Source organism: Microbispora sp. H10830, from assembly GCF_014161375.1.
GTDB classification, from domain to species: domain Bacteria; phylum Actinomycetota; class Actinomycetes; order Streptosporangiales; family Streptosporangiaceae; genus Microbispora; species Microbispora catharanthi.
This window is the reverse complement of the sequence record NZ_JABBWX010000013.1, coordinates 1-115,343: the sequence shown is the minus strand read 5'-3', so window position 1 is coordinate 115,343 and position 115,343 is coordinate 1. Positions and strand designations below refer to the sequence as shown.

Annotated in this window: 102 protein-coding genes; 65 read left to right on the top strand and 37 right to left on the bottom strand. The window is 71.7% G+C overall.

Going from position 1 to position 115,343, the window contains the following annotated elements:
- Positions 1-120: 120 nt before the first annotated feature.
- From HHX35_RS29765 to HHX35_RS29740, 6 genes are read left to right on the top strand one after another with little or no spacing between them, the layout of a single operon-like run.
- Positions 121-2,220 (top strand): molybdopterin oxidoreductase family protein, encoded by a 2,100-nt coding sequence (locus tag HHX35_RS29765; protein ID WP_259405537.1) that lies wholly within the window; start codon positions 121-123, stop codon positions 2,218-2,220.
- Positions 2,217-3,626: an FAD-dependent oxidoreductase gene (locus HHX35_RS29760; protein WP_182901985.1), complete on the top strand. Its 1,410-nt coding sequence runs from the start codon at positions 2,217-2,219 to the stop codon at positions 3,624-3,626. Before HHX35_RS29765 ends, HHX35_RS29760 begins: the two co-directional genes overlap by 4 nt.
- A 14-nt stretch (positions 3,627-3,640) precedes the next feature.
- Positions 3,641-6,094, top strand: a complete 2,454-nt coding sequence (nirB, locus tag HHX35_RS29755; RefSeq protein ID WP_182901984.1) for a nitrite reductase large subunit NirB — start codon at positions 3,641-3,643, stop codon at positions 6,092-6,094.
- Positions 6,091-6,447 (top strand): nitrite reductase small subunit NirD, encoded by a 357-nt coding sequence (gene nirD / locus HHX35_RS29750; protein WP_139573011.1) that lies wholly within the window; start codon positions 6,091-6,093, stop codon positions 6,445-6,447. The genes nirB and nirD overlap by 4 nt, the downstream gene beginning before the upstream one ends.
- A complete protein-coding gene (locus HHX35_RS29745; protein ID WP_182901983.1) occupies positions 6,444-7,607 on the top strand; it encodes a uroporphyrinogen-III synthase in 1,164 nt (387 codons plus the stop codon). Before nirD ends, HHX35_RS29745 begins: the two co-directional genes overlap by 4 nt.
- Positions 7,604-8,335, top strand: a complete 732-nt coding sequence (locus HHX35_RS29740; RefSeq protein WP_310739386.1) for a sirohydrochlorin chelatase — start codon at positions 7,604-7,606, stop codon at positions 8,333-8,335. The genes HHX35_RS29745 and HHX35_RS29740 overlap by 4 nt, the downstream gene beginning before the upstream one ends.
- 39 nt (positions 8,336-8,374) lie before the next feature.
- Here the strand turns inward: HHX35_RS29740 and HHX35_RS29735 are convergent, their stop codons facing one another.
- The gene (locus HHX35_RS29735; RefSeq protein ID WP_182901982.1) at positions 8,375-8,704 is read right to left on the bottom strand and encodes a plasmid mobilization protein; all 330 of its coding nucleotides are present in this window, start codon (positions 8,702-8,704) and stop codon (positions 8,375-8,377) included.
- Between the two features lie 827 nt (positions 8,705-9,531).
- Between HHX35_RS29735 and epsC the strand changes: the two genes are divergently transcribed.
- The 5 genes from epsC to HHX35_RS29705 are packed head-to-tail and all read left to right on the top strand — an operon-like array spanning position 9,532 to position 15,731.
- Positions 9,532-11,502 carry a serine O-acetyltransferase EpsC gene (gene epsC / locus HHX35_RS29725; protein ID WP_220506040.1) on the top strand — a complete coding sequence of 657 codons (1,971 nt, stop codon included), beginning with the start codon at positions 9,532-9,534 and terminating at the stop codon, positions 11,500-11,502.
- On the top strand, positions 11,499-12,821 hold the full coding sequence (locus HHX35_RS29720; RefSeq protein ID WP_182901981.1) for a hypothetical protein: 1,323 nt from the start codon (positions 11,499-11,501) through the stop codon (positions 12,819-12,821). The genes epsC and HHX35_RS29720 overlap by 4 nt, the downstream gene beginning before the upstream one ends.
- Positions 12,818-14,122: an MFS transporter gene (locus HHX35_RS29715; RefSeq protein WP_220506039.1), complete on the top strand. Its 1,305-nt coding sequence runs from the start codon at positions 12,818-12,820 to the stop codon at positions 14,120-14,122. The genes HHX35_RS29720 and HHX35_RS29715 overlap by 4 nt, the downstream gene beginning before the upstream one ends.
- Positions 14,122-14,799, top strand: coding sequence for a TRM11 family methyltransferase (locus tag HHX35_RS29710; RefSeq protein ID WP_182901980.1), 678 nt, complete (start codon positions 14,122-14,124; stop codon positions 14,797-14,799). The genes HHX35_RS29715 and HHX35_RS29710 overlap by 1 nt, the downstream gene beginning before the upstream one ends.
- Positions 14,796-15,731 (top strand): PLP-dependent cysteine synthase family protein, encoded by a 936-nt coding sequence (locus HHX35_RS29705; RefSeq protein WP_182901979.1) that lies wholly within the window; start codon positions 14,796-14,798, stop codon positions 15,729-15,731. Before HHX35_RS29710 ends, HHX35_RS29705 begins: the two co-directional genes overlap by 4 nt.
- A 23-nt stretch (positions 15,732-15,754) precedes the next feature.
- Here the strand turns inward: HHX35_RS29705 and HHX35_RS29700 are convergent, their stop codons facing one another.
- Complete coding sequence (locus HHX35_RS29700; RefSeq protein ID WP_182901978.1) at positions 15,755-16,609, bottom strand: PAC2 family protein; 855 nt, start codon at positions 16,607-16,609, stop codon at positions 15,755-15,757.
- A gap of 218 nt (positions 16,610-16,827) precedes the next feature.
- Between HHX35_RS29700 and metH the strand changes: the two genes are divergently transcribed.
- From metH to HHX35_RS29660, 8 genes are all read left to right on the top strand, one after another.
- A complete protein-coding gene (gene metH, locus HHX35_RS29695; protein WP_182901977.1) occupies positions 16,828-20,292 on the top strand; it encodes a methionine synthase in 3,465 nt (1,154 codons plus the stop codon).
- Between the two features lie 80 nt (positions 20,293-20,372).
- On the top strand, positions 20,373-21,014 hold the full coding sequence (locus tag HHX35_RS29690; protein ID WP_139573004.1) for an HAD family phosphatase: 642 nt from the start codon (positions 20,373-20,375) through the stop codon (positions 21,012-21,014).
- Positions 21,015-21,083: 69 nt separating this feature from the next.
- Positions 21,084-21,590 (top strand): cellulose synthase, encoded by a 507-nt coding sequence (locus HHX35_RS29685; RefSeq protein WP_182901975.1) that lies wholly within the window; start codon positions 21,084-21,086, stop codon positions 21,588-21,590.
- 366 nt (positions 21,591-21,956) lie between these two features.
- The gene (locus HHX35_RS29680) at positions 21,957-22,949 is read left to right on the top strand and encodes an ABC transporter permease (protein WP_182901974.1); all 993 of its coding nucleotides are present in this window, start codon (positions 21,957-21,959) and stop codon (positions 22,947-22,949) included.
- Between the two features lie 52 nt (positions 22,950-23,001).
- Entirely contained in the window at positions 23,002-24,777 is a 1,776-nt protein-coding gene (locus tag HHX35_RS29675) for an ABC transporter substrate-binding protein (protein ID WP_182901973.1), read from the top strand.
- Between the two features lie 90 nt (positions 24,778-24,867).
- Positions 24,868-25,887, top strand: coding sequence for an ABC transporter permease (locus tag HHX35_RS29670; protein WP_182901972.1), 1,020 nt, complete (start codon positions 24,868-24,870; stop codon positions 25,885-25,887).
- The gene (locus HHX35_RS29665) at positions 25,884-26,909 is read left to right on the top strand and encodes an ABC transporter ATP-binding protein (RefSeq protein WP_182901971.1); all 1,026 of its coding nucleotides are present in this window, start codon (positions 25,884-25,886) and stop codon (positions 26,907-26,909) included. The genes HHX35_RS29670 and HHX35_RS29665 overlap by 4 nt, the downstream gene beginning before the upstream one ends.
- Positions 26,906-27,943 carry an ABC transporter ATP-binding protein gene (locus HHX35_RS29660; RefSeq protein WP_182901970.1) on the top strand — a complete coding sequence of 346 codons (1,038 nt, stop codon included), beginning with the start codon at positions 26,906-26,908 and terminating at the stop codon, positions 27,941-27,943. Before HHX35_RS29665 ends, HHX35_RS29660 begins: the two co-directional genes overlap by 4 nt.
- A 372-nt stretch (positions 27,944-28,315) precedes the next feature.
- Here HHX35_RS29660 and HHX35_RS29655 read toward each other — a convergent pair whose 3' ends face one another.
- From HHX35_RS29655 to HHX35_RS29640, 4 genes are all read right to left on the bottom strand, one after another.
- Positions 28,316-28,999, bottom strand: a complete 684-nt coding sequence (locus HHX35_RS29655; protein WP_182901969.1) for a response regulator transcription factor — start codon at positions 28,997-28,999, stop codon at positions 28,316-28,318.
- Positions 29,000-29,096: 97 nt separating this feature from the next.
- Positions 29,097-30,296, bottom strand: a complete 1,200-nt coding sequence (locus HHX35_RS29650; RefSeq protein ID WP_182901968.1) for a sensor histidine kinase — start codon at positions 30,294-30,296, stop codon at positions 29,097-29,099.
- Between the two features lie 138 nt (positions 30,297-30,434).
- Positions 30,435-31,295 (bottom strand): PD-(D/E)XK nuclease family protein, encoded by an 861-nt coding sequence (locus HHX35_RS29645; RefSeq protein WP_139572996.1) that lies wholly within the window; start codon positions 31,293-31,295, stop codon positions 30,435-30,437.
- Positions 31,296-31,361: 66 nt separating this feature from the next.
- Positions 31,362-32,306: a sensor histidine kinase KdpD gene (locus tag HHX35_RS29640; protein WP_182901967.1), complete on the bottom strand. Its 945-nt coding sequence runs from the start codon at positions 32,304-32,306 to the stop codon at positions 31,362-31,364.
- 232 nt (positions 32,307-32,538) lie between these two features.
- On the opposite strand from HHX35_RS29640, the gene HHX35_RS29635 reads away from it, so the two are divergent.
- On the top strand, positions 32,539-33,669 hold the full coding sequence (locus tag HHX35_RS29635; RefSeq protein WP_182901966.1) for a site-2 protease family protein: 1,131 nt from the start codon (positions 32,539-32,541) through the stop codon (positions 33,667-33,669).
- 186 nt (positions 33,670-33,855) lie between these two features.
- On the top strand, positions 33,856-35,364 hold the full coding sequence (locus HHX35_RS29630; protein ID WP_182901965.1) for an FHA domain-containing protein: 1,509 nt from the start codon (positions 33,856-33,858) through the stop codon (positions 35,362-35,364).
- Between the two features lie 41 nt (positions 35,365-35,405).
- Here the strand turns inward: HHX35_RS29630 and HHX35_RS29625 are convergent, their stop codons facing one another.
- Positions 35,406-35,996 (bottom strand): TetR/AcrR family transcriptional regulator, encoded by a 591-nt coding sequence (locus HHX35_RS29625; protein WP_182901964.1) that lies wholly within the window; start codon positions 35,994-35,996, stop codon positions 35,406-35,408.
- Positions 35,997-36,048: 52 nt separating this feature from the next.
- On the opposite strand from HHX35_RS29625, the gene HHX35_RS29620 reads away from it, so the two are divergent.
- A complete protein-coding gene (locus HHX35_RS29620; RefSeq protein WP_139572991.1) occupies positions 36,049-36,969 on the top strand; it encodes a carbohydrate kinase family protein in 921 nt (306 codons plus the stop codon).
- Positions 36,970-37,017: 48 nt separating this feature from the next.
- Positions 37,018-38,241: an aminotransferase class III-fold pyridoxal phosphate-dependent enzyme gene (locus tag HHX35_RS29615; RefSeq protein WP_182901963.1), complete on the top strand. Its 1,224-nt coding sequence runs from the start codon at positions 37,018-37,020 to the stop codon at positions 38,239-38,241.
- A 116-nt stretch (positions 38,242-38,357) separates the two neighbouring features.
- Here the strand turns inward: HHX35_RS29615 and HHX35_RS29610 are convergent, their stop codons facing one another.
- Positions 38,358-39,470: a GNAT family N-acetyltransferase gene (locus HHX35_RS29610; RefSeq protein WP_182901962.1), complete on the bottom strand. Its 1,113-nt coding sequence runs from the start codon at positions 39,468-39,470 to the stop codon at positions 38,358-38,360.
- 319 nt (positions 39,471-39,789) lie between these two features.
- On the opposite strand from HHX35_RS29610, the gene HHX35_RS29605 reads away from it, so the two are divergent.
- The 4 genes from HHX35_RS29605 to dop all read left to right on the top strand — a co-directional run bounded on the left by HHX35_RS29605 (position 39,790) and on the right by dop (position 45,683).
- Positions 39,790-40,653, top strand: a complete 864-nt coding sequence (locus HHX35_RS29605; protein ID WP_139572988.1) for a tRNA (adenine-N1)-methyltransferase — start codon at positions 39,790-39,792, stop codon at positions 40,651-40,653.
- 205 nt (positions 40,654-40,858) lie between these two features.
- Positions 40,859-42,622 carry a proteasome ATPase gene (gene arc, locus HHX35_RS29600; RefSeq protein ID WP_182901961.1) on the top strand — a complete coding sequence of 588 codons (1,764 nt, stop codon included), beginning with the start codon at positions 40,859-40,861 and terminating at the stop codon, positions 42,620-42,622.
- Positions 42,623-42,835: 213 nt separating this feature from the next.
- Positions 42,836-44,089, top strand: coding sequence for an acyltransferase (locus HHX35_RS29595; protein ID WP_310739384.1), 1,254 nt, complete (start codon positions 42,836-42,838; stop codon positions 44,087-44,089).
- A 76-nt stretch (positions 44,090-44,165) separates the two neighbouring features.
- A complete protein-coding gene (gene dop / locus HHX35_RS29590; protein WP_139573226.1) occupies positions 44,166-45,683 on the top strand; it encodes a depupylase/deamidase Dop in 1,518 nt (505 codons plus the stop codon).
- 28 nt (positions 45,684-45,711) lie between these two features.
- Here the strand turns inward: dop and HHX35_RS29585 are convergent, their stop codons facing one another.
- Together HHX35_RS29585 and HHX35_RS29580 are read right to left on the bottom strand one after the other, a co-directional pair.
- Positions 45,712-45,984: a hypothetical protein gene (locus HHX35_RS29585; RefSeq protein ID WP_182901960.1), complete on the bottom strand. Its 273-nt coding sequence runs from the start codon at positions 45,982-45,984 to the stop codon at positions 45,712-45,714.
- A gap of 27 nt (positions 45,985-46,011) precedes the next feature.
- Positions 46,012-46,560 carry a hypothetical protein gene (locus HHX35_RS29580; RefSeq protein WP_182901959.1) on the bottom strand — a complete coding sequence of 183 codons (549 nt, stop codon included), beginning with the start codon at positions 46,558-46,560 and terminating at the stop codon, positions 46,012-46,014.
- A gap of 288 nt (positions 46,561-46,848) precedes the next feature.
- Here HHX35_RS29580 and HHX35_RS29575 point away from each other — a divergent pair, with 288 nt between their 5' ends.
- The 4 genes from HHX35_RS29575 to HHX35_RS29560 all read left to right on the top strand — a co-directional run bounded on the left by HHX35_RS29575 (position 46,849) and on the right by HHX35_RS29560 (position 49,578).
- Positions 46,849-47,475 (top strand): hypothetical protein, encoded by a 627-nt coding sequence (locus HHX35_RS29575; RefSeq protein WP_182901958.1) that lies wholly within the window; start codon positions 46,849-46,851, stop codon positions 47,473-47,475.
- 46 nt (positions 47,476-47,521) lie between these two features.
- A complete protein-coding gene (locus tag HHX35_RS29570; RefSeq protein ID WP_182901957.1) occupies positions 47,522-48,109 on the top strand; it encodes a response regulator transcription factor in 588 nt (195 codons plus the stop codon).
- Positions 48,110-48,388: 279 nt separating this feature from the next.
- Complete coding sequence (locus tag HHX35_RS29565) at positions 48,389-49,204, top strand: hypothetical protein (RefSeq protein WP_182901956.1); 816 nt, start codon at positions 48,389-48,391, stop codon at positions 49,202-49,204.
- On the top strand, positions 49,201-49,578 hold the full coding sequence (locus HHX35_RS29560; protein WP_182901955.1) for a GntR family transcriptional regulator: 378 nt from the start codon (positions 49,201-49,203) through the stop codon (positions 49,576-49,578). Before HHX35_RS29565 ends, HHX35_RS29560 begins: the two co-directional genes overlap by 4 nt.
- A gap of 152 nt (positions 49,579-49,730) precedes the next feature.
- On the opposite strand, the gene HHX35_RS29555 is transcribed toward HHX35_RS29560, so the two are convergent.
- Both HHX35_RS29555 and HHX35_RS29550 read right to left on the bottom strand, forming a co-directional pair.
- Positions 49,731-51,056, bottom strand: a complete 1,326-nt coding sequence (locus HHX35_RS29555; RefSeq protein ID WP_182901954.1) for a cell wall metabolism sensor histidine kinase WalK — start codon at positions 51,054-51,056, stop codon at positions 49,731-49,733.
- Between the two features lies 1 nt (position 51,057).
- Positions 51,058-51,771, bottom strand: a complete 714-nt coding sequence (locus HHX35_RS29550; protein ID WP_259405517.1) for a response regulator transcription factor — start codon at positions 51,769-51,771, stop codon at positions 51,058-51,060.
- A 113-nt stretch (positions 51,772-51,884) separates the two neighbouring features.
- Here HHX35_RS29550 and HHX35_RS29545 point away from each other — a divergent pair, with 113 nt between their 5' ends.
- Entirely contained in the window at positions 51,885-52,490 is a 606-nt protein-coding gene (locus HHX35_RS29545; protein WP_182901953.1) for a hypothetical protein, read from the top strand.
- A gap of 66 nt (positions 52,491-52,556) precedes the next feature.
- On the opposite strand, the gene HHX35_RS29540 is transcribed toward HHX35_RS29545, so the two are convergent.
- Positions 52,557-52,994: a zinc-binding dehydrogenase gene (locus HHX35_RS29540; RefSeq protein WP_310739408.1), complete on the bottom strand. Its 438-nt coding sequence runs from the start codon at positions 52,992-52,994 to the stop codon at positions 52,557-52,559.
- Between the two features lie 377 nt (positions 52,995-53,371).
- Between HHX35_RS29540 and HHX35_RS29530 the strand changes: the two genes are divergently transcribed.
- Positions 53,372-54,232, top strand: coding sequence for a class I SAM-dependent methyltransferase (locus HHX35_RS29530; protein ID WP_182901952.1), 861 nt, complete (start codon positions 53,372-53,374; stop codon positions 54,230-54,232).
- Between the two features lie 65 nt (positions 54,233-54,297).
- Positions 54,298-54,504, top strand: coding sequence for a hypothetical protein (locus HHX35_RS29525; protein WP_182901951.1), 207 nt, complete (start codon positions 54,298-54,300; stop codon positions 54,502-54,504).
- 100 nt (positions 54,505-54,604) lie between these two features.
- Here the strand turns inward: HHX35_RS29525 and HHX35_RS29520 are convergent, their stop codons facing one another.
- Complete coding sequence (locus HHX35_RS29520; protein ID WP_182901950.1) at positions 54,605-55,654, bottom strand: serine/threonine-protein kinase; 1,050 nt, start codon at positions 55,652-55,654, stop codon at positions 54,605-54,607.
- A gap of 306 nt (positions 55,655-55,960) precedes the next feature.
- Between HHX35_RS29520 and HHX35_RS29515 the strand changes: the two genes are divergently transcribed.
- A complete protein-coding gene (locus HHX35_RS29515) occupies positions 55,961-56,170 on the top strand; it encodes a ubiquitin-like protein Pup (protein WP_079315247.1) in 210 nt (69 codons plus the stop codon).
- Positions 56,171-56,457: 287 nt separating this feature from the next.
- Here the strand turns inward: HHX35_RS29515 and HHX35_RS29510 are convergent, their stop codons facing one another.
- The 7 genes from HHX35_RS29510 to HHX35_RS29480 form a co-directional block, all read right to left on the bottom strand.
- Positions 56,458-59,199 (bottom strand): alpha-mannosidase, encoded by a 2,742-nt coding sequence (locus HHX35_RS29510; RefSeq protein ID WP_310739381.1) that lies wholly within the window; start codon positions 59,197-59,199, stop codon positions 56,458-56,460.
- Between the two features lie 10 nt (positions 59,200-59,209).
- Positions 59,210-60,421: a Gfo/Idh/MocA family oxidoreductase gene (locus HHX35_RS29505; RefSeq protein WP_310739380.1), complete on the bottom strand. Its 1,212-nt coding sequence runs from the start codon at positions 60,419-60,421 to the stop codon at positions 59,210-59,212.
- A 68-nt stretch (positions 60,422-60,489) separates the two neighbouring features.
- A complete protein-coding gene (locus HHX35_RS29500) occupies positions 60,490-61,761 on the bottom strand; it encodes a CehA/McbA family metallohydrolase (protein ID WP_310739379.1) in 1,272 nt (423 codons plus the stop codon).
- Positions 61,758-62,816 (bottom strand): ABC transporter ATP-binding protein, encoded by a 1,059-nt coding sequence (locus HHX35_RS29495; RefSeq protein WP_182901948.1) that lies wholly within the window; start codon positions 62,814-62,816, stop codon positions 61,758-61,760. The genes HHX35_RS29500 and HHX35_RS29495 overlap by 4 nt, the downstream gene beginning before the upstream one ends.
- Positions 62,813-63,637: a carbohydrate ABC transporter permease gene (locus HHX35_RS29490; protein WP_182901947.1), complete on the bottom strand. Its 825-nt coding sequence runs from the start codon at positions 63,635-63,637 to the stop codon at positions 62,813-62,815. Before HHX35_RS29490 ends, HHX35_RS29495 begins: the two co-directional genes overlap by 4 nt.
- Positions 63,634-64,482, bottom strand: coding sequence for a sugar ABC transporter permease (locus tag HHX35_RS29485; protein ID WP_310739378.1), 849 nt, complete (start codon positions 64,480-64,482; stop codon positions 63,634-63,636). Before HHX35_RS29485 ends, HHX35_RS29490 begins: the two co-directional genes overlap by 4 nt.
- Before the next feature lie 40 nt (positions 64,483-64,522).
- Complete coding sequence (locus HHX35_RS29480) at positions 64,523-65,905, bottom strand: extracellular solute-binding protein (protein ID WP_182901945.1); 1,383 nt, start codon at positions 65,903-65,905, stop codon at positions 64,523-64,525.
- 233 nt (positions 65,906-66,138) lie between these two features.
- Between HHX35_RS29480 and prcB the strand changes: the two genes are divergently transcribed.
- The 5 genes from prcB (at position 66,139) to HHX35_RS29455 (ending at position 71,083) form a co-directional block, all read left to right on the top strand.
- On the top strand, positions 66,139-66,954 hold the full coding sequence (gene prcB, locus HHX35_RS29475) for a proteasome subunit beta (protein WP_182902141.1): 816 nt from the start codon (positions 66,139-66,141) through the stop codon (positions 66,952-66,954).
- 27 nt (positions 66,955-66,981) lie between these two features.
- On the top strand, positions 66,982-67,800 hold the full coding sequence (gene prcA / locus HHX35_RS29470; RefSeq protein ID WP_310739407.1) for a proteasome subunit alpha: 819 nt from the start codon (positions 66,982-66,984) through the stop codon (positions 67,798-67,800).
- Positions 67,801-67,934: 134 nt separating this feature from the next.
- On the top strand, positions 67,935-68,621 hold the full coding sequence (locus HHX35_RS29465; RefSeq protein ID WP_182901943.1) for a hypothetical protein: 687 nt from the start codon (positions 67,935-67,937) through the stop codon (positions 68,619-68,621).
- Positions 68,622-68,690: 69 nt separating this feature from the next.
- Positions 68,691-70,049, top strand: coding sequence for a Pup--protein ligase (gene pafA, locus HHX35_RS29460; RefSeq protein WP_182901942.1), 1,359 nt, complete (start codon positions 68,691-68,693; stop codon positions 70,047-70,049).
- 71 nt (positions 70,050-70,120) lie between these two features.
- A complete protein-coding gene (locus tag HHX35_RS29455) occupies positions 70,121-71,083 on the top strand; it encodes an FKBP-type peptidyl-prolyl cis-trans isomerase (RefSeq protein ID WP_182901941.1) in 963 nt (320 codons plus the stop codon).
- 62 nt (positions 71,084-71,145) lie between these two features.
- Here the strand turns inward: HHX35_RS29455 and HHX35_RS29450 are convergent, their stop codons facing one another.
- Positions 71,146-72,012 (bottom strand): chitosanase, encoded by an 867-nt coding sequence (locus HHX35_RS29450; protein ID WP_310739377.1) that lies wholly within the window; start codon positions 72,010-72,012, stop codon positions 71,146-71,148.
- A 199-nt stretch (positions 72,013-72,211) separates the two neighbouring features.
- On the opposite strand from HHX35_RS29450, the gene HHX35_RS29445 reads away from it, so the two are divergent.
- Both HHX35_RS29445 and HHX35_RS29440 read left to right on the top strand, forming a co-directional pair.
- Positions 72,212-72,880 carry a metalloregulator ArsR/SmtB family transcription factor gene (locus tag HHX35_RS29445; protein WP_182901940.1) on the top strand — a complete coding sequence of 223 codons (669 nt, stop codon included), beginning with the start codon at positions 72,212-72,214 and terminating at the stop codon, positions 72,878-72,880.
- 14 nt (positions 72,881-72,894) lie between these two features.
- The gene (locus HHX35_RS29440) at positions 72,895-73,371 is read left to right on the top strand and encodes a DUF3291 domain-containing protein (RefSeq protein WP_182901939.1); all 477 of its coding nucleotides are present in this window, start codon (positions 72,895-72,897) and stop codon (positions 73,369-73,371) included.
- On the opposite strand, the gene HHX35_RS29435 is transcribed toward HHX35_RS29440, so the two are convergent.
- Positions 73,317-74,384: a DUF3866 family protein gene (locus HHX35_RS29435; protein ID WP_182901938.1), complete on the bottom strand. Its 1,068-nt coding sequence runs from the start codon at positions 74,382-74,384 to the stop codon at positions 73,317-73,319. The two genes, HHX35_RS29440 and HHX35_RS29435, sit on opposite strands and share 55 nt — an antisense overlap.
- Before the next feature lie 39 nt (positions 74,385-74,423).
- On the opposite strand from HHX35_RS29435, the gene HHX35_RS29430 reads away from it, so the two are divergent.
- The 7 genes from HHX35_RS29430 (at position 74,424) to HHX35_RS29400 (ending at position 81,569) form a co-directional block, all read left to right on the top strand.
- The gene (locus HHX35_RS29430; RefSeq protein ID WP_182901937.1) at positions 74,424-75,365 is read left to right on the top strand and encodes a YafY family protein; all 942 of its coding nucleotides are present in this window, start codon (positions 74,424-74,426) and stop codon (positions 75,363-75,365) included.
- Positions 75,362-76,312 (top strand): WYL domain-containing protein, encoded by a 951-nt coding sequence (locus tag HHX35_RS29425; RefSeq protein WP_310739376.1) that lies wholly within the window; start codon positions 75,362-75,364, stop codon positions 76,310-76,312. Before HHX35_RS29430 ends, HHX35_RS29425 begins: the two co-directional genes overlap by 4 nt.
- 13 nt (positions 76,313-76,325) lie before the next feature.
- Positions 76,326-76,469: a hypothetical protein gene (locus tag HHX35_RS29420; RefSeq protein ID WP_182901936.1), complete on the top strand. Its 144-nt coding sequence runs from the start codon at positions 76,326-76,328 to the stop codon at positions 76,467-76,469.
- 114 nt (positions 76,470-76,583) lie between these two features.
- The gene (gene tatA / locus HHX35_RS29415) at positions 76,584-76,907 is read left to right on the top strand and encodes a Sec-independent protein translocase subunit TatA (protein ID WP_139572966.1); all 324 of its coding nucleotides are present in this window, start codon (positions 76,584-76,586) and stop codon (positions 76,905-76,907) included.
- 34 nt (positions 76,908-76,941) lie between these two features.
- Positions 76,942-77,811 (top strand): twin-arginine translocase subunit TatC, encoded by an 870-nt coding sequence (tatC, locus tag HHX35_RS29410; protein ID WP_182901935.1) that lies wholly within the window; start codon positions 76,942-76,944, stop codon positions 77,809-77,811.
- A gap of 48 nt (positions 77,812-77,859) precedes the next feature.
- Complete coding sequence (locus tag HHX35_RS29405) at positions 77,860-78,759, top strand: diacylglycerol kinase family protein (protein WP_182901934.1); 900 nt, start codon at positions 77,860-77,862, stop codon at positions 78,757-78,759.
- 92 nt (positions 78,760-78,851) lie between these two features.
- Complete coding sequence (locus tag HHX35_RS29400; protein ID WP_182901933.1) at positions 78,852-81,569, top strand: RNA helicase; 2,718 nt, start codon at positions 78,852-78,854, stop codon at positions 81,567-81,569.
- Here HHX35_RS29400 and HHX35_RS29395 read toward each other — a convergent pair.
- From HHX35_RS29395 to HHX35_RS43880, 4 genes are all read right to left on the bottom strand, one after another.
- Positions 81,551-82,066 (bottom strand): hypothetical protein, encoded by a 516-nt coding sequence (locus HHX35_RS29395; RefSeq protein ID WP_182901932.1) that lies wholly within the window; start codon positions 82,064-82,066, stop codon positions 81,551-81,553. The genes HHX35_RS29400 and HHX35_RS29395 overlap by 19 nt on opposite strands.
- A 92-nt stretch (positions 82,067-82,158) precedes the next feature.
- Positions 82,159-83,586 (bottom strand): RNB domain-containing ribonuclease, encoded by a 1,428-nt coding sequence (locus HHX35_RS29390; protein WP_310739375.1) that lies wholly within the window; start codon positions 83,584-83,586, stop codon positions 82,159-82,161.
- A gap of 49 nt (positions 83,587-83,635) precedes the next feature.
- Positions 83,636-84,526, bottom strand: coding sequence for a 5'-3' exonuclease (locus HHX35_RS29385; RefSeq protein ID WP_182902137.1), 891 nt, complete (start codon positions 84,524-84,526; stop codon positions 83,636-83,638).
- 25 nt (positions 84,527-84,551) lie between these two features.
- Positions 84,552-85,436: a PP2C family protein-serine/threonine phosphatase gene (locus HHX35_RS43880; RefSeq protein ID WP_240808756.1), complete on the bottom strand. Its 885-nt coding sequence runs from the start codon at positions 85,434-85,436 to the stop codon at positions 84,552-84,554.
- A 230-nt stretch (positions 85,437-85,666) separates the two neighbouring features.
- Here HHX35_RS43880 and HHX35_RS29375 point away from each other — a divergent pair, with 230 nt between their 5' ends.
- From HHX35_RS29375 to HHX35_RS29345, 7 genes are all read left to right on the top strand, one after another.
- Positions 85,667-86,785: a Xaa-Pro peptidase family protein gene (locus HHX35_RS29375; protein ID WP_182902136.1), complete on the top strand. Its 1,119-nt coding sequence runs from the start codon at positions 85,667-85,669 to the stop codon at positions 86,783-86,785.
- Positions 86,786-86,851: 66 nt separating this feature from the next.
- Positions 86,852-88,627, top strand: a complete 1,776-nt coding sequence (locus HHX35_RS29370; RefSeq protein ID WP_182901931.1) for a tetratricopeptide repeat protein — start codon at positions 86,852-86,854, stop codon at positions 88,625-88,627.
- Between the two features lie 67 nt (positions 88,628-88,694).
- The gene (locus tag HHX35_RS29365) at positions 88,695-89,654 is read left to right on the top strand and encodes an STM4015 family protein (RefSeq protein WP_182901930.1); all 960 of its coding nucleotides are present in this window, start codon (positions 88,695-88,697) and stop codon (positions 89,652-89,654) included.
- Positions 89,651-90,700: an STM4014 family protein gene (locus HHX35_RS29360; RefSeq protein WP_182901929.1), complete on the top strand. Its 1,050-nt coding sequence runs from the start codon at positions 89,651-89,653 to the stop codon at positions 90,698-90,700. The genes HHX35_RS29365 and HHX35_RS29360 overlap by 4 nt, the downstream gene beginning before the upstream one ends.
- On the top strand, positions 90,697-91,482 hold the full coding sequence (locus HHX35_RS29355; protein ID WP_182902135.1) for an STM4013/SEN3800 family hydrolase: 786 nt from the start codon (positions 90,697-90,699) through the stop codon (positions 91,480-91,482). Before HHX35_RS29360 ends, HHX35_RS29355 begins: the two co-directional genes overlap by 4 nt.
- A complete protein-coding gene (locus HHX35_RS29350) occupies positions 91,469-92,761 on the top strand; it encodes an STM4012 family radical SAM protein (protein WP_182901928.1) in 1,293 nt (430 codons plus the stop codon). The genes HHX35_RS29355 and HHX35_RS29350 overlap by 14 nt, the downstream gene beginning before the upstream one ends.
- Positions 92,755-93,606 (top strand): STM4011 family radical SAM protein, encoded by an 852-nt coding sequence (locus HHX35_RS29345; protein WP_182901927.1) that lies wholly within the window; start codon positions 92,755-92,757, stop codon positions 93,604-93,606. The genes HHX35_RS29350 and HHX35_RS29345 overlap by 7 nt, the downstream gene beginning before the upstream one ends.
- Here the strand turns inward: HHX35_RS29345 and HHX35_RS29340 are convergent.
- Positions 93,582-94,667 carry a DUF6745 domain-containing protein gene (locus HHX35_RS29340; protein ID WP_220506036.1) on the bottom strand — a complete coding sequence of 362 codons (1,086 nt, stop codon included), beginning with the start codon at positions 94,665-94,667 and terminating at the stop codon, positions 93,582-93,584. The genes HHX35_RS29345 and HHX35_RS29340 overlap by 25 nt on opposite strands.
- 11 nt (positions 94,668-94,678) lie before the next feature.
- Positions 94,679-94,957 (bottom strand): hypothetical protein, encoded by a 279-nt coding sequence (locus HHX35_RS29335; RefSeq protein WP_240808753.1) that lies wholly within the window; start codon positions 94,955-94,957, stop codon positions 94,679-94,681.
- Positions 94,958-95,078: 121 nt separating this feature from the next.
- Between HHX35_RS29335 and HHX35_RS29330 the strand changes: the two genes are divergently transcribed.
- A complete protein-coding gene (locus tag HHX35_RS29330; protein ID WP_139572953.1) occupies positions 95,079-95,552 on the top strand; it encodes an Lrp/AsnC family transcriptional regulator in 474 nt (157 codons plus the stop codon).
- On the opposite strand, the gene HHX35_RS29325 is transcribed toward HHX35_RS29330, so the two are convergent.
- From HHX35_RS29325 to HHX35_RS29300, 6 genes are read right to left on the bottom strand one after another with little or no spacing between them, the layout of a single operon-like run.
- The gene (locus HHX35_RS29325; protein ID WP_310739374.1) at positions 95,498-96,535 is read right to left on the bottom strand and encodes a BadF/BadG/BcrA/BcrD ATPase family protein; all 1,038 of its coding nucleotides are present in this window, start codon (positions 96,533-96,535) and stop codon (positions 95,498-95,500) included. The genes HHX35_RS29330 and HHX35_RS29325 overlap by 55 nt on opposite strands.
- Positions 96,532-97,794 carry a 6-phospho-beta-glucosidase gene (locus HHX35_RS29320; protein WP_182901926.1) on the bottom strand — a complete coding sequence of 421 codons (1,263 nt, stop codon included), beginning with the start codon at positions 97,792-97,794 and terminating at the stop codon, positions 96,532-96,534. The genes HHX35_RS29325 and HHX35_RS29320 overlap by 4 nt, the downstream gene beginning before the upstream one ends.
- Positions 97,791-98,633: a carbohydrate ABC transporter permease gene (locus HHX35_RS29315; protein WP_182901925.1), complete on the bottom strand. Its 843-nt coding sequence runs from the start codon at positions 98,631-98,633 to the stop codon at positions 97,791-97,793. Before HHX35_RS29315 ends, HHX35_RS29320 begins: the two co-directional genes overlap by 4 nt.
- Positions 98,630-99,553: a carbohydrate ABC transporter permease gene (locus HHX35_RS29310; RefSeq protein WP_182901924.1), complete on the bottom strand. Its 924-nt coding sequence runs from the start codon at positions 99,551-99,553 to the stop codon at positions 98,630-98,632. Before HHX35_RS29310 ends, HHX35_RS29315 begins: the two co-directional genes overlap by 4 nt.
- A 4-nt stretch (positions 99,554-99,557) precedes the next feature.
- Entirely contained in the window at positions 99,558-100,883 is a 1,326-nt protein-coding gene (locus HHX35_RS29305) for an ABC transporter substrate-binding protein (RefSeq protein WP_182901923.1), read from the bottom strand.
- Positions 100,884-100,927: 44 nt separating this feature from the next.
- Complete coding sequence (locus tag HHX35_RS29300; RefSeq protein ID WP_182901922.1) at positions 100,928-102,148, bottom strand: ROK family transcriptional regulator; 1,221 nt, start codon at positions 102,146-102,148, stop codon at positions 100,928-100,930.
- Positions 102,149-102,324: 176 nt separating this feature from the next.
- Here HHX35_RS29300 and HHX35_RS29295 point away from each other — a divergent pair, with 176 nt between their 5' ends.
- The 4 genes from HHX35_RS29295 (at position 102,325) to HHX35_RS29280 (ending at position 107,951) form a co-directional block, all read left to right on the top strand.
- Positions 102,325-104,574 (top strand): PhoH family protein, encoded by a 2,250-nt coding sequence (locus tag HHX35_RS29295; RefSeq protein WP_182901921.1) that lies wholly within the window; start codon positions 102,325-102,327, stop codon positions 104,572-104,574.
- A 481-nt stretch (positions 104,575-105,055) separates the two neighbouring features.
- Complete coding sequence (lnt, locus tag HHX35_RS29290; RefSeq protein WP_310739373.1) at positions 105,056-106,612, top strand: apolipoprotein N-acyltransferase; 1,557 nt, start codon at positions 105,056-105,058, stop codon at positions 106,610-106,612.
- The gene (locus HHX35_RS29285) at positions 106,612-107,355 is read left to right on the top strand and encodes a polyprenol monophosphomannose synthase (RefSeq protein ID WP_182901920.1); all 744 of its coding nucleotides are present in this window, start codon (positions 106,612-106,614) and stop codon (positions 107,353-107,355) included. Before lnt ends, HHX35_RS29285 begins: the two co-directional genes overlap by 1 nt.
- Positions 107,356-107,432: 77 nt before the next feature.
- Positions 107,433-107,951 carry an FxsA family protein gene (locus HHX35_RS29280; RefSeq protein ID WP_182901919.1) on the top strand — a complete coding sequence of 173 codons (519 nt, stop codon included), beginning with the start codon at positions 107,433-107,435 and terminating at the stop codon, positions 107,949-107,951.
- Positions 107,952-108,081: 130 nt separating this feature from the next.
- Here the strand turns inward: HHX35_RS29280 and HHX35_RS42785 are convergent, their stop codons facing one another.
- Positions 108,082-108,858: a PRC-barrel domain-containing protein gene (locus HHX35_RS42785; RefSeq protein WP_220506035.1), complete on the bottom strand. Its 777-nt coding sequence runs from the start codon at positions 108,856-108,858 to the stop codon at positions 108,082-108,084.
- Between the two features lie 497 nt (positions 108,859-109,355).
- On the opposite strand from HHX35_RS42785, the gene HHX35_RS29270 reads away from it, so the two are divergent.
- Positions 109,356-111,686, top strand: coding sequence for a DUF222 domain-containing protein (locus tag HHX35_RS29270; RefSeq protein ID WP_259405516.1), 2,331 nt, complete (start codon positions 109,356-109,358; stop codon positions 111,684-111,686).
- A 15-nt stretch (positions 111,687-111,701) separates the two neighbouring features.
- On the opposite strand, the gene HHX35_RS29265 is transcribed toward HHX35_RS29270, so the two are convergent.
- Complete coding sequence (locus tag HHX35_RS29265; protein WP_182901917.1) at positions 111,702-112,403, bottom strand: CBS domain-containing protein; 702 nt, start codon at positions 112,401-112,403, stop codon at positions 111,702-111,704.
- 216 nt (positions 112,404-112,619) lie between these two features.
- Between HHX35_RS29265 and HHX35_RS29260 the strand changes: the two genes are divergently transcribed.
- The 3 genes from HHX35_RS29260 to HHX35_RS29250 all read left to right on the top strand — a co-directional run bounded on the left by HHX35_RS29260 (position 112,620) and on the right by HHX35_RS29250 (position 115,140).
- Positions 112,620-113,279, top strand: a complete 660-nt coding sequence (locus tag HHX35_RS29260) for a CBS domain-containing protein (RefSeq protein WP_139572940.1) — start codon at positions 112,620-112,622, stop codon at positions 113,277-113,279.
- A 21-nt stretch (positions 113,280-113,300) separates the two neighbouring features.
- Entirely contained in the window at positions 113,301-114,290 is a 990-nt protein-coding gene (locus HHX35_RS29255; RefSeq protein WP_182901916.1) for an Acg family FMN-binding oxidoreductase, read from the top strand.
- 238 nt (positions 114,291-114,528) lie between these two features.
- A complete protein-coding gene (locus tag HHX35_RS29250; protein WP_182901915.1) occupies positions 114,529-115,140 on the top strand; it encodes a hypothetical protein in 612 nt (203 codons plus the stop codon).
- The last annotated feature ends 203 nt before the right edge of the window (positions 115,141-115,343 follow it).

Genomic DNA, 115,343 nt, shown 5'->3' with positions numbered 1-115,343 from the left:
GCCGAAGTTAGCGCGGTTGGCGCCTTGTAGCACAGCGGTAACAGAAGGGACCCAGCGGTGAAACCGCCTGTCAGCACCATCGGATCCATGCCGATCTCACTGCACGCTCCCGGTCCTGTGATGTCACAGGCCTCCGCGGGCACCGCCGTGGGCTCCGCCACGCACTGTCCGTACTGCGCGCTCCAGTGCGGCATGTACGTCGCGAAGGGCGAGATCACTCCACGGGAGGACATCCCGGCCAACGCCGGCGGCCTGTGCCAGAAGGGCTGGACCGCGGCCGAGCTGCTGACCTCGCCGGAACGGCTCACCGCCCCGCTGCTGCACGGCAGCCCGGTGAGCTGGGACGAGGCGCTCGACTACGTCGCCGCCCGGATCGAGGCCATCGGGGCCGCGCACGGCCCGGACGCCGTGGCGGTGTTCGGCGGCGGCGGGCTGACCAACGAGAAGGCATACCAGCTCGGCAAGTTCGCCAGGGTCGCGCTGCGGACCAGCCAGATCGACTACAACGGCAGGTTCTGCATGTCCTCGGCGGCGGCCGCGGTCAACCGGGCCTTCGGCATGGACCGGGGGCTGCCGTTCCCCATCACCGACATCGCCCGCGCCGACGCCGTCCTGCTCGCCGGGGGCAACGTCGCCGAGACCATGCCCCCCTTCGTGCGCCACCTGATCGCGATGCGGTCCGGAGGCGGCCGGCTCGTCGTCGTCGATCCGCGCCTCACCCAGACCGCCAAGATGGCCGACCTGCACCTGCAGGTCACCCCGGGCACCGACCTCGCGCTCGCGCTCGGCCTGCTGCACATCGCGATCGCCGAGGGGTACGCCGACCTGGACTACCTGGCCGCCCGCACGACCGGCTTCGAGGAGGTGTGCACCTCCGTGTCGGCCTGGTGGCCCGAGCGGGTGGAGCGCGTCACCGGCGTCCCGGTCGCGCGGATGCGCGAGGCCGTACGGATCCTCGGCGAGGCCGGGCGCGCGATGGTGCTGACCGGCCGGGGCGCCGAGCAGCACGCCAAGGGCACCGACACGGTCACGGCGTTCGTCAACCTGGCGCTCACCCTCGGGCTGCCCGGCCGTGAGGGCTCCGGCTACGGCTGCGTGACCGGCCAGGGCAACGGCCAGGGCGGCAGGGAGCACGGCCAGAAGGCCGACCAGCTCCCCGGCTACCGCAAGATCGACGACCCGGCGGCGCGGGCGCACGTCGCGGCCGTGTGGGGGATCGACCCGGCCGACCTGCCCGGCCCCGGCCGGTCCGCGTACGAGCTGCTGGACGCCCTCGGCACGGCGGATGGACCGAGGGCGCTGCTGCTGTTCGGCTCCAACCCCGTCGTCTCCGCGCCGCGCGCCGGGCACGTCGCCCGGCGGCTGGACGCGCTCGACCTGCTCGTGGTCTCCGACTTCGTGCTGTCGGAGACCGCGGCCATGGCCGACGTCGTGCTCCCCACGACCCAGTGGGCCGAGGAGGCGGGCACGATGACCAACCTGGAGGGCCGGGTCCTGCTGCGCCGCCAGGCCGCCGCGCCGCCGCCGGGCGCGCGCAGCGACCTGGAGATCCTGCGGGGCCTCGCCGAGCGGCTCGGCTGCGGCGAGAAGTTCCCCGCCGACCCGCGCACGGTCTTCGACGAGCTGCGCCGGGCCTCCGCCGGGGGCGTCGCCGACTACTCCGGCATCACCTACGAGCGCATCGCGGCCGAGACCGGCGTGTTCTGGCCGTGTCCGGAGGCGGCGGGGGAGCCGCACTCCGGTCCACACCCCGGAACGCCGCGGCCGTTCCTCGACGGCTTCGCCACCCCGGACGGCCGGGCCCGCCTGGTGCCGGTGGACCACCGCCCGCCCGCCGAGGACGTGGACGAGGAGTTCCCGCTCTACCTGACGTCGGGGCGGGTGCTCGCCCACTACCAGTCGGGGGCGCAGACGCGCCGCATCCGCCCGCTCACGCAGGCGTCGCCCGAGGTGTTCGTGGAGCTGCACCCGGACCTCGCCGAGCGGCTCGGCGTCGCCCCCGGCGACCGCGTCCGGGTGCGCAGCCGCCGGGGCGCCGCCGAGGGCGTGGCGCGCGTGAACGCCTCGATCCGGCCGGACACGCTGTTCATGCCGTTCCACTGGGAGGGCGTCAATCTGCTCACCAACCCGGCGCTCGACCCCACGTCGCGGATGCCGGAGTTCAAGGTCTGCGCCGCCGCGATCGAGCGGTGCGCCGAAGACGGGGAGCGTGTCGCGTGAGGCTCGTAGTGGTGGGGAACGGGATGGCGGGCTCGCGCCTGGTGAGCGAGGTCCGCGCCCGGGACAAGGACGCGAAGATCACGGTGTTCGGCGCCGAGGCGTGGCAGCCGTACAACCGGGTCCTGCTGTCGAACGTGGTGGCCGGCACGTCGAGCCCGGACCAGGTCCGGCTCCTCGACCCCCGCTGGTACGCCGACCACGGCGTGACCGTCCGTCTCGGTGTCGAGGTCACCGCGATCGACCGGGACTGCCAGACGGTGGTCGCCGCCGACGGGACGCGCGAGCCGTACGACGTGCTCGTGCTGGCCATGGGCAGCGAGCCGGTCGTCCCGCCGATCCCCGGCGTGGAGCGGGCGACGGCGTTCCGCACGCTGGACGACTGCGAGCGGATCAGGGAGGCCGCCGCGAGCGCGCGCAGCGCGGTCGTGGTCGGCGGCGGGCTGCTCGGCATCGAGGCGGCGCGGGGCCTGGCCGGCCGGGGCGTCCCGGTGACGCTGCTGCACCTGGCCGGGCACCTGATGGAGCGCCAGCTCGACGAGGAGGCCGGGCTCATCCTCCGTGAGACGCTCGGCGCGCTCGGCGTCGCCATCCGCACGGGCGTCACCGTGAGCGCGATACGCGAGCGGCACGTCGAACTGGCCGGCGGCGAGCTGATCGAGGCCGATCTGGTCGTGCTGGCCTGCGGCGTGCGCCCGGTCGTCGGGCTCGCCCGCGACGCGGGGCTGGAGGTCGAGCGCGGCGTCGTCGTGGATGACGAGTTGCGCACCGACGACCCGTCGATCTTCGCGATCGGGGAGTGCGCCCAGCACGCCGGCCGCGTCTACGGATTGGTGGCCCCCGGCTGGGAGCAGGCGTCGGTCGTGGCCGACCTCGTCACCGGCGCCGACAAGGGCGCGCGTTACCGGGGCTCGCGGCTGGTCACCCGGCTGAAGGCCAGGAGCGTGGAGCTCGCGGCGATGGGGGAGACCCAGCTGACGGAGGACGAGGCGGAGATCGTCCGCTTCTCCCACCGGCACAAGGGCACCTACCGCAAACTCGTCATCCGGGACGGCCGGCTGGTCGGCGCGATCCTGCTGGGCGAGACCTCCGCGGTGGGGACGCTGACCCAGCTCTTCGACCGGGGAGGTCCCCTGCCCGGCGACCGCACCGGGCTGCTGTTCCCCGATCTCGCGAGTGTGGGCGGCGCCGCGGTGGCCGACAGCCCCACCCGGATGCCGGACTCGGCCCGGGTCTGCCAATGCAACAACGTGACGAAGGGCCAGATCAGGGCGTGCTGGGAATCCGGCGCGCGGAACGTGGAGGCCGTGGCCGCCGCGACGAGGGCCACCACCGGTTGCGGGAGCTGCCGCGACGCGGTCGAGGGCATCGTCGGCTGGCTGTGTGAGCAGGAAGGCGTGAGCGCATGAAGGACCGTAAGCGGATGAGACTCGTCGTTGTAGGACACGGCCCGACGGCACACCGCCTGATCGAGACGCTCGCCGGCCGGGGCTTCGAAGGGACGGTCACCGTTTTCGGGGAGGAGCCCCGCCCGGCCTACGACCGGGTGGCGCTGACCTCCTATCTCAGCGGCAAGAGCGTCGAGGACCTCACCTATCAGGTGCCGGACGGCGTCACGCTCAGGACCGGCGTCCGCGTCACCGCGATCGACCGCGCGAACCGCACCGTCACCACCGACGCCGGCGACAGCGAGCCGTACGACGTGCTGGTGCTGGCCACCGGGTCGGCGCCGTTCGTGCCGCCGGTGCCTGGCCGGGACCTGCCGGGCTGCTTCGTGTACCGGACGATCGACGACCTGGACGCCATCAGGGACGCGTCGCGGGACGCCCGCGCGGGCGTGGTCATCGGCGGCGGCCTGCTGGGCCTGGAGGCGGCCGACGCCCTGCGCGGGCTCGGCCTCGACACGCACGTCATCGAGATGAGCGGCTGGCTCATGCCGCGCCAGGTGGACGAGGGCGGCGGCTCGGTGCTGCGCGGGCACATCGAGGGGCTCGGGCTGACGATCCACACGGGCGCGGGCGTTCGGTCGATCGAGGCCGGCCCGGACGGCCGGGTCACCTCGCTCGTGAAGCCCGACGGCGAGGCGATCGACGCGCAGGTCGTGGTCTTCTCCGCCGGCATCCGGCCGCGGGACGAGCTCGCCCGCGGCTGCGGCCTGGAGGTCGGCGAGCGCGGCGGCATCGTGGTCGACGCGGGCATGCGCACCTCCGACGAGCACATCTTCGCGATCGGCGAGTGCGCCCTGGCCGGGGGCATGGTCTACGGCCTCGTCGGGCCCTGCAACACGCAGGCGGAGGTGGCCGCCGAGCGGATCCTGGACGGGCCGGCCGCCTTCACCGGCGCCGACATGTCCACCAAGCTCAAGTTGCTCGGTGTGGACGTGGCCCAGTTCGGCGCCATGTCGGGCGCGCTCGACGTCACCTACATGGACCCCGTGGGCGGCGTCTACAAGCGGCTGTTCATCAGCGACGACGCCAAGACCCTGCTCGGCGGCATCTGCGTCGGCGACGCCGCGCCGTACAACGCGCTGCGGCCGTTCGTCGGCAAGCCGCTGCCCGGCGCGCCGAGCGATCTGCTGTTCGCCGGCGCGGGCAAGGCGTCGGTCGACCTGCCCGACGACGCGCAGGTCTGCTCCTGCAACAACGTCACCAAGGGGAAGATCTGCGCGGCCATCGCCGACAAGGGCCTGACCGACGTGCAGGGCATCAAGGACTGCACCCGGGCCGGCACCACCTGCGGAAGCTGCGTGCCGATGCTCAAGCAGATCCTGGTGAAGTCGGGCGTCGACGTCGGCAAGGCGCTGTGCGAGCACTTCCCGCACAGCAGGGCCGAGCTGTTCGACATCGTCAACGTCCGGGGGATCACGACGTTCTCCCAGCTCATCGCCGAGCACGGGACCGGTCGCGGCTGCGACATCTGCAAGCCCGCGGTCGCCTCGATCCTCGCCTCCCTGGGCCGCGGCCACATCCTCGACGGCGAGCAGGCCGCGCTGCAGGACACCAACGACAAGTTCCTGGCCAACATCCAGAAGAACGGCACCTACTCGGTCGTCCCGCGCATCCCGGGCGGCGAGATCACTCCGGACAAGCTCATCGTGATCGGCGAGGTGGCCCGCGACTTCGGGCTCTACACGAAGATCACCGGCGCGCAGCGCATCGACCTGCTCGGGGCCCGGGTCGAGCAGCTGCCCGCCATCTGGCGCCGCCTCGTCGACGCCGGCTTCGAGTCCGGCCACGCGTACGGCAAGGCGCTGCGGACGGTGAAGTCCTGCGTCGGGTCCACCTGGTGCCGGTACGGCGTGCAGGACTCGGTGGGCCTGGCCATCGCCCTGGAGTTGCGCTACCGGGGGCTGCGCTCGCCGCACAAGCTGAAGTCGGCCGTGTCCGGCTGCGCCAGGGAGTGCGCCGAGGCCCGGTCGAAGGACTTCGGCATCATCGCGACCGAGCAGGGCTGGAACCTCTACGTGGGCGGCAACGGCGGTTTCACGCCCCGCCACGCCGACCTGCTCGCGTCCGACCTGTCCACCGACGAACTGGTCAGGACGATCGACAGGTTCCTGATGTTCTACATCCGCACCGCCGACCGGCTCCAGCGCACCGCCGCGTGGCTGGAGAACCTGGACGGCGGGCTCGACTACCTCCGTGAGGTGATCATGGAGGACTCGCTCGGCATCTGCGCCGAACTCGACGCGCAGATGGAGCGGCACGTGTCCACGTACGTCGACGAGTGGCGCGCCACCATCGAGGACCCCGACAAGCTGCGCCGCTTCGTCAGCTTCGTCAACGCCCCCGGCGTGCCCGACCCCTCGATCTCCTTCGAGACCGAGCGCGACCAGATCAAGCCGATGCCAATCCCACTGGAGGTGACCCGCAGATGACCATCCTCGACGCGACACCGGCCCTTGCCGGCCACTGGACCCCGGTCTGCTCCTACACCGACCTGCTGCCCGAGCAGGGCGCGGCGGTGCTCGTCGGCGACCGGCAGGTGGCGGTCTTCCGCACCTTCGACGGCGCCCTGTACGCCCTGGGCAACCTCGACCCGTTCAGCGGGGCGTACGTGATGTCCCGGGGCATCGTCGGCACCAGGAACGGCGAGCCGACCGTGGCCTCGCCCATGCACAAGCAGGTGTTCTCGCTGGTGACCGGTGTGTGCGCGGACGGCTCCGGCGTCGCCGTGCCGACCTACCCCATCCGAGTCACCGACGGAACCGTGGAGGTGAGCGTGGTATGACCGCGCTGGTGGACGAGACCCCGATGAGCCTGGAGACGGCGCCGGACGCGCTGGCCGGGTTCACGATCGGGGTGACGGCGACCCGCCGCAGCGAGGAGCTGGCCGCGCTCCTCGAACGGCGGGGCGCCCGGGTCGTGCGGGCGCCCGCGATCCGCATCGTGCCGCTCGCGGAGGACGCCGGGCTGCTCGCCGCGACCCGGGCCTGCCTGGAGGCGCCCGTCGACGACGTGGTCATCACCACGGGCGTGGGATTCCGCGGGTGGATGGCGGCGGCGGAGGGCTGGGGCCTGTCCGCCGACCTGAACGCGCACCTGGGCCGCGCGCGGCTGCTCGCCCGCGGCCCCAAGGCGCGCGGGGCCGTCCGCGCGGCCGGCCTGGTGGACTTCTGGACGCCGGCCACGGAGTCGTGCGAGGAGGTCAAGGAGTACCTGCTCGCGCAGGACCTGCACGGCCGCCGCATCGCGGTGCAGCTGCACGGCGAGCCGCTGGACGGCTTCGTCGCGTCGCTGCGGGAGGCGGGCGCCGAGGTGATCGAGGTGCCGGTCTACCGGTGGCTGCCCTACCGCGACACCTCGCCGCTGCGCCGCCTGATCAGCCAGGCGATCACCGGCTCGGTGGACGCGGTGGCCTTCACCAGCGCGCCCGCCGTGCTGGCCATGCTCGGCGCCGCCCGCGCCGACGGGCTGGAGGACGCGCTGCTCGCCGCGTTCGGCACCCGCGTGGTGGCGGCCTGCGTGGGTCCGGTCACGGCAGGGCCGCTGACCCAGCGCGGCGTGCCGGTCGTCCAGCCCGACCGGGCCCGCCTCGGCGCGCTCGCCCGGGCCCTCGCCCGCCACCTGCCGGAAAGCGGCGTCACGCGGCTCGTCGCCGGCGGGCACGAGCTGGAGATCCGCGGCCACGCCGTGGTGGTCGACGGCGAGCTCAAGCCGCTGCCGCCCGCCCCGATGGCCGTGCTCAAGCGGCTCGCCGAGCGCCCCGGGCACGTCGTGAACCGGGCCGACCTGCGGGTCGTGCTGCCCGGCGGCCCCTCCCGCGACTCGGCCGAGCACGCGGTCGAGATGGCCATCACCCGCCTGCGCCGGGCGCTCGGGCCCTCGGGCATCGTCGAGACCGTCGTCAAGCGCGGCTACCGCCTCGCCTGCGGCCGGGACGAGCGGTGACCCCGACCCTCGTGATGGCGGCGCACGGGGCGCGCAGCGGCCACTGGGAGTCGGTCATGGACTCCCTGGCGGCCCGAGTGCGCCGCGCCAGGCCCGGCGCGCCGGTCGAACTCGGGTTCCTGGAGATCAGCGCGCCGCTGCTGTCCGACGTGCTGTCGCGGGTGGCCGGGCCGGTCGTGGTGGTCCCCATGCTGCTCGCCGGGGGATACCACGCGCACATCGACCTGCCGGCCGTCGTCGCCCGCACCCGGCCCGACGCGGTCGTCGCCGGGCAGCTCGGGCCGCACCCGCTGCTGACCTCGGTGCTGGCGCGCCGCCTGGCCGAGGCCGGCCTGCGGCCCTGTGACGCCGTGATCCTGGGCGCGGCCGGCTCGTCCGACCCCGCCGCGCTCGACGATGTCCGCGCCGCCGCCCGGCTGCTGTCCGTACGGCTCTCGCGTCCCGTCACCGCCGCCTTCGCCTCGGCCGGGACGCCCACGCTCGCCGAGGCGCTCGAGCGCACCAGGGCCGGCCTCGCCCCGCGCGTCGCCGTCGCCTCCTACCTGCTCGCGCCCGGCTTCTTCCACGACCGGTTGGCGAGCAGCGGCGCGGACCTGGTCAGCGCGCCCCTCGGCGTGGACGACGACCTGGCCGCCCTCGTCTGGGCCCGCTTCGACGAGGCCCTCGCCCGGCCCGCCGCGACCGTTCCGCCCGCCCGCGCGCCGCGCCCCGCCGGCACCCGGAGCTGACGCCTCCCCCTGCCCGCCGCACCAGCAGCGGGAGCCGGATCAGGCGGCGTGGTCGCGGAGGTACTGGGCGAAGGCCTCCCTAGCCAGTTGCGACACGCTCTTGCCCTCCCGTTCCGCCAGCGCCCGTGCGGCCGCCTTCTCCTCCGGACTGAGGCGGAACGTCACCTGAGGTGAGCGCGTGCCCGGCGCCGTGAGAGAGGGACGGCCCACCGTCCGGCGCACATGCTCGACCGCGGCCTCGACATAGGCCTTATCGATCCGATTCCCCCGCCTGTCGTAGAGCTCCTCCGTGCCCAGGTCGACGTCCGACTCGTCGTCCACGGTGAGCTCGACGTCCTCCGGGGGCCAGGGGCCGGTGTACTCGGTCATGGCTCGTTCCTCCTGAGCGCGGTCGGCATCGCGTGGATCACCAGCAGGTACTTCTCGGTCAGAACGGCGATCACCTCGAGCTCCAGCCCGCGATCATCCACGCCGAGCCAATGCCACTGCTCGTCCAGACCAGGCCCGGGTGGCGGCACTATCCGGGGCGGCTGGCCCCGGATAACGGCAAGGACCCGCGCTGTCCCGATGCGATGCTTCCGCGCTGACTGCGTGAACCTGATTCTACGCATGAGGAGCAATTGTGCCATGCATAATTGATCGATGTTCACGCATCGTGAATGACTGTTTGCTCTCGGTTTGCATATGTGTTGTATCGATGAGGGCATTGGGTGTCGGGCGTGGACGACGACCTGGCCGCCCTCGTCTGGGCCCGCTTCGACGAGGCCCTCGCCCGGCCCGCCGCGGCCGCTCCGCCCGCCCGCGCGCCGCGCCCCGCCGGCAGCCGGGCCTGAGCGGACCGCGTCCGCGCCTTTCTCTCTTTTTTGCCGCGCCGGTCTGTTCGCAGGCCGGCGCGTACGCATTCTGCGACTCCGTCGCCATGGAGAATGCACCCCCTTGGGCTCGGATAATTCGGTAGGACGCCTGTCCGGTTGGGGTTGTCGGCCCGCTGATTACCGGTCGAAGGGTGGTCGGGTAGGGGTTGACCTGTGGTTCCAGGGCCCTCACGCTTACCCAATAACCGAGGAAAAAGGGTCCGTAATTCACTGCCCCGGAAATGGCCGTGGGGTACCCCCAGGCCAGTGGCGGTCTGCCATTCCATCGATCCGGGCTTTCATTCATGGTTTATTCGCCGAGGTGAATGTGAGGAGGCGAAGATGCCGCATGCCGATTTCAGGTCTTCTCCGCCGCCCCCGGGAAGCGAACGGCCGGAGAGACTGCTGCGCCTCCTGGCCGAGGACCTGCGGACGATCGTCGAGCGGGACCCGTCCGTGCGCGACCGGAAGGAGGCGTTGCTGCACCCGGCGCTCCCGGCACTGTGGCTGCACCGGGTCGCCCACCGGCTGCACCGGCATGGCAGGCGACTGCCGGCCCGGCTGCTGATGCTCCTCGCCCGGTGCGTCACCGGGGTGGAGATCCACCCGGGTGCGGTGCTCGGGCGCAGGGTCTTCGTCGACCACGGCGCGGCCGTGGTGATCGGGGAGACCGCGGTCGTGGGCGACGACGTGACCATCTACCACCAGGTGACCCTGGGGGCGGTCGGCTGGTGGCGCGACAACCTGCGCGCGGAAGGGGAACGGCGGCACCCGGTGATCGGAGCCCGCGTGGTGCTGGGCGTCGGCGCGACCGTTCTCGGCCCGGTGCGCGTGCGAGACGACGCCGTCATCGGGGCGCGGGCGCTCGTCCTCGACGACGTGCCCGCCGGCGCGCGCGTCCTCGCCTCCGCCGGGACCGTGTCACCGCCTCGCGCCGGCACGGCCTCCCGTACGGCCCGAGCCGACCTGCCCCGACCCCTCGAAGAAAGGAATGGATCGATGAATCCGGACAGCACGGTCCTGATAGTCGGCGCCACGGACGAAACCGTGCGCAAGGCCAAGGAGCTGGGCCTGACCGTCCTGCTGCTCCAGCACCCCACCAAGGTCAGCCCCGAGCAGGAGGAGCTCGCCGACGTCCTGCGCGTCCTGGACTACACCGACTGGGCGGCCGTCGAGCCCGTCGCGAGGGAACTGTGGCAGGAGCCGGGGTTCCGCGTGGCGCTGTCCATCACCGAGCCGGGGCTGGAGAACGCGGGACGGGTCAACGACCTGTTCGGCCTGGGCGGCACCGGCTACGAGGTCACCAGGAGGTTCCGCGACAAACTGGCCATGCGCCGCCATCTCGCGTCGGTTCCGGGCGCGGAGCTCGACCCCTCCGCGGTGGCCGCCGAGCCGCTCCTGCGGCGAGAGGACCTGGACTCCTTCGGCGCCGTCCACGGCTACCCGTTCATCGTCAAGCCGACCGACGCGACCGCGAGCATCGGCGTCTTCCGGGTCGGGGGGCCGGAGGACGCCGAGCGGGTCTGGGCCACGGTGGAAGGGCTGCGCGGCACCCGGACCGACCGGGTCTCGACCATGTACCTCCTGCGGGACTTCCTCATCGAGGAGTACGTCGAGGGACCGGAGTTCAGCGTCGAGGCGTTCAGCTTCGCGGGCCGCCACGTCGTCGTGGCGATCACCGAGAAGTTCGTGCACGCCGACCGGTTCGCGGAGCTCGGCCACGCCGTGCCCGCCCGGCTGGACGAGCCGGTCCGGGAGCGGATCCGTGCGAGCGTGCGCCGCTTCCTCGACCTGATCGGTCTCAGGGACGGCGTCACGCACACCGAGCTGCGGCTCGGCCCGCACGGCCCGGTGATCATCGAGAGCCACAACCGCGTCGCCGGCGACATGATCCCGGAGCTCGTGCGCGGCGCCTACGGCATCGACCTGGTCGAATATGCCCTGGGCTGGCCGTTCGGGCTGGTCCCCGAGCTGCCGGACCGGCCGGAGGCGCACGCCGGGGCCAGCGTCCGCTCCCTGGTGAGCGAGCCGGGCCGGGTCGAGTCGGTGGAGGGCGTCGCCGACGCCGCGGCGCGGGAGGGCGTCCTCGACGTGCGCGTCACCGCCAAGCCCGGCGACATGGTGCACGCGTTGCGCGACAACTGGGACCGGCTCGGCCTGGTGGCGGTGACCGGCCCCGACACGGACGCGGCCATCCGCCGCGGCGCGGAGGTCATCGACGACGCCATCCGGATCCGGATCGTGGGCGAGGACGGGCGGACCTGGCTCGCGCACGCGGCCGAGGCCCGATCCCTGGCGGAGGTGCCGGCATGAGCGTTGTCATCGTGCACCGCAACCCGCTGGAGCCGTTCCCGTACGACCGCTGGCTACGCGACCACGAGGGCCCGGTGGTGATCCTCGCCGCCCGCGACAGGTTCGAGCCGTTCGGCGAGCGGATCCCCGAAGGGAACCTCGGCTACACGCACCTGGAGCTCTTCGACCACGACGACGAGGTGGCCGGGCGGGTCGCGCGCCTCGCCGCCGAGTACGGCGCAACGCACCTGATCGGGGAGCACGAGGCCGACGTGCTGCGCGTGGCCGCCCTGCGCGAGGAGCTCGGGCTGCCCGGCGCGCGGGCCGCCGACGTGCTGCCGTTCCGGGACAAGGCCCTGATGAAGGAGCACGCGGCGCGGGCCGGCGTGGAGGTCGCCCCGCACGCCGTGCCGCGGACCGCGGCGGACGTGCTGGCCTTCGCCGGCGTCCACGGGTTCCCCCTCGTGGTCAAGAACAGGGCCGGTTTCAACTCCATCGGCCTGCGCATCCTGCGCGACCGGGACGCGCTGACGGCCTTCCTCGCCGAGGCGTACGGCTCGCCGCGGGACGAGCAGCAGGACGAGCAGCGGGGCGAGCAGCGGGGCGAGCAGGGAAACGCGCAGCGGGACGACCTGCTGCTGGAGGCGTACGTGCCCGGCCGCATGTGCCACGTCGACGGGCTGGTGGTGGACGGCGAGGTCGTGCTGGCCTGGCCCTCGCAGTACCAGTACGAGCTGGCGTCGTTCGGCACCGACCCAGGCTCCCGGGTCGACCTGGCGCTCGACCCCGGCGACCCGCTCACCGGCCGCCTGCTGGAGCTGACCGGGCGGACGCTGGCGGCGCTGCGACGGCCCGGCGGCCGGCTGCGCGACCACGCCTTCCACGCGGAGATCTTCCACACGCCCGACGACCGGCTGGTGCTGTGCGAGATCGCCTGCCGGTCCGGCGGCGGGAAGATCCGGGAGGTCTTCCACACCCTGTTCGGGGTCAACCTCGCCGAGTGCTCCATCCGGGCCCAGCTCGGCCTGCCGCTGCCCGACGTGGAGCGGGCCGTACGCCCCGGGCGGCGGCCGGAGCCGGCGCGGATGGCCGGTCAGGTGCTGATGATGAAGCGGCCGGGGCTCATCCACGCGCTGCCCGACGTCCCGCGGGAGCCCTGGGTGGAGCACTTCTGGCTCTACGCGAAGCCGGGCCAGGTGGTCCCGCCCGCCTCGGGCTCGGCCGACTTCCTGACCGTGGCCATCGCCTCGGCCCCCTCTCGGGCGGAGTGCGAGCGCAGGCTGCGCTCGCTCGGCGCGCGGCTGGAGGAGCAGGTGCGGATCGGGGCGGTGCCGTCGTGACCCGCCCGTCGACGCAGGCGCGCTACATGGCCGGAATGGTGGTCGACGCCACCGGCAGCGGCATGTACCTGCCCCTGTCCCTGCTGTTCTTCCACCACGTCACCGGGCTGCCGATCGAGCGGGTCGGCGTCATCATGACCGGGGCGGCGCTGTTCAGCCTGGTCGGCAACCCGATCGCGGGCGTGCTCGTCGACCGCTTCGGCGCGCGGGCCGTCGTCGTGGGCGGCTACCTGGTGCGCGCCGTGGGGTTCGCCGCCTACCCGCTGGTGGACTCGCCGCTGACGATGTTCCTCGCGGTGGCGCTGGTGGCGCTCGGCGACGGCTCCTACCCGCCGTCGATCCAGTCGTTCGTCGCCTCGATCGCGCGGGGCGCGGACCGCGACAGGCTCCTCGCCGCGCAGCGCAGCCTGCGCAACGCCGGACTCGGCGCGGGCGGCCTCATCGCGGGCGCCGCACTCGGCCTGGGCAGCGACGCCGCCTACCGGGTGATCGTCCTCGTCAGCGCCGCCGCGTTCGCCGGCGCCGCGCTTATCTTCCGCACGATCCCTGTTCCCGGCGGCCGGGCTCCTACGGTCCCGCGGGCGGCGACGGACCGGCGGAGCGGGGGATACCGGCTGGTCCTGCGCGATCGCACGTTCCTCGCCCTGACCCTGCAGAACGTGCCGACCGCCTTCGGCTACATGGTGCTGTCGGTGGCGCTGCCCGTCTACGTCACCCAGGAACTGGACGTCCCCGCCTCGCTGGTCGGCGTGCTGTACGCGGTCAACACCGTCGGCATCGCGCTGCTGCAGATCCCGGTGACGCGGCGGCTGATCCGCTATCGGCGCACCCGCACCGTCGCGGCGGGCGCCGCCACGTTCGCGGCGTCGTTCGCCGCGTTCGCCCTGCTGGCCGGGGTTCCCGCGCGGCCGGTCGCCCTGGCCGGGGTCTTCGCCGCGACGGCGCTGTTCACGCTGGGGGAGATGCTGCACGGCGCGCCGCTGTCCGCGCTCGTGTCGAGCGCGGCCCCCGAGGAGACCCGCGGCAGGTACATGGCGGTCTACCAGTTCTCCTGGGCGATCCCGATCACGCTGGCTCCGGCGGTGCTGACCGCGCTGCTGAGCCTGTCGCCGGTCTCCATGTGGCTGCTGCTGGCGGGAGGCGTCTCCTGCTCGGCGCTCACCATGCTCCGCCTGGAGTCACGGCTGCCCGCCCGGGCCGTCCACGCGCGGATCCCCGAAGACCCTGAAGACCCCGAAGACCCCGAAGACACAGGCAACCGTCGCGACGCGACGGCGACACAGAAGGCTGGTGTGGACTGATGGGCAGATCGAGTTGGCATGTGCTGCAGGGAGAGGACCCCGCGTACGCGCTGCCGGAGGCCGCCGGCCAGTGCGGCTGGGTGAGCCAGTTGCGGCCCTTGATCGTCGAGATGAGCCGGCCGGGCGACGTCGTGCTCGACCCGTTCGCCGGCTGGGGGACGACGCTGGTGGCGTGCGCGGTCGAGTCCCGGAAGGGGATCGGCCTGGAGGTCTCGCCGGAGCGCGCGGAGCAGGCGCGAAAGCGCCTGGAGGAGTATCCCGGCCAGACGATGCTGTGCGCCGACGCCCGCACGCCGCCGCTGCCGGAGGAGTCGGTGGACTTCGTCCTGGCGGACCTGCCCTATTTCGGCACCGACCTCGACACCGACTCCTCGGTGGAGGGCCAGTTCTACGCGCTGCGGGACTACGACGAGTACCTGAGCGCGCTCGACGAGGCCTTCGCCGCGGTGACGAGGGTCATGCGGCCCGGCGCGCGGGCGGTGCTGGCCGTGCAGAACCGCCGCCTGGCCGGCAGGTTCGTGCCGCTGGCCTGGGACGTCGCCCGGGTGCTCGGCCGGCATCTGACCCTCGGTGACGAGCGGATCCACTGCTACGACCGGCCGGTGAGCGACGACGACCCGATGCTGACCAATCGCTCGCACGAATACCTGCTGGTGGCCGCGAAGGAGCAGGCATGATCCCCCTGATCGGCCGTGAGATAGCGGCCAGGATCGACGATCTCATCGGCGACACGCCCCTGTTCCGCCTCGCCCTCGACGGCCTGCCTCCGTCCGCCACCGTGCTCGCCAAGCTGGAGGCGGCCAACCCGCTGTCGAGCATCAAGGACCGGGTGGCGCTGCGCATGATCGAGGAGGCCGAGGCGTCCGGGGCCCTGACCCCCGGTGCGACCGTGATCGAGTCCACGTCGGGCAACACCGGAATCGCCCTGGCGGCGCTCGCCGTCAGCCGGGGATACCCGTGCGTCGTCGTGATGCCGGACAACGCGTCGCGGGAGCGCACGCTGATCCTGCGCATGCTGGGCGCCCGGGTCGAGTTCACCGACCACGTCCTCGGCTTCCAGGGATGCGTCGACAGGGCGAGGGAGCTGCACGCCGCCGTCCCCGGGTCCTGGTACGCCCGCCAGCACGAGAACCCCGCCAACGTCATGGCCCACTACACGACCACGGGACCGGAGATCTGGGCCGGCACCGGCGGCGAGGTCGACGTGCTGGTGTGCGGAGTCGGGACCGGCGGCACCCTCACCGGCACGGCCCGCTACCTCCGCGAGCGCAACCCCCGGCTGCGCGTCGTCGCGGTCGAGCCGGAGGGTTCCCCCCTGCTGTCGGGAGGCTCCCCGGGGCCGCACCGGATCCCCGGCCTCAACGGCGGCTTCACCAGCCCCGTCACCGACGTCACCCTCGTCGACGACGTGATCACCGTGCCGGACGGCGAGGCGGCCGCCATGACCCGGCTCATCGCGGCTACGACCGGGCTGCTGGTCGGAGTCTCCTCGGGCGCGGCGGCGTACGGCTGCGCGGAACTGGCCCGCCGCGAGGACCTGTCGGGGCGGACGATCGTGACGATCTTCCCGGACACCGGTGAGCGCTACCTCAGCTGGTGGCCGGCCTGACCCGTCGACGATGTCCCAGTAGGTCAGCGGTCGGTGCCGCGGTCGCGGCGGCGCAGGTAGCGCTCGAACTCCGCCGCGATGGCGTCGCCGCTGGCCTCCGGCAGCTCGGCCGCGTCCTTGCGCTCCTCAAGCTCCCGCACGTATTCGGCCACCTCGCTGTCCTGGGCCGCCAGTTCGTCCACGCCGTGCTCCCAGGCCCGCGCCTCCTCGGCCAGGTCGCCGTACGGCATCGGGATGTCGAGCATGTCCTCGATGCGGCGCAGCAGCGCCAGGGTGGCCTTGGGGTTGGGCGGCTGGGCGACGTAGTGCGGGACCGACGCCCACAGGGACACCGTCCGCAGCCCGGCGGTGCCGAGGGTGTGCTGCAGCACGCCCACGATGCCCGTCGGGCCCTCGTACTTGGTCAGCTCCAGGTTGAGCGCGCGGGCCATGCCGGGGTCGCTGACCGAGCCGGTGATCGGCACCGGCCGGGTGTGCGGCGAGTCGTTGAGCAGCGCGCCGAGCAGGATGCCCAGCTCGATGCCGAGATCGTGGCAGAGCCCGACGATCTCGGCGCAGAACGACCGCCACCGCATGTTGGGCTCGATGCCGCGCAGCAGCACCACGTCGCGCTTGCCGCCCGGCGGGCGGGCCAGCAGCAGCCGGGTCGTCGGCCAGACGATGGAGCGGGTCACGCCGTCGCCGAGCTCGACCACCGGCCGGGTCACCTGGAAGTCGTAGTAGTCCTCGGGGTCCAGCTCGACGAGCGGGGTGGCCTTCCACTCGGACTCGAGGTGCGCGAGCACACCGCTGGACGCCTCGCCGGCGTCGTTCCATCCCTCGAACGCGGCGATCAGCACCGGGTCGACGAGCTCGGGGAGCCCTTCGAACTCGATCACGCGCCGCCTCCTCACTGGCGTTGTGCAGTATGGCTCAGTCCAAGACTATTCGGTGAGGGGCCCCGTACGTCACCTCCGCCGGGCACCGGCCCGTCGCGCTGCGCCGACCTGCGGCGCCGCGCCGGCGGGCGTGGGCCCGCCGTCCCTCACACAACCGGTATTCCCGTTTCGCGCGCGCGGACGATATTCCATCCGGCGGGGCCGATAGGCTTGCCTCCATGACCAGCAGACCGTCGTTCCGAAAAGTGCTGTCCGAGCGAGTTCTGATCGCCGACGGAGCCATGGGGACGATGCTGCAGTCCTACGACCCCACCCTTGACGACTTCCAGGGCCACGAGGGCTGCAACGACGTGCTCAACGTGAGCCGTCCCGACATCGTGCGGGCCGTGCACGACGCGTATCTGGAGGTGGGCGTCGACTGCGTCGAGACCAACACCTTCAACGCCAACCGTGCGGCCCTGGGCGAGTACGGCATCGCGGACCGCATCTTCGAGCTCTCCGAGGCCGGCGCGCGGCTGGCCAGGGAGCGCGCCGACCACTGGTCGACGCCGGACAGGCCCCGGTTCGTCCTCGGCTCGATGGGCCCCGGCACGAAGCTCCCCACGCTCGGCCACCTGCCGTACGAGACGCTGCGCGACGCCTACCGCGACAACGCCGCCGGCCTGATCGCGGGCGGGGCCGACGCCCTGATCATCGAGACCTGCCAGGACCTGCTGCAGGTGCGGGCGGCGGTCGTCGGCGCGAAGCGAGCGGTCGAGGCCGCCGGGCGGGACGTGCCGATCATCACGCAGGTCACCATCGAGACCAACGGCGCGATGCTGCTCGGCTCCGAGATCGGCGCCGCGCTGACCGCGATCGAGCCGCTCGGCGTCGATCTGATCGGCCTCAACTGCGCCACCGGTCCGACCGAGATGAGCGAGCACCTGCGCTACCTGGCCAGGCACTCGCGGATCCCGATCTCCTGCATGCCGAACGCCGGCCTGCCGCAGCTCACGGCCGACGGCGCGTACTACCCGCTGAGCCCGGGGGAGCTGGCGGACGCGCACGAGGCGTTCACCCGCGACTACGGGCTCGCGCTCGTGGGCGGCTGCTGCGGCACCACGCCCGAGCACCTGCGCCAGGTGGTCGAGCGGGTGGGCGGGCGCGCCCGCGGCGAGCGGCGGCCCCGCCCGGAGGCGGGGGCGGCGTCGCTCTACCAGCACGTGCCGTTCCGGCAGGACACCTCCTACCTCGCCATCGGCGAGCGGACCAACGCCAACGGCTCCAAGGCGTTCCGCGAGGCGATGCTGGCCGGCGACTACGAGGAGTGCGTGGAGATCGCCCGGGCGCAGGCCCGCGACGGCGCGCACATGCTCGACCTGTGCGTCGACTACGTCGGCCGCGACGGGGTCGCCGACATGAAGGAGCTGGCGTTCCGGTTCGCCACCGCGTCGACGCTGCCGATCGTGATCGACTCCACCGAGCCCGCCGTGCTGGAGGCCGGGCTGGAGATGCTCGGCGGCCGGGCCGTGGTCAACTCGGTGAACTACGAGGACGGCGACGGCCCGGACTCGCGCTACCAGAAGATCATGCGTCTGGTGAAGGAGCACGGCGCGGCCGTGGTCGCGCTGACCATCGACGAGGAGGGCCAGGCCCGCACCGCCGAGGGGAAGGTGCGCATCGCCACCCGGCTCATCGAGGACCTGGTGAACACCTGGGGCATGCGGGTCGAGGACATCATCGTCGACTGCCTGACGTTCCCGATCGCGACCGGTCAGGAGGAGACCCGGCGCGACGGTATCGAGACGATCGAGGCGATCCGCGAGCTCAAGCGCCGCTACCCGGGCGTGCAGACCACGCTGGGCGTCTCCAACGTGTCGTTCGGCCTCAACCCGGCGGCCCGAATGGTGCTGAACAGCGTCTTCCTCAACGAGTGCGTCAACGCGGGGCTCGACTCCGCGATCGTGCACGCCTCCAAGATCCTGCCGATGAACCGGATCCCGGACGAGCAGCGCCAGGTCGCGCTCGACCTCGTGTACGACCGCAGGCGCGAGGGCTACGACCCGCTGCAGCGGTTCATGGAGCTGTACGAGGGCGTGGACGCGGCGTCCATGAAGGCCGGCAAGGCGGCCGAGCTGGCCGGGCTGCCCCTGTGGGAGCGGCTGAAGCGGCGGATCATCGACGGCGAGCGCAAGGGCCTGGAGGCCGACCTCGACGAGGGCCTGGCGCAGCGGCCCGCCCTGGAGATCATCAACGACGTGCTGCTCGACGGCATGAAGGTCGTCGGCGACCTGTTCGGCTCCGGCGAGATGCAGCTTCCCTTCGTGCTGCAGTCGGCCGAGGTGATGAAGACCGCCGTGGCCTACCTCGAACCGCACATGGAGAAGGTCGAGGGCAGCAGCAAGGGCCGCATCGTGCTGGCCACGGTCAAGGGCGACGTCCACGACATCGGCAAGAACCTCGTGGACATCATCCTGTCCAACAACGGCTACGACGTGGTGAACCTCGGCATCAAGCAGCCGGTGTCGGCGATCCTGGAGGCCGCCGAGGAGCACCGCGCCGACGTGGTCGGCATGTCCGGGCTCCTGGTCAAGTCCACGGTGGTCATGAAGGAGAACCTCGAGGAGATGAACTCCCGGGGCATCGCGGACAGGTATCCCGTGCTGCTCGGCGGCGCCGCCCTGACCAGGGCGTACGTCGAGCAGGATCTGGCCGACCTCTACCGGGGCGAGGTCCGGTACGCGCGTGACGCGTTCGAGGGCCTGCGCCTCATGGACGCCTTCATGGCGGTCAAGCGCGGTGAGGACGGCGCGACGCTGCCGCCGCTGCGCGCGCGGCGGGTGAAGACCGGCGCCGTGCTGAAGCGGACCGCCGAGGAGGACCTGCCGGCCCGCTCCGACGTCGCGGCCGACAACCCGGTGCCCGCCCCGCCGTTCCTCGGCGACCGGATCGTGAAGGGCATCCCGCTGGCCGACTACGCCGCCTTCCTCGACGAGCGGGCGACGTTCATGGGCCAGTGGGGCCTCAAGGCCGCCCGGGGCGGCGAGGGCCCGTCGTACGAGGAACTGGTCGAGACCGAGGGCAGGCCACGGCTGCGGATGTGGCTGGAGCGGCTGCAGACGGAGAACCTGCTGGAGGCGGCGGTCGCCTACGGCTACTTCCGCTGCGTCAGCGAGGGCGACAACCTCATCATCCTGGACGACGACGGGAAGGAGCGGACCCGCTTCACCTTCCCGCGGCAGCGGCGCGACCGGCACCTGTGCCTGGCCGACTTCTTCCGCTCCCGCGAGTCCGGGGAGACCGACGTCGTCGCCTTCCAGGTGGTCACGATGGGCAACCGGATCAGCGAGGCCACGGCCGAGCTTTTCGCCAAGGACGCCTACCGCGAATACCTGGAGCTCCATGGCCTGTCGGTGCAGCTCACCGAGGCGCTGGCCGAATACTGGCACGCGCGGGTGCGGTCGGAGCTCGGCATCGGCGGCGACGAGTCGCTGGCCGACATGCTCAAGGTGAACATCGCCGGCTGCCGCTACTCCTTCGGCTACCCGGCCTGCCCCAACCTGGAGGACCAGGTGCAGGTCGTGGAGCTGCTCGACCCCGCGCGCATCGGCGTGACGCTGTCGGAGGAGTTCCAGCTCCACCCGGAGCAGGCCACCTCCGCCCTGGTCGTCCACCACCCCGAGGCGAAGTACTTCAACGTCTGACCGGCCGCATGGGCGTTCACGTGCGCCCCTTACCATGTTGGTCCCCCCTGATCGGGGGTCTCACCGGGGGAAGGGGCCACGTGGACGCCGTGCTGTTCGACATGGACGGGTTGCTCGTCGACACCGAAGGTGTGTGGTTCGAGGTCGAGACCGAGGTGGTCACCCGCCTCGGCGGGGCCTGGGGCCCCGAGCACCAGGAGCAGCTCGTGGGCGGCTCCTGGGACCGCACCGTCGCGTACATGCTGGAGCTGACGCAGGCCGACGTCGACCCCATGGTCGTGGGGGAGTGGTTGATCGACGGCATGGAGAGCCGGCTGTCGAGAGGCGTCGAGCCCATGCCGGGAGCCCTCGACCTGCTGCGCGGGCTCGGCGACCAGGGCGTGCGCACGGCGCTGGTCACCTCGTCGCTGCGGATCATCGCCGACGCCGTGCTCAAGGCCGTCGGCCGGGAGCACTTCGAGATCGTCGTGACGGCCGACGACGTCACGCGCACCAAGCCGCACCCGGAGCCGTACCTGACCGCGGCCGGCCTGCTGTCGGTGGACCCGGAGCGGTGCGTCGCGCTGGAGGACTCGCCGAACGGCGTCGCCTCGGCGACCGCCGCGGGCTGCCGGGTCGTCGCCGTGCCGGGCGTCCTGCCGATCGCCCAGGCGCCCGGGCGGGTCGTCATGCCCTCGCTGCTCGACGTGGACGTGGACTTCCTGCGGTCGCTCGTCCGGTAGCGCGGGCGCCCGCGTCGTCGCCTTCGGGGTGCCAGGATGGGGGTACGCCGTGGACGAAGGGGACCCGCCATGACATTCAACGACATCGCCTGGCTGCCGCTGTGCGCCGGCCTCACCGCGGTGGGCGTCGGGCTCAGCTACCTGACCTTCCGGCGCAAGGGGGTGACCGCCGGCCTGCGGGCCACCGCATGGTCCCTGCTGCCGCTGGCGGCCTACCTCACCGGCGCGCTGCAGACGCTCTGGAACATCGGCGCGGCGGCGGTGGGTTTCGTGACCGGCCTGGTCCTGTCGCCCGCGGTGTGGGCCGGGGTGGTCCTGGCCGGGCTGTCGGCGTTGCTGTTCGTCGTCTCCGGCACGCTGCGCGGCCGCGCCCTGTCCCGGACCCGTACGGCACGGCCGGAGCCGGGCGCCGCCGCGGCGCCTGAGCGGCCTGCCGCGCCCAAAGCGGCCACGTCTCAAACGGCCGCGTCTAAAACGGCACAGACCGGGAAGACGGCACCACGACAGGTGGAACAGCCCGCAGGGGATGATTTCTCCGACATCGAGGCCATTCTCAAGCGCCGGGGAATCAGCTGATCATCCCACATCGTGGGACCAAGTTACCGGCCAGTGCAATGTTACAGTTCCACGACATAATCGAAACGGGACGCGGACAAACCCTTCAAGATCAACACGAATGAGTTTCGCGTGAATCACAGTTGAGCCACAGGGCGCCTCTGGGGACTGGTCAGCCCAGCTCAGACCATAGATTCTGCCTCCGGGGGTCGCACACCACGCGGCCCCTTCGGACAATGTCGTCTGGGATCCAGGGGGCCTGCACCAAATGGCCGTGCGAGGCAAGGTCGTGAGCGGCCGCCGCTTCTCTGTCGCCGGATCGATCCCGGGCTACCCCGAGCGCGTCACCGCGGGCGCGGTCCGCTCGGGCAGGGCGAAGGAGGATCGATGACCGCGCCGATGGACGTCACCGGTGGGGACGCGCAGGCCACGCCGGAGGCCGTCGTCGACGCGTCGGGCGGTAAGGCGATCCAGGGCCGGTCCCTCGGTCAGATCGCCTGGATGCGGCTCAAGCGCGACAAGGTCGCCCTGGCCGGCGGTCTGATCGTCATCTTCCTGATCCTGGTCGCGGTCTTCGCGCCGGTGATCGCCGGGGCGTTCGGACAGGACCCGACGCAGTTCAACTCCGACCTCATCGACTCCTCCACGATGGCGCCCAAGACGGGCACCGGCATCAGCGCCGACCATCTGTTCGGCATCGAGCCGGTCAACGGCCGCGACATCTTCAGCCGGGTCGTGTACGGCGCCCGGATCTCGCTGCTCATCGCCTTCCTGGCCACGCTGCTCTCGGTGGTCATCGGGACCCTGCTCGGGGTCACCGCCGGATACTTCGGCGGTCTGGTCGACTCGATCATCAGCAAGGCCATGGACGTCTTCCTGGCGTTCCCGATCCTGGTCTTCGCGATCGCGCTGGCGGGCATCGTCCCCGACTCGGCGTTCGGCCTGACGGGCGACACGCTGCGCGTCTCGCTGCTGGTGTTCATCATCGGCTTCTTCAACTGGCCGTACATCGGGCGGATCATCCGGGGACAGACGCTGTCGCTGCGCGAGCGGGAGTTCGTGGACGCGGCGCGCAGCCTCGGGGCGCGCGGGCCGTACATCATCTTCCGCGAGCTGCTGCCGAACCTGGTCGCGCCGATCCTCATCTACGCGACACTGCTGATCCCCACGAACGTCTTGTTCGAGGCGGCGCTGTCGTTCCTCGGCGTCGGCGTGCGCCCGCCCACCCCCACCTGGGGCGGCATGCTGTCGGACGCGGTGCGGTTCTACACGATCCCGCACTTCATGTTCTTCCCCGGCATGGCGATCTTCATCACGGTCCTGGCGTTCAACCTGTTCGGCGACGGCCTGCGGGACGCTCTCGACCCGAAGGCCCGCTAAGCCCCTCCCTTCCCCGTAAAGTCCCCCGGCTCCTATCACCAAGGGGTTTGCAATGCTAAGAAGAAGACTGGGTGTGGCGGCCACCGGCGCCGTGCTCGCCCTCGCCGTGGCCGCATGCGGCGGCGGTTCGGGCAGTAGCACGCCGTCGTCCTCCGGCGGCGCCGCGGCCGGCTCCGAGTCCAAGAGCGAGTTCAACGCCGCCCTGACGGGGGTTGTCAACCCCTCGGACAAGAAGGGCGGCATCCTCAAGTTCGCCAACGGCGGTGACTGGGACTCCCTCGACCCGGGCGACACCTACTACGGCTACTCCTGGAACTTCATCCGCCTGTACGGCCGGTCGCTGCTGATGTTCAAGTCCGCGGTGGGCAAGGAAGGCAACCAGCTCGTCCCCGACCTCGCCGAGGACATGGGCAAGCCGAGCGACGACGCCAAGACCTGGACGTACAAGCTCAAGAAGGGCATCAAGTTCGAGGACGGAACCCCGGTCACGTCCAAGGACGTGAAGTACGCCGTGGAGCGGTCGTTCGACAAGGAGGTGTTCCCCGACGGGTACACCTACTTCAACGACTTCCTCGCCTGGCCGAAGGACTACAAGGGCGCGTACAAGTCCAAGGACGTCAACACCGACAGCGCGATCGAGACGCCCGACGACTCCACGATCGTCTTCCACCTGAAGCAGCCGCTGAGCAACTTCGACTACTTCGCCCAGCTTCCCGCCACGATCCCGGTCCCCAAGGACAAGGACACCGGCGCGAAGTACAAGGAGCACATCATCTCCACCGGGCCGTACAAGTTCGAGAAGAACGAGATCGGCAAGGGCTTCACGCTGGTCCGCAACGACCAGTGGGACCCGGCGACCGACCCCAACCGCAAGGCGCTGCCGGACGGCTACGAGGTCTCCACCAACGTCAACGCCGACGACATCGACAACCGGATCATCGCCGGCGACCTCGACGTCGACGTCGCGGGCATCGGCGTGCAGTCGGCGGCGCTCGGCCGGGTCCTGCCCGACCCCGCGATGAAGGCGAACTCCGACAACCCGACCAGCACCCGCCTCTGGTACACCTCGATCAACGGCAACGTCCCGCCGCTCGACAACATCGAGTGCCGCAAGGCCGTCGAGTACGCCACGGACAAGGTGTCCCTCCAGACCGCCTGGGGCGGCGAGTTCTCCGGCGGCCAGATCGCGACCAGCCTGCTGCCGCCGGCGATCCCCGGCCACGAGGACTTCAACCTCTACCCGCCGGGCGCCGACAACAAGGGCGACCTGACCAAGGCCAAGGAGGCGCTGACCGCCTGCGGCCAGCCCAACGGCTTCGAGACCAACATCTCCTACCGCGCCGAGCGGCCGAAGGAGAAGGCGGCCGCCGAGGCGCTGCAGCAGTCCCTCGGCCGGGTCGGCATCAAGCTCACGCTCAAGCCGTTCCCGCAGGCCGACTACTTCGCGCTGTACGCCGGCAAGCCGGGCTACGCCAAGGACAACAAGATCGGCCTGGCCCAGAACGGCTGGCAGTCCGACTGGCCCGACGGCTTCGGCTTCCTCCAGCAGATCGTCGACAGCCGCGTCATCCGCGACACCGGCGGCTCCTCCAACATCAGCGTCCGCGACCCCGAGGTCGACAAGCTCATCGACCAGGCGATGAAGGAGACCGACACCAACGCCCGCAACGCGATCTGGACCCAGATCGACAAGAAGGTCATGGAGGGCGCCTACATCCTGCCGAACGTGTGGACGAAGACCCTGCTCGTGCGCAGCAAGAACGCGACGAACATCTTCGTCAACGACGCGTACGCCATGTACGACTACCTCGGCATGGGCGTCAAGTAAGCGCCCGCCGAGACCAGACAGATCCGATAGACGCGTGAACGCGGCAAGGGGGCCGGTCCGACCGGGCCGGCCCCCGGAGCCGGGGGGACTGTGGTCACATACATCATCCGGCGCCTGATCTGGGCGGTCGTGATGCTCACCATCGTGAGCATCGCCACGTTCGCCATCTTCTTCCTGGTGCCCCGCCTGGCGGGCGCCACCTCGGAGAGCCTGGCCGCGCGCTACGTGGGGCGCACCGCCTCGGCGGAACAGGTGAAGATCGCGGCTGAGAAGCTCGGCTTCAACGATCCGCTGGTCGTGCAGTACGGGCGGTTCGCCAAGGGCATCGTCGCCGGCGCCGACTACGACTACGGCCCCGGCGTGGAGCACTGCCCCGCGCCCTGCTTCGGCTACTCCTTCCTCACCCGGCTCCCGGTCTGGCCGGACCTGCTCAACCGGCTGCCCGTGACGATCTCGCTGGCCATCGGGGCCGCGGTCATCTGGGTGATAGCCGGTGTGGCGACCGGCGTGCTGTCCGCGCTGAAACGCGGCAGCTTCTTCGACCGGGCCGCGATGAGCGTCGCCCTGGCCGGCGTCTCGCTGCCCATCTTCTTCACCGGCATCGTCTCGCTGGTCGTCTTCAGCTATGGCACTCCGTTCCGCATCACCGCCCCGGGCGGGAGCTTCACGCCGTTCGACGAGAACCCGGTCATGTGGGCCTACAACCTGATCCTGCCGTGGATCACGCTGGCCTTCCTGTACGCCGCCGGGTACGCGCGGCTCACCCGGGCGGGCATGCTGGAGACGATGAACGAGGACTACATCCGCACCGCACGGGCCAAGGGCCTGAACGAGCGGGCGGTCGTGGTCAAGCACGGCCTGCGCGGCGCGCTGACTCCGATTCTCACGATCTTCGGCCTCGACCTCGGCCTGCTGCTCGGCGGCGCCGTGCTCACCGAGAGCACCTACTCGCTGCCCGGCATGGGCAAGTACGCGATCGACGCGATCCTCGCCCAGGACCTGCCCAAGGTCATGGGCGTCGTGCTCGTCGCCGCGTTCTTCGTGGTCTTCGCCAACCTGATCGTCGACCTCCTGTACGCCGTAGTGGACCCGAGGGTGAGGCTGGGATGAGCTTCCTGGAACTAGAGGACCTGCGGATCCACTTCCCGACCGACGACGGCCTGGTCAAGTCCGTCGACGGGCTGTCGTTCACGCTGGAGCGGGGCAAGACGCTCGGCATCGTCGGCGAGTCCGGCTCCGGCAAGAGCGTGACCAGCCTCGGCATCCTCGGCCTCCACAAGGGCGGCCGCGCCCGCATCTCCGGGGAGATCTGGCTCGACGGCGAGGAGCTCGTCGGCGCCGGCCTGGAGCACGTCCGGACGCTGCGCGGCAAGAAGATGGCGATGATCTTCCAGGACCCGCTGTCGGCGATGCACCCGTTCTACACGGTCGGCGACCAGATCATCGAGGCCTACCGCATCCACAACGACGTCAGCAAGAAGGTCGCGCGCAAGCACGCGATCGACATGCTGGGCCGGGTGGGCATCCCGCAGCCGGACCGGCGGGTGGACAGCTATCCGCACGAGTTCTCCGGCGGCATGCGGCAGCGCGCCATGATCGCGATGGCGCTGAGCTGCGACCCCGAGCTGCTGATCGCCGACGAGCCGACGACCGCGCTCGACGTGACCGTGCAGGCGCAGATCCTCGACCTGATGCGCGACCTGCAGCGCGACTTCAACGCCGCGCTGATCATCATCACGCACGACCTCGGCGTCGTCGCCGAGCTGTCCGACGACATCCTCGTGATGTACGGCGGCAAGTGCATCGAGTACGGCACGTCCGAGGACATCTTCGAGCGGCCCGAGCACCCCTACACCTGGGGCCTGCTCGGCTCGATGCCGCGCCTGGACCGCGAACCGACCGAGCGGCTGATGCCGATCAAGGGCTCGCCGCCCTCGCTGATCAACGTGCCGTCCGGCTGCGCCTTCCACCCGCGCTGCGTGTTCGAGGAGCGTACGGGCGGCCGGGCCAAGGCGGAGGTCCCCGAGCTGCTGGAGACCGAGGGCGGCCACCTCGTGCGCTGTCACCTGCCGCGCGAGCGGCGGCGCGCCATCTGGGAGAACGAGATCAAGCCGAACCTGGAGGCTTCGTGAACGAGGAGCCCTTGCTGTCCGTACAGGGGCTGGAAAAGCACTTCCCGGTCACGAAGGGCCTGCTCAAGCGGCAGGTCGGCGCGGTCAGGGCCGTCGACGGCATCAGCTTCGACGTGAAGAAGGGCGAGACCCTCGGCCTGGTCGGCGAATCGGGATGCGGCAAGACCACCACCGGACGCCTCATCACGCGGCTGATCGAGCCGACCGGCGGGAAGATCCTGTTCGAGGGCAACGACATCACGCACATGTCCCAGGGCCGGATGCGTCCGCTCCGCCGGGACGTGCAGATCATCTTCCAGGACCCCTACAGCTCGCTCAACCCCCGGCACACGGTCGGCGCCATCGTGGGCGCGCCGTTCCGGATCCAGGGCATCAAGACCGAGCAGGGCACCAAGAAGGCGGTCCAGGAGATCCTCGAACTGGTCGGCCTCAACCCCGAGCACTACAACCGCTACCCGCACGAGTTCTCCGGCGGCCAGCGGCAGCGCATCGGCATCGCCAGGACGCTCGCGCTCAAGCCCAAGCTGATCATCGCGGACGAGCCGGTGTCGGCCCTCGACGTGTCGATCCAGGCCCAGGTCGTCAACCTGCTCGAGGACCTGCAGAAGGAGCTCGACCTCACCTACGTGGTGATCGCGCACGACCTGTCGGTGGTGCGGCACATCAGCGACCGCGTCGCGGTGATGTACCTCGGCAAGATCGTGGAGATCTCCGACCGCAAGGGCCTGTACGACGCGCCGATGCACCCGTACACCAACGCGCTGCTGTCGGCGGTCCCGATCCCGGACCCGAAGCGGCGCAAGGAACGGGAGCGGATCCGGCTGCAGGGCGACGTGCCCTCCCCGCTCAACCCGCCGCCCGCCTGCCGGTTCCACACCCGCTGCTGGAAGGCGCAGGAGATCTGCAAGCAGGTCGAGCCGCCGCTGGAGACGCTCGCCCCCGGCCACCAGGTGGCCTGCCACTTCCCGGAGAACGCCCCCTCGGGCGGCGCGTCCGCGGCCTCGCCAAAGACTCAGTCCGCGCCCGCGGACTGAGTCTTTCCGCCGGTACGGCCCTCGCTGTCTTCCCCCCAGACGGTCCGCGGGAGCCGTACCGGCGAGGCGTGTTCCGCCACCTCGGCCACGCCCCTGTCACGACGGTATCGGGGCGCGCCCCCGCCCGGCATCGGCCTCCCGTACGGCTCTCGCCCGCGACCGTGGGAGGACCGGGGCCCGCCTCGCTACTCCCGTGGTCGTAGGAGTGTCTGACGAATGCTGCCCGTCGCGAGCGTGGATCCAGGTGGATGCATCGCAAGGCGGAGGAGGAGCCCATAGCGGAGCTATGGGCGACGACGAGAACGCAGCGAGGCGCCGCCTGGGCGACGCGCAGCAGGGCTTGATTTGCCAGACACGACTCTAGGCCGAAGGTCAGGAGAAAGCGCCGGGGACGATCAGGCCGGTCTCGTACGCGAGCACGACCGCCTGGACCCGGTCGCGCAACCCCAGCTTGGTCAGCACGTTGCCCACGTGGGTCTTCACGGTCGTCTCGCTGACCACGAGCTGGGCGGCGATCTCGGCGTTCGACATGCCCTTCGCGATCAGGCGCAGCACCTCGAGCTCGCGCTCGGTGAGCCGGTCGAGGCGCGCGGGGGTGGCCTGCTGGTGGGCGGAGGGCAGCCGGGTGGCGAACTTGTCCAGCAGCCGCCGGGTGACGCTCGGCGCCACGATCGCGTCGCCGGCCGCCACCACGCGGATCGCCTGGATCAGCTCGTCCGGCGGCACGTCCTTCAGGAGGAACCCGCTGGCGCCCGCGCGCAGCGCCTCCACGATGTACTCGTCCAGGTCGAACGTGGTCAGCACGAGCACCTTCGGCACGTGGGCGCTGGGCGCGGCCTCCCGCACGATGCGGCGGGTCGCCTCGATGCCGTCGGTGCCGGGCATGCGGACGTCCATGAGCACCACGTCGGGCAGCAGGGCCCGGGACTGCTCCATGGCCACCGCGCCGTCACCCGCCTCGCCCACGACGGTGACGTCCGGCTCCGCCTCCAGGATGAACCGGAACCCGGTGCGCAGCAGCGGCTGGTCGTCGACCAGCAACACCCGGATCGTCATGATGCGTCCGTCCTGAGAGGGGCGGCGGGCCGCCGGGTGGAGGGGGACACCCTGATCGTCATGGTCTGTCCTTGAAGGGGCTCTGCTTGAGGGGGCTCTACTTGAGGGGGAAGTGTGCGCGGACCTCGAACCCGCCCTTGGCGCGGGGACCGATCCGCAGAACTCCACCATAGAGCGCCACACGCTCGCGGATGCCGACGAGGCCGTGTCCCTTGCCTCCGATCCGCACCGACTCCTCCGCCGCGCCGCGCCCGTCGTCCTCCACGTGGATGCTCAGCTCGTTCGGCTCGTGCCGTACGGTCACCCAGGCGCGGGCGGCGGGCCCGGCGTGCCGCAGGCTGTTGGTCAGCGCCTCCTGCACGAGCCGGTAGGCGGCCAGATCCACCCCTGGCGGCAGGCCGCGCCGTTCGCCCTCGATCCACAGCTGGGTCCGCAGCCCCGCCTCGCGCATCTGCTCCACCAGCGCCGGCAGGTCGTGCATGCCCGGCTGCGGCCCCCGCTCGGCCGGGCCGTCGGTGCGCAGCACGCCGACGATGCTGCGCATCTCCGCCATCGCCGTACGGCCCATCTCCTCGATGGCGGTGAGGGCGTCCCGCGCCACGTCGGGCTTGGTGTCGAGCATCCTGCGCGCGGCGGCGGCCTGGACCGTCATCACGCTGACGTGGTGGGCCACGACGTCGTGCAACTCCCGGGCGATGCGGGAGCGCTCCTCGGCCCGGGCGGCCCTGGTGTCGGCCTCCCGCGCCCGCTCCAGCCGGTCGGCCCGCTGGACCAGCTCCGCGAGGTAGGCGCGGCGCAGCCGCAGCGCCCGGCCGCACACCCAGCACAGCAGCAGGACGGCGGTGACGACGACGTGGTCGGTCCAGGACGGGGTGATGACCCCGGCGACGGCACTGGCGACGTAGGAGGCGAAGGAGACGACGAGGGCGGCCAGGCTCAGCGCCAGCCCCCGGCAGGCGGCCACCGAATAGAGCAGCACGAGCCCGCCGAACTCGCTCAGGCCGGGGTCGTAGTGGAGCGTGTCGAGCGCCGCCTGAGGGACGCAGGTGGCCACCAGCAGCACGAAGGGCCGGCTACGCCGCAGGGCCACGGGCAGCGTGCAGGCCGCCGCCAGGATCAGGTTCAGCGCGTCCGCCGGGCGCGGCGACGCGGAGCGCAGCCAACCGGCCTCCTGCCCGGGGGCGGCCGAGGCGATCCACCACAGGGACGCGATCGTCAGCACCACCGCGAGGATCGAGTCGTAGATCAGGGGATGAGCCCGAAGCCAGGACCGCGTACTGCCGGGGGTGGTGCGCACGTACCAAATCTAGGCGTTCGCCGCCCGCGTCCACCCTGCCCGGGAGGGATATCCCCCCTCCTCCCCACGGAGGAGCCCCGCAGGAGGAGTCCGAGCGAGCCGGATGTGAGCCCCCCGATGAGCGAGCGGGAGACGCGGTCACAGCTCGTCGCTGGCCGACCTTCTGCTCACGCGGGCGGACAGCCCGGGCTCGCGGTCGGGCACGGGCGGCGGGGTGCCACCGAACTCCGGGCACAGCGCCTGGTGGTCGCACCAGTCGCACAGCCGCGAGCGGCGGGCGCGCCACTCGCGGGTGCGCACGGCGCGCTCGATGGCCGCCCAGAGCGCCTCGACCTTGCGCTCGGTCGCCCGTAGGTCCGCCTCGTCGGGGACGTAACGGACGATCTCGCCGTTGCCCAGGTACATGAGCTGGAGCATCCGGGGGACCTGGCCGCTGCGCCGCCACAGCGCCAGCGCGTAGAACTTCATCTGGAACAGCGCCTTGGCCTCCCAGTCGCGACCCGGCGCCGTGCCCGTCTTGTAGTCCACGACCCGCATCTCGCCGGTCGGGGCCACGTCGAGCCTGTCGATGTAGCCGCGCAGCAGCAGCCCGCTGTCGAGCACGACCTCGACGTACATCTCACGCTGGGCGGGCTCCAGCCGCTGCGGGTCCTCCAGCGTGAAGTAACGGTCGACCATGCCACGGGCCTGCGCCAGCCAGGCGTCCCGCTCCCCGTCGTCCTCGAACAGCCCCGCGTAGTCGGGTTCCTCGGCGAGCAGCCGCCGCCACTGGGGCTCCAGCAGATCCTGGGCGGCGGCGACCGTCCGCGCCTCCGCCGGCAGGTCGTACAGCCGTTCCAGCACGGCGTGAACGAGCGTGCCCCTGACCGCGGCGGCCGAGGGCCGCTCGGGGAGCTGGTCGATCACCCTGAACCGGTAGAGGAGGGGGCAGGTCATGAAGTCACCGGCCCGGGAGGGGGAAAGCGCCCCGATGACGGCGCGCTCTTCGGCGAGGGTCATGCCGGAACTGTAGGACACCGGGCCGACAGAACGCTCCCGCCCCTCTCCATGCGCGCCGTGGCGGGCTCAGGCCGAGCCCGACCCCGCGGCGGCGAGCACCGGCACATCACGCCTCACCGGATCGATGGCGGGCAGCCGGACCACGAAGCGCGCGCCGCCGGCGTCGGAGTCCTCGATGTGTATGGTGCCGCCGTGCGCCGAGGCCATCTCCCGGCAGATCGCCAGGCCGAGCCCGACGCCGTGAGGATCGACTCGGAGCGACTTCTCCGACCTGACGAACCGCTCGAAGAGCCGCTCCCGATCGGCGGGCGGCACCCCGTCCCCGTCGTCGTCGACGGCCATCTCGGCGATGTCACGATCACGCCGCACGGTGACGACGATCGATCGCCTGGCGTGCCGCTGGGCGTTGCTCAGCAGGTTGAGCAGGATCCGGCCGAGCTGTGTCGGCACGCCGTTCACGTACACGCCGGGCTGGAGCCGGAGCAGGACGGGGACGGGTCCACTCTGCCGGGAGACGTCCTCCTTCACCACCTCGGAGACGTCGACCGGGCGCGGCCGGGTGGTCGCGATCCCCGCCCGCAGCCGGCACGACGTGAGGAGGTCGTCGACGATGGATTCCAGCCGGTCGATGTCCCGCAAGCCCTCGCGGAGCAGTTCATCCAGCCCGGTCTCCGGAAGGTGAAGCTGCGCCTCCTCGAATCTCACCCGGAGGGCGGTGAGGGGGCCGCGGAGCTCGTGCGAGACGTCGGAGGCGAACCGGGAGCACCGAGCGGCGTGGTCGAGGGTGGCGTTGATGCTCTCGGCCAGCGGGGCCATTCCCGTGTGGTGCTCCGGCTTCTGGATCCGCCCGCTGCCGTCACCGCTGTTGATCTCGTCGAGGCGTCGGCGGAACCGCTCGACGAGGACGGGCTCGGGCCGGACGAGCCGATGCGCCAGCCACCCCACGCGCATGAGCAGCGCCGACGTCAGGGCGCTGGTCATGCTGTCGGACAGGCGCGCGCGCAGGCCCATGTGCGCCCGCCTACCCAGGAGAGCGGGGGAGACCCACGCGGCGCGAAAGTATGTGCGAATCTTTACCCGCGACGCGCGCGAATCCGTACCGGTCGCCGCGCCGGTCCCCCGGCCACCGCCCAGGCCCGCGCGCCGGGACGATCACACGGTGCGCGAGGGGCGGGCGAGCTCTTAGGCTGACCTCACGGCCCGGCGCGTAGCATCGAGGGGCGTGGGAGGGGAAGGCGGCCACATGAGCACACCGGTCAAGGAGTCCACCGGACTTCGGATGGGACGGCCGTTCGGCATCCCGGTTTACGTCTCACCCACCTGGCTCATCGTGGCGGCGTTCATCACGATCAGCTTCCAGCCCCAGTTCGCCGACATGCTGCCGGGTTACAGCGAGGCCGCGGCGTACGCCGTCGCGCTGGCCTTCGCCGTCCTGCTGTACGTCTCCGTCCTGCTGCACGAACTGGCGCACTGCGTCGTGGCCAAGCACTACGGCCTGCCGGTGCGCCGGATCACCCTCTACATGCTCGGTGGCGTCTCGGAGATCGAACGCGAGCCGGAGACGGCGGGCAGGGAGTTCAACGTGGCCTTCGCCGGGCCGCTGCTGTCGCTGGGGCTGGCCGGGATCGGGGCCCTGGCGGAGGCGTTCGTCGTGCCGCCGGGTGGCCTGGCGCAGGTGCTCGTCTGGCAGCTGTGGCTGTCCAACCTGATCGTCGGGCTGTTCAACCTGCTGCCCGGGCTGCCGCTCGACGGCGGGCGGATGCTGCGGGCGGCCGTGTGGAAGATCAGGCGTGACGCGGGCACGGGCACGATGGCCGCCGCGTGGGTCGGCCGTGGCGTCGCGGTCGCGGTGGTCGTGGTGCCGCTCCTCATGAACCTGATGGCCGGGCAGGAGCCCGGCATAGGGAGCATGCTCTGGACGGTGGTGCTGGCGTCGTTCATCTGGCTCGGGGCCTCCCAGTCGCTGCGGGTGGCCCGCGTACGGGCCCGGCTGCCGCAGTTGCGGGCCCGGGTGCTCGCCCGCCGGGCGATCCCGGTCACCGCCGAGGTGCCGCTCTCGGAGGGCTTGCGCCGGGCGCGCGAGGCGGGGGCGGGGGCCATGGTGGTGGTCGACCACGACGGGAGGCCGGTCGGCATCGTCAACGAGGCGGCGGTCAACGCCACTCCCGAGCAGCGCAGGCCGTGGGTGAACGTCGGCGCCCTGTCACGCGCCCTGGAGCCCTCGCTCGTGCTCGGCGCCGACCTGGAGGGGGAGCCCCTGCTGGACGCCATGCGGGACACTCCCGCGCCGGAGTACCTGCTCGTCGAGCGGGGTGGCGAGATCTACGGAGTGCTCGCCACGGCCGACGTCAACCGCATGTTCAGCGGTGTGTGAGCGCGGCGTCGCCGGGACTAAGGTGCTGACCGAGACCGGGGCCGGGCGCCGTCCGGCCGCCCGCCGCGGACTCCGGCAAGCCGGTTCACCACTCTTTTTTGCTACTTTCTGGGGTGATCGATCCGGCACATGGCGTGCCGGCGATGGTGCCGGTCATCCGGTGGCGTTTCCGGAGGGAGAACTTCTGTGACGGAACAGGGCGTGGGGGTGGTCCGCCCGCTGCCGGGGGAGGGCGTGGTCGCCCATCTGAACGGTTTGCTGCTCGTGTGCGCCACCGGCGGCGACCAGCCGGTCGACGACCTGCTGGGCGCGCTGAGCGAGACCGCCACGACGGGCGGGGACGGCCGGGCGCTGGCCCGGCGGGTGGCCCAGGTCCTCGCGCGCGCCATGGACAGGTCGATCGGCGGTGAGCCGGTGGCCTGCGCGGTCGCCGGGCCGGCCGGGGGCGGCGTGGCCGTGCTGGTCAGCGGGGCCGCGTACGCGACCGTGTCGGGTGGCCCCGACGGCGAGGTCCGCCTCGCCGGGCACGACGCGCTGACCTGGACCGACCGTCTCGTCAACGGCCCGGTGTCCCGGGTCGAGTTGCGCCTGCCCGGAGCGGGCCCGTCGAGCCCGTACGCGAGGCTGGACGGCGGTGTGGTCACCGGGGCCGGGCTGGAGTGCGACCTCACCCGGCACGGCGACCTCGCCTTCCCGCCGCTGCCTCCGCGCCCACCCCAGCCGCAGCAGCAGGGTCAGCAGCAGGGCGTGCAGCCCCCGCCCATCGGTGCTCCTGAGCCGATCGCCCCGCGCGGGCCCGTAGTGCCGTCGCCCGTGCCGCCGCCGCCCGTGTCGCCGTTCCCGTCCGGCCCCATGCCGGGCGGCGGGCCGTCGGCCGAGCAGGCGGCGCCGTCCCCGGGGTCCTCCCAGCCGCTGGCGCCGCCGCCCGTCCAGCCGCCGTCCCACGTCTCCCAGCCGCTGCCGCCGCTGCCGCCCGCCTTCTCCGACCCGAATCCGCTGCACCACTCGGGGCCGCAGCCGTTGCCCCCGCTGCCCGAGCCCGCCGAGGATGGGGGCGCTGCGCACGACCTGAACCCCCCGCACGACCTGGGCGGGCCGCATGATCTGGGCGGGCCGGACGGCTCGCCGAGCGGGCCGTTCGAGCCGGTGCCGCACGCACCCGCCGACGAGGAGCCGGGCGAGGCGACCCAGATGGACGCGGCGCCCGAGCTGGAGCAGCGGCCGATGGTCTACGGCGTCGACTGCAAGAACGACCACTTCAACGACCCGCGCGCGCCCTACTGCGCGGTCTGCGGCATCCCCATCGACCAGCGGGCGGTGGTGCCGTACAAGGGTCCACGGCCGCTGCTCGGCGTGCTGCTGCTCGACGACGGCATGACGCTGCCGCTGGAGGCCGACTACCTGCTGGGCCGCGACCCCGAGCGCGCGCCCGAGGTGCAGTCGGGCGAGGCCAGGCCGGCCAGGGTCACCAGCCCCGACGGCTCGGTGTCGCGCCGCCACCTGCGGGTCTTCCTGGACAACTGGGACGTCAACCTGCTCGATCTGGGCTCGGTGAACGGCACCCAGATCCAGCCGCCCGGCGACCCCAACTTCTACGACATCCCGCCGAACGAGCCGGTGCCGATCCTGCCCGGCACGACCGTGCGTGTCGGCGTCTCGCGCACGATGCGGTACGAGCCCCACCGCAACGCCTGACGATCCCGAGGCCGCCGGGGCCACCGGCTCCGGCGGCCGGATCAGGGGCGTAGCCGGTCGATCTCGCTCAGGATCAGCCGTTCCAGCCGGTCGCCTGTGACGTGCGCGGGATACAGCAGCCGGTGCACGCTCAGCCCGTCCACGAGCGCAAGCAGCCGTTCCGCCACGTCCTCCAGGTCCTCGTCCGTACGGATCTCATCGGCCTCGGCGGCGGACCTGAGCAGGCTCGTCACCAGATAGCGGAGCTCGGCGGCCTCCCGCCGCTGGACCTCCAGCAGCGCGGGGCTGGTCAGGCTGCGGCCCCAGAAGCCCACCTCCAGCCCGGTCTCCCCGGCCCGCTCCTCGTCGAGGGGCACGTTGTCGAGCAGCAGTTCGCGCAGCGCCGCCAGGCCGGTGCGGCCCGACAGCTTCTCCCGCAGCCGGTCGGCGATCCGGCGATGGGACGCCTCCAGGGCCGACAGCAGGATCTCGTCCTTGTCGGCGAAGTAGTGCGTGAGCACCCCGTTGGAGTAGCCGGCCTCCTTGGCGATGGCCCGCGTCGTCGCGGCCTCGATGCCCTCGCGCAGGATGATCCGGCGGGCCGCCGCGACGACCTCACCCCTGCGCTCCTCGTGATTGACGATCTTCGGCATGGTCCACCACCTCGGTTGACATTTTAGTCGGGCGCCCGTCTATTATCCGCTCATGACGGTAGTGACGGTCGGCGTGCATATCGTCGACGTCCTGGCCCGCCCGGTCGAGTCCATCCCGGCCGGTCAGGACACCCACCTGCTGGAGCAGATCCGCATCACCGCGGCCGGTGCGGCCGCGGGCACGGCCGTGGCCCTGGCGAAGATCGGCGTGCCGGTCGCCTCGATGGGCGCCGTCGGCGACGACGAGCTCGGCGACTTCCTCCTGATGATCATGGCGCGACGCGGCGTCGACGTGAGCGGCGTGGTGCGCAGGGCGGGGGAGCAGACGGCGGCCTCGATCCTGCCCATCCGCCCCGACGGCGGACGGCCGTCGTTCCACGTGCCCGGGGCCAACCTGGGCCTGGCGACCGCCGACCTCGACGCGGACCGTCTCACCGGCGCGCAGGTGGTGCACCTCGGCGGCATGGACGTCACCTGGGGCCTGCACGACCCCGCGTTCTTCGCGCTGCTCGACAAGGCTCGCGAGGGCGGCACGGCCGTCACGCTGGACCTGCTGTCGAACATGCCCGACCTCATGCCCGGCGTCCGTGCGTTCCTGCCCCACGTCGACTACCTCCTGCCGAACGAGGAGCAGGCGCTCATGCTCAGCGGGGCGTCGACGCCGGAGGAGGCCGCGACCGCGCTGCTCGCCGAGGGCCCCAAGGGCGTGATCGTCACTCTCGGGGCCGCCGGCAGCCTCGTGGCCACCGCCGCGGGGCTCACCCGTGTGCCCGCCCTGGACGTGCCGGTGGTCGACACCACGGGCTGCGGCGACGCGTACTGCGCCGGATTCGCCGCGGGACTGCTGCGCGGCCGGGACGTCCTCGGCGCCGCCCGCCTCGGCACGGCCGTCGCCGCGCGGGTCGCGGGCGGGCTCGGCTCCGACGCCGGGCTGGACGGCTTCGTGGCTGACGACCCCGGCCCGGACGCCTGATCCCCGGTTCCCCACCTCCCGATTCCTCCGATCCCAGGAGTGCCGCCCATGTCCCTCGACGCCTCCCTGCGGGCCCGTGCCGCGAAGGTCATCCCCGGTGGCATGTACGGCCACCTCAACGCGGCCCTGCACGGGGACCGCTACCCCCAGTTCTTCGTCCGGGCCGAGGGCGCCCGGCAGTGGGACGCCGACGGCCGTGAGTACGTCGACCTGATGTGCAGCTGGGGACCGATGATCGTCGGCCACCGCAACCCGCGGGTGGAGGCCGCCGCCGCGGCGCAGCAGGCGGAGGGCGACTGCCTGAACGGCCCCGGCCCGGTCATGGTGGAGCTCGCCGAGCTGCTGGTGGACCTCATCCCCTCCGCCGACTGGGCCATGTTCTCCAAGAACGGCACCGACGCCACCACCCAGGCCCTGATGGTGGCCAGGGCGGCGACGGGCAGGACCAAGGCGCTGGTCGCCCACGGCGCCTACCACGGCGCCGACCCCTGGTGCACGCCCGGTCTGTCGGGGGTCACCCCCAACCAGCGGGCGGACACGATCGAGTTCACCTACAACGACCTCGCCGGCGCCGAGGCCGCCGCGGCCCAGGCGGACGGCGACGTCGCCGCCATCCTGGTCACCCCGTTCAAGCACGACTCGTTCGAGGACCAGGAGCACGCCGACGCGGAGTTCGCCCGGGGCGTGCGGGCGCTGGCCGACCGGATCGGCGCGGCGCTGGTCATCGACGACGTACGCGCCGGGTGGCGGCTGGACCTGCGCGGCTCGTGGGAGCCGCTCGGCGTGCGTCCCGACCTGACGGCCTGGAGCAAGGCGATGGCCAACGGCTTCCCCATCGCGGCGCTCACCGGGACCGACGCGCTGCGCGGGGCGGCCCAGACGCTGTACTCGACCGGCTCCTTCTGGTTCTCGGCCACGGCCATGGCCGCCGCCAAGGCGACGATCGAGATCCTGCGCGAGACCGACGGCGTCGCGCTCATGCACCGGGCCGGGACCCGGCTGCGCGAGGGGCTCGCCGCCCAGGCGGCCGCGCACGGCTTCGTGGTCCGCCAGACCGGCCCGGTGCAGGTGCCGTGGCTGTCCTTCGAGGGCGACGCCACCCTGGAGAAGGGCATCGCCTGGGCCGGAGCCTGCCTGGAGGAGGGGGTCTATCTCCATCCCTGGCACAACTGGTTCCTGTCGGCCGCGCACACCGACGAGGAGATCGACCGGGCCCTCCAGGGCACCGACGCCGCCTTCGCCAAGCTGAGGGCCGCGTACGGAGCCGACTGAGGGACCGGCCTGCACCGGCGTGGCCGGGACGCCCGACGGGCGTGCCGTGCCGCGGACGCCCCCGCGCTCGGGCGCCGGGTTCCGGGCGGCGCCCGAGCGCGGGAGGTCCGTTTCGCTCAGGGGCGTGTCCTGGCCCACTGGACGTCGTCCAGGCGGGTGCCCCCGGGGCCGGGCAGCAGCCCCTTGACGAGGTGCTCCCGGGTGAATCCCGCCCGTTCGAGCACGCGGTGGGAGGCCGTGTTGCCCGGCGAGGTCCCGGCGACGATCCTTCTCAGCGGCGTGTTCGCGAACGCCCACTCGACCAGCAGGTTCGCCGCCCGCGTCACCAGGCCCCTGCCGCGGAAGCCGGGACGGAGGCTGTAGCCGAGCATCGCCTGGCCGAGCGGCGGGATGACGCCGGTGAGCTGGATGTCCCCGGCGAACTCGCCGGTCGCCGCGTCCCTGATGACGATGTCCGCCCGCTGGCCGGTCAGCCACCGGTGCCCGGCGTACCGGCAGACGACCTCGGCGTCCGCGTACTCCGGCTGTGCGGGCGGCACGTGCGAGTCCATCACGTCGGGCACCGAAGCCAGCGCGAAATAGTCCGCCGCGTCGGCGGTGGTCAGCGGCGTGAGCCGGACGACGCCGTCGGTGAGCGAGCCGCCGGGGAACCCTCCGGGGAAGAACGGCAGGAACGGCGCGATCGGGTCGCCGGGGTCGGTGCTCAGCCGCCCGAACACCGCCAGGTCGGCGCGGACCTCCCCACGGGTGGAGCCGGCCGCGCGCAGCACGCCCTCGTGCGTGAAACCGCACCGGTGGGCGACCTGCTGGCTCGGGACGTTGTCCACCTCGGCGATCAGCGAGATGCGGGGGACGCCCCGGGCGAAGGCCCGCTCGGCGAGCACTCGCACGGCGGCCGTGACGACGCCGCGCCCGCGGGCCCAGGGCGCGAGCCAGTAGCCCACCTCCGTCGCGCCGAACCGGTCCGGCGGCTTGAGCCCGGCGGTGCCGAGCACCTGGTCAGTGGCGGCGTCGGCGATGAGGAAGTCGGCGCCGCCGTTCTCCCAGGTGCCGGGGACGACCTTCGTTATCCACGTCAGCGCGTCGTCACGCGTGTACGGCGAGGGAACGAAGGGGATGAACCTCGCGATCTCAGGGTCGGCGCAGGCTCGGGCGATCTGGTCGGCGTCCCCCTCGACCGGCAGGCGCAGAACGGCCGGCCCGGCAGGGATCGCCTCGTGGGGCAACATGTCCCATTGTTACCAGCAGTGACACCGCACCGGCCAGGTCTTTTCCCGGCCGTCGCCGCTCCCCGTCCGGGCAAATCTCGTCGGTCGCGGCACCCCGTGCCCCTCCCTCCGATCTTTGCCCTGTCGCGTCGCCCAGAGCGGCACCTCGCCGCGTTGTCGCCCCACCCACGAAGATTCCTCGCAAGCTCGGAATCTCCGCGGGGCCCGGGAAGGTCGCCCATAGCTCCGCTATGGCCTCCTCCTCCGCCTTGCGATGCACCACTCCGGACACCGCTTCGTCCGGGCGAATCTCGTCGGTCGCGGCACTAGCCTTTTCGGCATGGGTTTTCGCAGGCACGGCCCGTTCCGGGCCGGAGATCAGGTCCAGCTCACCGACCCCAAGAACAAGCGGCACACGGTGACGCTGAAAGAGGGCGGCGTCTTCCACACGCACAAGGGGTCGATCCCGCACGACGACCTGATCGGACAGCCCGAGGGGTCCGTGGTGCGGTCCTCCGGCGGCACGGCCTACCTGGCGTTCCGGCACCTGCTCGCCGACTACGCGGTGTCGATGCCGCGCGGCGCCGCGGTGGTCTACCCGAAGGACGCGGCCCAGATCGTCGCCATGGCCGACATCTTCCCCGGCGCCCGGGTGGTCGAGGCCGGCGTGGGGTCCGGCGCGCTCACCTGTTTCCTGCTGCGCGCGGTCGGCCAGGAGGGGAAGGTCACCTCCTACGAGCGGCGCGCGGACTTCGCCGAGGTGGCCACCAAGAACGTGGAGAAGTTCTTCGGCGGCCCGATGGGGCAGTGGCGCCTGGTGGTCGGTGACTTCGTCGACGCGCTGGACGAGGCGGACGTGGACCGCGTCATCCTCGACATGCTCGCGCCTTGGGAGTGTGTTGACGCGGCGGCGAAGTCCCTTACCCCTGGGGGAGTTATCTGCTGCTATGTTGCGACAACGACCCAGATGTCCAGAACGGTGGAAACCCTGCGAGAGCACGGGAGTTTCACCGAGCCTCACGCGTGGGAGACCCTGGTTCGCGACTGGCATGTCGAAGGTCTCGCCGTACGGCCCGACCACCGGATGGTCGGCCACACGGGATTTCTCGTCATGGCCCGTCGCATGGCGGACGGCGTCACGCCCCCGCCGCGGCGCAGGCGTCCCGCCAAGGGGGCGTATGGAGAGGGGATCGAACAAGTGTGACGATTCAGCCACAACCCGGCAAAGCCGCGTGACACGGGAACATATGGGTGTGTTCCTAATGGTGAACCGAACAATCGGTCCATAAGGTATCAAACGCCGAACACCCAACGTAACTACACGAACACTGCCCGGCCAGGTTACGTACAGCGCCAAGATAGGTAGGGTCTTGAGTAGTCGTTCTCGACGGGGAAGGAGGTGACGGGGCGTGGCAGCTCGCGACGACGCTGAGGCTCGAGCCGCGCAGCGCGAACGGGAGGTCGCGGATCTCACAACACAGGTCTCCTTCCTGCAAGAGGAGATCACCGCGTTGCGCCGGAAGCTGGCCGAGTCTCCCCGGCAGGCCAGGGTCATCGAGGAGCGTCTCCACGAGGCGCAGGCACAGGTGGCCGCCCTCACAAGCCAGAACGAGCGTGTGGTCTCCACCCTCAAGGAGGCCAGGGATCAGATCGTCGCCCTCAAGGAGGAGGTCGACCGGCTGGCACAGCCGCCGTCCGGATTCGGCGTTTTCCTCGAGGCCAGGGATGACGGCACGATCGAGGTGTTCACGGGCGGGCGCAAGCTCCGTGTGAACGTCAGTCCGGCGGTCGACGTCGACTCGCTCAAGCGTGGCCAGGAGGTCATGCTGAACGAGGCGCTCAACGTCGTCGAGGCCCTCGGCTACGAGGACGTCGGCGAGATCGTGATGCTCAAGGAGTTGCTGGAGAGCGGCGACCGCGCGCTCGTCATCTCGCACGCCGACGAGGAGCGGGTCGTCAAGCTCGCCCACTCGCTGCTGGACCAGCCGCTGCGGGCCGGCGACTCCCTCCTGCTCGAACCCCGTTCCAACTACGTCTACGAACGCATCCCCAAGTCCGAGGTGGAGGAGCTCGTCCTCGAGGAGGTCCCCGACATCTCCTACGAGGAGATCGGCGGCCTCGGCCGGCAGATCGAGCAGATCAGGGACGCCATCGAGCTGCCCTACCTGCACGCCGACCTGTTCCGCGAGCACAAGCTCCGGCCGCCGAAGGGCGTGCTGCTGTACGGCCCGCCCGGCTGTGGCAAGACGCTCATCGCCAAGGCGGTGGCCAACTCCCTGGCCAAGCAGGTCGCGGAGAAGACCGGCCAGTCCGGCAAGAGCTTCTTCCTCAACATCAAGGGCCCCGAGCTTCTCAACAAGTACGTCGGTGAGACCGAGCGGCACATCCGCCTGGTCTTCCAGCGGGCGCGTGAGAAGGCGTCCGAGGGCACCCCGGTGATCGTGTTCTTCGACGAGATGGACTCGATCTTCCGCACCCGCGGCTCCGGTGTGTCCTCCGACGTCGAGAACACCATCGTCCCCCAGCTCCTCTCGGAGATCGACGGTGTCGAGGGCTTGGAGAACGTCATCGTCATCGGCGCCTCCAACCGCGAGGACATGATCGACCCGGCGATCCTGCGGCCCGGCCGCCTGGACGTCAAGATCAAGATCGAGCGGCCCGACGCCGAGGCGGCCAAGGACATCTTCTCGAAGTACATCGTCAGCGACCTGCCGCTGCACCCGGACGACCTGACCGAGCACGGCGACAGCCGCGACGGCACGATCGCCGCGATGATCCAGCGGGTCGTCGAGCGGATGTACGCCGAGAGCGAGGAGAACCGCTTCCTCGAGGTGACCTACGCCAACGGCGACAAGGAAGTCCTCTACTTCAAGGACTTCAACTCCGGCGCCATGATCCAGAACATCGTGGACCGGGGCAAGAAGATGGCCATCAAGGAGTTCCTCGACACCGGGCAGAAGGGCCTGCGGATCTCGCACCTGCTGGCCGCCTGCGTGGACGAGTTCTCCGAGAACGAGGACCTGCCCAACACCACCAACCCCGACGACTGGGCCCGCATCTCCGGCAAGAAGGGCGAGCGGATCGTCTACATCCGCACCCTCGTGCAGGGCAAGCAGGGCACCGAGGCCGGGCGGTCGATCGACACGGTCGCCAACACCGGCCAGTACCTGTAGCACCCCGGCTCCGGCCGGACCGGTGCCATCGAGGAGCGGCGCGACCCCGGGTCGCGCCGCTCCTCCGGCTTTCCGGGCCCTTTCCGGCGCCGGTACACGGACAGGCGGCAGCAGGCGGGACAAAAGCGACCTTTCGTGACGATCGTGATCCGAGGGAACCGAAACCCGGAGTGATCACGTCAAAGAAGGCATGATCTTCCTTGGCTCGCGCGGGTGACCGCTGTGGGACAGCCTGTAAGACAGCCGGTGCGCCGGTCCGATCCGGCCTCGGCAGCGCCGGACGCGGTCCCCGCCCGGGCCGCCGCCGCGACCGTCCGAAGCCGCCGCCTGGTCGAGCTCGACGTCCTGCGCTTCGTGGCCGCCTTCGCCGTCATGGCCTTCCACTTCATGGCGGCCAGCAAGTCGCTGTGGGACGAGTTCCCCACCAAGCTGTTCGAGCCGGTCGCCCGCCTGACCACGCTGGGCATCCTCGGCGTCGAGCTGTTCTTCCTCATCAGCGGGTTCGTCATCCTGATGAGCGTCTGGGGGCACACGGTCGGGGAGTTCGCCGTCTCCCGGGTGTCGCGGCTGTATCCGGCGTACTGGTTCGCCGTGCTCGTGATCTTCATCATGTACCGCTTCAGCGGGGTCGCCGGGTTCGACCCCAAGCTCGGCGACGGTGAGTACCTGCTCAACCTGACCATGTTCCAGGGGGCCTTCGGCGTGGGCCACGCCGGCGGCGTCTTCTGGTCCCTCTGGGTGGAGCTGCGGTTCTACGTCCTCGTGGCGCTGTTCTCCCTCGTGGGGATCACGCTGCGGCGCTGCCTGGTGTTCCTGGCGGCCTGGTTCGGCCTGGCGCTGCTGGCCGAGTTCACCCAGAACGAGACGCTGGTCTTCGTCTTCATGCCGCGGCAGGCGCCGTACTTCATCGCGGGCATGGCCTTCTTCCTGATTCACCGCTTCGGGGTGCGTTCGGGGGCTTTCGTCCCGTGGCTGCTCGTGGCCGCGGGCTACGGAATGTCCCTGTACGCCGCCATGGAGCGCGTGGGGGAGCGGGTGCGCCTGGTCGGCGTCAAGCATTACCCCGCGCCCCCTGAGGCCGTCGTCGTCGCGATCACGGTCGTCTACCTCCTGATGGCCGCGGTCGCCCTCGGTTGGCTGCGGTGGGTGCGCTGGCGTCGCCTCGTCACCCTGGGGGCCCTCACGTATCCGCTCTATCTCCTGCACCAGACGGTCTCGGCCGTCGTGATCCCCGCGTACCGGGACGTGATCGACCCGTGGCCGCTGGTCGCGATCACGATGGCGGTCTCGATCGGGCTCGCGTACCTGATCTACCGTATGGTGGACAAGCCCGGTCAGCGCTGGCTTCGTGCCAGGCTGGGGGCCCTGCTCGACCGCTCCCGGAGGTCCCACCCCCGGGGCCGCGGGGGTACCTCCCGGACTGCGACGGCCATTCCGGCGCAAAGTCCCGAGGCATCTGTGCCGTAACTGTTCGGTAGCAGGGCATAGAGAAAGGGCTAGGCTCGGATATGGACTACGACGGCCTGAAGCAGGCGGGGTGCGAATGACGGTTCGGCGGGTGATGGGCATCGAGACCGAGTACGGCATCGCCGTGCCCGGTCAACCGGGAGCGAACGCGATGGTGACCTCCTCACAGGTCGTCAACGCGTACCTGGCGGCGTCGGCCGCCCGGGCTCGCCGGGCCCGGTGGGACTTCGAGGAGGAGAACCCGCTCCGCGATGCCCGAGGGTTCGACCTGGCCCGTGAGGTGGCCGACCAGAGCCAGCTCACCGACGAGGACCTCGGGCTCGCCAACGTGATCCTCACGAACGGCGCGCGCCTCTACGTCGACCATGCCCACCCGGAGTACTCCACACCCGAGTGCACCAACCCCCGGGCCGCGGTGCTCTGGGACAAGGCGGGCGAGCGGGTGATGTACGACGCCGCCGTGCGGGCGTCCGCCGTGCCCGGCAACGCCCCCATCCAGCTGTACAAGAACAACACCGACGCCAAGGGCGCGTCGTACGGCTGCCACGAGAACTACCTCATGCGCCGCGCGACACCGTTCGCCGACATCGTCAGGCACCTCACGCCGTTCTTCGTGTCGCGGCAGGTCGTCTGTGGCGCGGGCAAGGTCGGCATCGGCCAAGACTCGCGCGGCGAGGGCTTCCAGATCAGCCAGCGGGCCGACTTCTTCGAGGTCGAGGTCGGGCTGGAGACCACGCTCAAGCGGCCGATCATCAACACCCGCGACGAGCCGCACGCCGACCCGGAGAAGTACCGGCGGCTGCACGTGATCATCGGCGACGCCAACATGTCGGAAATTTCGACATATTTGAAGCTGGGCACGACGGCGCTGGTCCTGGCGATGATCGAGGAGGGGTTCCTCACCATCGATCTGACCCCCGAGTCGCCGGTCGCGGCGCTGCGCGCGGTCTCCCACGACCCGACCTGCAAGTACGAGATCGCGCTGCGCAACGGGCGGAAGATGACCGCCGTGCAGTTGCAGATGGAGTACCTGGAGCAGGCCCGCAAATACGTCGAGGATCGCTTCGGCTCGGGCGTGGACGACCTCACCAAGGACGTGCTCAACCGCTGGGAGTCGGTGCTCACCCGGCTCGCGGAGGACCCGATGCAGTTGTCCCGGGAGCTCGACTGGGTCGCCAAGCTGGAGATCCTGGAGGGCTACCGCACCCGCGACAACCTGCCGTGGTCGCATCCGCGGCTGCAACTGGTCGACCTGCAGTACTCCGACATCCGCCCCGACCGCGGCCTGTACAACCGGCTGGTCGCCAGGGGCCGAATGCAGCGCCTGGTCACCGACGAGGACGTCGACCGCGCGGTCGAGATGCCGCCCACCGACACCCGGGCCTACTTCCGCGGCCGGTGCCTGCGGCAGTACAGCGAGTCGGTCGCCGCCGCCTCCTGGGACTCGGTCATCTTCGACATCCCGGGCCGTGAGTCACTGCAGCGCGTGCCGACCCTGGAGCCGCTGCGCGGCACCAAGGCACATGTGGGGGACCTGCTCGACCGGTGCCGTACGGCCGCCGACCTCGTCGCCGCCCTCACCGGCGAGGGCTGAGCGAGACCGGCGCCGGCCGGTGACCCGATCAGCCGTGCCGGGTGATCCGGGGGACCGGCACGCCGCCGGCGCAGCGCACCTCGATCTCGAGCCTGCCCTCGTCCGAGTCGAACTTCACCCGGGCGCGGTCGTCCGGCCCCGGGTCGACGTCGTCCACCTCGAAGCCCTGCGCCGGGGTCCACGACTGGAGCCGGACCAACCCGCCGTCGCACCGGGCGATCAGGCTGCCCGCGCCCGTGGAGACGAGCCTGCGTCCCGTCACGGGCGCGGCGCTCGGCGTCACGCCTCCGGACGCGTCCACCGGGGCCGCACCGGCCCTCGCCGAAGGTCAGGGATGGCGGTCAATGGCGACCAACATGTCCACCTGGTATCGATCCAACTCAAGGTTGACCCAGTCTTCCCCGGAGCGGATCTGGTGAAAGCGAAACGTGGCGGCGGTGTCGTTCGCGTTGATAACGCATCGGACGGGAACTGGCTCTGGTAGGGCTTGGATAAGATCAAACAGGCCATCCGCTACAACCAGGCCGAGCCGCAGCAACATGATCTGATCCTCATACCTGATCTGAGGTCGTCCATCATCGTTGATCGCCACAGGTACCGGCGCATAGTCCTCCAGATGAAAAGCGTTGACATTGCACTCATAGCCGGTCAGATCCTGCCAGCCCATCTCGGCGATCGCTGCCGACGCAGAAGTCGGCGCGGCCACCCACTGGCCAACGTGCTCAGCGAATGTCAGTGCGCCTTCGTTGTACGTGAGCCCCTGGGCGAGCTTGTCACGTAGAGCCTGACTGACAACTGGAACGGCGGATGTCGGATCGGCAAGTGCCAGCGGTTGAAGCGCAGACGCCGCCGCCTCGTTCATACGGATAGTGAGCACCGGCGTACGGTAGCGACCTCGGCGGTGGTTCACCAGTTTGGGAGTTCTCGGCGCACCATCGACGAACCTGCTAAAACGCTGGTGAGAGGACATGCCGGGCTGTCCGCGAGGCCCCGTGAATCCCCCTCGCTGGCTCCCGGTTCTGGCACGTCTATGGCACGGCCCGCCGCTTCCTCGTGTACGTCAGCCCATGTGAGCGTTCTGCGACAGGATGCCTGACCATGGGACTCAATATCGCCGTGGGCATCCTCGCCGACCCCGAGCTGGACGACGCGGCCGACGAGCTCGGTGAAGACTTCTCGGCGATCCGACAGGCACTGGCGGAAGCTGGGCTTCCCGACTGGGCGGAGCCTGGACCTCGATCCCGCCGAGACGGGCTATTTCGAGATGTACGGCTACAGCGGGCTGCACTGTCTCCGCCGTCTGGCCGTCCATCTGACCGAAAAGGGAGTGCTGCCCGCTCGGCAGGACACACAGGAGGCCGCAGACGACCCCCTGCTGGCCGAGGTCTACACCCGTCACCCCCATCATGCGGTGGAGATCGGCGACCCGGTCAGGGCGATCGGCTCAGCCGAGGGCACGTCTGACCGCTTCGATCATCTGGTACACCACAGCGACTGCGAAGGCTTCTACGTGCCCGTCGACTTCGCACCGGTACTCATCGACGAAAGAGTCACCGGTGAGTACATCGGCTCGTCCCAGCGGTTGCTGGAGGAGTGCCGGCGCGTCGCCGAGCGGCTCGGCCTGCCAGAGGACCTCGACCCGTGGTCGGATGAGATCGAGGAAGCCCTTGAGGGCGCGAGGGCAGCCTTGGAGGGCTGGCACCAATACGGCGTGGAGTCATTCACCTGCTTGCAGCTGATGGCCGCGGCCCGTCACTCAATCGCGACAGGTGCTGCGATGGTCTTCTGCTGACTCCGCTGGCCAGAAGGGTGCGGGCAGCGACGCCCCTACCGGTGGCGTGGGCGGCGGCCAGCAGCCAGACGACGCCACCATCCGCACCTCCCTCACCCGGAGCCTGCGTGATCGCGGCCATGCCGTCTCCTCCGCCTCCACCGCCCTCGCCGGCCTGCGGTCCGTCGTCGAGGACCGCCCCGACCTGATCGTGCTCGACCTCGGCCTGCCCGACATGGACGGCGCCGACGACTGCGTGGTCAAGCCCTACAGCGTCGCGCGACTCGACGCACGCATCCGCGCCGTGCTGCGCCGGGTCGACACCGGGCGTACGGACACCTCTCTGACGGTGGGGACGCTGCGCGTGGACGCGGGCACCAGGGAGGCGACGCTCGACGGCGCGGCGCTGGACCTGACGCCGCGGGAGTTCGACCTGCTGCACTATCTGGCGGCCCGGGCCGGGCAGGTCGTCACGAAGCGCGAGTTGCTCACCGGGGCCTGGCGCGTCCCCTACGGGGGCACCGACAAGACGGTCGACGTCCACCTCTCCTGGCTGCGCCGCAAACTCGGCGAGACCGCCCAGCGACCGCGCCATCTCCAGACGGTCCGCGGGGTGGGCGTGCGCCTGACCGCGCCGCCTTCACCCGGGGAGTGAGCCGATGAGGCGCTGGCTCGCCGCCCTTGTCGCGGCGACCACGTCGCTCGTCCTGGTGTCGCTGCTGGTGCCGCTGGCGTTGCCGGTGCGGTCGGTGGCGCACAGCGAGGCCGTCGCCTCCGCAACCCGGGCCGCCGAGTCCGTCGCGGTGGCCGTCGGCGCGGTGGACGAGGAGACGTTGCCGAACGGCCACGTCCCGATGAGAGCTCACGGGGCGTTGACTTTGTCTCAAGGTATGTCTCATGATGTTGCTACAAATCTTGCGACAAAGGAGGGGTTATGGCCCATGAACCGTTACCGGACGCCGGCCCGTCGGCGCGTGCCGCCGATCTGCGACTGGCGGGCGAGTGGCTGGACCGGCACGGCCTGTCCGGTGCCCGCCCGACCCCGCTGCTGGCCAGCCGGCTGGCGGTCCGGGGACGTGCCCGCCTCGCCGCTCACCTCATCCTGGCCGTGCTGATCATCGCGAGTGCGCTCGCCGCCACTTCCGCCTTCGGCGGCTTCCAGTCGCATCGCCCGGTGCCACTGCTGGCCCTGACCGCGTTCGTGGCCGGGCTGCTGCTCGCACAGTCGCTGCTCGACTGGTGGGTGCGACGCGTCGATCAGCGGGCAGGCGCGATGCTGTGCCGCAGGGCCGCCCATCCGATCCAGCCCGGCTGGCGGGCTGTGCTCGGCCTGCCGTACGCCGTCTTCGCGGTCGCCACGTTCGCCGGCGCGATGACGCTGGCCGGGAGCGCCCTGGCCGTTCCCGACCCCACCGTGCGGCAGCTGGCCGTCGTCCTGCTGATCGGCCTGCTCGGCGTGACAGCCATCACCGCCGTGCAACTGCGCCACCTGCTGCGGCGCCCGGTGGTGGCCGAGGACGAGGAGTCGCTGACCGCCGACGTCATCATGCGCGTCGAGGACGCCCGCGACCTCACCACGCCGAGCGTGCAGTGGTCGCTGCCCATGGTGCTGCTGTTCGGCACCGCGCCGGGCTGGTTGAGCGCCGCTGCGGTCGCCAACGTGATCTTGGGACTGGTCGCGTGCGTCGCGCTCCGCGTCAGGACGCCGTCGAGCGCGACGGTGGCCCGGCGGGTGATGAGCGTCCGATGATCGTCATCGACGCGGCCTCGCCGGTTCCGCCGTTCGAGCAGCTGCGGGCCCAGCTCGCCCGGCAGATTCAGGATCGCACGCTGGCCGTGGGCACCCGCCTTCCGACCATCCGCCAGCTCGCGGCCGACCTCGGCCTGGCCGTGAACACGGTCGGCCGGGCGTACCGGGAGCTGGAGGAGGCAGGGCTGATCGAGACGCGCGGGCGGGCGGGTTCGTTCGTGTCGGCCGCTGGCGAGGATGGCCTGGAGCGGGCCCGCCGGGCCGCCGCCGACTACGCGGCCGTGGTCGCCAGCGTCGGCATCGACATGGGCGAGGCGATCCGCATCGTGCAGGCGGCTCTGACATCCGGCGCGGTGACACCGGCCTCGTCATGACCGTGACCCGGCCGCGGGGCCGCGCCGCCGAAGTAGCTGCCGATCAGAAAGCGTCCCGTCGGCCGCGCGCGGCCGGGCGTCCTCGGCGCGGCGGGCGGCAGTGCCGGCGAGCGCATGGGGTGAGAAGCCAGTACTCCACGCGGCTGCGCCTCCTACACGCGGGCCCGCACCGCAAGGTCACCCAGCGGGTACGCAACCGGCCGCCCGGACAACGGGAAGACCGCGCGCAGCCTCGCGCCCGGGCTGTGCGGGACCACCTGGAGGGTCCCCCCGTGAGCCCGCGCGATATCCCGGGCGATCGGCAGCCCCAACCCCGAGCCCCCCGTGTCCCGGGTGCGGGCGTGGTCCAGGCGGGTGAATCGGTCGAAGACGATGGTGTGGTGTTCCGGGGGGATACCGGGGCCGTCGTCCACGACGTCGAGGACGGCGTGGTCGTCCGGAGACGTGAGGGTGACGTGGACTGACGTGGAGGCGTGCCGGACCGCGTTGTCGACGAGGTTCGCCACAAGGCGGCGGAGTTGGTCGGCGGAGCCGTTGACGAGCAGGTCGGGGGTGAGGTCGAGGTACACGTGGACGTCCGGACGAGGGCGTTTGCGGACGGCCTCCTCGGCGACGACCTGGGCCAGGTCCAGTTCCTCGGCCCGCGACAGGGGTTCGCCGGCGTCGAGCCGGGCCAGCAGGAGGAGGTCGGCGGAAAGGGACTGGAGGCGTGCGACATCGTCCAGTGCCGCAGTCGCCAGCGGCTTCTCGGCGGGCAGGGCCAGCTCCAGCCGGGTGCGCAGGATCGCCAGTGGGCTGCGGAGTTCGTGTGCGGCGTCGGCGACGAACTGCCGCTGCGCGTCGACGGCGGTCTGCAGCCGGTCGAGGGTCGCGTTGACGGTACGGGCCAGTGCCGCGATCTCGTCTCGGGTGTCCGGTTCCGGCACGCGTTCGTGCAGGCCGTACGCGGTGATATCGGCGACCTTCGCCCTGATCGCGGAGACCGGCCGTAGCACGCGGCCGACCGCCAGCCAGGTGAACAGCGCGACCACCGTGAGGAGCGCCGGAACTCCCGGGATCAGCAGGTTCCTCAGCGTGGTCATCGCCGCCAGGGCGGGTGCCCTGGAGGCCTTACCGAGGACCGTGACCGGGCCGTCCTCGGTCTCGAACGTCCGTCTGACCACGAGCACGGCCTCGTCGGGTAACGCGGGGCCGTCGTCTTCGCCGGTGGCAGCCGAGCCCGGCATCGGTCCCTTCCCGCCCGGCGGCACCGCTCCCTTCTCGAGCGGTGGCACCATTCCCTTTCCGTACCCCGGGTCACCCGGCCCCGACTCCGCCTTCAGATGTCGCAGCTGTTCCTTGGCGTCGTTCGCCGCCAACTCCTTGGTGGAGGCCGTCAGGCTCGAGTCCAGCGCGGCGAACAGCGCGATCGAGGCCAGGCAGAGCGCCGCCGCCACCGCGGCGGTGGCCGTCAGCGTCGTGCGTAGACGTACTCCCATGTCAGCCCTCCAGCCGGTAGCCCACGCCCCGCACGGTCTTCAGCGTCGTCCGTCCGAACGGTTTGTCGATCTTGCGACGCAGCGCGCTGATGTAGACCTCGACGACGTTCGAATCGCCGTCGTACGCGAAGTCCCACGCCTGGGCGAGCAGCTCGGACTTGGTCACCACCTCGCCCGCATGCCGGGTCAGGCAGTGCAGGATCGCGAACTCCTTGGGTGTCAACGCGATCTGTATGTCCCCGCGACTGCACCTCAGCCCCGCCGGATCGACCCGGAGATCCCCGATGGTCAGCACCGTCGGCCGCTCCCGCACCTTGCGCCGGGCCAGTGCCCTGAGTCGCGCCAGCAGTACGACATACGAAAACGGCTTGGTCAGATAATCGTCCGCGCCGATGTCCAGTGCCTCCGCCTCGTCGTACTCTCCGTCCTTCGCGGTCAGCATGAGGATCGGCGTCCAGTTCCCGGCCTCCCGCAGCTTCGCGCAGACCCCATAGCCGTGCAGCAACGGCAGCATCACATCCAGCACGATCACGTCGTACGAATGCTCGGTCGCCATCCACAGGCCCTCGCGCCCGTCGTAGGCGAGATCGACCGCGAAGCCCTCTTTGGTCAGGCCGTCTTTGAGCAGCTCGGTCAGCCTGCGTTCGTCTTCCACCAGAAGTAGGCGCACGTCAACAGGGTGAAGGTGCGTACCTAAGGTGAACATGAAGATCATCTTTTACCTCTTCAGGCTCGCTTCAGGTGTAGGGGCCCAAACTGCTGAGCGTTCCGTCAACCGATCACGGGCAGCCCCCCACGGGCAGCCGATCTAGGGGAGTGACCAGCAGAATGAAGAAGAGGAGCATGATCCTCGCGGGGGTCGTCATGACGGTGGGCCTCGGCATCGGCGGCGCCACGGCCACGGCCGCGTCCGCGACCTCCACCGGCGCCCCGAAGCCGGGGGTCGCCTGCGCCGTGAAGGGCGGGCCGATGGCCATGGGGGAGGGCAAGACCACCGTCAAGGTCGACCAGGACGGCAAGGTCTTCGTGGACGGCAAGGAGGTCCCGAAGAGCAAGCTGCGCACCCTCTGCAAGCGGCCTCCGCTGCCCGGCAAGGGCGTCACCTGCATCATGAAGGCCAAGGGAGGCAAGTTCAGGGGGGACAAGTTCAGGGGCGGCAAGGTCTTCGTGGACGGCAAGGAGCTCCCGAAGAGCAAGCTGCGCACCCTCTGCAAGGAGCCCCCGCTGCCCGGCAAGGGCGTCACCTGCGTCGTGCACGTCAAGGGCGACGAGAGCGGCGAGTTCGGCAGGAGCGACGAGAAGGTCTACGTCGGCGGCAAGCCGGCCCCGGAGGGCAAGGCGCACTTCAAGTGCCCCCTGCCCAAGGAGCTCGGTGAGGGCATGGATGACGTGCACTTGGGGGACGACGCCCCGGTGACCGTCACGCCGAACTGACACACGACTCGCCGCAGGCGCTGACCACTCCGTGCGAACGTCCCGCCTTATCGCGACGGCCTTGATCTAGAGGTCGATGACGACCTTGCCGTGCACGTGCCGGCCGGCCTGGAGCTCGGCCGCGCGGCGGATCTGCTCGACCGGGAAGCTCGCCGCGATAGGCACCCGGAGCCGGCCCGCCGCGACCAGGCGGGCGACCTCTTCCAGGGCGCCGGGGGAGGCGTTCGCGCCGTTGGCCGTCGACACGCCGTCGACTTGCGCGGCGATGGTGCAGATGCGGCCGTCCGGGACGCCGAGTTCCCTTGCGGCGTGCACTGTCTCCGTCCCGTGCAGGTCGATGGCGGCGGTGACACCGCCGGGAGCGAGGGCTCGGACCCGGTCGGCCAGGCCGTCGCCGTAGGCGACCGGCCCGGCTCCGAGATCGCGCAGGAAATCGGATGATGTCGCCGATCCCATCCCGATCACGCGCGCTCCTGCGATCCGGGCCAGCTGGACAGCGAACACCCCGACCCCGCCCGCCGCGCCGCCGATCAGCACTGTGTCGTCCGGGCCGGGGTCGACCACGGCGAGGGCGGCGGATGCCGTGCGGCCGGCGATCGTGAGGGTGGCGGAGACATCGCCGCCTCCCTCATCGGCATCTTCACCGTGGCCCCCGGCGCGGGCATGAAGCCAAGGCCGGTCGCCTGCTGGACCTCCTGATGGACGGCCTCCGGCCCGCCGCCCGGCCGGCCTGAGCCCGGATCGAGGCGGCTAGGACTCCAGTGACACATTGAGATCATGGTTGGGATCTGCGCTGTGCCGTGACCGGAAACGATCACGCCCCCCGGACCGCTGTTTCCCACCACTCCGGTGTGACGCCCCGGCCTGGCTAGGCTGAACGCATGACTGATGCGGCGGGACGGGTCGAGCCGTCCGGGGTGTGGGCCACAGCCTTGGGCGTGGCCCGGGTGAGGGCGATGGAGACGGCACGCGAGCAGCCGCTGTTCCGGGACCCGCTGGCCCTGGCCTTCGCCACGGCCGGCGGGAGAGGCCCTGGGGCGCCGCCGCCCCCGCACGCGGACGAGGCGGCGCGGCGTCGCCGGCTCGCTGTAGCCTTCTCGATCGTCATCCGGACGAAGTTCCTGGACGACCTGCTGGACCGGGCGGTCGCGTCCGGCGTCCGGCAGGTCGTGCTGCTCGGAGCCGGGATGGACAGCAGGGCCTTCCGGATGGATTGGCCTGCGGGGACCCGGCTGTTCGAGGTCGACACGGCCGAACCGCTGGGCTTCAAGGCGTCGGTGCTGCGTCAGGAGCGGGCCGTTCCGCGTTGCGAGCGGATCACCGTCCCGATCGACCTGCGCGAGGACTGGCCCGGCGCCCTGGCCGCGGCCGGGCACGATCCGGCGCAGCCGACGGTGTGGATCGCCGAAGGACTGCTGATCTATCTGCCCGAGGACGCGGTGCAGTCGCTGCTCGAACGGGTCGGCGCGCTGTCCGCCGCAGGCAGCAGGATGGGCCTGACACTGGGCTCGCCCGGTGTGATCGAACGCTTCCGCGGGGACGCCATTCCGGGATCGGCAGCGTCGATGTGGGTCTGGGAGATGCCGGAAGACCCGGTTGGCTGGCTGGACGGCCTCGGCTGGGAGGCGGAGACCTTCACCCTTCGTGAGCGCGCCGAGGCCTACGGGCGTCCGGTGCTCACCCCGTCGCAGCAGGACGAGGGCGTCGGCGGACTGGTCTCGGCGGTGCGCGCGGCGCACTGAGCACGATGAAGGCCGGCCCCCACATGTGGCGGGGGCCGGCCTTCGACTGTAGCGAACCTCGGGGCATGACACAGACAACCAAGATCGCTCTCGCCGCCGCCGTCACCCTCGCCGCCCTGGCCGCCGGGGGCACCGCCGTCGCCGCCGCCGCGCCCGCCCCTCTCTCCTCGATCGCCTCGGCCTCCGTCTCTCAGACCTCGGTCACCCGGAGCCAGGCGATCGCGATCGCGACCGGGCGGATCGTCAAGTTCCGCGCCCACCACGACGACTGATCACAGGAAGGCGGGCACGGGCGGCTTCCCCGGCGGCGTACCCGGGGGAGTCGTCCGGCGAATCCCGTCCCGCGAAGCCGGAGGCCTGGCCGGACGGAGGCTACGGAAGGCGCGGAGGCCCGGGCCGGCGGGGCCCGGTCGTGGGGGCGGGCCAGTAGGGATTGTCCCGGCGACGCGACTCCACCTCGTGGAAGCGCCCGGTCGTGAGCTCCCCGGGTGCCAGAGGCCACCCGTGGCCGGAGGAGCGGCCGTAGGGGTGCGCCCCGCTCGGCTTGGGCGCGGTGCGGCTGGGCAACTCGCCGGCCGTACGGCCCGGCGTCGCCGCCGGGATGCCCTGCCGCCGCAACACGTCCACGAGCACATGCATCGCCTGGTCGACGGTGAGCCGTTCGTCCGGGTCGTGCCGCAGCAGGCCCTCGATCAGCGGTCGCAGGAGGCCCGCCCGGCGCGGCGGCTCCGGCTCGCGGCCCAGCAGCGCCGCGGCCGGCAGCGGCTCCGTGGTCGGATAAGGCGGCCGCCCCTCGACCCCGCAGTACAGCGTGGCGCCGAACGACCACAGGTCGGCGGCGGGGGCCAGGCCCTTCCCGCGCAGCCGCTCGGGGGCGAGGTAGGCGCCTGACCGCGCCACGGGCACGGTCGTCGACCCGCCGGGATCCCGGTCGAAGGCGGCGATGCCGAAGTCGGTCAGCACCACCCGGTCCTCGGTCAGCATGACGTTGGCGGGCCGGATGTCCCCGTGGACGACGCCCATCGCGTGCGCGTGCCGTACGCCCGACAGGAGCTGGAAGCCCACCCAGGCGGCCCAGTGGACCGGCAGCCGGCCGAGGTGGCGGACGGTGGCGCCCAGTGTGAGGCCCTGCAGGAGCTCTGTCACGATCCAGAGCCGGCCCTTGTCCTCCAGCAGGTCGTGCACGGTGATGACGGCCGGGTGGCTGAGCCGGGCCGCGGAACGGGCCTCCCGCAGCGCCTGCCGGCGGGCGGCCGGCAGGTCGGCCACGTCCACCCGGTACGGCGGCTGCACTTCCTTGATCGCGACGTCGCGCTTGAGGCGGAGATCGTGTGCCTGCCACATGATTCCGCCGCCGTCACGATGGAAGGGCGTCAGCAGCTTGTACCGATCCGCCAGCAGTTGCCGTGCGTGCGATGCCATCGACCACCCGTGCGCTAGGTCGTGCCGTGATCCATCAATTGTCGTCCCGGACGCGGTCGCTCTGCGCCGAAAGGCGGCCACGGGGAGTGTGAGGTCGATAACGATCCGGTCTAACGAAGACGGTTCCCGTGGGCCGGCATCGCCCGCCGCAGGGCCGAATCCCCGCGCGTTTGCCTTCCCGGCGTTCACCGGGTTGTCTGGCCACAGTGGCCGGGCCGAAGATCGCACGCTCTTTCGCGCGCATTGTCGGTCGGTTCGGGGAAGATATGGGGAGAGGCGTCCCCCCGAGCAGCGGAGGTGTCAGGGATGGCGACCAAGGAGACCGGCGGCCAGAAGCAGACAGGGCGCCAGGAGCACGAAGTCGAAGAGACCGAGGCGCAGGCGTCCCCGGACGTTCAGGAGCGCCACGAGAAGCTCACCGACGACGTGGACGCGATCCTGGACGAGATCGACGAGGTCCTCGAGGAGAACGCGGAGGAGTTCGTCCGTTCCTACGTGCAGAAGGGGGGGCAGTAGCCCCGGCGGGAGGCGTCCGGGCCGGTGGCGGCCGCCGGGGGACCTTCCCCCGGCAGGGCCGCCGCCGGGCCCGGAAACTCCGGCTGAACGCGCCCTCGCCGTCGCGCCGCGATGACCGGCGCGCGAAGCCGCCCTCGGCGACGTTGCGGCAGAAGGCGATGCGGTAGACGATGACGCGGCAAACGACGCGGTAAGCGAGGCCGGCAGGCGTCGGTTCCACCGGCCCCGTGAAGGTGGCCCCGTTGGGGTGACGCCGCGCAGGTGGGTGACGCCGTGCAGGCCGGGCGTCAGGCTCTGCCGAGATGAACGGTCGCGATCTCGAACGGATTCAGCGGGACGCGCACCGACCGCCACGACCCAGGGGACCTCGCGGGCCCCTGTCCGTCCGCCCCATCGCCGGGGAACACATCGTCGCGGGACACCTCCAGAGGGCTCAGGGGAGAGCCCAGCACGCCGGCCGTCCAGGCCGCGGTGAAATCTCCCCGGACGACCGCCTCGGTGGCCGTGTGATGCTCGGCCACCAGGCGGACCTCCAGCCGTCCGTCCCGCTCGCGCAGGGCGGCCATCATGACGCCGTCTCCGCTGATCGCGACGCGACCGCCTTCGCCCGGGCCGTCCCCGTCCCCCGCCTTGGCGCCGGTGCCCGACACGGCGAGCAGGTCGTGGCGGAACTCCTCGGCGAGCCTCGGCAGCCCGGCCTCGTGCCACTCGCCCGCGTACGGCAGGACGGCGAAGCGCACGGCCAGCGGCCCCTGGCACTGGGCGGCCGGGGTGGGCACCTCGGGCCCGGCGGGCTCGTCGCGGTAGGGGTTGCGGTTCCTGGACAGGTAGCCGACGGACCGCACGAGCGTCAGCGCCATCTCGGTCCCGTCCCCGCCGATCTCGTCCCTGACGATCTCGTATTCGGTGACGTGGTCGAGCAGCACGGCCAGGCCGCCGGCGGCGGCGAAGGACTCGGCGGGGAAGGTCGGGATCGGGCGTTCGCCGCCCCCGCCCTCGGCCGCCAGGCCGCGCCGCACCACGGCGAACTGTCCTTCCGCGTACGACTCGGCCGCCGCGCGGGGCAGCGGCGCGTGCCAGCGGACGCGGTGGTCGCGGCAGCGCACGTCCATCGTGATCTCGCACCGCGCGAACGGCTCGCCCGCCCTGAGCTCCACCCGGGTCGTGACGGCCGTGGGCACGGTCTCGTCGGAGTCGTCGCCGAGGCCGGCCGGCCAGTCGTACACCCGCGTGATCTCGTACGCGCCGGTCAGCGGGCCCGCGCAGACCTCCTCGACGAGGACGCGGGAGGGCCGGTCGAGGAGCCGGTCGTCCGGCGGGGGCGCGTGGTTGTAGGTGTCCCCGGCGTCCCCGCCGTGGACGATCCGCCCGACGCCGTGGACCTCGGCCCCGTCCGCGCCGCGCAGCGAGAGCGTCCCGTCGCCGGCCACGCGCACTCGCAGCAGCCCGTTGTCCAGCACCGGCTCGAATCCGTACGGATCGGTCCTCAGGGTGTTCGCGACGGGGGCGGGCCGGCCGGGCGCGGGCGGACGGGCCGTGAGGACGGCACGGCCGAGCGGCGGCACGGTGACCAGCGCGGCCACGGTGACCACGGGCTCGGCCACCGTGCGGACGACCCACGGCCCGGGACCGGCCTCCAGGACCGCCCGGCGCAGGTCCTCGTAGGCGTACGCGCCGGAGGCGTGCCTGCTCACGGTGACGGTGAACACGCCGTCCCCGGCATGCCAGGAGACGATCTCGTGGCCGTACAGTTCCCGCTCGTGGACGCGCCCGAGAAGCCGGGAGAGGTCGTCCATGACGGTCTCGTCGAGCAGGGTCGGAGCGTGTTCGAGCCGCTGGACGGGGACGGCCCGCCCCGAGGCGTCCGCCAGGGACGCGCGGTCCTCCGGCAGGTCGGCGAGCACCAGGCCGGTCCGCTCGAACGGGGACGGGTTGACGACCACGAGCGCGCCCTTCGGCGCGGCCTCGGCGAGGGACGCCGCGACCAGGTCCACGACCGCCTGGGCCGTCTGCCCGGCCTCGGCGATCCTCGCGGCCACCTGCTGGGCGGTCTCGTCCGAACCGCACCCGGTGACCGAGTCGTGCCCGCTGCACGCGATGACCGACCGCCAGGCCATGTCGATGAGGCGTTCACCGGCGGACCGGTCGGCGAGCCACAGCGCCGACAGCGGTTCCGCGTAGCGGGTGAGGACCCGCTCGGCGCGGGCCATGGCCTGCTTCAGCGGCACCCGGGCCGAGATCACGCCGGGCAGGATGTTGGCCCGCGCGTGCGAGCGCAGCTCGCCCGCCACCCGCGGCACCTCTCCATCCGCCGGATCACGGGTCAGGGCCTCGGCGAGGGTGGCGACGCGGAGCCCCGACGCGGTGATCTCGCGGGCGGGCGCCGAGTGGTCCGCGCCGTACATCGCCAGCAGGGTGTCACCGGCCGCCCAGCCCTCCGCCGTGGAGACGAAGGCCGTCACGCGGTCGGGCATGCCCTCGGCCGGGCCGGTGAACAGGCCGAAGGCGTTGCCGTACCCGCCGGGCAGATATCCGGTCCTGATCGTGGTGCCGTCGGCGCCGGTCCAGTCGAAGGCGTCGCGGTCCACGTGCGCGGGCACGCCGCGCCACAGGCACGCCAGGCGCAGCCCCGCCAGCGCCAGCATCTGCGGCATCTGGGCGCAGTGGCCGAACTGGTCGGGCAGGTAGCCGACGGGCATCGCGCCGCCGAGCGCGGCGGCGCCCCGCATGCCGTACTCCAGGTTGCGCAGCAGGGTCTCGCCCGAGCACAGGAACTCGTCGGCGAGGATCAGCCAGGGCCCGACGGCCAGCCGTCCCTCGGCGACGAAGCGGGCGACGTCGCCGCGCCGCGCGGGCCGGATCTCGAGGTAGTCCTCGATCGCCGCGAGCTGGCCGTCCATCGTGAAGCGGTAGGCGGGGTCGTCGGCCATGGCGTTCAGGACCTCGTCGAGCACCCGCACCAGCCCGACCCGGAACCGCTGGAAGGGCAGGTACCACTCCCGGTCCCAGTGCGTGTGCGGGACCACCACGATCCTGTCGCTATCTGCTGAGGCTCTCCTCGGCGTGACCGCTGGCTCCACTCCCGCCCTCCTCGGCGTAACTGCTGTCGGCCCCGGCGGTCGCCTCCCGCGGGGCGCCGGTGACCTCCTGGGCGCACTCTCCGCCGATGGGGATGCCCGCCCACCGCGCGTATCGGTGCACGATCCGCTGCGCCGTGACGATATCCTCCAGGGCCCCGTCGAGTCCGGTGAGCGGCGGTTCCTCCTGGGTGACGAAGCGGTGGAAGGCGCGCAGCTGGCGTTCGAACGCCTCGGCGACGTCCTCGTTGACGACCGTCCGCTCGGTGGTGCCGACGCGGCAGGTGACCGTCAGCCGGGTGGGCGCGTTCAGCAGATAAGGGGAGGGGAAGCGCAGCTCCAGCGAGCCGTGCTCGTGGTGCAGCGTCATGACCTCGTGGTAGGCCGGGTAGCTCGGCAGGTAGTGCCAGCGGATGCCATACCTGCCGGAGCATTCGCCTCCGAGCGTCCCGCTCACCTCCAGGGACGGCGGGAACGCCTCCACCGGCCACACGGCCACGTGGTCCACCGTGTCGGGAGACCCCGTGAACAGCCGCATCAGCGACAGCTCGTGGCACAGGCTGCTCAGCAGCACCTCGGCGTACAGCCGCCGCAGCCGCTCCGACGGCGTGCCGAGCGCGGCGGTGAGCGCCCGCTCGTCGGCCTCCGCGTAGGGGGCCACCCGCTCGGGCGCGGGATGCCCGGGCCGCGCCCGGGCGAACAGCAGCTGCGACTCCTCCGACGGGTGCAGCACGGTGGCGTCCAGGTGGCGGACGACCTCCGGCCCGCCGGCCTCGTGCAGCGCCTCCAGCAGCCGCTGGGAGGCCGGGTCGTACTGCTTCATGTAGCCGGCCATCAGCCGTTCGCCGGAAAAGCCGCTCAGCTCGGCCCGGCTGTAGGCGAGGGGCTTCTCGCACAGCACCCACAGGCCGCGTTCGAGGGCGGCCCGCACCAGCGGCCCGTGAGACCCCGGCGTGAGCACGATCAGCGCGTCGAACCCGCCCCTGTCGAGCATCGCCAGCGGGTCGTCGTACGCCGGGACGCCCGCCTCCCGGCCGACCGCCTCCGCGTGCCCGCGGTCGAGGTCGCACACGGCCGCGACCCGGAACAGGTCGCGCCGCCGCGCGAGCAGGGGCAGGTAGACGACCTGCGCGACCACGCCCAGCCCGGCGATGCCCACCTTCACCGTCTCCACGTCCTCACCCTCCTCCGCTCGGCGACCTGCCCTGCACCTCCCCATCGGTGGCGGAGCGCAACCCCCCGTCACGTGCAGACGGCCACCACCTCGTTGGCGTGCGTCTCCAGCCGGTGCACCCCGGGATGGGCGGGCAGGAGGGCGAGGTCCCCCCTGACCACCCGCCGGGTCTGCGGACCCCACAGCACCAGCCCGTCGGCGTCCACGGCGAGGAACTCGTCCTCCAGCCGCAGCAGCAGCGGGGCGCCGGGGGAGGCCGACACCGCCGTCCGCCCCTCCGCCACGGCCCGTACGACCGCCCCTGCCGCCTCGGGACCGCGGCCGTCGCCCTCGGCGAGCACCCACGTCGTCGGCGCGCCAGGCAGGTGACCCTCCTCGGGCCGGTGGTAGTCGCCGCCGCCCACGACCACGAGATCGCCGGCCGGGTCGCCGATCGAATCGTGCGTCCAGGCCTGCGCCCAGGCCAGCGGCGCGCCCCAGCTGCGGTCCCACCAGCTCCAGTGCCACAACTCGACGACCCGCGGCCGGTCGGCCATCGGGTGCCGCCAGGCACAGTCGGCCGCCACCGGATGGTTGACCGACAGCACCCCGCCCCGGTCCCTTACGGCCTTCGCCCACTCGTCGGGGGGCCGCCGGAAGTCGATCCAGCCGACGTCCCCGAGCGCGCCCGCGTGCCCGAGGTCGGTGGTCACCTCCTGCCCCGGCACGAGCACGAGACCGGCCAGCGCCGAGGCCGCCGCGAGCTCCACGTGGTGGCTGACGGTGTTGTGGTCGGTCACCGCGAGGAAGTCCAGCCCGGCCGCGGCCGCCACACAGGCCAGTTCGTAGACGCTCAGCGTCCCGTCCGAGTGGTCGGTGTGCGCGTGCAGGTCCCCGGCGAGCCAGCGGTATCCCGGCGGCGACGGCAGGCGGCGCCGTACGGCGGCGGGCTCGGGCGGGACGGGCGCAGGCACGCGGGAGAAGCGGCTGCGGCGCCGGCGCGGCCGGGCGGGCGGCCGCACGTGCCTGATCACCCGGATCTCGTACGGCAGGCCGCCGGGGGGCACCCGGTGCAGCCCGACCAGCACCCGCCACACCCCCGGCTCGATCTCGCCGGGAAGATAGCCCGGGGTGGCCCAGGACGGGGTGATGGTGTATTCGGAGCGCGCGCCCCCCGACCAGCCGCGAAACCCGGCCGGCCCGGCGCAGCCGAGGTCGAGCACGCCGGCCGACCGGTCGTAGGACAGGCGCACCGTGAGGGCGGCCGTGCCGGGCCGCACCTCCACCGGCACCTCCGCCACCGGCCCGGCCAGCCGGTCGTCCAGCGTCCACGTCCCGCTGATCGCGGCCCTGGTCGTCACGCGCCACCCACCAGGATGTCGTCGCGGTAGAGCAGCGCCCGGCCTGGGCGGGGCACCGCCCAGGCGGCCGTCCCCGGCGGGGGCTCGGCGCCCTCGGGGACCACCACCTGCAGCAGGTGGTCCGTGCACTCCAGAGTGACGAGATGGGCCGTGCCGAGGTTCTCCACCACCGCCACCTTCCCCGGGAACGCCCCCTTCTCCCCGGGCTCCCGGGTGGTCAGGTCGGCGTACTCGGGCCGCAGGCCGTACAGGACCTCGCCCTCGGGCGCGCCGTCCGGCAGGGGGAACTCGGCCCCGGCCACCCGCAGCACGCCTCCCTCCGCGACGCCCGGCAGCAGGTTCATCGGCGTCGACCCGATGAAGGAGGCCACGAACGTGGTGGCCGGGCGGCGGAACACCTCGGACGGCGTGCCGAGTTGTGTGATCCGCCCGGCCGACATGACCGCGATGCGGTCGGCAAGCGCGAGCGCCTCGCTCTGGTCGTGCGTGACGAAGACCGTGGTCACCGCCAGCTCGCGCTGCAGGCGCTTGAGGAACGTGCGGGCCTCCAGGCGCAGCCGCGCGTCCAGGTTCGACAGCGGCTCGTCGAACAGGAACGCCTTGGGGTGGCAGGCGACCGCACGCGCGAGCGCCACGCGCTGCTGCTGCCCGCCGGACAACTGGCCGGGCCTGCGGTCCAGCAGCTCCGACAGGCTGAGCCGGGACGCCGTCTCGGCGGCCTTCTCCGCACGCTCGGCCCGCGGGACCTTCCTGATCCGCAGCGGATAGGCGATGTTGGCGGTCACGTCCATGTGCGGGAACAGCGCGTAGTCCTGGAAGACCATCGCGACGTCCCGCCGCCCCGGAGGCGTCCCGGTCACGTCCGCGCCGCCGATCTCGATCCGCCCCGAGGTGGGGGTCTCCAGGCCGGCGATCGTCCGCAGCAGCGTCGTCTTGCCGCAGCCCGACGGGCCGAGCAGCGCGAAGAACTCGCCGTCGCCGATCTCCAGGTCGAGCGAGTCGACCGCCCGCACCCCGCCGGGGAACTCCTTGGTCAGGCCGCGCAACGCGATCACCGCTTGATCCCCCCGTGGAAGCGGAAGCCGTACCTCCGGCTGACGAACACGTACATCACCACCACCGGCAGCGAGTAGAGCAGCGAGAACGCCGAGATCACGTCGAGGCGCGGCGCGCCGCCCTCGGTGTAGAGCGTGTAGAGGATGACCGCGCCGGGGGCCTTGTCCGGGTCGCGCAGCAGGATGAACGGCTGCAGGAAGCTGCCCCACACGTTGGCGACCGCCCACACCGCGATCGTCGCCAGGCCGGGCCGCACCAGCGGGATCACGACGTGCCGCAACACCTGTCCCGACGACGCGCCGAACACCCGCGCCGACTCCTCGTACGACGTGGGCGTGGCGTCCATGAAGTCCTTCAGGATGAAGATCGCGGCGGGGAGCAGGCCGCCCGACAGCGTGAGCACGACGCCGAGGTGGGTGTCGATCAGGTTCAGCCGGGTCGCCAGCTCGAACAGCGGCACCATCGCCGCCGTCCCCGTCACCACCGACGACAGGAGCAGCAGGACGTACAGCAACGCGTCGCGGCCGGGCACCCGCGCCCGCGACAGCGCGTACGCCGCCAGCGCGGCCAGCGTCACGACCAGGGCCGCGCTGCCGCACGCCTGGATCAGCGAGTTGCGCAGCGAGCCCAGCGCGTACGGATTGTCCAGCAGAGCCCGGAAGTTCGCCAGCGTGAACTCCGGCACCGAGGCCGTGATCGACGGGTGGGCGTCGAACGGCGCCGAGGCCAGCCACAGCAGCGGCAGCGCGAAGAACCCCAGCACCAGGGCCAGGAAGGTGGCCCGCCCGATGGTCCCCAGCATGTGGCGCACCGGCGTCATGACGGCCTCACTTCCCCCCGGAACCGCAGGAGGCGCAGGTAGGCGAAGGCCAGGATCAGGTTCACCACGAGGACGAGGAAGGAGACCGCGGCGCCGAAACCGAGCCTGCCGCCGCTCATCGCGACGTTGTAGATGTAGACGGGCAGGATCTCCGACCGCCCCTCGGGGCCTCCGGCGGTGAGCTGGAAGGCCGTGAAGTCGTTGAACGTCCACAGCGTGATCAGCAGCAGGTTCGTCAGCACATGCCCCTTGATGTGCGGGAAGACCACGTCCCTGAGCTGCTGGAGCGTCGACGCGCCGGCGAGCCGGGCGGTCTCCAGGTGCGACGGCGGCACGTTCTCCAGCGCCGCGCCGTACAGCATCATCGAGAACGCCGTGCCGCGCCAGACGTTGAACACGATGATCGACGCCATGGGGTGATCGAGCAGCCAGGCGAAGCCGGGCGTGTGCAGGATCGCGTTCAACGTCCCGCCGTCGCGGTCGAGCAGCGCGATCCACAGGAACGCGACTACCGACGACGGCAGAATCCACGCCAGCAGCACCAGCCCCTCGGTGAGGCTCTTCAGCGGCCCCCGCCGGTCGCGTAGCGCCCACGCGATCGCGAACCCGAGCACCGCCTGCCCGAGCACGGCCGAGCCGAGCACGAACTGCACGGTGAGCCACAGCGACGTGCGGAACCGCTCGTCGCCCAGCGCCTCGGCGTAGTTGGCCGCCCCCACCATCTGCGGATCGGCCGCCGCCAGGCCGGTGAGCCGGTAGTCCGTGAGGCCCAGATAGACGGTCCACAGCGCGGGGAAGACCAGGAACACCCCGATCAGCACCAGCGCCGGCAGCACGAACCCCACGCTGTGTCTCCCGCTCACCATCGGGGCGTTACCGGTCACCTCAGCTCGCGACATGGGCGGGGCCGCCGACGAGGGACTCGACCTTGCGCTGGTAGGCGGCGGCCGCCTCCTCCACGCTCGTGCCCGCCACGACCGCGGCCGTGGCCTCCTGCAGGGCGACCGACACCTGCGGGTAGACGGCCAGGGGCGGCCGGTACGCCGTGAGAGGCAGGACCTCGTCGGAGACGAACTTCAGCATCGGGTCGGCCCCCAGCACCGTGTCGTTCACGTCCTTGCGCGCCGTGATCCGGGCGGCCCCGGCGAGCTGCGACGTGGTGGCCTCGGCCGAGTGCATGAACGACAGCAGCTCCCAGGCCAGCTTCGGGTTCTTCGAGTTGGGGTTGAGCACCCGTACGGCGCCGCCGGACATGCTGACGAAGTCCTGGCCCCGGATGCCGGCGCCGGGGCGCTGGGCGGGGATCAGGGCGTAGCCGACGACGGAGTCGCGGTCCTTCATCGGGGCGACCCCGGCCTCGGGCTCGATCACCGACCGCCAGAAGTAGTCGCCCTCCGCCAGGATGGCGATCCTGCCCTCGGCGAACTGGGCGAACGACTTGTCCCGTCCCCGCGCCTCCTGCTGCAGCCTGGGGTCGCCGAGGCCGCCGGAGTAGACCTGCCGGTAGAAGTCCAGCACGTCCTTGAGCGCCCGGGAGGCGCCGGTCCACTTGCCGTCCGCGTAGATCTGCGCCCCCGCGCCCGCCAGCAGCGGCAGCGCGCCCTGCATGGTCGTCGCCTCGCCCATGGCGGTGCCGGCGTCGATCTGGATCGGGACGGGGACGCCGGCCCTCTTGAGCGCCCCGCCGGCGTCGAGGATCTCCTGCCAGCTCCGCGGCTGCCAGCGGTCCGGCAGGCCGGCCTTCCGGAACAGGGCCCTGTTGTAGAACAGCACCCGCCCGTCGGTGCCCTGTGGCAGGCCGTACCTCTTGCCCTCGAACGTGCCGAGGCCCTGCACGGCCTGCGGGATCTGGCTCCAGCCCTCCCAGGAGTCCGCCTCGGGACCGGCGACCTCGGCGAGCGGCTTGACGTACCCGGCCTGGGCGAACTCGCCCACCCAGATGCCGTCGAGGTCGATGACGTCGGCGCCCGCCCGTGACTTGAGGTCGAGGGCGACCTTCGTCTTGTACTGCTCGTCGTCCACGCCGCTCGGCTGGAACACCACGCGGACGTCGCGGCCCTTGGCCTTCTGCGCGGCCTCGAACCGCGGGATGACCCATTTGGCCGTCCAGTCGGCGGTCTCGGCATTCTTGCCGCCGGAGATCGCGTTGGCGGTGATGGTCAGGGTGACGCCCTCGTCTGTGGAGCCGCCGGAGCCGCCGGAGCCGCCGGTGCCGCAGGCGCCCAGAGTCAGCAGGGCCACCGCCGCCACCGCGAGCGCAGGTCTCATGATCGACCTCCCCGTAAGTCCTGACGTACGGACAAATCGACACTCGCACGCGATTACCGACACGTAAAGAAACGGTTTGGTGAACGAGTAAGGGACGCGCGCCCGGCCTCTTGCGGGATGTCTGGTTCGCGCTGAGCTGATCGGGAAGAGTGCAACCAGCGCTGAGACCTGAGTATGGTCGGGCGTAACAACGCATGCTTGGAGGGAGTCGCGTGGCATCTCAGCCAGCCTGGATGAACAGCCTCTTCACATATACGGGATCGTCGTCGTTCTCGGAGTTCCTAGGCGTGCACGCGCCGAACCTGCTGCCCGCCCGCAACGAGTCGCTGGCGGCGCCGGTGGGTGACGAGATCCCGCACGCGACCACCATCGTCGCGGCGACCTGCGCCGGCGGCGTGGTGATGGCGGGCGACAGGCGTGCGACCTCCGGGAACATCATCTCGCAGCGGGACATCGAGAAGGTGTTCCGCACCGACGACTACTCCTGCATGGGCATCGCGGGCACCGCGAGCACCGGCCTGGAGCTGGCCCGGCTCTACCGCGTCGAGCTGGAGCACTACGAGAAGACCGAAGGTCGCTCGCTGTCGACCGAGGGCAAGGCGCACCGCCTGGCCACCATGATCCGCGGAAACCTGCCCATGGCCATGCAGGGCCTCGTGGTCGTGCCGCTCTTCGCGGCCTACGACCCGTCCCACGACACCGGGCGGATCTTCAGCTACGACGTGGGCGGCGGGCCGTACGAGCAGAGGGAGTTCCACTCGATCGGCTCGGGTTCGATCTTCGCCCGGGGCTCGCTCAAGAAGCTCTACCGGGAGAACTCCAGCCCGCAGGACACGGTCCTGGCCTGCCTGCACGCCTTGTACGACGCCGCCGACGACGACTCGGCGACCGGCGGCCCCGACGTGATGCGGAAGATCTGGCCGGTCGTGTCCGTCATCACCGCCGACGGCTTCCGCCGCCTCCCGGACGACGAGATCGCCGAGTTCGTGGAGTCCATGCTGGAGAGGCGGATGACCGCCCCCGAAGGCCCGACCGCGCCGCTGCGCTAACCCAAGAGAGGATCACCCCCGGTGTCCATCCCCTTCGGAGGATATGCCTCGCCCGAGCAGATCATGCGGGACAGGGCGGAGTATGCCCGCAAGGGCATCGCTCGCGGTCGCAGCGTGGTCGTGATGCAGTACGCGGACGGCATCCTGTTCGTGGCGCCCAACCCGTCCAAGGCGCTGCACAAGATCAGCGAGATCTACGACCGCATCGGCTTCGCCGCGGTGGGGCGCTACAACGAGTTCGAGTCGCTCCGCCTGGCCGGCATCCGCTACGCGGACATCAACGGCTACACCTTCAACCGCAACGACGTCACCGGCCGCGGCCTGGCGAACCTGTACGCCCAGCACCTCGGCATGATCTTCACCGAGTCGATCAAGTCGTTCGAGGTGGAGATCGTCGTCGCGGAGGTCGGCGAGGCGGCCGAGGACGACCAGATCTACCGGATCACCTTCGACGGCTCCGTCTTCGACGAGCAGGGCATGGCCGTGATCGGCGGCCAGGCCGACGCCGTCGGAGGGCGCCTGAAGGAGCGGTACAGCGAGGGACTGCCGCTGCCGCAGGCCCTCGACGCCGCGCTGGCCGCCCTGACCGAGCCGGGCGGCGAGCGTCCCCCGGTGACCCAGATCGAGGTCGCCGTCCTCGACCGGGGCAGGGAGCACCGCAAGTTCCTGCGCCTGACCGGGCCCCGCCTGGAGAAGCTCCTGGAGGCCGCCAAGGAGAGCCAGGGGGGCACGCGGCGGCCCGCCGCCGAGGAGGCCCAGGCAGAGCGGGAACAGGCCGAGCAGGCTCCCGACACCGCCCCGCCGATCGCCCCCGAGGGCGACATCGACACGGGCTCCGGCGAGTAGCCCGTCCGCCCGTCCGCTCGTCCGTACGGCCGCGGTGCCGCGCCCTCATCAGGGGCGCGGCGCCGCCGTCTCATGGGGGTCGGCTCGGGCATTTCGGTCCAGCCAACCCCCGATTTCGCTACTCTCATCCGGTTATGACGACTTTTGATCTCTTCCGACGAGCGGGCGTTCCGGCCGCCGCCGTCGCCCTCCTGTCGCTGACCGCATGCTCCGGAGCCTCCGGCACCTCGGCCTCGCCCACCGTGACCGCCACCGTGACGGTGACGGCCCCGGCGTCGCCCGCGGAGCCGTCCGCCGACCCGGCGGTTTCCGACACCCCGGCGGCGGACACGCCCACCGACTCGAGCACGACCGCGCCGACGCGGAAGCCGGGCAAGGCCGGGCCGCCGATCACGGACAAGACGCCGGCCCCCTTCGGCGGGACCATCCAGTCGGACCCCGGGCACGACTTCACCAAGGGGCTCAGCCCCAGCAGGGACGGTGTCGTACGCGGCCAGCTGGTCGCCATGCACGACGAGAACGTGGCGGAGTACCGGCCCGTCAAGTTCGTCAAGGAGTACGGCGGCAGCACCAGCGGCCACTTCGAGGGACCGCCGGAGGGAGACGTGACGGCCTTCGCCGCGCCGATCGCGAAGAACGTCGTGTTCCTCAGCGCGGTCGGCTGCGACGGCAAGGACCAGACCATCGACAGCAAGTACCTCGGCACCCAGCGCTGCTCACGGGGCAAGCTGGTCCTGCGGGCCGACGGGGGCGACCTGCGGGCGCTCATCACCGTTCAGGGCGGGCAGATCGTCAAGGTGACGGAGATTTACGCCGCCTGACCGCTCCTTCTCGGCATTCCACCGCCTGATCACTGTTCGGCCGCCGGTTTATGGGAATAGTGTGAGGTGATGGATCGACGCATATTCGGGCTGGAGAACGAGTACGGCGTCACCTGCACGTTCCGCGGGCAGCGGAGGCTGTCGCCGGACGAGGTGGCGCGGTACCTGTTCCGGCGAGTGGTGTCCTGGGGCCGATCGAGCAACGTATTCCTGCGCAACGGCGCACGTCTCTACCTGGACGTGGGCAGCCATCCCGAGTACGCCACCCCTGAGTGCGACAACGTCGTGGAGCTGGTCACCCACGACAAGGCGGGGGAGCGGATCCTGGAGGGCCTCCTCGTGGACGCCGAGAAGCGGCTCCGCGAGGAGGGCATCGCGGGAGACATCTACCTGTTCAAGAACAACACCGATTCGGCCGGCAACTCCTACGGCTGCCACGAGAACTACCTCGTGGGCCGGCACGGGGAGTTCGGGCGGCTGGCCGACGTCCTGATTCCTTATCTGGTGACCCGCCAGATCATCTGCGGTGCGGGCAAGGTGCTGCAGACCCCGCGCGGAGCCGTCTACTGCGTCTCCCAGCGGGCCGAGCACATCTGGGAGGGCGTCTCCTCGGCGACCACCCGGTCCCGGCCGATCATCAACACCCGCGACGAGCCGCACGCGGACGCCGAGCGGTTCCGCAGGCTGCACGTCATCGTGGGCGACTCGAACATGAGCGAGACCACGATGCTGCTCAAGGTCGGCGCCACCGACCTGGTGCTGCGCATGATCGAGGCCGGTGTGGTGATGCGCGACCTGTCCCTGGAGAACCCGATCAGGGCGATCCGGGAGGTGTCCCACGACATGACGGGCCGGCGCAGGGTGCGCCTGGCCAACGGCCGCGAGGCCTCGTCACTGGAGATCCAGCAGGAGTACCTGACCAAGGCGCAGGACTTCGTCGACCGGCGCGGCGGGGACGCCACCGCCAAGCGGGTGCTGGAGCTGTGGGAGCGCACGCTCCGGGCGGTCGAGACGGGCGACCTCGACCTCGTCTCGCGGGAGATCGACTGGGTCACCAAATACCAGATGATTGAACGTTACAGACAGAAGTACGACCTGCCGCTGTCGTCGCCGCGCGTCGCGCAGCTCGATCTGGCCTACCACGACGTCCACCGCAAGCGCGGGCTGTTCTACCTCCTGCAGAAGCGGGGGGCCGTCGAGAGGGTGGCCGACGACGTGCGCATCTTCGAGGCCAAGTCGGTTCCGCCGCAGACCACACGGGCCAAGCTGCGCGGGGAGTTCATCCGCAAGGCCCAGGAGAAGCGGCGTGACTTCACCGTCGACTGGGTCCACCTGAAACTCAACGACCAGGCCCAGCGGACGGTGCTGTGCAAGGATCCGTTCCGCAGCGTCGACGAGAGAGTCGAGAAGCTCATCGCGGGTATGTGATCTCTTACACCGCTCTGACGGCGGGTTCGGGTAGCCTGGCCCGGACCCGCTGTCTGTTTGAGGATTCCCATATGCGCCGTCGTACGGCACTCGTCGCCGCCCTACCCTTGTTGCTCGTCGCCGCCTGCGGAACCGCGCAGAAGAGCACGTCCAGCGCGAGCCCCGCCTCCAGTGGCCAGGCCGCGGCCTCGGCCATCAAGGTGACGGGAGAGGCCGGCAAGAAGCCCACCGTGACCTTCCCGGCGGGCAAGCCCTCGCTCACGTCGGCCTCCATCAAGGTCATCGAGGGCCAGGGCACCCCGGCCAAGGACGGCGACGTCCTCACCGCCAACGTCACCGTCTACAACTGGGACGGCAAGGAGAACAAGGCGGCGGGCTCCGACTACGACCAGGGCAAGTCGGAGTTCGTCTCGGTCAGCCCGCAGCTGCCCAAGGCGCTGCACGAGGCGCTGATCGGCGCCAAGCCGGGCGGCCGGGTGATGGCCGTGGTCGCCAAGGACAACCTGAGCGCGGAGCAGCTCAACCAGGCCAAGCAGCAGGGTCAGGACTTCAACGCCGTGTCCCAGGTGCTGGTCATCGACGTGCTGGGGGCCGCGCTGAAGTCCGTCCAGGGCACCGCCGTCGACCCCGCCGTGAACGGCGTGAAGGTCGAGAACCCGAGCGGCGACAAGGCCCCGGCGCTGACCACCAAGACCAGCGAGAAGGCGCCCAAGAAGCTGGTCGTCAAGACCGTGATCAAGGGTGGCGGCCCCGAGGTGAAGGCCGGTCAGACGGTCCTCGCCCACTACGTCGGCAAGATCTGGGGCACCGACAAGAAGTTCGACTCCAGCTGGGACCGCGGCCAGCCCGCGACGTTCGCCCTCGACCAGGTCGTCAAGGGCTGGGCGCAGGGCCTGACCGGCGTCCCGGTCGGCAGCCGCGTCCTGATCACGATCCCGCCGGACCTCGGTTACGGCAAGGAGGGCAACGCGCAGGGCGGCATCAAGGGCACCGACACGCTCGTCTTCGTCGTGGACGTCCTCGGCGCGGCCTGACGGCAACGGACGACAGGGGCCCCTCTCACCCGACGGTGGGAGGGGCCCCTGGCGTACGGGCGTCAGCTGAGGATCTGGTAGCTGTCGCCGTAGACCTTCCACCGCAGCGGCGGGTCGAGGTCGAGGTTGCCGTTCTTGAGGAACACCCGCTGGGCGGTGTCGACCCGGCTGGTGTCGCTGTGCGCCTCCTCGGTCTTCATCGCCGCCTTGCGGGCGTCGAGGAACGCGTTGAGGTAGGCGACCTCGTCGCCGCCCTGCGCCGGGGTCTTCGCCTTCTTCATGGCCGTCTTGCGGATGCCGCCGAAGCTGACCGGGTCGGTGCCGGGGCCGTGCATCACGATGGCGTCGTAGTAGACGAACTGCCCGAGCGCGCGCAGGCCGTCGGCCTTGGCCTGGGCCACCCCGGGGTTGAAGTAGACCCGGTCGCGCTCGTCGTTCTGCGCCTGCCGGAACACGGGATCGGCGGCGGCGGCGCGCCAGTCCTTGGGGAAGCTCGGGTCCAGCCCCTGGTGCGAGTCGGTGCCGTTCACCTTCCGCAGCGCGGGCAGATACCTGGCCAGCACGTTGCCGGGCTTGCGCGTGGTGTAGAGCTCGACCAGGTCGAGCATGTCGCCGGTGCCCGAGCAGAAGCCGATGATCCCGGCGGTGTAGCCGCGCCCGTCGTCGATGTCCTCGATGTACTTGTACTGGGCCTTCCAGTCGAGTGAGGAGTTCTCCGCGCTGGAGACGAGCTCCATCGCGATCTCCTTCTTCTTCGGGTCCGTGAGGTCGACCGGCGCCGCCTTGACCGTCACCTTCACGGTCTCCCCGGTGGCGGCCGGGCCGCCGGTGGCGGCTCCCGCCGCGTTCGCGGGGAGTACGGCTGCGGCGGCGGCCACGAGCAGCAGAGCCGCGCGCCGGGGAGTGCGCCTGATCAGCGGGTCTTTCACGTGCGTCGCTCCGTTCTCCGCCCGCGGCCATGCGTCGTGGCGGGAAGGGGGCGCGGGCGGGGGATGAGCCCTCCGTGAGGGGGTTTAGTTAGGAAGGTTTCCTAATGAAAGCAGTACTCCGCGGCGGTGTCAACAGCCCCTTGACCGGCCGTCCCGGCCGGCGTCCGACGGTGGCGGCCGCACGACCTACACTCCGGCTGTGACGAGCGACGACCTGGAGTCGATGAGCGTGCTCGGCGATCCCGTACGGCGGGCGCTGTACCGGTTCGTGGCCGAGCAGGGGCGGGACGTGGGCCGCAACGAGGCGGCCGAGGCGACCGGCGTCCAGCGCACGCTGGCCGCGCACCACCTGGACAGACTGGTTGACGCGGGGTTGCTGGAGGCGGGCTTCCGCCGGCTCAGCGGCAAAGCCGGCCCCGGCGGCGGCCGCCCGGCGAAGGTCTACCGGCGGGTGCGCGAGGAGCGGACCGTGAGCCTGCCGCCCCGCGACTACCGCACGCTCGCGCTCGTGCTGGCGGAGACCGTCGACCTGCTGGGCGGCGAGGAGAAGGCGGAGGAGGCCGCCCGGCGGGCGGGGGAGCGCCTCGTCGCCTCCGATGTCGCCTCTGATGCCGCCTCCGGCGATCTCCTGGAGGTGTTGCGCGCGCGCGGCTACGAGCCGTACGAGGAGGACGGGCGGGTGCGGCTGCGCAACTGCCCCTTCCATGTGCTGGCCGACAGCCACCCGCTGCTCGTGTGCTCGATGAACCTCGCGCTGTGCGAGGGGCTGCTGGCCGGTCTGGGTGAGAACGGGTTCGCCGCGACGCTGGACCCGAGACCGGAGGAGTGTTGTGTGGCCTTCACATCTTCTAAAAACAACGTAGATTGACATAGAATCCGGGCATGCATCTCGCCCAGCTCAACGTCGCCCATCTCAGGGAACCCCTCGACTCCCCCGCGCTGACCGACTTCCTCTCCGCCCTGGCGCCGATCTACCAGGTGTCGGACGCCGCGCCCGGCTTCGTCTGGCGCATGAAGGAGGGCGATGAGCCCACGGACCTGATCCAGCACGACTACGGACCGATGCTGGTCGTGAACCTGTCGGTCTGGGAGTCCCGCGAGACGTTGTGGAACTTCGTCTATCGCAGCGCCCATCTGGAGGTCATGCGGCGGCGCCGGGAGTGGTTCCACCGGATGGCCGAGCCGTACACCGTGATGTGGTGGGTGCCCGAGGGGCACCTGCCGCCGCTCGGCGAGGCCATGGCACGTCTGGACCTGCTCCGGGCTCAGGGGCCGGGCCCGGAGGCGTTCACGTTCAAGGACTTCTACGACAGCAGTGACGCCGCGTGCCTCCCGGCGGCGGCGGAGGTCACGAAGTAGGCCAGGTCCTCCCCCAGGCCGCGGCCCATGGTGGACAGCCGCACCGGGGACGCCTTGAGCGCCTCGTGCAGGCCCTCCACCGGCACCGTCACGATCTCGTGACGGGTGGCCAGGGCCGCGGTCTGCTCGCGCACCGTCGCCCCGAACGCGCCGGGCAGGTCAGGCACGACGACCTGGGCCGGGGCCAGCGCGACCCGGCCGTACGCCGTGAGCGAGTGGTGCGACACCCCGACATGCCGCTCGCGGCGGTCGCCCTCGCTGACCCGCAGCGCGGCCACGGGCCGCCCGGTCAGCACGGCGGCGGCGTTCACGGCCTCGCCCGCGGCCACGCCGGAGAAGCCCCAGCGGGTGCCGGTGCCGAGGTTGCCCGGCCCCTGCGTGACGACGGCGACGTCGGCGCCGAGCACGTGGCGGGCGGCCAGCAGGCCGGTGTGGAGCGTGACCGCCTCGACGTCCCCGCCGAAGGACTGGCCGGTCGTCACCACCCCGCACAGCCAGTCGCGCTCGCGCAGCGTCGCGCACGACATCGAGAACCAGGCCGGCAGCGCCCCGCCGTCCTGCATCACGTACGCCACCCTGATCCCCGGGGAGTCCGCGTACAGACCACACAGGATCGCGGGCAGGGCGGAGTGCAGGTCGGCGACCACGACGGGCATTCCATCGACCGAATCGGCCTCCCGCAGCGCCTCGTGGTGCGGGGACCCCTGCTCGTCCGCGCCGAGCACGGTGGCCTGCAACGGGGTGTAGCGTGCTTTCACCAGGTGGCCGGGACCGGAAGGATCTTGCGGTAAACGTTCCGGGACGGCCACCACCATGGCGTACCCTCCCGTACCGAGACCCATGGCGAGGGCGGTCGTGTTGAGCAGCACGGTGTCGCCCACTTCAGGGCGTCCCACCAGCGGGGGATAGGCGAGCGCCCGGCACTCGCCCTCGGCGACGGCGACGTCGAGTTCCACCGCCCCCGGCCACTCGCGCCGGACCCGCACCACTTCGCCCTTGCGCCATCTGATCACGCCGAAAAGGGTAGCGTTCTCGACTGGAAGGGAGGCCCGATGTCGCGGCGGAAGACCGAGCGGCTGCTCAATCTGGTTATCTGCCTGCTCGCGACGCGGCGGCCGTTGAGCGCGGAGCAGATCCGGCAGGCCGTCCCCGGGTACGACCCGGACAACGACGAGGCCTTCCAGCGCATGTTCGAGCGCGACAAGAACGAGCTGCGCGAGATCGGCATCCCCATCGAGGTCCACAAGGACCCCTGGGAGGACGACCCCGGCTACCGGATCGTACGCGAGGCGTACGAGCTGCCCGAGATCACTTTGGAGCCCGACGAGGCCGCCGTCATCGGCCTGGCCGCGCAGGTGTGGCAGCGGGCGAGTCTCGCCGAGGCGGCCGGCGGGGCGCTGCTGAAGCTGACCGCGGGCGGCGTGCACGCCGACCTCGCGGAGAGCCCGCTGGAGCTGCGGGTGGACACCCGCGACCCCGCGTTCCCCGCGCTGTGGGAGGCCGTGCGGGACCGGCGCGCGGTCGCCTTCGACTACCGGTCGGCCGGCAGCGAGTCGGTGCTGCGGCGGACGGTCGAGCCGTGGGGGGTCGTCAGCAGGCGCGGCCGGTGGTACCTGGTCGGGCACGACCGCGACCGCGGCGCCGCCCGGGTCTTCCGGTTGAGCCGGATCACCGGGGCGGTGTCCACGCTCGGGCGGCCGGGGGCGTTCACCGTGCCGGAGGGGCTGGACCTGCGGGCCATGGTGGGCTACCAGGAGCTGCCGAACGAGCGGGTCGCCCTGGTGCGCGTACGCAAGGGCACCTGCCTCGGTCTGCGGCACGCCGCCCAGGCAGTGCGTAACGGGCCGGGGGAGTGGGACGAGGCCGAGGTGACCTTCGCCGACGCGGAACGGCTCGCCGGGTGGCTGGCCAGCCTCGGCGCGGACGCCGTCGTGCTGGACCCGCCGGACGCGCGCGACGCCGTGATCCGCCGTCTGAAGGGGGCGTTGCAGTGAGTTCGGACCGGCTGCCGCGGCTGCTCGCGCTGGTGCCCTACCTCATGTCGCATCCGGGCGCGCAGGTGCCCGAGGTGGCACGGCTGTTCGGCCTGTCGGAAAAGCAGCTCGTCGACGACCTCCAGCTCGTCTGGATGTGCGGCCTGCCCGGGCACACGCCCGGCGATCTGATCGACGTCTCGTGGGACGGCGGCGAGATCCTCATCGACAACGCCGAGGCGATCGCCCGGCCGCTCAAGCTCGGTGTGGACGAGGCGAGCGCGCTGCTCGTCGCGCTGCGCATGCTCGACGAACTGCCCGAGTTCCAGGGCCGCGACGTGCTCGGCCGGGTCATCGCCAAGCTGGAGCAGGCGGCGGGCGAGGGCGCGGCCACGGTGAGCAGCCAGGTCCAGGTGGAGATCGGCGCGGCCCCGGACGCCCACGCCGTCATCACCGACGCCGCCCGCAGGGGCCGCAGGCTGTCGCTGCGCTACTACGTGCCGGGGCGCGACGAGATCACCCCCAGGGAGGTCGACCCGCTGCGGGTCGTGCTCGTGGACGGGCGGCACTACCTGGAGGGCTGGTGCTACCGCGCCGAGGCGATGCGGATGTTCCGCGTCGACCGGATCCTGGACGTCGAGATCCTCGACGTGCCCGTGGACCCACCGGCCGAGGCCGAGCCGATGGACGTCACCAGGGGCGTGTTCCGGCCGTCGGACAGCGACGAGCTGGTGGAGCTGGAACTGACCCCGGCGGGCCGCTGGGTGGCGGAGTACTACCCCTGCGAGGAGGTCGCCGAGCTGGGCGAGGGCCGCCTGCGCGTCTCGCTGCGGGCTCGCGACCAGTCCTGGCTGGTGCGGCTCGCGCTCCGGCTGGGCGACAGCGGCCGGGTGCTGTCGCCGGCGTCCCTCGCCGAGCGGGTGACGGCCACCGCCAAGCAGGCGCTGGCCAACTACGAGACCGTGTGACCTGGGGAAGCGCATGACTTTGATCTTCGCCCTGTCCGCGGTGGCCGTGGCGGGGCTCGCCGTCCTCATGCGGCCGGCCGTCCGGGTGCTCGCCGCGGCGCGGGACCTGCACGCCGAAGTCAAGCGGGCCAAGGGGCGGCTCGGAGTGTCCGAATAAGGGACTTTGCCCACGATTGATGTGATTTTGAGGCCCGTGGACAGGTGAACTTTGGCGGCCGGTGCGCGTACGATCGGGGGGTAGTACCCACGGCCCTCGCGGTAAGGACATGACATGCCCAACCTCGGACCCATGGAATGGATTCTGATCCTCCTGGTTCTGATCCTTCTTTTCGGCGCGAAGAAGCTCCCGGACACCGCGAGGGCCCTTGGGCAGTCGCTGCGCATGTTCAAGAAGGAAACCAGCAAGATGAGTGAGGAGGACGAGGAGCGGCAGACGGTCAAGGCGCAGGCCGAGCCCGTCGCTCCGCCGGCGGCGCAGATCCCGCCGGCCACCCCGTCCGTCGAGGAGCGGCTGCGTGTCCTGGAGGAGGAGAACCGGAGGCTGCGTGAGAGCCAGCAGCCGGTGAGCTCGCAGAACGAGCAGCGCTCCAACTAGGCGCCGCACCCCCACTGACCCCAGGACGAACCAGATGGCCCTGTTGAAACGGTCGACTCCCGCCGCCACGGCACACGACGGGCGGATGACGCTCATGGAGCACATCCGCGAGCTGCGCAACCGGCTGATCAAGGCCATCCTGGCGGTGGTCGTCGGGACCGCCGTCGGGTTCATCTACTTCGAGCCCATCTGGAACTTCCTGAAGCAGCCGTACTGCCGGCTGCCGCAGGCCCATCAGCTGAACGGCGACAAGTGCACGCTGGTGGTGAACGGGGTCTTCGACTCGTTCTTCGTCAACCTCAAGGTCGCCGTGATCTTCGGCGTGGTGGTCTCTGCGGTGTTCTGGATCTACCAGATCTGGGCGTTCGTGACCCCGGGCCTGTACCAGAACGAGCGCCGCTACACCATGGCGTTCCTCGGGCTCTCCGTCCCGCTGTTCACCGCAGGCTCGGCCCTCGCCTACGTCACGATGGACAAGGGCCTGTCGCTGCTGCTGAGCTTCGCCCCCGAGGGCACACTGACGCTGGTGAGCATCAACGAGTACCTCAGCTTCGCGCTCGCGATGCTGATCATCTTCGGCATCTCCTTCCTGATGCCGTTGCTGCTGGTGTTCCTCAACGTCATCGGGGTGCTCCGGTTCAAGACGGTGTCCAAGCACACCCGCATGGTCGTGTTCCTGATGTTCGTCTTCGCGGCCGTCGCGACGCCGAGCCAGGACCCCGTCACCATGCTGGCCCTGGCGCTCCCGATGGTCGGCCTGTTCTTCGTCGCGATGGCGTTCATGTACTTCCACGACAAGAAGCAAGACATCGCCGACGCGGCGCACGCGCGGGCCATCGAGGAGGAGCTCGACGGGCCGTCCGCCGCCGAGGGCACGGCGGACTCGGTCGACGTGAGGGACTGACCGAATATCCCTCTGGTGTCGCCTGGTGGGTGGCGGTAGGTTCCGCGTATGGCCGATGAGATCGTCGTCCTGGTGAACCCCGCCGCCCGCGGCGGCCGTACGCTGCGCCTGCTCGACCCGGTGCTGCGGCGGCTGCGGGCGGGCGGCCGCCCGGTCTCGGTGGTCGTCGGGACCTCGGCGGCGGACGCCCTGGGCCGGGCCCGCGATGCCGTCGCCGCCGGACCGGCCGCGCTCGTCGCCTTCGGCGGCGACGGCCTGGTCCACCTGGCCGTGCAGGCCGTGGCAGGGACGGCCGTGCCGCTCGGGATCGTGCCCGCGGGGACCGGAAACGACATCGCCGACGCTCTCGGCATCCCGCGCAAGGATCCGCTCGCCGCCGCGGACATCGTGACCTCGGGCGACTGCCGGGTGATCGACGCGGCCAAGCTGGGCACGGGCGGGAACAGGCCGGATGAGTGGTTCGCCGGGGTCCTCGCCTGCGGGTTCGACTCCCGCGTCAACGAGCGGGCCAACGCCATGACCCGGCCGCCGGGAATGGCGAAGTATCTGGTCGCGCTCGCACGAGAACTGCGGTCGTTCACCCCGATCCCGTTCCGGATCACCCTCGACGGGGAGGCCGCCGAGCGCGAGGCGATGCTGGTGGCGGTGGCCAACACCCGGTCGTACGGCGCCGGGATGCGGGTGTGCCCGGACGCCCGGCCCGACGACGGCCTGCTCGACGTGCTCGTGCTCGGGGCGGTGCCCAAGGGCGAGTTCCTGCGCACGTTCCCCCGCGTCTACCGGGGCAGCCACACCGGGCACCCCGCCGTGACCGTGCGACGGGCCCGGCGGGTGGAGATCGAGGCCCTGGACGGGGACGTCGTCGCGTACGCCGACGGCGAGCGGGCCGGTCCCGCCCCGCTGACCTGCGCCGTCGAGCCGGGAGCGCTGCGCGTCCTGGCCCCCTGATCGACGAGGCTGATCTACGGCGTAAAGGCGGCCGCGTAAAAGGATCTCCGATCACGGACGCCCGGAATCCCGTTATCGGTAGGGTTGACGGTATGAGTACGCCAGCGGAACGCTATGCCGCCTTCCGTGAGGGGCAGTCCGGCGCCGGACCCGCTCTCGCCTCGTTCCGCGAACTTTACGACTTCGAGCTCGACGAGTTCCAGATCGACGCCTGTCAGGCGCTGGAGGCCGGGGACGGCGTGCTGGTGGCCGCGCCGACCGGGTCGGGCAAGACGGTGGTGGGGGAGTTCGCCGTCCACCTGGCGCTGGAGCAGGGCCGCAAGTGCTTCTACACGACGCCGATCAAGGCGTTGTCCAACCAGAAGTACAACGACCTGGTCAGGCGGTACGGCGCGCGCAAGGTCGGCCTGCTGACCGGCGACAACAGCGTCAACGGCGAGGCCCCGATCGTGGTCATGACCACCGAGGTCCTGCGCAACATGCTGTACGCGGGCTCGAACACGCTGACCGGCCTCGCATATGTGGTGATGGACGAGGTCCACTACCTGGCCGACCGGTTCCGCGGCGCGGTGTGGGAAGAGGTCATCATCCACCTGCCGGAGTCGGTGCGGGTGGTGGCCCTGTCGGCCACGGTCAGCAACGCCGAGGAGTTCGGCGAGTGGCTGGGCGAGGTGCGCGGCGACACCACGGTCATCGTGGACGAGCACCGGCCGGTCCCGCTGTGGCAGCACATGCTGGTCGGCAACAAGATGTTCGACCTGTTCGTCGACGAGGGCGACGGCACCCTGCGGGTCAACCCGTCCCTCATGCGGATCTCCCGCGATGAGATGCGGCTGGCCCAGGCCAGGGGCAGACGGGGTTACTCGAGGCCCGGCCGGGGCACGACGCCGAGCCGGTCGGACGTGATCGAGAAGCTCGACGCCGAGGGCCTGCTGCCGGCGATCACCTTCATCTTCTCCAGGAACGGCTGCGACGCCGCCGTCATGCAGTGTCTCTACTCCGGGCTGCGCCTCACCACGGAGGCCGAGAGCCACGAGATCCGCCAGATCGTGGACGAGCGCACCGCGCACCTGCCCGACGAGGACCTCGCGGTGCTCGGCTACCTCGAATGGCGCGACTGCCTGGAGCGCGGCCTGGCCGCCCACCACGCGGGCATGCTCCCGGCCTTCAAGGAGGTCGTGGAGGAGCTGTTCACCAAGGGGCTGGTGAAGGCGGTCTTCGCGACCGAGACGCTGGCGCTCGGCATCAACATGCCGGCCAGGTCCGTGGTGATCGAGAAGCTCGACAAGTGGAACGGCGAGACCCACGCCGACCTGACCCCGGGGGAGTACACCCAGCTCACCGGCCGAGCCGGGCGGCGCGGCATCGACATCGAGGGCCACGCGGTGGTGGTCTGGCAGCCGGGGATGGATCCCCTCGCCGTCGCCGGTCTCGCCGGCACCCGCACCTATCCGCTGCGCTCCAGCTTCAAGCCGTCGTACAACATGGCGGTCAACCTCGTCGGGCAGGTCGGCCGGGAGCGGGCGCGGACCCTGCTGGAGGACTCCTTCGCCCAGTTCCAGGCCGACCGGGCCGTGGTCGGGCTGGCCCGCCAGCTCCGCAAGGCGGAGCAGGCCCTCGAGGGCTACGCCGAGGCCATGACCTGCCACCTCGGCGACTTCGAGGAGTACGCCGCGATGCGCAGGCGGCTGTCGGACCGCGAGGCCGAGCTGTCGCGCCAGCGGGGGGCGGCCCGCCGCGCCCAAGCCGTGCAGTCCCTGGAGGTGCTCAAGCCCGGCGACGTCATCCGGGTGCCGGGCGGGCGCCGCGCGGGCATCGCGGTCGTGCTCGACCCCGGCGTCAACGGCCGGGGACACGAGGGCCCCGCGCCGCTCGTGCTGACGATCGGCAAGCAGGTCAAGCGCCTGTCGGCGGCCGACTTCCCGGTGCCGGTCGAGCCGGTCGACAAGATCAGGATTCCGAAGGGCTTCAATCCGCGTTCGCCGAAGGAACGGGCCAACCTCGTCTCGACGGTGCACGCGAAGCTGGGCGACCGCGACCTCGGCAAGCCGCCGCGGGCGCGCGACCACGCCGCGGAGGACGAGGAGATCACCCGCCTGCGGCGGGAGCTGCGCCAGCACCCCTGCCACGGCTGCGACGAGCGTGAGGACCACGCCCGCTGGGCCGAGCGCTACCACAAGCTGCTCAGGGAGACCGAGGGGCTGCGCCGCCGGGTCGAGGGGCGCTCCCACGTCATCGCCCGGACCTTCGACCGGGTCTGCGGCGTGCTGGACCAGCTCGGCTACCTGGACGGCGAGACCGTCACGGAACAGGGCCGCAGGCTCGCCTCGCTCTACACGGAGCTCGACCTGCTCACGGCCGAGTGCCTGCGGGCGGGTGTGTGGAACCGTCTCGACCCCGCCGAGCTCGCCGCGTGCGTGTCGTCGCTGGTGTACGAGTCGCGGCAGGCCGACGACGTCCGCAGCCCGAAGATCCCGGCCGGCGCCACGCGCGACGCGCTCGCGGAGATGGTGCGCCTGTGGGGCGAGCTGGAGGGCATCGAGGAGGACCACGGGCTGTCGTTCGTCCGCGAGCCCGACGTCGGCTTCGCCTGGGCGGCCTTCCGCTGGGCCAAGGGTCACAGCCTCGACGCCGTGCTGACCGACTGCGATCTCGCGGCGGGCGACTTCGTCCGCTGGGTCAAGCAGCTGCTCGACCTGCTCGGCCAGCTCAGGGACGCCGCGCCCAAGGGGAGCAAGGTCGCCGAGAACGCCGTCAAGGCCATCGACGCCATGCGCCGCGGGGTCGTCGCCTACTCCTCCGTCAGCTGACCCGTGCCGGATGCCGCACGGCGGCCCGCCGTCCGATCCCGTATCCAGGCGAACGCGACGTGGACGAGACCGGCGGCGCCCGGCAGTGCGGTGCCGAGCAGCAGGCCCATTGCGACGGAGTAGGCGACGGCGTTCGACGGGATCACCAGTCCGCCCGCCACCGTCAGCAGCGCGACGCCGAGCAGCGTGAGGCACATCGCCAGGTACTGCCGCAGCGGGCGGGTGGTGCGTAGCTCCTGGCAGATGAAGAGCACGGCCGGTGCGGTGCCCGTCCTGAGACCCTCGGCCGCGTACCCGAGGGCGCGCAGCGGGTTGGCGGCGAAGAATCGGGCGACGGCGGGGATGCCCGCCGCCCACACGGCGTTCGGCGGTTCGCAGGTCTTCTTCAACCAGTTCGAGCCGCCCCACAGGACCGCGAGGCCGGCGATCATGAGGGCGTACTCGCCCCACGGGCGGGGGCCGCGGCCGGATTCCGGCGCGGAATCGTCCGTCGTCATGTGGCCTCCGCCGACATTCGTGATCATTGCCAGAATAACGACGGTCATCCCCGAAAGGCGGCGATTCGCCCGGAAAGGTGGCGCGCGGCCGCTCAGGCGGCGGTGAAGCGGACCTCGCGGGTGGCGGGGTCGGCGCGCGTGAGCTGTACGGGGACGCGCTCGCCGAGTGGCAGGCGGTCGCCGTCGCAGCGGGCGATGACGGCGGGCTCGGTGACCTGCACCTGGCCGCCCGGTTTTCCGTCGGTCACGTCGACCACGACCGCCTCGAAGACCTCGCCGATCCTGGGGTGCAGCACGGCCGCCTCGACCAGGTCCACGCAGGCCCGCCCCACCGCGCCGGCCCGCCTGCCGCCCGCGGCCATCTGCTCCGGCAGGCCGGGCAGCGCCGCCGCGACCTCCTCGGGGACCGGGCGGTCCGCGGCCACGGCCAGGCAGACCTCGGTGCCGTACCGGTCGACCAGCCGCCGCAGCGGCGCGGTGACGTGCGCGTACGGCGCCCCCAGGGCGGCGTGCAGCACCTGCGTGGGTGCCGAGCCGTCGAAGGCGACGTAGGCCGCGCCGCGCAGCAGCACCGTCGACTCGTGCAGGAAGGCGGCATGGCCGGGGATCTTCGGGTCGAGCCCGTGCACGACCTCGGCGTACGACGTGCCGTCGGGCCAGGGTACGCCGAGCGCGGCGGCGACCCTGCGGACCTTGCCGACGTCCTCCGGGCCCGCCTCGGGGAGGACCCGCAGCACGCCGACGCCCGCGTCCAGCATCATCCGGGCGGCCGCCATGCCGGTGAGCAGCGAGATCTGGGCGTTCCACGCCTCGCAGGGGTGGTTCGTGCGGAACTCCACCCGGTAGCCGCCGTTCCCGTCGGGGACCACCTGCTGCTCGGGCGTCGGCAGCGACAGCCCGCCCCTGGCCCGCTCCCGCTCCAGCCGCAGCGGCCCCACCTCGGCGAGCAGCGCGATCGTCCCCTCCGCCCGGCCGGTGTCCACGGCGGCCTGGACCGTCTCGTAGTCGAGCCGTTCCCGGCTGCGCACCAGCGCGCGGCGCAGGTCCACCGCCTCGATCTCCCCGTCGGACCCGAGGTCGAGCCGCCACAGGGCCGCGGGGCGGGCCTGCCCGGGCAGCAGGCTGGCCGCGCCCTCCGACAGGACCGGCGGGTGCAGCGGCACACGCCCGTCGGCCATGTAGACGGTCTCGGCGCGGACCCGCGCCTCGGCGTCGATCGCCCCGCCGGGCCGGACGAACGCCGCGACGTCGGCGATCGCGTACCAGACGCGGTAGCCCGTCCCGCGCCGCTCGATGCACAGCGCCTGGTCGAGGTCCATCGAGCCGGGCGGGTCGATCGTCATCAGCGGGAGATCGATCCGATCCTCCCGCGGCGCGGCGGGGGAGGCGGCGGCCCGCTCGGCCTCCTCCTGCACGGGGGCGGGGAAACCGTCCGGCAGGTCGAACTCGCCGCGGATGCGGGCGAACCCGTCACGGAGCCCGTCCGCGTTGTTCGGGAGGCGGATCGTCGTGTACGGCACGCGATCAACCTACCCGAGTGTGGACATTCCGGGCCGTAACGGCCGGGGGTCAGGCCAGTGCGGCGAGCAGGCGGTTGAGCGGGCTGTCCAGGCCGTGCTTCTCCGACAGCGCGACCAGGCGCTCGGGGTCGCGCGGTGCGGCGGGCAGGGCGATGTCGACGTCCGGGACCGGGACGTCGTGGGCCACCCGTACCACGGCAGGGGCGACCTCCAGGTAGTCGCGGGCGGCGGCGAGCTTGTTGCGTGCGCCCGCGGGGAAGCCGTCGGCGCCGCCGTCGTCCAGGGCGGCGAGCAGCGTGGACAGCGAGCCGAAGCGCGTGATGAGAGCCGCCGCCGTCTTCTCGCCGATGCCGGCGACACCGGGCAGGCCGTCGCTCGGGTCGCCGCGCAGCGTCGCGAAGTCGGCGTACGCCCGCCCCGGGATGCCGTACTTCTCCCGGACGAACGCCTCATCGATGATCTGGAGGTTACGGATTCCCCTTACTGTGTAAAGGGCGCGGCAGGGCTTCTCGTCGTCCACGAGCTGGAACAGGTCGCGGTCGCCCGTGACGATGTCCACGGCGTCGGCGGCGGCGGTCGCGTAGGTGCCGATCACGTCGTCGGCCTCGTATCCGGCGACGCCGACGCGGGCGATGCCCAGCGCGTCCAGGACCTCCTCGATGACCGGGACCTGCGGGGCCAGCGTGTCCGGCACCTCCTCCTCGTCGCCGCTCGCCACCCGGTGCGCCTTGTACGACGGGATCGCGGCCACCCGGAACGCCGGCCGCCAGTCGGCGTCCATGCACGCCACGATCTGGGCGGGGGAGTGCTGCCGGACCAGGGTGGCGATCATGTCGAGGAGCCCGCGCACCGCGTTGACCGGCATGCCGTCCGGCGAGGTCACCGACTCCGGGACTCCGTAGAAGGCGCGGAAGTACAGCGACGGGGTGTCGAGAAGCATCAGCACCCTGCCATTGTCACGCCTGTCAGGGGTGCCGCGGACCCTCTCCGGTCACCGCCACGGCCAGCAGGCAGGTGTCGTCCTCGGGGTTGGGGCCGCCGATCGCCTCCAGCAGGCGGTCGAGGCCCGCGTCGAGGTCCGCTCCGGCCGTGCCGAGCCCGGTCGCCACGGCCGCCTCCACGATGAGGGACACCCCCGCGCCGATGTCGCGCGAGCGGCGCTCGACCAGGCCGTCGGTGAACATCAGCAGCAGGTCGCCGGGCTCGAGGCGGACGTCGGCCACCCCGTACGGCAGGCTCGACGTCGCCCCGAGCACGACCCCCCGGGGCGCCCCGAGCTGGCGCGCGCCCCCGCGACGCACCAGGATCGGGGCGGGGTGGCCCGCCTGTGCCCACGTGAAAAGGCGGGTCGCCGGGTCGAAGTGGCCGCACACGGCGGTCGCAGTGGTGTCGTCCAACCGGGTGAGGACCAGGGTGTTCAACCACGTCAGCAGCCTGCCGGGGCAGGCCCCCGTCATGCTCAGGCCGAGCAGCGCGTGACGCAGCTGAGCCATTTCGGCGATCGCGGGCAGGCCGTGTCCGGACACGTCGCCCACCGCGAGGAACATGCGCCCGTCGGGCAGCGGCGCGGCGTCGTACCAGTCGCCGCCGAGGCTCGACGCCCGGCCTGCCGGGACGTACCGGACCGCGATCCGGGCGTAGGGCAGGTCGATCGACGCGCCGGGCTCGGGCAGGATCGCCTCCCGCAGCGCCAGGGTGACGCGGCGCTCCTCGACGGCGCGTTCCCGGCGCTCGGCCCACCGCCGTCCGCCGATGTCCTGAACCACGAGGGTGCCGACGGGGGCGGCGCCGGGCGTCATGTCCGGGTCGCGGTCGTCCGCGGGGGGAAGGGCGGGCCTCGTGCCGCCCACTACGCCGACCATTTGTCTCGCTCTCGATGCCGCTCTTGCAGTGCCTTGCGGACGTTCCGTGCTCGCCCTGACGCGGAGCGTAGCAGTCCTGCATTCCGCAGGGGTTGGTTTTCTTCTATGGCGTGGAATAAGCCAGAGCCCCGCGAAGCTCGCCCGCGTGGCGGCTGTGGTATGCGCACCTGAGTACGTCGTCAGGGCCCGCGCTCGTTAGATTAGGTCGCGTGACGACGATGTCCCCGGAGCACTCCGACCTGTATCCCACGACCCGTCCGGCCGCAGTGAGCGAGGCCGTCGACCGCGCCGGCCTCGACGCGCTGCTGCTGACGCCAGGCCCCGACCTCCGCTTTGTGACCGGCTACGACGCGATGCCGCTGGAACGCCTGACCTGCCTGGTCGTGCCGGCGTCCGGCGCGCCGTTCCTGATGGTGCCGCGCCTGGAGCTGCCGGCCGCCGAGCACTCGCCCGCCTCCCGGCTCGGCATCGAGTTCGTCGCGTGGGACGAGACCGACGACCCGTTCGCCGAGGTGGCCCGCCGTCTGGGCCCGGTCGCCCGGGTCGGGCTCGCCGACCGCATGTGGGCGTTGCAGTCGCTGCGGTTCCGCGCGGCCATGCCCGGGGCCGAGCAGGTGCTGGCCGGGAGCGTCCTGCGCGAGCTGCGCATGCGCAAGTCGCCCGCGGAGAAGGCGGCGCTCGCGGAGGCGGGGGCGGCCATCGACGCCGTGCACAACCTGGTGCCCCAGTTGCTGAAGGCCGGTCGCACCGAGCGGGAGGTCGGCAAGGACATCGCGGAGGCGATCATCGACGCGGGCCACGCCAGGGTCGACTTCGTGATCGTGGGCTCGGGCCCGAACGGCGCCAGCCCGCACGCCGAGCTGACCGACCGGGTGATCCGGCCCGGCGAGCCCGTCGTGGTCGACATCGGCGGCGTCATGCCGAGCGGCTACTGCTCCGACTCCACGCGGACCTACTGCGTGGGCGAGCCCCCGGCCGACTTCGCGGCGTACTACGAGGTGCTCAAGCGCGCCCAGGAGGCCGCCTGCGCCCACGTCAGGCCCGGCGTGAGCTGCGAGTCGGTGGACGCCGCCGCCCGCGAGGTGATCGCGGAGGCGGGGTACGGCGAGTACTTCGTCCACCGCACCGGGCACGGCATCGGCCTGGAGACGCACGAGGAGCCGTACATCGTCGCGGGCAACACCGAGGAGATGCGGCCGGGGTTCGCCTTCTCCATCGAGCCGGGCATCTACCTGCCCGGACGGCACGGCGCCCGGATCGAGGACATCGTCGTCTGCGGCGAGACCGCCGGAGAGCGGATGAACAACACCACCAGGGACCTGGTCGTGGTCGACTGATCCCTGCGGCTGTGCTCTCCGCCGCTCTGGCAGAGTGATGATCACGACTGCCGGATCGGAGGACGTATGACGCACGAGGGCATCGACGAGGGCATGGACGATCCCCGCGCCCAGGCCGAGGGCGAGGTCAGCATGGCGCGGCTGGCCCTGGCCGACGGGGAGACCGGGCACGCCGCCGCGCACGTCGCGGCGGCGCTGGCCCACGATCCCGCCCTGCCCGAGGCCCACGAGATGCTGGCGCGACTGCTGGCCGGGCCGGGCGGCGGGCCGGACCTGTTCCCCCTGGAGGAGCCGGTCTTCCTCGGCACCGCGCTGGCCCGCGCCCACGCACTGGCCGCGCGAGGCGAGCACGTGCCCGCGCTGCGCCTGCTGATCTCGGTGCAGCGGCACGAGCCGGGAGGACGCTGGGCGCACGTGCCGTGGGTGCTCGACCCCGAGCTGCCCGGGCGGATCCCGCCCGGCGAACTGGGCTCGCTCGTCTCGCTGCTGGCCTCCGGGCTGCCCGGCACGGTGCCGGAGGACGGCCGCGAGGCGCTGCTGCCGTACGTCACCCTGGTGCGGGGCGCGCTGCGCGCCCATCCGGACGACGCGTCGCTGCTCTGGCTGGCCTCGCTCCTCCTGCGCCGGGTGGGGGAGGCCGAGGAGGCGGTGGAGCTGGCCGCCCGCTCCTACGCGCTGGCGCCGTCCTTCCAGGCCGCCCTGGCCGAGGGATACGCGTGCCGCGACCTGCATCGGTGGCCCGAGGCCGAGCGGGCGATGGTGCGGGCGCTCGAGCACGACCCCGCCAACCTCGCGTTGTACACCGACATCGGCGAGATGCTGTACAGCAGCGGTCGCCCGGAGGAGGGCCTGGAGTGGGTGGAGCGCGCGCTGCGGCGCGAGCCCCGGCACCCGAACGCCTATCCGACTGCCTGCGGGATGCGTTTCGAGCGGGACGGGGACGTCCGCCACCTGGTGGAGCTGGCCGACCACCTGCGCGACGACCCCGGAAACGAGCACGGTGACGCGGTCCTCGGCGAGCACTGCGCGCTGCGCCTCTGGCTGGGACGCGTCCCCGGCCCGACGGAGTCGGTGATCGACGTGCTCTACCAGATGGTGGAGCAGGAGGAGCCCCCGGCGAGCGGGGAGCTCACGGTCTCCGCCCCCGAGCCGCCCAGCGCGCTGCTCGCCTTCTCCCTGGTCGTGCCCGGCTTCGCGGTGACCGTCGCCGACGCGCCGGCCCCCGACGCGCGGCTGACCGTGCCGGAGGTGTACGCCCACGGCCTGGTGCGGAGCGTGACACGCCGGGTGTGGCGTTACGAGGGCATGACGGCCGTGCCCGCCGTGCCGCCGCCGTCCCGCGAGGCGCTGGAGGCCGTCGCCGCCGTCGCGACGCTGCGCTGGCCGCACCTGCCGGCCGCCTACGACCACGCCGTACGCCTGTCGGGCCTGTCCCTCGGCGACCTGCTCGGCGTGCTCGCCCACCCACCGCTGTCGCCGTACGGCGAGCCGGCGGCCGTGCCGCTGTGGATCAGGCAGGTCCAGGCGTGGGCCTGTCTCGGCATCGCCCACCACCAGGCCGGTCAGGCGTGGGCGGAGTCCGAGCGCAGGAGCGTGTTGGCCGACCTGGCCTACGGGCCGGAGGACTGGGTGACCGAGGCCGCCCTGCTGGGAATGATCGCCACGGCCTGGGTGGACCCGGACGCCCGCCACGACGTGGCCGAACTGGTGGCCTGGCGCTACCTGGCCGCCGTGGAGGCGTCGAGGACGCGGCCCGTGACGATCCTCGGCTCGCTCGCAGCCCTCGTGTCGGCGACCCCCGGCATGCACCCCGACGTACGGGCGCTGGCCGCGGACGCGTGATCGCGTAATTGTCGCCGGGGTCTGGTAGGACGGACCCGCCGACTCCCCCCGACGAGAAAGTCCGCCCATGATCCCGTACGACACCTACTTCGGCTACAAGCACCGGTACGAGGACAGTTACGCCGGGCTGCCGGTGATCGAAGTTGTCCCCGAGGAGGACGAGGAGATCCCCGACCCGGCTTCGGTGGCGGTGCGGATCAGCGCGGAGATGGACGACTATGACGTCGACGAGGCGTTCGACGCCTTACTGAAGCGTGTGGACACGGCCAAGGTTCCGGCACTCGTGATCGGCGAGTGGGAGGACTGCTACGGAACCTCGTCGGAGCACCTTGTCGGCCTGCTCGTCGACAACGCCGCCCGGTTCCCCGGGCTGCGCTCGCTCTTCCTTGGCGCGCTCAGTTCCGACCAGGCGGAGATCTCCTGGATCACGCAGTCGGACGTGACACCGCTGCTTGAGGCGTTCCCCCGGCTGGAGCGGCTGGAGGTGCGCGGCGGCACGGGACTCGAGCTCAGGCCCGTCAGGCACGAGTCGCTGCGCATGCTGCGGTTCGAGACCGGCGGGCTGCCCGCCGAGGTGGTGCGTGCGATCGGGGCCTGCGAGCTTCCCGCGTTGGAGCACCTGGAGCTGTGGCTGGGGGTCGAGGACTACGGCGGGAACGCCACCGTCGCCGATCTGGCGCCGATCCTGTCCGGGGAGCGGCTGCCGGCGCTGCGCCACCTCGGCCTGCAGGACAGCGAGATCCAGGACGAGATCGCGGCGGCCGTGGCCGCCGCGCCGGTCGTCGCCCGGCTGGAGTCTCTCGCCCTCTCGATGGGCATGCTCACCGACGCCGGGGCGGAGGCCCTGCTCGGCGGGCAGCCGCTGACCCACCTGCACACGCTCGACCTGCACCACCATTTCCTCACCGACGCGATGGTCGCCCGGGTGACCGAGGCGCTGCCGGGCGTCGAGGTCGACCTGTCGAAACAGGAGGAGGCCGAGGAGGACGAGGGTGAGGTCTGGCGTTACGTGGCGGTGAGCGAGTGACACCGAGCCTCTCTGTCGTCGGCGTGCCGGGCGACCGGCGGGTGACGAAGTTCCGCGACGCCGTCGTCGCCCGGGGGCTGCCCGAGCCGCGGGTGGTCTCCTGGCGTGACGTGCTGACCGGACGCGAGATCGGCCTGCCGCCGGGGACGCTGGTGCGGATCGACTCGCCGAGCGAGGACGCGGAGACAGACGCGCTGCTGCGCGGACCGGGGGACCCCACCCGGGTCGGCGGGGGCGCGGCCTGGTACGCCGCCTTCACCGCGGGGCTGCGGAGGATCGCCGCGCTCCCCGGCGTCCGCCTGCTGGGGGACGTCGAGGAGATCGCGGTGATGTTCGACAAACGCCGCTGCCACGCCCGGTTGTCCGCGGCCGGGGTGCCGGTGCCGCCCGCCTTCGAGGCCGGCTCGTACGGCGAGCTGCGCGAGCGGATGGCCGAGCGGGGCTGGGCCCGTGTGTTCGTCAAGCCCGCCCACGGCTCGTCGGCCTCCGGGGTGGTCGCCTTCCAGGCCCACGCGGGCCGGGTCAAGGCGGTCACCTCGGCGGCGTGGATCGGCGGCACGTTGTGCAACTCGCTGCGGGTCCGCGCCTATGAGGACGAGGCCGACGTGAAGGCGCTGGTCGAGACGCTCGCGCCCGACGGGCTGCACGTGGAGCGGTGGTTCCCGAAGGCGTCGGCGGGCGGCAGGACGTTCGACCTGCGCGTCGTGACCGTGGCCGGGAGCCCGACCCACGCGGTGATGCGCACGAGCAGGACGCCGATCACCAACCTGCACCTCGGCGGCCAGCGGGGCGACCTCGGCGTGGTCAGCGCGCGACCCGGCCTGTGGCAGCGGGTGCTCGACGTAACCGCCCGGACCGCCGCCTGCTTCCCGGGGAGCCTGACCGCCGGTGTCGACCTCATGGTCGGCGCCGACCGGCGGTCGGTGGCCGTGGCGGAGGTCAACGCGTTCGGCGACCTGCTGCCCGGCCTGGGCGACCTCGCGGGCACAGGCAGGGACACCTACGCCGAGCAGGCCGAGGCGATCCTGGATCGGCGATGGACATGAACGAGATCGTGGGGACCCACGACATCCTCCTGGTCACGCTCGACACGCTCCGCTACGACGTCGCCGCCGAGCTGGCCGACGCCGGGCGGCTGCCCGGCCTGCTGCCCGGCGGCCGCAGGTGGGAGCGGCGGCACAGCCCCGGCAGCTTCACCTACGCGGCGCACGCCGCGATCTTCGCGGGGTTCCTGCCCACGCCGGTCACGCCGGGGCCGCACCCGCGCCTGTTCGCCGCCACCTTCCCCGGCAGCGAGACGACCGGAGCGGGCACCTGGGTGTTCGACGCGCCCGACCTGCCCGCCGGGCTCGCCCGTGCCGGCTACCACACGGTCTGCGTCGGCGGGGTCGGGTTCTTCAACAAGCTGACTCCGCTGGGCTCGGCCCTGCCGGGGCTGTTCGCGGAGAGCCACTGGGAGCCGGAGTTCGGGGTGACCAGCCCCCACTCGCTGGAACGGCAGATCGACCGCGCCGAGGAGGTGCTGGCCCGGCGGGACCGGCCGGTCTTCCTGTTCGTCAACGTGTCGGCGTTGCACCAGCCCAACCACTTCTACCTGCCCGGCGCCACCGGGGACGGCCCGGACACCCACGCCGCCGCGCTCGAATACGTCGACCGGCACATCGCGAGGCTGTACGCGCTGATGCGCCGGCCCTGCCTCGTCATCGTCTGCTCCGACCACGGGACGGCGTACGGCGAGGACGGGCACGTCGGGCACCGCGTGGGCCACGAGGTCGTCTGGACGGTGCCCTACGCCGAGTTCATCCTGGAGCACGATGACCCCCTATGAGGGACCTTATGAGGGATACGTCTACGCCTACCCGCACAAGACCGCCTACCGGCCGCTCGATCCGCGCCCGGCCCTGAGCGAGGTCTGGGCGGGGGAACGGGCGGGCGCGCTGTACGTCCACATCCCGTTCTGCGAGATGCGGTGCGGGTTCTGCAACCTGTTCACCCGCACCGGGGCTCCGGAGGGCCTCACCGGGGCCTACCTGGACGCCCTGGAACGGCAGGCGCGAGCCGTACGGGCCGCCCTGGACGAGCCGCGCTTCACGACGGCGGCCTTCGGCGGCGGCACGCCCACCTACCTTGACGCCCGGGAGCTGACCCGCCTGTTCGACCTCACCGAGCAGGCGATGGGCGTCGACCTGCGGGAGATCCCGCTGTCGGTGGAGACCTCCCCGGCCACCGCCACGCCCGACCGTCTCGCCGTGCTGGCCGAGCGGGGCGCGAGCCGGATCTCGATCGGCGTGCAGAGCTTCGCGGACGCCGAGGCCCGCGCGGCCGTACGTCCGCAGAAGCGCGCGGAGGTGGACGCCGCGCTCGACGCGATCCGCGCGTCGGGCATCGCGGCCCTCAACATCGACCTGATCTACGGCATCGACGGGCAGACGCCCGACTCCTGGCGCTACTCGCTGGACGCCGCGCTGACGTGGAAGCCGGAGGAGCTGTACCTCTACCCGCTGTACGTCCGGCCTCTCACGGGGCTGGGCAGGCAGTCGGGCAGGCAGGGCCGCGCCTGGGACGACCAGCGGATGGAGCTGTACCGCCTGGGCCGCGACCACCTGCTCGACGCGGGGTACGAACAGGTGTCCATGCGGATGTTCCGGCTGCCCGATACGACGGCGTCCACGGACTACTGCTGCCAGACCGACGGCATGGTCGGCCTCGGCTGCGGGGCCCGGTCGTACACGAGCGCCCTGCACCACTCCTTCGAGTACGCGGTCGGGGCCCGCCACGTGCGGGCGATCATCGACGACTACGTGCGGCGCGACGACTTCGGCGTGGCCAACGTGGGGTTCGCCCTGGACGAGGAGGAGCGCAGGAGGCGGCACCTCATCCAGTCGCTGCTGCGGACCGAGGGGCTGTCGCGGGACCTCTACCGGTCCAGGTTCGGCACCGACGTGCTCGACGACTTCCCCCTGCTGGACCGCTTCCCTGGCTGGCTGACGGCGGACGCGTCCGCCGTGCGCCCGACCCCCGAGGGGCTCGCCCACTCCGACGCCATCGGCCCCGCGCTGTTCTCGCCGCGCGTGAGGGCGCTCATGGAGGAATACGACGCGTGCTGACCATCCTCTATCGGGGGCCGCTGGCGAGCTGCGACTACGACTGCGGCTACTGCCCGTTCGCCAAGCGCAGGGACACCCCGGAACAACTGCGCGCCGACCGGGCCGCCCTGGAGCGGTTCACGGCGTGGGTGGCGGCCCAGGACGCCGAGATCTCGGTGTTGTTCACTCCGTGGGGCGAGGGACTGGTGCGGTCCTGGTATCGCGAGGCGCTGGTGCGGCTGTCCTGGCTCGGCAACGTGCGCCGGGTGGCCATCCAGACGAACCTGAGCTGCCGCACCGGCTGGCTCGCGGAGGCGTCGGACCGGGCGGCGCTGTGGGTGACCTACCACCCCACCCAGGTGCCCTACGAGCGGTTCCTGCCCAAGGTCCGCTCGCTGCCCGTACGGCACAGCGTCGGCATCGTCGGCGACCCCGCGCATCTGGCGGACGCCCGCAGGCTCCGGGCGGACCTGCCGCCCGAGACCTACCTGTGGGTCAACGCGCAGGAGGGCCGGGTCTACAGCGACGCCGAGGCCGCGGACTGGACGGCCGTCGACCCGCTGTTCGGCTACAGCCGGCACGCGCACCGCAGCCTGGGCCTGCCGTGCCGCACCGGGGACAGCGTGATCTCGGTGGACGGCGAGGGGACGGTCAGGCGCTGCCACTTCGTGCCGGAGGTCCTGGGCAACCTCTACGACGGCTCGTACCGCCCCGCCCTGCGGCCCCGCGCCTGCCCGCTGCCCGTCTGCGACTGTCACATCGGGTACGTCCACCTGGAGCCCCTCGGCCTCTACGACGTCTTCGCGGGGGGCGTACTGGAACGCGTCCCCGCCGCCTGGGGTCAGGTCTCCCGTTCGGGGTGGTAGTCCTCCTCGCGCACGCCGAAGGTCCACGCCACCCCCTCGCGGGCCCTGGTCACCCACGGCGGGACCCGCAGGAAGTAGGTGCGCCGGGTGCCGTCGGGCTCGGGCGTCGAGTTGACCACCTCGACCATCACCACCGGCTCGTCGCCCGGCAGGTCGATCCGCCACAGGACGCCGGTTTCGTCGGAGTGCCGCGGCCGGGCGCCCGACTCGGCGAGGTAGCGGTCGAGGCCGAAGTGTTCCAGCATGACGCGGCGCAGCTCCGCGTTCTCCTCGGCGCGGATGCGCTCGGGGGTGAGCGCGGCCATGGTCGCGCCGAACCCCGCGGGGACGGGCATCCCGTGCCAGGCGTGCAGCGCGAAGCCGTCGGCGTACGACAGGGCCGGGGCCGCGGCCGCGGCGCCGAAAGGCCCGGAGCCGAAAGTAGAGTGCAGCCGTCCCACGTCGTCCAGGTGCAGCTCCACCGGCCGGTCGGTGACGATCGCGACCCGCTCGTACGGCCACCACCAGCCCGCGTGCCGCGCGGCCCGCTTCAGCCCCTCCAGACCCTCGAAGGCCGACAGCCAGGGCGCGTCGTGCTGGCCGAGCACCGCGTCGAGCGTCGCCTGGCGCAGCACGTCGCCGCCGAGGTCGCCGATCGCCCTGCGGATCTCGGTGACCAGCCGGTCGACGCGCGGCCACAGCCGGCCGCCCGTCTCCTCCCACAACCGGGCCCAGCCGGCGGGCCCGGCGGCGGCGCTCGCCTCCGCCCTGGCGCTCTCCCAGGGCACGGTGCGGACCTCGTAGCGCACCGAGACCCCGGGGTCGATGCCGTCGAGGGCCCGCAGCCGCCCGAAGCCGATCTCCTCCATCGCCGCCCGGACCTCGTCGGTGCCGAGCAGCCACACCGCCGCGATCGCCCCGGCGGCGGGGGAGGCCAGCCGTACGATCACCTCCGGCTCGCGCAAGCCTGCCTCGCGGTAGGCCAGCCGCACTCCCGCCGACGCCTCGTCGTGGTCGCCTTCGCCGGTGGCGAAGGCCACGCGCTCCCAGGTCAGCGTCTCCATCGTCTCCGTCGTCTCCATCAGTCGGCCCATCAGTCGGCAACCGTCCGGAACGAGCCGGGCACGTACTCCCGCTGGCGGATCACCCGGAACCAGCCCTTCGGCAGCGAGATCGGGTCGTGCTCCTCGTGGACGAGGCGCCCGCCCGCGGGCAGGTGCAGGAAACCGGGGTACAGCGTTCCCGGGCCCGGGATCGCGTGGCAGTGCCCGGTCGCCTCGCCCTCCGCCAGCACCAGCCTCCCGCGCGGGTCGCGCGGCACCGGGCGCAGTCCGCGCGGCACCGACTCCTCCGTCACGGGCACGATCAACACGTCTCCCTGTCGATACATCAGTCGACCTCCGGTCTCGGCGATGATCGCAAGCTAGCCAGGCCCACTGACAATTCGGTGGCTTCGGGACGAGACAGTCTCGGGCGGCGCTACCGTTGCTGGGGTGGAGGAGATCGATCGCCGAATCGTCACCCTGCTGGCGACTGACGGCCGGATGAGCTTCACCGATTTGGCCAAGGAGACCGGGCTGTCGGTCTCCGCCGTGCACCAGCGGGTACGCAGGCTGGAAAAGCGCGGCGTCATCCGCGGATACGCCGCTCTCGTGGACTACGACGAGATCGGTCTCCCGATGACCGCGTTCGTCTCGATCAAGCCGATCGACCCCTCCGCGCCGGACGACGCGCCGGAGCGACTGAGCCATCTGACCGCCATCGAGGCGTGCTACAGCGTCGCGGGCGATGAAAGTTACATCCTCAAGGTCCGCGTCGCCTCTCCTCTGGGACTGGAGGAGCTCCTCCAGCAGATCCGCGCCTCCGCCAACGTCAGCACGCGCACGACCGTCGTCCTCAGCACGCCGTACGACTACCGCTCCCCGGTGATCGAGAAGGAGCCGGAAGCGGACGCCGCCGAGGGCTGAGTGCCGTCCTCCTCCCGGAGGAAGTGCGCACGCACCCGGGCGTACGCCTCGGGGGGCGCGCCGAGGCGATCGAGGCCGAGCAGCGCGGCACCCACGATCGGCGGTACGTCGGCGACGGCGAGCCGGGCGAGCGGCGCGCGTTCGGCGTAGCGCCGCTCGACCAGCGACGTCAGCAGGGGGTGGCGGGCGGTCAGCACACCGCCGCCGAGCACGACCTCACAGGGCGCGGCGAGCAGGCCGAGCCGCCGCATGGCGACGACGCCCAGCAGCGCGACCTCCTCGGCCTGCCGCTCCACCAGCGACCCGGCGATCGCGTCCCCGTCCGCGGCGGCGGCCAGCAGGGGCGGCACGAGGGCGTGCAGCCGGTCGGCCGGCAGGTCGCCGAAGTGCAGCCCGACGACGACCTCCTCGACCGTGGCGGCGCCGAAGCAGGCGCGCACGACGTCGGTCAGCGCGGTCGCCGGGCCGCGGCCGTCCTCGGCGCGGACGGCGTGCCAGAGCGCCTCCTCGCCCAGGTGGTGCCCGCCGCCCCAGTCGCCGCTGAGGCGGCCGAGCGCGGGGAAGCGGGCGACCTGCCCGGCGGGGCCGACGCCCACCGCGTTGATCCCGGCGCCGCAGACGACGGCGACACCCCATCCCGTGCCCGACCCGGCCCGCAGCAGGGCGAAGGTGTCGTTGCCGACGACCACGCTCGCGCCGTAGCCGCGGACCAGCAGTTCGGCCCGCAGCCGCTCCTCCTCGACCGGCAGGTCCGCGCCCGCGACGTACGCCGCGACGTGGTCGGCGTACGGCGGCGCGGCGGTCTCGTCGGCGAGGGCACGCCGCACGGTCCGGCCGATCACGTCGACGGCGGCTTCGGCTCCGGCGCTCTGCGGCAGGAACGCGGGCCCGCGCGCGGCGGCGAGCACCGTGCCGTCCTCGCGGACGAGGGCGACGTCGGTCTTGCTGTTGCCGCCGTCCACGGCGAGCACCGTACGGATCACCGGGCCACCGCCCACGGCAGGAAGGCGCGGTTGGCCTCCACGAGGCGCGTGGCGAGGTCGTCGGCGAGGCAGGCCTGGCCGACCAGCGGATGGGCCAGCAGGGCGTCCCTGACGCGGTCCTCCCCGCCGTGCAGGGCCGCGTCCAGGGCGAGCGACTCGTACGCCGACACGTGGGCGATCAGGCCCCGATAGAGCGGCTCCACGGGATCGACGGGCAGCGGGACTGCCCCGGCGGCCCCGACGGCGGCCGGGACCTCGATCACCGCGTCGTCGTCGAGGAACGGCAGCGTGCCGTTGTTGCGGGTGTTGACGACCTGCACGTCCCCGCGGTCGCCCATGAGCGAGGCGACCAGGGCGACGGCGGCCTCCGAGTAGAAGGCGCCGCCCCGCCTGTTCAGCAGGCCGGGCTTGGTGTCCACGGCCGGGTCGGCGTACATCTCCAGCAGCGCCGACTCCATCGCCGCCACCTCGGCGGCCCGCGACGGCGAGGTCCGCTGCTCGGCCACCACGCGGTCGTGGTCGTAGAAGTACCGCAGGTAGTACGACGGCACGGCGCGCAGGTGGCGGACCAGCCGCACCGGCAGGCCGACGGCCTCGGCGATGCCCTCGCCGTGCTCGTCCAGCAGGCGGGGCAGCACGTCCACGCCGTCGAGCAGGACGGACCGCTCCCAGGTGAGGTGGTTGAGCCCGACGTGGCCGAGCGCGATCCGCTCGGGGGCCACGCCGAGGAGGGCGGCGAAGCGGCGCTGGAACCCGATGGCCACGTTGCACAGCCCGATGGCCCGGTGCCCGGCGTCGAGCAGCGCCCGGGTGACGATGCCGACGGGGTTGGTGAAGTCGACGATCCACGCGCCGGGCGCGTGCGCGCGCACCTTCTCCGCGATGTCCAGCACCACAGGCACGGTCCGCAGGGCCTTGGCGAGGCCCCCGGCGCCCGTGGTCTCCTGCCCGACGCAGCCGCACTCCAGCGGCAGGGTCTCGTCGACGTTCCTGGCGGCCTGGCCGCCGACGCGCAACTGCAGCAGCACCGCCGCGGCTCCGGCGACGCCGTCCTCCACGCGGGTGGCGGTGGTCAGCGCGGCCGGGTGCCCGGCGCGGGCGAGCATCCGCCGGGCCATCCCGGCGACCGTCGCGAGCCGTCGCTCGTCGGGGTCGACGAGTGCGATCTCCGACAGCGGCAGTTCGCCGCGCAGGCGGGCGAAACCGTCGATCAGCTCCGGCGTGTACGTGGAACCGCCCCCGACAACGGCCAGCTTCATTTGACTCCCGTCAGCTTGACGCCCTCGATGAAGACCTTCTGGGCGAAGAAGAACACGATGATCACCGGGGCCATGGCCAGCAGCGTGGCGGCCATCGTGAGGTTCCACTGCACGCGGTGCACCGACCGGAACGCCGCCAGTCCCAGCGACAGCGTCCAGCTGTCCAGGTCGGTCCCCGCGTACAGCAGGGGCCCGTAGTAGTCGTTCCAGCAGTAGAAGAACTGGAAGAGCGCGACGGCGGCGACGGCCGGGCGGGCCATCGGCAGGATCACCCGCACGAGCGTGCGGAACTCGCCGCATCCGTCGACCTTGGCCGCGTCGGAGTACTCGCGCGGGATCGTGACGAGGAACTGGCGCAGCAGGAAGATCGAGAACGCGTCGCCGAGCAGCATCGGCAGGATCAGCGGCCACAGCGTGCCGGTCAGGTGGAAGCGGGCCCAGATCAGATAGATCGGCACCGCCACGACCTGCGGCGGCAGCATCATCGTGGTGATCACCAGTAGGAACGCCAGCCGGCGGCCGCGGAAGCGGAACCGCGCCAGCGCGTACGCCACGGGGATCGACGACACCAGCATGAACGCGGTGGCGAGCACCGAGTAGAGAAGCGTGTTGCGGATCCAGGTCAGCAGCGGCGCCTTCTCGAAGATCTCGGCGAAGTTGCCCCAGTTCCAGGCGTGCGGCCACAGGTCGGAGGTGAGCGCCTGCCGGTCGCTCATCAGGGCCGTGAGCGCGATGAACACCAGCGGGCCGAGGAACATCAGCGCGAGCGCGATGGCCAGCGCGTGCCGGGCGACCCACAGCAGCACCCTGCCTCTCATGTGCACCGAGCGCCTCGTCATACGTCCTCCTCGCCGAGGCCGCGGAACTGCCGGAGCAGGATGAGCGTGAACACCATCGCGACCGCGAACAGCATCAGCGCGAGCACGCAGGCGTAGCCCATCGCGTAGTCGCGGAAGCCCTGCTGGAACAGCCACTGCGGGAACGTCAGCGTGGACTGGTCGGGGTAGCCGGGGGTGAAGACCGACCCGGCCGAGTCGGTCGCCCCGGACGCGACCCGCGCGGCGACCTCGGCCTGGGTGAAGTACTGCAGGGTCTGGATCACCCCGGTGACGAGGGCGAACATCAACACCGGCCGGATCACCGGCAGCGTGATCGAGGTGAACTGCCGCCAGCCGTTCGCGCCGTCGATCGCGGCGGCCTCGTAGAGCTGTTTCGGCACGTCGAGCAGGGCGGCCATGAAGATGACCATCAGGTCGCCGACCGACCACAGGCCCAGCAGAGTGAGGCCCCACTTCGACCACGCCGGGTCGCCGAACCAGTCCGGCGCTGGCAGCCCGACCGCCGACAGGATCGCCTGCACCGGCCCCGTGCCGGGGTTGAGCAGGAACACGAACCCCAGCGTCCCGGCCACCAGCGGCACCAGGGCCGGCAGGTAGAAGATCGTGCGGTAGACCCCGGCGCCGGCCTTCAGCCGGGTCACCAGCTGGGCGACGCCGAGGCCGAACAGCACCCGCAGCGGGACCATCACCACGACAAGCCACAGCGTGTTGCGGATCGCCGTCCAGGCCGCCTGGTCCTTGAGGAAGTACTCCCAGTTGAGCAGCCCTACGGGCTCCAGGGTGAACAGGTCGTACCGCTGGAAGGAGAAGTAGACGGTGGACACCAGCGGGTAGACGAAGAAGATCGCGAACCCGGCGAGCCAGGGGGACAGGTAGAGCAGCGCACGGAGATTTCCCCGGCTGAGAGCCGTTCCTGCCATCGGCTCAGCCGCCCGCCGTCAGCTTGAGCTTCTCGTCGATCTTCTTGTCGACCTCGGCGAGCAGTGCGTCCAGGTCGGACGCGCGGCCCGACTCCCACTTGATCTGCGCCTCCTGCAGCGTCTGCTGGTTGAAGACGGAGTTGACGTGGGCCGGAAGCGTCGTGCTGTCGGGGTTGGCGAAGACGTCGAGGAAGGTCTGGAAGTTCGGGTCCTTCTTGAGGTCCGGCGACTGGAGCGCGGGCAGCGTGCTCGGCACGTTCCTGATCGCGTTCGACAGCGTCACCAGCGAGCCGGTGTCGGTGGTGAGGTATCTCACCAGCTCCCAGGCGGCCTCCGCGTGCTCGGCGCCGCGCGGGATCCCGATGACGGTGCCGGCGATGAAGCCCGCGCCGTACCTCTGCGGCTGGTCGTCCGCCACCGGCAGTGGCGCGGTGCCGTAGTCGAGGTCGGGGGCGTCGGCCGCGAGCATGGCCGTGCGCCACTCGCCGTCGATGGCCATGGCGACCTTGCCCGTGTTGAACGGGTTCTCGGCCGACCACTCGTCACCGAAGCTCTTGCGGAACTTCTCGAGCCTGTCGTAGCCGTACCAGTCGGTGAGCTCCTTCTGCCAGGTCATCAGCTTCTTCCACCGCGGGTCGGAGCCGATGGCCGAGGTGCCGTCGGGATTGGTCCACTTCGCGCCGACCATTACGCCGGTGTGGATGGGGGCGTTCTCGTACATCTGGCTGGTCGGGACGAACCCGGCGACCTTGATGTCGCCCTTGTCGTCCTTGACCGTCAGCTTCTTGGCGAGGTCGGCCAGCTCGCTCATCGTCTTGGGGGGCTGGTGGCCCTTCATGAGCGTCTTGTTGTAATAGAGGCCGTACGCGTCGGCGAGCATGGGCATCACGCAGCGCTTGCCCTGATATTGCGTGTACTCGGCGATCACCTTCGGGAACAGCGACGCCGGGTCGATGCCGCTCGCCTTCAGGTAGGGGTTGAGGTCCTGGAAGATCCCGGCCTTGCAGAACTCGGCGACGCTGTCGGTGGTGAACGACAGGGCCACGTCGGGAGGGTTGCCGCCGCGGACGGACTGGAGGATCTGGCTGTCCTGGACGGCCTTGGTCGGCTTGACCGTGATCCAGGGGAACTTCTTCTGGAAGCCGGCGAGGGTCTCGTCGAAGGCCTTGAGCTCGTTGTCGGCGCTGAAGCCGTGCCAGAACTCGATGGTGACCGGCTCGTGGCTCGCCCCGCTCTGGGCCGTCTTGGGCGGCCCGCCCTCGGTGCCGGCCGTGCAGGCGGTGAGCGCGGCCAGCCCGGCCGCCGCGGAGAAGAAGAGAAGGCGTTTCATGGGGGGTGCCTCCCTGGTGCGTCAACAGTGCGTCAAACAGTGCGTCAGCAGTGCGTCGAAGGGGATTTGTTCACCGCGCCGAACAGCTCCTCGCGTACGGCGCCGAGCGCGAGGTCGAGGGCCCCGGCGAGGACCGGATTGCCCTCCAGGGTGGACAGCAGCACGCGGGGCCGGGGGATGGTCAGCGCGTGCAGCTCTCGCTCGACCGTCTCCCGCAGGACCTCGCCGCCGGCGAGCAGCACGCCGCCGGACAGCACGACGATCTCGGGATCGACCACGGCCGTGATCGCGGCCAGCCCCAGCGCGAGGCGGCCTGCGAGGTCGCGGAGGGCCGTGCGCGCGCTCTCGCCGTCCGGGCCGCCGCGTCCGGCCGCGGCGACCGCGTTGCGGACGGCGCCGCTCGGGGTGGAGCCGCGCACGCCGTGGGCCCGCAGGAGGGCGAGCACGGCCGGGCCGCCCGACAGCGCCTGGAACCCGTGGTTGGCCCGCCTGCCGACGTCCCGCGCGGTGGGGGCGCCGACCACGGGCATGTAACCGACCTCGCCCGCGCCGCCGGTCGCCCCGCGATGGAGGCGGCCGCCGATGACGAGGGCCGCGCCGATGCCCTCGTCGGCCCACAGCAGCACGTAGTCCTGGTGGCCCCGGGCGCTGCCCCTGGACCGTTCGGCCTGGGCGACGAGGTTGACGTCGTTCTCCACGTCGATCGGCACGCCGATCCCGTCGCGGAGGGTCCCGATCAGGTCGGGGATGTGCCAGCCCGGGATGTGGGCGGCGTAGCCCAGCCTGCCCGTCGAGGGGTCGACGGCGCCGCCGATGCCGACGACCACCCGGCTCAGCTCGGTCGGGTCGAGCCCGGCCGGGCCGCACGCCCCTGCGAGCGCGGCCCGGACCCGCTCCACCACGTCGCCGCCGGTACGTCCGGGGGTGGCCAGGCGGTGCTCGGCGACGACCGCGCCGGTGACGTCCGCGACCGCCGCGGCGATGCGCGCCGGCGTGACGTCCAGCGCCGCCACGTGCGCCGCGCGGGGGTTGATCCGGTACAGCTCGGCCGTACGGCCCGGCAGGCCCTCGCGGATGCCGTCCAGGACGACCAGGCCGGCCTCCTGGAGCCGGGCCAGCAGCTGGGAGGCGGTCGGCTTGGACAGGCCGGTCAGGGCCCCCAGCTCGGGCCGGGTCAGCGGGCCGCGTTCGAGCAGGACCATCAGCGCGGCACGGTCGTTGATGGCGCGCAGCAGGCTCGGCGTTCCCGCGATGGGCCGGGTCATACGTTCTCCCACGAAGGCGGTTAGGAAAGTTTCCTAACTTTTGGTGCGACCGTACGAACGGGCTCGAGTGCCGTCAAGAGCGTGATCCGCGCCGAGATCCACCTGTGACCGCACCCGTTACCCCGCCGTGCCCGATGCGGGACAAGAGCGGGACGGCACGTAGAATCTGGCGGCCTATGCCAGAGTCTTCGACGGGCGAGCTGGCCCGGGAGCAGAAGTACGTCGCCGCGCTGTACGAGCGCCTCGACGTGCTGCGGGAGCGCACGCGCGGGCAGCTCGACGCCGTGCTGGCCCAGGGAGCCTTCGGCACCCACCAGAACCGCTCGGAGCGCGACAACTTCGCCGTCATGTACACCCAGCGGCTGGCCCGCCTGTGGGCGGTGGAGAACGGCCTGTGCTTCGGGCGGCTGGATCATGCTGATGCGAGCCGGCTGTACATCGGCCGCATCGGCCTGGCGGACGACGACCAGCACCGGTTGCTGATCGACTGGCGGGCCCCGGTGGCGCAGCCGTTCTACCGGGCCACCCCGGCCGCCCCGATGGGCGTCACGCGGCGGCGTCACCTGCACACGCGGGGCCGCAGGGTCACCGCGATCGACGACGACCTGCTCGACCTCGACAGCCTCACCGACGCCGACCGGGCCTCGCTGAACGGCGAGGCGGCACTGCTGGCCGCGCTCGGCGAGAAGCGCACCGGCCGCATGCGCGACATCGTCGCCACCATCCAGGCCGAGCAGGACAAGATCATTCGAAGCGACCTGAACGGCGTGCTCGTCGTCCAGGGCGGCCCGGGCACCGGCAAGACCGTGGTGGCCCTGCACCGCGCGGCCTACCTCCTCTACACCTACCGTGAGCGGCTGGAACGCCGGGGGGTGCTGATCCTCGGGCCCAACCCGACCTTCATGCGCTACATCGAGCAGGTGCTGCCGTCCCTCGGCGAGACCGACGTGCTGCTGTCCACCGTGGGCGAGCTGTACCCGGGCGTCACCGCGACCCGGGAGGAGCCGCCCGAGGCCGCCGCGGTCAAGGGCAGGATCGCGATGGCCGACGTGATCGCCCGGGCCGTACGGGAGCGCCAGCGGATGCCGCGCACGCCCGTGGAGATCAAGCTCGACAAGTTCACGCTGAAGCTCGACCGGCAGACGCTGGAGGCGGCCCGGTCGAAGGCCGGCCGTTCCCGCCGTCCGCACAACCAGGCCAGGGCCGTCTTCATCCGCCACCTGCTGACCGTGCTCACCCGGCAGGCGGCCCGGCACCTGGGCCGCGGCGCGCTCGACGACGCCGACTTCGCCGACCTGCGCGAGGACCTGCGCACCGAGGAGCCGGTGCGGGTGGCGCTCAACCGGCTGTGGCCCTACCTCACGCCGCAGCAGCTGCTCATCGGCCTGTTCACCGACCGTGACCGGATGGCGGCGGCCGGGCTGGGCGCGCCGGAGCGCGACCTGCTGCTGCGCGAGCCGCCCAGATCGGGGGAGAAGCCGGGGGAGAACTGGTGGAGCGCGGCCGACGTGCCGCTGCTCGACGAGGCCGCCGAGCTGCTGGGGGACATCGACGAGGGGGTGCTGCGGGCCGCGCGCCGGGCCGAGCAGGAGCGCGAGGAACGCATCGCCTACGCCCGTGAGGTGCTGGAGCTGACCGGCCTCGCCGACATCATGGACGCCGAGCGGTTCGCCGAACGGCAGCAGGCCGAGGAGACCTATCTCACCACGGCCGAGCGGGCCGCCAGGGACCGCACGTGGGCCTTCGGCCACGTGATCGTGGACGAGGCCCAGGAACTGTCCGAGATGGCCTGGCGGATGGTCATGCGGCGCATCCCCGGCCGGTCGATGACGATCGTCGGCGACATCGCGCAGACCGGGTCGGCCGCGGGCGCGGCGAGCTGGAACCGGGTCCTCGATCCGTACGTCTCGGGCCGCTGGCGCGAGGAGCACCTCAGCGTCAACTATCGCACCCCCGCCGAGCTGATGGAGGTCGCCGCCCGCGTGCTCGAACTGGTCGGCGCCGACCTGAAGGCGCCGGAGTCGGTGCGGGAGACGGGCGAGCGGCCGTGGGCCCTGCGGGTCGCCACCCTCGCGGAGGCGGGCCCGGTGGTCGCCGCGGAGGTCGTCGGGGAGGGCCGTCTCGTGGTCGTCGCCCCGGCCGGGATGACCGAGGAGATCGGGGCGATCGTCCGGGCCGCGGTGCCCGACGCGGCCACCGGCCCCGGCCCGGCCGCGCTGGACGCGCCCGTGGCGGTGCTGTCGGTGACCGAGGCCAAGGGGCTGGAGTTCGACTCGGTGATCGTGGTCGAACCCGGCCGGATCCTGCGGGAGTCGCCGCGCGGCCCGAGCGACCTCTACGTCGCACTCACCCGGGCCACGAGCCGCCTCGGCGTCGTCCACACGGAGGAACTGCCCGAGGTTCTGAACGGTCTGGAACGGCGTTGACTGGAACGGTGCTGAACGGCTACCCCTCCTACCTGCGGAAATGTGGTATTTCCGCTGATCGGGACGCGGTTGACATCTGCGCTGAGGTCGGTAGTTTGCTGCGCAGTCCAGCACGGGACTGACCGGTTGGCCGCTCTATGGCGCCGCCGACCTCTGCGTCGATGACGGAGCGTGACCCCGTCAGCACGCCAGGCGCAGGGCGGCGTCCCGCCGAGGCGGGGCACCCCATCCGGCCGGGGGGTTGGACCCAGGAGGGGCCCGGGCACCCAGTAGACAACGGAGCTCCGCGCCCGCCGCCGACGGGACGGAACCGGTCCGAAGGGCCGCCCGGGCCTTCTTCCCTTTCTCTCTCCTCCTCCACCTGCTCCTCGCCGCCGTACAGTGGCTGAGGCCGGTTTGGCGGCCTGCGCCGCCGTCTGCGACTCTGACCTGGAATGATTTTTAGCGTCAGGACCATCGACATGCGAGGAGAGACTGTCCCGTGGCACTGAAGACGGCACAGGACGCGGCTCCGCCCGCCGCCGCGGCGCCGAAGCCACGGGTGCCGGGCGTGCTGATCCGCCTCGCCGCCTCCGTCGCGGGCGGCCTGGTGCTCTACCTCGCCTTCCCGCCCATCGGATGGTGGTTCTGCGCACCGGTGGGCGTGGCGCTGCTCGCTCTCGCGTTGTACGGCCTGCGGCCGCGCCGGGCGGCGTGGATCGGGTACGCCGGGGGGCTGGCGTTCCTCCTGCCGGCGCTGGCCTGGGTCCGCCCGATCGGGGATGACGCCTGGCTGGCCCTGTCGGGCATCGAGAGCCTGTTCTGGGCCGGGCTGGCCTGTGTGGCCGTCCTCGTCATGCGGCTGCGCCTGTGGCCGTTGTGGGTGGCCTGCCTGTGGGTCGTGCAGGAGTGGGCCCGTGGCCTGTTCCCCGTCGGGGGCTTCCCGTGGGCGCGGCTGGCCTTCAGCCAGGGCGAGTCGCCGTACACCGGCTTCGCCGCGCTGGGCGGCGCCCCCCTTGTAAGTTTCACGGTCGCCCTGACGGGGGCTCTGCTCGCCGCGCTGGTCACACGGCGTCCGCTGAGGTGGCGGGCCGACCGGGTGCTTGCCGGGACGCTGCTCGCCGCGATAGCCGTACCTGTGCTGGGGCTGGTCGTGCCCCGGCCCGGCGACGAGGGCAGGACAGTGCGGATCGGTGTCATCCAGGGCAACGTCCCTGGGCGGGGGATGTACTTCCTCGGCGACGAGCCCGCCGTCGTGCTGCGCAACCACGCGGACGAGACGCACCGGATGGCCGAGGCCGTGCGCGCGGGGAAACTCCAGCGGCCCGACATCGTGGTGTGGCCCGAGAACTCCACCGACATCGATCCCTACTCCAGCGCGTACGCCCGGCAGGTGATCGACTCCGCCGCCAAGGACATCGGCGTGCCGATCCTCGTCGGCGCGGTCGTCAAGATCGGCGCCGAGAACCGGGCCACCCGCGGCGTGGTCTGGGACCCGGTCACCGGCCCCGGCGCGTACTACGACAAGCGGCGGCTGGTGCCGTTCGGCGAGTACACCCCGATGAAGGAGCTGTTCCTGGCGCTGTCGTCGCGGGCGCAGCTCGTCGGCCGGCAGTCGGTCCCCGGCGACAAGCCGGGAGCGCTGCGGATGGGGCCGGTGACGATCGGCAGCGTGGAGTGCTACGAGGTGGCGTTCGACAGCACGGTGCGCGACACGGTGCTGGCCGGCGGCACGCCGCTGGTGGTGCAGACCAACAACGCCAGCTACGCGCTCACCAATCTGCCGCCCCAGCAGCTCGCGATGTCGCAGCTGCGGGCGGTGGAGTTCAACCGGGCCGTGGTCACCGCGGCGACCACGGGCATCTCCGCGTACGTCGGCCCCGACGGCCGGGTCGGATGGCGTACCGGCGAGCTGGTGGCGGGGATGAACGTCCTGAATGTCCCCGTCAGGACGAAGAACACGGTGGCGGCGGAGCTAGGTGCGCTGCCGGAGTGGATCATGGTACTCATGGGAGCCGGAGCGACGGTGGCGGCCATCTCTGGGCGGAGGAGAAGCTGATGGAGCGGACCCCAGGGCGGGTGCTCGTGATCGTCCCCACGTACAACGAGCGGGAGAACCTCCCGTTGATCACGCGGCGGCTGCGTGAGGCGCTGCCCGACGTGCACCTGCTCGTGGCGGACGACAACAGCCCCGACGGCACCGGCCGGATCGCCGACGAACTGGCAGAGGCGGACGACCACGTCCACGTCCTGCACAGGACGAGCAAGCAGGGGCTGGGCGCCGCCTACATCGCCGGATTCCGCTGGGGCCTGGCCGAGGGCTACGACGTGCTGGTGGAGATGGACGCCGACGGTTCCCACCAGCCCGAGGAGCTGCACAAGCTGCTCGACGCCGTGACCGACGGCGCCGACCTGTCGATCGGCTCCCGGTGGGTGCCCGGCGGCAAGACCGTCAACTGGCCGTTCTCGCGCGAGTTGCTGTCCCGGGGGGCCAACACCTACGTCCGGCTGGTGCTCGGCATCCCGGTGCGCGACGCCACGGCGGGCTTCCGGGCCTACCGCGCGGCCACCCTGGAGAAGATCGGGCTGGACGACGTCGAGTCGCAGGGCTACTGCTTCCAGGTGGACCTCACCCTCCGCACCGTACGGCAGGGCCTGCGGGTGACCGAGATGCCGATCACGTTCGTCGAGCGCACCGTGGGTAGCAGCAAGATGAGCCGGAAGATCATCTTTGAGGCCTTCTGGCGCATCGCCGTCTGGGGGGTCGCCGGGTTCGGCGATCGGTTTCGCCCGAGGCGATAGCGACGATCCACAGGAACCCCAGCGGCCGCGGGGACGTTGACGCAGACGTACGAGTGCCGGGGTGAGTGGGGCAAGACATGGTGCGGATCGGGCTGTTCCTCGGGTTCCTCCTGGTTCCCATCCTGGAGATCTGGATTCTGATCCGGGTGGGGTCCGTGATCGGCGGGTGGGAGACGGTCGCCCTGCTCATCGCCGACAGCATCCTCGGCGCCTGGCTGGTGCGCCGTGAAGGGCGGCGCGCGTGGGCGGCGCTGCGCACGGCCATCGAGTCGGGGCGCATGCCCGACCGGGAACTCACCGACGGGGCGCTGATCGTCGCCGGTGGCGCCCTCCTGCTTGCCCCCGGCTTCCTGACCGACGTGTTCGGATTTTTCATGATCCTGCCGTTTACCCGGCCGATCGCCCGGCGCTGGCTGTCGTGGTTCCTCGGCCGCCGCGTGCGGTCGCTCGCCGCCCGCTCGCCGTACGCGCCGCTCTTCGAGCGGACTGCGGGATTCGACGAGGGGGCGGGCTTCGGCGGCGCGGGTGGCTTCGGCGGGCCCGCCGGAGCGAACCGGGGCCGCGTGGTGCACGGCGAGGTCATCGACGACGACTGAAAGACGATCGGAAGCGGCCGGGTAAGCGGCCGGGCATGCCGTTGCCCCGGCGGCGGAGGCGCACCGGGGCAACGGGTCTGGTGACGAGCGGCTTCCCGGGTTCTGCCCGGTCGGGCCGGGTCGGTCCGGGTTACAGGTGCGGCTCGTCCTGGCCGGGGATGTCCCGGCGGCGGATGTCCCGATCACGGGCGTCCTCGTCGGTGACGAACCGGTCGCCGGCGCCGGTCAACGGATCGCCGGTGCCGAACCGTTCCTGTGACCGGGCCGCCGGGTCCTCGGTGCCGTACCGCTCGCTCGACGTGCGCGAGGGATCGCCGCCGTCGAACAGCTCCTCGGACCGCGTCTCGGGGTCCCGCCGCGCCAGCGGCTCACCCGGTCGCGTGCCGGGGATATCGGCGTCCAGCCGGTCCCTGGAGCCGAGCGCCGGGTCGTCGGCGCCGTACCGCTCCCCGCCGCGGGTCACGGCGTAGTCCGCGTAGCCGCCGGGATCGTCGGCGCCGGTCCCCAGCCGTTCGCGTTCGCGCCGCCCGGCGCTGTCGGCCCAGCCGGCGAGGCTGTCGGGCCGGTTGGCGCGTTCCCAGGCGCCGTCCCAGTCCATGTCGTAGTGACGGTAGAGCTCACGCTCCTGGTCGGCGGACAGGTGCCCGTCGGCGTCCAGGTCCACGTCTGGCGCGTTCTTGACGTGCTCCTTTTCGTACGGGACCTCGACATGGCCGGCCGTCAGGCTCGCGTCGTGCAGCGGGACGAAGGTCTCCTTGGTGTGGAGAAGTCCCGTCTTGACGCAGAGCCACTTCGGCCGTCCGGTCGCGTCGTCGAGGAAGACCTGCGCGACCTCGCCGATCTTGTCGCCGTTGGGGTCGTGGACCGGGTTGTCGAGCACCATGGGGATCTGCTCGTGAGTGATCACGTGCTTCTCCTTGTCTCTCGCTTGGTCGGTCCCTTACTGGGCTACCGCCGATGGGAGGACGGAAACCACCTTTTCCGGAATTCGCCTCTGCCGTACCCAGGTGGCTACGCCGGTGCATCCGGCGTCGTCGCAGGTGAAGGCCCGCGCCGCGGCATCCTCTGCCGCCGCTGAAATCGCCGCCACGCTCGTCCAGGCGGCGCGGGACCGCCGTCCCACGCTGCCCGAGCCGCGGGGACGCGACAGAGGAGCCGGGGACCGGCAGCGCCGCCCTCGTCGGCGGGCGGCACGTGCGCACGGGCGCGAGACGGGATTCGCGAGCGAATTCGGGCCCCGGGAATCGGAGTTCCCGGAAGCCGCCGAGCGGGCCGGATGAAGGGGTCTATGCCCTGAATTGTGTTTCTGCCTGTGGCTCCATCTAATTTTCCTTCGCGCTTGAGTAGGGTGAGCGGTGCGTGAAAGAATTCATACAGATTTTCGAATAAGTGTGAGGAGGTGTCATGGAGTCGCCGCTCGTCGATCCTGGCCGCCTCAGTCGTTCGAACTTTCCCGATGAGAACTGGTGGGAGCGGCTGACTTCCCGATCGCTCCTCTGGTCCTCCAGAAGCGCGACCTACGGTGGCGAGCACGTTCGGGAACTTTTCGGTGAGTCGAGCCGGGACCCTCGTGTCACACAAAGATGGAATTGCCTCGTCGAGCAAATTCGGCTGCATTTGAATGCCACTGCCGGAACCCGGGCATCTGCGACCTCGCATGCCGATGCCTTCACGGGCGCCTCCACTGGCGCCGACAGGGCTGGTGCCTCAGGTGCCGCCGCTGGGGGCGCTGGCGGTGGTGTCGGTCGTGCCCATGGCTTGGGTGCCGGTGGTTGTGAGGCCGGTGCCGGTCGGGACAAGGGCCGGTCGTCCTGGGTGTTGGTGGGGTCTCTGCGTGAGTCGGCGCAGGTGTTGGCGTTGGCGGCGGTGCCGGACGATGTGGATGTCTGTCTTGCCGAGGCTGAGGAGTTGGTGTTCGCGCGGGATCGGATCACGTGCGCGTTGGCGGATCGGGTGGGGCGGGTGCATGGTGCGGGGCTGGCCAGGCGGCATGGGCATGCCTCGACCCGTAGTTGGTTGCGTACCGCTGGGGGGATGAGCGTGTCCGGTGCGGGCCGTCTGCTCACGCTGGCGGTGGAGTTGGCGCGTCTGCCTCGGGTGCGGGAGAAGTTCGCCGCGGGTGGGTTGGCGGCGGGGGTGGTGGAGGCGATCTGCATGGCCACCGCGCAGTTGAGCGATGAGCATGCGGGGTTGGCCGAGCCGATTTTGCTGGAGTTGGCGGCTAAGGCGGGCGCGGCGGAGGTGGCCAAGGCGGGCCGCTATCTGCGGGCGGTGCTGGACCCCGACGGGGAGGAGCGGGATGAGCAGGCGGACTATGGGCGGCGGTTCCTGAGGGTCCGCCCCACCAAAGGCGGGGGCGTGGAGGGGGAGTTCTACCTGCCGCGCGAGGCGGCCGCGCGGCTGCTGACCTTGCTCAGCCTTTATGCCAAGCCGAAGGCCGAGGGGGATGACCGGCCGTTGCGGGTCCGCCAGGCGGATGCGTTCATTGCTCTTCTGGAGCAGAAGATCGCCGCCGAGCTCCTGGTCCTGGTCACCGCCGAATCCCTCCCCGGCGACCCCGAACCCACCGACCCCCAACTCGCTGACCCCGGCAACGACCAGCCCGGCACCGACCAGCCCGAAGACATTGACGACGCCCAGGATGCCGAGCGTGCCGAGGACGCGGAGGGCGCCGAGGACGCGGAGGGCGCCGAGGCCGACGAGGACGGCCGGGATAGCGAGGACACCGGTGCCACCGGCGACATCGGAAGCGTTGACGACCCCGGCGACGTCGACAACACCAGTGCCCCCGGCGAGATGGGCGGCCCCGGCGACGTGGGCAGCACCGGCGCTGCCGCACCTGCCCAGGATGAGGGCCCCTGCCAGCCAACCGACCCCGCCGATCCCGCCGACTGTGGCGATGCGGACGCAGATGCCGGTTCACCTTCGCAGATAGCGCGGCCGGATCCTCCTCCCGAGGATGCCGCTGCGCATGTCGCCCACGCCGGGCATCGGCCTGCGGGGGACTGCTGGCATGGGCAGAGCACGCCTGAGAGCCAACGCCACGGCCACGGCCACGGCCATCGGAGGCACGGCCACGGCCATCGGCGGCCGGGCGCGGGCGGGTGCGGGTGCGGCGGCGAGGCACGGTGCTCGTGTGCGCCGGGGACACCGGGATCGGAGTGGGGCGTGCCAGGGAGGCCGCCGGGAACAGCGCCGGGAACAGCGCCGGGAACAGCGCCAGGGACGCCGCCGGGCGTGCCGGGATCGGAGCCGGGCAGGCCACCGGGAACAATCCCAGGGACGCTGCCGGGGGCGGTGCTGGGGACGGTGCCGGGGATGTTGCTGGCGACCGGGCACATGCTGCCCGTCTCCAGCGTGCACCGCCTTGCCCGCACCAGCACCCTGGTCCGCCTGGTCATGGACGCCGAGGGGCAGGTGCTGGACATGGGCCGCAAGGTCCGCCTGGCCACCCCCGCCCAACGCAGGGCCGTGTTCGCCCGCTACGCCACCTGCTGGATCGACGGCTGCCCACTACCCGCCACCCTGTGCCAGATCGACCACGCCGACAACTGGAGCAACGGCGGCCACACGGACCTGAAGATGCTCGGCCCCGCCTGCCAGTTCCACAACCGCGACCGCTACCAGCACCCCGACCGCTACACCCGCCGCAAGATCGGCACCGACCGCTGGGCCTTCACCTACCACCCGGTCCACATCAGGGTCCGGAGCCCCCGACATGAACCGGGAACATGAGGCCAGGCTCCGGGATCAGGCCCCTTCCCAGGGGCCGACGTCTTCCTCCTTCCACTCCAGGCGGTCGACGACCCCGATCACGCCGTTGGTCCGTTCGACCATCCGCGTGAGCACCCGCGCCTGCGAGCGGCGTTCCAGGGCGCCGGTGAGCGTCACGACGCCTTCCGACACCGAGACCTCGACGCCCGACAGGTCGGCCCACAGGCAGTTCTCGATGACGTCCTCCCGTACCTCGCGGGTGATGTCGGCGTCCGCGCGGGCGAGAACCTTGAGCAGGTCGTGACGGCTGATGATGCCCATGAGCACGCCCTCGTCGTCCACGACGGGCAGGCGTTTGACGCCGTGCTGACTCATCTGCCGCGCCGCGCTGACCACACTGGTGTACGGCCGGGTGGTGACCGCGGGGGTGGACATGAGTTCGGCGGCGGTCACCCCACGGGCCCGCTCCTGGGTCCTGGCGGCCCCGTGCCCCACGGCCTCGCGCAGGCGGGCGCGTAGCGGCGGCCGGTAGCCCTCGCGATAGAACTGCTCGCGGAACTCCTCCTTGCGCAGCAGGTCGGCCTCGGAGACGACCCCGACGACGTGGCCCTCACCGTCGACGACGGGCACCGCGCTGACCTCGTGCGCGATGAGCACCTCGGCCACGTCCCTGAACGGCGTGCTGCCGTTGACGGAGGCGACCTCGCTCGTCATGACGTCTCGCACCTTCATGTGCATGATCGGCTCCTTCCCCCGGCCGTTCCCAGTCCCATCGCACCGCTGTACGGGCCCGGATGCGAAGGGACGGACGGCCCTACCGGTGGGGCCCTTCGCCATGCCGTGCCCCGGACGGCGCGAGGGGTGGCCGAAAGTCCCGGGCGGTCAGGACCTTCACCGCTGACCTCGAAAGACACGGCGAGGCACGCTGGGCACTGAGAGATGGGAGGCGTCGTCATGACGGCGAAAGTGAAGGATGTCATGGGCAAGGTCGCCATCGCGGTGCCGATGGACGCGTCGTTCGCAGACCTTGTCGCCACCATGCAGCGGTTCAAGGTGGGCGCCGTCACGGTGATCGACGCCGACCGGCGCCCGGTCGGGGTGGTGTCGGAGGACGACATCCTGCTGAAGGAGATCGATCCGGGCGAGAGCGTGCTCGACGGTCCCCGCAGGCGTGAGGAGCACCGGAAGGCGGCGGGCACGAAGGCCGGCCAGATCATGACGCGCCCCGCGATCACGGTCACCGGCGGCACGTCCGTGCGGGACGCGGCCCGGCTGATGCACCGCAACCGCATCAAGCAGCTGCCCGTGATCGACGCCATGACCGGCCGCATCGTGGGGACGGTCCACCAGGGCGACCTGCTGCGTGTGTTCGTCCGCCCGGCGGAGGACATCCTGGCCGACATCGAGGAGGTCGCCGCCCGGCTGAACCTCGGCCCCGACGACCTTCGGATCACCGTCTCCGGCGGCGTGGTCGCGATCAACGGACAGGTGCCCCGCAGGTCGGACATCAAGCCGCTGCTGCACGCCGTACGCCGGGTCGAGGGCGTCGTCGAGGTGGACGCCGACCTCGCCTTCCTCGTGGACGACCTGCTCATCGCCCCGCCGTTGCTGTGAACGACCACAGGGGAGGAGACCGTGAACACTCGGACCACTGAAGGGATCGTGCAGGCCGCGAGGACGGCGGTGGAGGCGGCCCTGTGGGCGCCCTCGATCCACAACACCCAGCCCTGGTCGTTCGGCGTCTCCGGCGACGAGATCTGCCTGCGCGCCGACCCCGACAGGAAGCTGCGGGTCTCCGACCCCACCGGCCGGCAGATGACGATCAGCTGCGGCGCCGCGCTGTTCAACGTGCGAATCACGCTGCAGGCCCTCGGCTACGAGCCCCAGGTGCGGCGCTTCCCCGATCCGGAGGGCCCGCTGCTGCTGGCCACCGTACGCGTGCGGCCGGGGCGGGAGCCGGGCGAGCACACCCGCCTGTTGCATGCGGAGATCGAGCGCCGCCGCACCCACCGGTCCGGGTTCACCGCTCTGCCGGTGCCCGACCGCCTGGTCGACTCGCTCGTGGCGGAGGCGGCGGCCGAGGACGGCCACCTGATGCCGATCGGGGCGGAGGCCGGCGCACGAGTGCTCGCCGCGCTCACCGGTGCGGCCCAGGACGTGCAGTCGCAGAACCGGTTGTTCGTCCTCGAACTCATGCGCTGGGCCCGGCCGCCCGGCAGTTCACGCCGCGACGGGGTGCCCGCGGCGGGCTATCCGACCGATCCCCGGCGTACGCAGCCCCAGCACTTCGCGCAGCGGGACTACGCCCGGGGCCACGAGTGGGGGATGGCGCCGGACGAGCGGGTGTCCGCCTCGACGGGCCTCGTGGCGCTGCTCACCACCGCGGGCGACGGCCGGGAGGACTGGCTGCGCGCGGGTGAGGCGCTGCAGCGGATGCTGCTGCACGCCTCCGCGTACGGCGTGAGCGTCGCCTTCCACACACAGGCACTGGAGATGCCTGAGTTGCGGGAGTTCATCCGTAGGCACCTGTGCTCGGGAGAGGCGCCCCAGATGATCATGCGGCTGGGGTTCGTCATCGACGAGAGCGAGAGCGTCCGCCGCGCCGCCTCCGACGTGATGGACTGATTCGGCGGCCGTGCCGTCGAGCAGGACCCATAGCCGCCCGCTGCGCTGCCGCCGTAACGCGCGCGGTCTACACCATGCCCAAGCTGATGCAGCACTACGAGCGGGGCCTCTACGGCCAACAGCACCACCGACCCCCTGCTGGCCTACTTCATCCCCGATGAGCTGAGCCCATCCGGGCAGGCGTGGACGGGCCCGCCCGGGGAAGTGGGACCTCCTGTGGCTCGACAGGAGGTGCGCGATGAGGTCGATCGTCCGCTGGGTCGTGTCGCGGTTACGCCGCTACCTGCCCGATCGCAACCCGCTGCGCCGCCGTTCCGACCGGGTCGAGGCGGCGTTCGCGGCGGCGGCGCTGGCCGCCGTCCTGATCGCCGCGTGGCCCGCGGCGCTGGCCGCTCGCACCGTGTACGACGACGGCGTCGCGGCCGAGCGGGTCGGGCCTGGGACACGGCAGCTGGTCGAGGCCACCCTGGTCGAGGCCAATTCGATCGGGGACACGTCCGCCGTGCCGGCCAACGGCCGCGGTCTGCCCGCGGCGATCCCGGCGCGGTGGACGCTGCCATCCGGTGAGGTCCGGGCGGGCGTGGTCCCGGCGGCGCTCCTCCTGCGGAACGGCCCGGCGGACGCGCGACTGTGGGTGGACGCCGCGGGCAGGCCGGCCGCGCCGCCGCCGCAGCGGGCCGAGACGGTGACGAGGGCGGGACTGGCCGCCGCCGGCGTCGTCGCGAGCGCCGCCGTGCTGGCCTGGGCCTGCTTCGCGCTCACGCGTCACCGGCTGGATCGCAGGCGCTACCGCGAATGGGAGGCCGCCTGGGCGGCGGCCGACCAGAGGTGGCGCCGTCACCGCATCTGAAGGCGCACCGGCCCCCCGCGCCCACCGGGCCCCCGTGCTGCCAGACTTCTGCACTATGACGGAGAACGAGCCGCGGTCGCTGATTCCCAGCATGCGATTGGACGATCTGCTGGCGGAGTTGCAGTCGCGTCTGGAGGCCGTGCTGGCCACCAGGGATCGGGTGCACGCGCTGTTGGAGGCGGTCGTGTCGATCGGCAGCGACC

Coding starts and splice junctions, on each gene's coding strand:
- HHX35_RS29565 (WP_182901956.1), top strand. CDS start 48,389: ATGGCCCATGAACCGTTACCGGACGCCGGCCCGTCGGCGCGTGCCGCC.
- HHX35_RS29555 (WP_182901954.1), bottom strand. CDS start 51,056: ATGGGAGTACGTCTACGCACGACGCTGACGGCCACCGCCGCGGTGGCG.
- tatA (WP_139572966.1), top strand. CDS start 76,584: ATGCCCAACCTCGGACCCATGGAATGGATTCTGATCCTCCTGGTTCTG.
- HHX35_RS29665 (WP_182901971.1), top strand. CDS start 25,884: ATGAGCTTCCTGGAACTAGAGGACCTGCGGATCCACTTCCCGACCGAC.
- epsC (WP_220506040.1), top strand. CDS start 9,532: ATGCCGCATGCCGATTTCAGGTCTTCTCCGCCGCCCCCGGGAAGCGAA.
- HHX35_RS29350 (WP_182901928.1), top strand. CDS start 91,469: ATGACCCCCTATGAGGGACCTTATGAGGGATACGTCTACGCCTACCCG.
- HHX35_RS29320 (WP_182901926.1), bottom strand. CDS start 97,794: ATGAAGCTGGCCGTTGTCGGGGGCGGTTCCACGTACACGCCGGAGCTG.
- HHX35_RS29675 (WP_182901973.1), top strand. CDS start 23,002: ATGCTAAGAAGAAGACTGGGTGTGGCGGCCACCGGCGCCGTGCTCGCC.
- HHX35_RS29260 (WP_139572940.1), top strand. CDS start 112,620: ATGACGGCGAAAGTGAAGGATGTCATGGGCAAGGTCGCCATCGCGGTG.
- HHX35_RS29385 (WP_182902137.1), bottom strand. CDS start 84,526: ATGCTTCTCGACACCCCGTCGCTGTACTTCCGCGCCTTCTACGGAGTC.
- HHX35_RS29310 (WP_182901924.1), bottom strand. CDS start 99,553: ATGGCAGGAACGGCTCTCAGCCGGGGAAATCTCCGTGCGCTGCTCTAC.
- HHX35_RS29300 (WP_182901922.1), bottom strand. CDS start 102,148: ATGACCCGGCCCATCGCGGGAACGCCGAGCCTGCTGCGCGCCATCAAC.
- HHX35_RS29365 (WP_182901930.1), top strand. CDS start 88,695: ATGATCCCGTACGACACCTACTTCGGCTACAAGCACCGGTACGAGGAC.
- HHX35_RS29645 (WP_139572996.1), bottom strand. CDS start 31,295: ATGACCCTCGCCGAAGAGCGCGCCGTCATCGGGGCGCTTTCCCCCTCC.
- HHX35_RS29370 (WP_182901931.1), top strand. CDS start 86,852: ATGACGCACGAGGGCATCGACGAGGGCATGGACGATCCCCGCGCCCAG.
- HHX35_RS29710 (WP_182901980.1), top strand. CDS start 14,122: ATGGGCAGATCGAGTTGGCATGTGCTGCAGGGAGAGGACCCCGCGTAC.
- HHX35_RS29530 (WP_182901952.1), top strand. CDS start 53,372: ATGACTGATGCGGCGGGACGGGTCGAGCCGTCCGGGGTGTGGGCCACA.
- HHX35_RS29400 (WP_182901933.1), top strand. CDS start 78,852: ATGAGTACGCCAGCGGAACGCTATGCCGCCTTCCGTGAGGGGCAGTCC.
- HHX35_RS29265 (WP_182901917.1), bottom strand. CDS start 112,403: ATGCACATGAAGGTGCGAGACGTCATGACGAGCGAGGTCGCCTCCGTC.
- HHX35_RS29680 (WP_182901974.1), top strand. CDS start 21,957: ATGACCGCGCCGATGGACGTCACCGGTGGGGACGCGCAGGCCACGCCG.
- nirB (WP_182901984.1), top strand. CDS start 3,641: ATGAGACTCGTCGTTGTAGGACACGGCCCGACGGCACACCGCCTGATC.
- HHX35_RS29615 (WP_182901963.1), top strand. CDS start 37,018: ATGTCCCTCGACGCCTCCCTGCGGGCCCGTGCCGCGAAGGTCATCCCC.
- HHX35_RS29340 (WP_220506036.1), bottom strand. CDS start 94,667: ATGGAGACGACGGAGACGATGGAGACGCTGACCTGGGAGCGCGTGGCC.
- HHX35_RS29420 (WP_182901936.1), top strand. CDS start 76,326: ATGACTTTGATCTTCGCCCTGTCCGCGGTGGCCGTGGCGGGGCTCGCC.
- HHX35_RS29270 (WP_259405516.1), top strand. CDS start 109,356: ATGGAGTCGCCGCTCGTCGATCCTGGCCGCCTCAGTCGTTCGAACTTT.
- HHX35_RS29490 (WP_182901947.1), bottom strand. CDS start 63,637: ATGACGCCGGTGCGCCACATGCTGGGGACCATCGGGCGGGCCACCTTC.
- HHX35_RS29640 (WP_182901967.1), bottom strand. CDS start 32,306: ATGGGCCTGCGCGCGCGCCTGTCCGACAGCATGACCAGCGCCCTGACG.
- HHX35_RS29455 (WP_182901941.1), top strand. CDS start 70,121: ATGCGCCGTCGTACGGCACTCGTCGCCGCCCTACCCTTGTTGCTCGTC.
- HHX35_RS29515 (WP_079315247.1), top strand. CDS start 55,961: ATGGCGACCAAGGAGACCGGCGGCCAGAAGCAGACAGGGCGCCAGGAG.
- HHX35_RS29545 (WP_182901953.1), top strand. CDS start 51,885: ATGAAGAAGAGGAGCATGATCCTCGCGGGGGTCGTCATGACGGTGGGC.
- HHX35_RS29395 (WP_182901932.1), bottom strand. CDS start 82,066: ATGACGACGGACGATTCCGCGCCGGAATCCGGCCGCGGCCCCCGCCCG.
- nirD (WP_139573011.1), top strand. CDS start 6,091: ATGACCATCCTCGACGCGACACCGGCCCTTGCCGGCCACTGGACCCCG.
- HHX35_RS29560 (WP_182901955.1), top strand. CDS start 49,201: ATGATCGTCATCGACGCGGCCTCGCCGGTTCCGCCGTTCGAGCAGCTG.
- HHX35_RS29550 (WP_259405517.1), bottom strand. CDS start 51,771: ATGATCTTCATGTTCACCTTAGGTACGCACCTTCACCCTGTTGACGTG.
- HHX35_RS29610 (WP_182901962.1), bottom strand. CDS start 39,470: ATGTTGCCCCACGAGGCGATCCCTGCCGGGCCGGCCGTTCTGCGCCTG.
- HHX35_RS29605 (WP_139572988.1), top strand. CDS start 39,790: ATGGGTTTTCGCAGGCACGGCCCGTTCCGGGCCGGAGATCAGGTCCAG.
- HHX35_RS29355 (WP_182902135.1), top strand. CDS start 90,697: ATGAACGAGATCGTGGGGACCCACGACATCCTCCTGGTCACGCTCGAC.
- prcB (WP_182902141.1), top strand. CDS start 66,139: ATGAACAGCCTCTTCACATATACGGGATCGTCGTCGTTCTCGGAGTTC.
- HHX35_RS29620 (WP_139572991.1), top strand. CDS start 36,049: ATGACGGTAGTGACGGTCGGCGTGCATATCGTCGACGTCCTGGCCCGC.
- HHX35_RS29685 (WP_182901975.1), top strand. CDS start 21,084: ATGACATTCAACGACATCGCCTGGCTGCCGCTGTGCGCCGGCCTCACC.
- HHX35_RS29375 (WP_182902136.1), top strand. CDS start 85,667: ATGTCCCCGGAGCACTCCGACCTGTATCCCACGACCCGTCCGGCCGCA.
- HHX35_RS29625 (WP_182901964.1), bottom strand. CDS start 35,996: ATGCCGAAGATCGTCAATCACGAGGAGCGCAGGGGTGAGGTCGTCGCG.
- HHX35_RS29305 (WP_182901923.1), bottom strand. CDS start 100,883: ATGAAACGCCTTCTCTTCTTCTCCGCGGCGGCCGGGCTGGCCGCGCTC.
- metH (WP_182901977.1), top strand. CDS start 16,828: ATGACCAGCAGACCGTCGTTCCGAAAAGTGCTGTCCGAGCGAGTTCTG.
- HHX35_RS29525 (WP_182901951.1), top strand. CDS start 54,298: ATGACACAGACAACCAAGATCGCTCTCGCCGCCGCCGTCACCCTCGCC.
- HHX35_RS29720 (WP_182901981.1), top strand. CDS start 11,499: ATGAGCGTTGTCATCGTGCACCGCAACCCGCTGGAGCCGTTCCCGTAC.
- HHX35_RS29465 (WP_182901943.1), top strand. CDS start 67,935: ATGACGACTTTTGATCTCTTCCGACGAGCGGGCGTTCCGGCCGCCGCC.
- HHX35_RS29635 (WP_182901966.1), top strand. CDS start 32,539: ATGAGCACACCGGTCAAGGAGTCCACCGGACTTCGGATGGGACGGCCG.
- HHX35_RS29440 (WP_182901939.1), top strand. CDS start 72,895: ATGCATCTCGCCCAGCTCAACGTCGCCCATCTCAGGGAACCCCTCGAC.
- tatC (WP_182901935.1), top strand. CDS start 76,942: ATGGCCCTGTTGAAACGGTCGACTCCCGCCGCCACGGCACACGACGGG.
- pafA (WP_182901942.1), top strand. CDS start 68,691: ATGGATCGACGCATATTCGGGCTGGAGAACGAGTACGGCGTCACCTGC.
- HHX35_RS29765 (WP_259405537.1), top strand. CDS start 121: ATGTCACAGGCCTCCGCGGGCACCGCCGTGGGCTCCGCCACGCACTGT.
- HHX35_RS29735 (WP_182901982.1), bottom strand. CDS start 8,704: ATGACCGAGTACACCGGCCCCTGGCCCCCGGAGGACGTCGAGCTCACC.
- HHX35_RS29315 (WP_182901925.1), bottom strand. CDS start 98,633: ATGACGAGGCGCTCGGTGCACATGAGAGGCAGGGTGCTGCTGTGGGTC.
- HHX35_RS29405 (WP_182901934.1), top strand. CDS start 77,860: ATGGCCGATGAGATCGTCGTCCTGGTGAACCCCGCCGCCCGCGGCGGC.
- HHX35_RS29430 (WP_182901937.1), top strand. CDS start 74,424: ATGTCGCGGCGGAAGACCGAGCGGCTGCTCAATCTGGTTATCTGCCTG.
- HHX35_RS29520 (WP_182901950.1), bottom strand. CDS start 55,654: ATGGCATCGCACGCACGGCAACTGCTGGCGGATCGGTACAAGCTGCTG.
- HHX35_RS29280 (WP_182901919.1), top strand. CDS start 107,433: ATGGTGCGGATCGGGCTGTTCCTCGGGTTCCTCCTGGTTCCCATCCTG.
- HHX35_RS29250 (WP_182901915.1), top strand. CDS start 114,529: ATGAGGTCGATCGTCCGCTGGGTCGTGTCGCGGTTACGCCGCTACCTG.
- HHX35_RS29705 (WP_182901979.1), top strand. CDS start 14,796: ATGATCCCCCTGATCGGCCGTGAGATAGCGGCCAGGATCGACGATCTC.
- HHX35_RS29655 (WP_182901969.1), bottom strand. CDS start 28,999: ATGACGATCCGGGTGTTGCTGGTCGACGACCAGCCGCTGCTGCGCACC.
- HHX35_RS29285 (WP_182901920.1), top strand. CDS start 106,612: ATGGAGCGGACCCCAGGGCGGGTGCTCGTGATCGTCCCCACGTACAAC.
- HHX35_RS29295 (WP_182901921.1), top strand. CDS start 102,325: ATGCCAGAGTCTTCGACGGGCGAGCTGGCCCGGGAGCAGAAGTACGTC.
- HHX35_RS29480 (WP_182901945.1), bottom strand. CDS start 65,905: ATGAGACCTGCGCTCGCGGTGGCGGCGGTGGCCCTGCTGACTCTGGGC.
- HHX35_RS29745 (WP_182901983.1), top strand. CDS start 6,444: ATGACCGCGCTGGTGGACGAGACCCCGATGAGCCTGGAGACGGCGCCG.
- dop (WP_139573226.1), top strand. CDS start 44,166: ATGACGGTTCGGCGGGTGATGGGCATCGAGACCGAGTACGGCATCGCC.